107 protein-coding genes (1 of these 107 running past the window's edge) are annotated in these 115,343 nt (G+C 68.3%); 59 read left to right on the plus strand and 48 right to left on the minus strand.

The window, feature by feature from the left end; translation table 11 throughout:
- Positions 1-3: 3 nt before the first annotated feature.
- From L687_RS33365 to L687_RS33375, 3 genes are read right to left on the minus strand one after another with little or no spacing between them, the layout of a single operon-like run.
- On the minus strand, positions 4-411 hold the full coding sequence (locus tag L687_RS33365; protein WP_021200170.1) for a rhodanese-like domain-containing protein: 408 nt from the start codon (positions 409-411) through the stop codon (positions 4-6).
- Entirely contained in the window at positions 408-1,046 is a 639-nt protein-coding gene (locus L687_RS33370; protein WP_235045230.1) for a bifunctional 4-hydroxy-2-oxoglutarate aldolase/2-dehydro-3-deoxy-phosphogluconate aldolase, read from the minus strand. The genes L687_RS33365 and L687_RS33370 overlap by 4 nt, the downstream gene beginning before the upstream one ends.
- Positions 1,043-1,759 carry a helix-turn-helix transcriptional regulator gene (locus L687_RS33375; protein ID WP_021200172.1) on the minus strand — a complete coding sequence of 239 codons (717 nt, stop codon included), beginning with the start codon at positions 1,757-1,759 and terminating at the stop codon, positions 1,043-1,045. Before L687_RS33375 ends, L687_RS33370 begins: the two co-directional genes overlap by 4 nt.
- A gap of 157 nt (positions 1,760-1,916) precedes the next feature.
- On the opposite strand from L687_RS33375, the gene L687_RS33380 reads away from it, so the two are divergent.
- Genes L687_RS33380 through L687_RS33395 form a run of 4 tightly spaced genes read left to right on the plus strand, consistent with a single transcriptional unit; the run spans position 1,917 to position 6,528 of the window.
- Positions 1,917-3,266 carry an MFS transporter gene (locus L687_RS33380; protein ID WP_021200173.1) on the plus strand — a complete coding sequence of 450 codons (1,350 nt, stop codon included), beginning with the start codon at positions 1,917-1,919 and terminating at the stop codon, positions 3,264-3,266.
- Positions 3,267-3,268: 2 nt separating this feature from the next.
- Complete coding sequence (locus L687_RS33385; RefSeq protein WP_031207484.1) at positions 3,269-4,522, plus strand: alanine racemase; 1,254 nt, start codon at positions 3,269-3,271, stop codon at positions 4,520-4,522.
- Between the two features lie 8 nt (positions 4,523-4,530).
- On the plus strand, positions 4,531-6,120 hold the full coding sequence (locus tag L687_RS33390; protein WP_031207486.1) for an N-acyl-D-amino-acid deacylase family protein: 1,590 nt from the start codon (positions 4,531-4,533) through the stop codon (positions 6,118-6,120).
- A 24-nt stretch (positions 6,121-6,144) separates the two neighbouring features.
- On the plus strand, positions 6,145-6,528 hold the full coding sequence (locus tag L687_RS33395; RefSeq protein WP_021200176.1) for a RidA family protein: 384 nt from the start codon (positions 6,145-6,147) through the stop codon (positions 6,526-6,528).
- Between the two features lie 195 nt (positions 6,529-6,723).
- Here the strand turns inward: L687_RS33395 and L687_RS33400 are convergent, their stop codons facing one another.
- From L687_RS33400 to L687_RS33430, 7 genes are all read right to left on the minus strand, one after another.
- On the minus strand, positions 6,724-7,491 hold the full coding sequence (locus L687_RS33400; protein ID WP_021200177.1) for an ABC transporter permease: 768 nt from the start codon (positions 7,489-7,491) through the stop codon (positions 6,724-6,726).
- Positions 7,488-8,264, minus strand: a complete 777-nt coding sequence (locus tag L687_RS33405; protein WP_021200178.1) for an ABC transporter ATP-binding protein — start codon at positions 8,262-8,264, stop codon at positions 7,488-7,490. Before L687_RS33405 ends, L687_RS33400 begins: the two co-directional genes overlap by 4 nt.
- Entirely contained in the window at positions 8,261-8,632 is a 372-nt protein-coding gene (locus tag L687_RS33410) for a DUF1048 domain-containing protein (RefSeq protein WP_021200179.1), read from the minus strand. The genes L687_RS33405 and L687_RS33410 overlap by 4 nt, the downstream gene beginning before the upstream one ends.
- A gap of 2 nt (positions 8,633-8,634) precedes the next feature.
- Complete coding sequence (locus tag L687_RS33415; RefSeq protein ID WP_021200180.1) at positions 8,635-8,997, minus strand: PadR family transcriptional regulator; 363 nt, start codon at positions 8,995-8,997, stop codon at positions 8,635-8,637.
- Between the two features lie 192 nt (positions 8,998-9,189).
- Complete coding sequence (locus L687_RS33420) at positions 9,190-9,951, minus strand: LysM peptidoglycan-binding domain-containing protein (protein ID WP_152525900.1); 762 nt, start codon at positions 9,949-9,951, stop codon at positions 9,190-9,192.
- Positions 9,952-10,002: 51 nt separating this feature from the next.
- Positions 10,003-10,641: a response regulator gene (locus L687_RS33425; protein ID WP_021200182.1), complete on the minus strand. Its 639-nt coding sequence runs from the start codon at positions 10,639-10,641 to the stop codon at positions 10,003-10,005.
- On the minus strand, positions 10,629-11,861 hold the full coding sequence (locus tag L687_RS33430; protein ID WP_235045231.1) for a sensor histidine kinase: 1,233 nt from the start codon (positions 11,859-11,861) through the stop codon (positions 10,629-10,631). Before L687_RS33430 ends, L687_RS33425 begins: the two co-directional genes overlap by 13 nt.
- A gap of 108 nt (positions 11,862-11,969) precedes the next feature.
- Here L687_RS33430 and L687_RS33435 point away from each other — a divergent pair, with 108 nt between their 5' ends.
- From L687_RS33435 to L687_RS33445, 3 genes are all read left to right on the plus strand, one after another.
- On the plus strand, positions 11,970-12,737 hold the full coding sequence (locus L687_RS33435) for an ABC transporter ATP-binding protein (RefSeq protein ID WP_021200184.1): 768 nt from the start codon (positions 11,970-11,972) through the stop codon (positions 12,735-12,737).
- The gene (locus L687_RS33440) at positions 12,737-15,268 is read left to right on the plus strand and encodes an ABC transporter permease (protein ID WP_021200185.1); all 2,532 of its coding nucleotides are present in this window, start codon (positions 12,737-12,739) and stop codon (positions 15,266-15,268) included. Before L687_RS33435 ends, L687_RS33440 begins: the two co-directional genes overlap by 1 nt.
- A 251-nt stretch (positions 15,269-15,519) precedes the next feature.
- Positions 15,520-20,733 (plus strand): beta strand repeat-containing protein, encoded by a 5,214-nt coding sequence (locus tag L687_RS33445; protein ID WP_021200186.1) that lies wholly within the window; start codon positions 15,520-15,522, stop codon positions 20,731-20,733.
- A gap of 70 nt (positions 20,734-20,803) precedes the next feature.
- On the opposite strand, the gene L687_RS33450 is transcribed toward L687_RS33445, so the two are convergent.
- The 5 genes from L687_RS33450 to L687_RS33470 form a co-directional block, all read right to left on the minus strand.
- On the minus strand, positions 20,804-23,281 hold the full coding sequence (locus tag L687_RS33450; RefSeq protein WP_021200187.1) for a LuxR C-terminal-related transcriptional regulator: 2,478 nt from the start codon (positions 23,279-23,281) through the stop codon (positions 20,804-20,806).
- A gap of 174 nt (positions 23,282-23,455) precedes the next feature.
- On the minus strand, positions 23,456-24,781 hold the full coding sequence (locus tag L687_RS33455; RefSeq protein WP_021200188.1) for a threonine/serine exporter family protein: 1,326 nt from the start codon (positions 24,779-24,781) through the stop codon (positions 23,456-23,458).
- 20 nt (positions 24,782-24,801) lie between these two features.
- Positions 24,802-26,157: an anaerobic C4-dicarboxylate transporter family protein gene (locus tag L687_RS33460; RefSeq protein ID WP_021200189.1), complete on the minus strand. Its 1,356-nt coding sequence runs from the start codon at positions 26,155-26,157 to the stop codon at positions 24,802-24,804.
- Positions 26,154-26,894 carry a Type 1 glutamine amidotransferase-like domain-containing protein gene (locus tag L687_RS33465; protein ID WP_029258853.1) on the minus strand — a complete coding sequence of 247 codons (741 nt, stop codon included), beginning with the start codon at positions 26,892-26,894 and terminating at the stop codon, positions 26,154-26,156. The genes L687_RS33460 and L687_RS33465 overlap by 4 nt, the downstream gene beginning before the upstream one ends.
- A 102-nt stretch (positions 26,895-26,996) precedes the next feature.
- On the minus strand, positions 26,997-27,734 hold the full coding sequence (locus tag L687_RS33470) for an SGNH/GDSL hydrolase family protein (RefSeq protein ID WP_021200191.1): 738 nt from the start codon (positions 27,732-27,734) through the stop codon (positions 26,997-26,999).
- 563 nt (positions 27,735-28,297) lie between these two features.
- Here L687_RS33470 and L687_RS33480 point away from each other — a divergent pair.
- From L687_RS33480 to L687_RS33525, 11 genes are all read left to right on the plus strand, one after another.
- A complete protein-coding gene (locus L687_RS33480; RefSeq protein WP_021200193.1) occupies positions 28,298-30,118 on the plus strand; it encodes a DUF5979 domain-containing protein in 1,821 nt (606 codons plus the stop codon).
- 118 nt (positions 30,119-30,236) lie between these two features.
- The gene (locus tag L687_RS0121685) at positions 30,237-31,691 is read left to right on the plus strand and encodes a sigma-70 family RNA polymerase sigma factor (RefSeq protein ID WP_052514699.1); all 1,455 of its coding nucleotides are present in this window, start codon (positions 30,237-30,239) and stop codon (positions 31,689-31,691) included.
- A gap of 109 nt (positions 31,692-31,800) precedes the next feature.
- Complete coding sequence (locus L687_RS33485) at positions 31,801-33,894, plus strand: DUF11 domain-containing protein (protein WP_021200194.1); 2,094 nt, start codon at positions 31,801-31,803, stop codon at positions 33,892-33,894.
- 59 nt (positions 33,895-33,953) lie between these two features.
- Positions 33,954-35,102: a non-hydrolyzing UDP-N-acetylglucosamine 2-epimerase gene (gene wecB / locus L687_RS33490; protein ID WP_031207493.1), complete on the plus strand. Its 1,149-nt coding sequence runs from the start codon at positions 33,954-33,956 to the stop codon at positions 35,100-35,102.
- Positions 35,102-35,293, plus strand: coding sequence for an LPXTG cell wall anchor domain-containing protein (locus tag L687_RS33495; protein WP_021200196.1), 192 nt, complete (start codon positions 35,102-35,104; stop codon positions 35,291-35,293). Before wecB ends, L687_RS33495 begins: the two co-directional genes overlap by 1 nt.
- The gene (locus L687_RS33500) at positions 35,277-36,623 is read left to right on the plus strand and encodes a glycosyltransferase family 2 protein (RefSeq protein WP_021200197.1); all 1,347 of its coding nucleotides are present in this window, start codon (positions 35,277-35,279) and stop codon (positions 36,621-36,623) included. Before L687_RS33495 ends, L687_RS33500 begins: the two co-directional genes overlap by 17 nt.
- Positions 36,620-37,243 (plus strand): exosortase/archaeosortase family protein, encoded by a 624-nt coding sequence (locus L687_RS33505; protein ID WP_021200198.1) that lies wholly within the window; start codon positions 36,620-36,622, stop codon positions 37,241-37,243. The genes L687_RS33500 and L687_RS33505 overlap by 4 nt, the downstream gene beginning before the upstream one ends.
- A 77-nt stretch (positions 37,244-37,320) precedes the next feature.
- Complete coding sequence (locus L687_RS33510) at positions 37,321-37,986, plus strand: hypothetical protein (protein ID WP_021200199.1); 666 nt, start codon at positions 37,321-37,323, stop codon at positions 37,984-37,986.
- A gap of 54 nt (positions 37,987-38,040) precedes the next feature.
- Positions 38,041-39,783 (plus strand): DUF7507 domain-containing protein, encoded by a 1,743-nt coding sequence (locus L687_RS33515; RefSeq protein WP_021200200.1) that lies wholly within the window; start codon positions 38,041-38,043, stop codon positions 39,781-39,783.
- 206 nt (positions 39,784-39,989) lie between these two features.
- Entirely contained in the window at positions 39,990-41,123 is a 1,134-nt protein-coding gene (locus tag L687_RS33520; protein ID WP_021200201.1) for an MFS transporter, read from the plus strand.
- A 37-nt stretch (positions 41,124-41,160) separates the two neighbouring features.
- Complete coding sequence (locus L687_RS33525) at positions 41,161-41,688, plus strand: hypothetical protein (protein ID WP_021200202.1); 528 nt, start codon at positions 41,161-41,163, stop codon at positions 41,686-41,688.
- Between the two features lie 50 nt (positions 41,689-41,738).
- Here the strand turns inward: L687_RS33525 and L687_RS33530 are convergent, their stop codons facing one another.
- The gene (locus L687_RS33530) at positions 41,739-42,437 is read right to left on the minus strand and encodes an alpha/beta hydrolase (RefSeq protein WP_021200203.1); all 699 of its coding nucleotides are present in this window, start codon (positions 42,435-42,437) and stop codon (positions 41,739-41,741) included.
- 94 nt (positions 42,438-42,531) lie between these two features.
- Here L687_RS33530 and L687_RS33535 point away from each other — a divergent pair, with 94 nt between their 5' ends.
- The 7 genes from L687_RS33535 (at position 42,532) to L687_RS41895 (ending at position 49,255) form a co-directional block, all read left to right on the plus strand.
- Positions 42,532-42,912, plus strand: coding sequence for a YybH family protein (locus L687_RS33535; protein WP_021200204.1), 381 nt, complete (start codon positions 42,532-42,534; stop codon positions 42,910-42,912).
- A gap of 32 nt (positions 42,913-42,944) precedes the next feature.
- Positions 42,945-43,580, plus strand: coding sequence for an NADPH-dependent F420 reductase (locus L687_RS33540; RefSeq protein ID WP_021200205.1), 636 nt, complete (start codon positions 42,945-42,947; stop codon positions 43,578-43,580).
- A gap of 65 nt (positions 43,581-43,645) precedes the next feature.
- A complete protein-coding gene (locus L687_RS33545; RefSeq protein WP_021200206.1) occupies positions 43,646-44,599 on the plus strand; it encodes an NmrA/HSCARG family protein in 954 nt (317 codons plus the stop codon).
- A gap of 3 nt (positions 44,600-44,602) precedes the next feature.
- Positions 44,603-45,997 (plus strand): hypothetical protein, encoded by a 1,395-nt coding sequence (locus tag L687_RS33550; RefSeq protein WP_021200207.1) that lies wholly within the window; start codon positions 44,603-44,605, stop codon positions 45,995-45,997.
- Between the two features lie 6 nt (positions 45,998-46,003).
- Entirely contained in the window at positions 46,004-47,827 is a 1,824-nt protein-coding gene (locus L687_RS33555) for a glycoside hydrolase family 15 protein (protein WP_021200208.1), read from the plus strand.
- 55 nt (positions 47,828-47,882) lie between these two features.
- Positions 47,883-48,791, plus strand: coding sequence for an LssY C-terminal domain-containing protein (locus L687_RS41580; RefSeq protein WP_021200209.1), 909 nt, complete (start codon positions 47,883-47,885; stop codon positions 48,789-48,791).
- Complete coding sequence (locus L687_RS41895) at positions 48,788-49,255, plus strand: hypothetical protein (RefSeq protein ID WP_021200210.1); 468 nt, start codon at positions 48,788-48,790, stop codon at positions 49,253-49,255. Before L687_RS41580 ends, L687_RS41895 begins: the two co-directional genes overlap by 4 nt.
- A 10-nt stretch (positions 49,256-49,265) precedes the next feature.
- Here L687_RS41895 and L687_RS33570 read toward each other — a convergent pair whose 3' ends face one another.
- Entirely contained in the window at positions 49,266-50,270 is a 1,005-nt protein-coding gene (locus L687_RS33570; RefSeq protein ID WP_029258864.1) for a magnesium and cobalt transport protein CorA, read from the minus strand.
- Positions 50,271-50,729: 459 nt separating this feature from the next.
- On the opposite strand from L687_RS33570, the gene L687_RS33575 reads away from it, so the two are divergent.
- Together L687_RS33575 and L687_RS33580 are read left to right on the plus strand one after the other, a co-directional pair.
- Entirely contained in the window at positions 50,730-52,838 is a 2,109-nt protein-coding gene (locus L687_RS33575) for a DUF7927 domain-containing protein (protein WP_021200212.1), read from the plus strand.
- A gap of 199 nt (positions 52,839-53,037) precedes the next feature.
- Entirely contained in the window at positions 53,038-53,493 is a 456-nt protein-coding gene (locus tag L687_RS33580) for a hypothetical protein (protein ID WP_152525902.1), read from the plus strand.
- A gap of 138 nt (positions 53,494-53,631) precedes the next feature.
- On the opposite strand, the gene L687_RS33585 is transcribed toward L687_RS33580, so the two are convergent.
- From L687_RS33585 to L687_RS33595, 3 genes are read right to left on the minus strand one after another with little or no spacing between them, the layout of a single operon-like run.
- A complete protein-coding gene (locus L687_RS33585; protein ID WP_021200214.1) occupies positions 53,632-54,654 on the minus strand; it encodes a Gfo/Idh/MocA family protein in 1,023 nt (340 codons plus the stop codon).
- Positions 54,651-55,679: a Gfo/Idh/MocA family protein gene (locus L687_RS33590; RefSeq protein WP_021200215.1), complete on the minus strand. Its 1,029-nt coding sequence runs from the start codon at positions 55,677-55,679 to the stop codon at positions 54,651-54,653. The genes L687_RS33585 and L687_RS33590 overlap by 4 nt, the downstream gene beginning before the upstream one ends.
- A complete protein-coding gene (locus L687_RS33595; RefSeq protein WP_021200216.1) occupies positions 55,676-56,860 on the minus strand; it encodes an ROK family transcriptional regulator in 1,185 nt (394 codons plus the stop codon). The genes L687_RS33590 and L687_RS33595 overlap by 4 nt, the downstream gene beginning before the upstream one ends.
- 189 nt (positions 56,861-57,049) lie before the next feature.
- Here L687_RS33595 and L687_RS33600 point away from each other — a divergent pair, with 189 nt between their 5' ends.
- From L687_RS33600 to L687_RS33640, 9 genes are all read left to right on the plus strand, one after another.
- Positions 57,050-58,291: an ABC transporter substrate-binding protein gene (locus L687_RS33600; RefSeq protein WP_021200217.1), complete on the plus strand. Its 1,242-nt coding sequence runs from the start codon at positions 57,050-57,052 to the stop codon at positions 58,289-58,291.
- A 75-nt stretch (positions 58,292-58,366) separates the two neighbouring features.
- Positions 58,367-59,272, plus strand: coding sequence for a carbohydrate ABC transporter permease (locus L687_RS33605; RefSeq protein ID WP_021200218.1), 906 nt, complete (start codon positions 58,367-58,369; stop codon positions 59,270-59,272).
- Positions 59,269-60,174, plus strand: a complete 906-nt coding sequence (locus L687_RS33610) for a carbohydrate ABC transporter permease (protein ID WP_021200219.1) — start codon at positions 59,269-59,271, stop codon at positions 60,172-60,174. The genes L687_RS33605 and L687_RS33610 overlap by 4 nt, the downstream gene beginning before the upstream one ends.
- 19 nt (positions 60,175-60,193) lie before the next feature.
- The gene (locus tag L687_RS33615) at positions 60,194-61,228 is read left to right on the plus strand and encodes an NAD-dependent epimerase/dehydratase family protein (RefSeq protein WP_021200220.1); all 1,035 of its coding nucleotides are present in this window, start codon (positions 60,194-60,196) and stop codon (positions 61,226-61,228) included.
- A complete protein-coding gene (locus L687_RS33620; RefSeq protein WP_021200221.1) occupies positions 61,228-62,289 on the plus strand; it encodes a dihydrodipicolinate synthase family protein in 1,062 nt (353 codons plus the stop codon). Before L687_RS33615 ends, L687_RS33620 begins: the two co-directional genes overlap by 1 nt.
- Before the next feature lie 32 nt (positions 62,290-62,321).
- A complete protein-coding gene (locus L687_RS33625) occupies positions 62,322-63,323 on the plus strand; it encodes a hydroxyacid dehydrogenase (protein WP_021200222.1) in 1,002 nt (333 codons plus the stop codon).
- Positions 63,320-64,294 carry a hypothetical protein gene (locus L687_RS33630; RefSeq protein ID WP_021200223.1) on the plus strand — a complete coding sequence of 325 codons (975 nt, stop codon included), beginning with the start codon at positions 63,320-63,322 and terminating at the stop codon, positions 64,292-64,294. Before L687_RS33625 ends, L687_RS33630 begins: the two co-directional genes overlap by 4 nt.
- Entirely contained in the window at positions 64,291-65,211 is a 921-nt protein-coding gene (locus L687_RS33635; protein WP_021200224.1) for a GNAT family N-acetyltransferase, read from the plus strand. Before L687_RS33630 ends, L687_RS33635 begins: the two co-directional genes overlap by 4 nt.
- A gap of 107 nt (positions 65,212-65,318) precedes the next feature.
- On the plus strand, positions 65,319-67,496 hold the full coding sequence (locus tag L687_RS33640) for a hypothetical protein (protein ID WP_021200225.1): 2,178 nt from the start codon (positions 65,319-65,321) through the stop codon (positions 67,494-67,496).
- A 151-nt stretch (positions 67,497-67,647) separates the two neighbouring features.
- On the opposite strand, the gene L687_RS33645 is transcribed toward L687_RS33640, so the two are convergent.
- The 4 genes from L687_RS33645 to L687_RS33660 form a co-directional block, all read right to left on the minus strand.
- Positions 67,648-68,634, minus strand: coding sequence for a zinc-binding alcohol dehydrogenase family protein (locus L687_RS33645; protein ID WP_021200226.1), 987 nt, complete (start codon positions 68,632-68,634; stop codon positions 67,648-67,650).
- Positions 68,631-69,074, minus strand: a complete 444-nt coding sequence (locus L687_RS33650; RefSeq protein ID WP_021200227.1) for a MarR family winged helix-turn-helix transcriptional regulator — start codon at positions 69,072-69,074, stop codon at positions 68,631-68,633. The genes L687_RS33645 and L687_RS33650 overlap by 4 nt, the downstream gene beginning before the upstream one ends.
- A 144-nt stretch (positions 69,075-69,218) precedes the next feature.
- Complete coding sequence (locus tag L687_RS33655; protein ID WP_021200228.1) at positions 69,219-70,061, minus strand: SDR family NAD(P)-dependent oxidoreductase; 843 nt, start codon at positions 70,059-70,061, stop codon at positions 69,219-69,221.
- On the minus strand, positions 70,058-70,720 hold the full coding sequence (locus L687_RS33660; protein ID WP_021200229.1) for a GntR family transcriptional regulator: 663 nt from the start codon (positions 70,718-70,720) through the stop codon (positions 70,058-70,060). Before L687_RS33660 ends, L687_RS33655 begins: the two co-directional genes overlap by 4 nt.
- 149 nt (positions 70,721-70,869) lie before the next feature.
- Here L687_RS33660 and L687_RS33665 point away from each other — a divergent pair, with 149 nt between their 5' ends.
- From L687_RS33665 to L687_RS33690, 6 genes are read left to right on the plus strand one after another with little or no spacing between them, the layout of a single operon-like run.
- Positions 70,870-72,234, plus strand: a complete 1,365-nt coding sequence (locus L687_RS33665; RefSeq protein WP_021200230.1) for an MFS transporter — start codon at positions 70,870-70,872, stop codon at positions 72,232-72,234.
- A complete protein-coding gene (locus tag L687_RS33670; protein WP_021200231.1) occupies positions 72,234-74,417 on the plus strand; it encodes a hypothetical protein in 2,184 nt (727 codons plus the stop codon). The genes L687_RS33665 and L687_RS33670 overlap by 1 nt, the downstream gene beginning before the upstream one ends.
- Before the next feature lie 34 nt (positions 74,418-74,451).
- On the plus strand, positions 74,452-75,843 hold the full coding sequence (locus tag L687_RS33675) for a hypothetical protein (protein ID WP_021200232.1): 1,392 nt from the start codon (positions 74,452-74,454) through the stop codon (positions 75,841-75,843).
- 50 nt (positions 75,844-75,893) lie between these two features.
- Complete coding sequence (locus tag L687_RS33680) at positions 75,894-76,676, plus strand: SDR family NAD(P)-dependent oxidoreductase (protein WP_021200233.1); 783 nt, start codon at positions 75,894-75,896, stop codon at positions 76,674-76,676.
- Positions 76,673-77,749: a mandelate racemase/muconate lactonizing enzyme family protein gene (locus L687_RS33685; protein ID WP_021200234.1), complete on the plus strand. Its 1,077-nt coding sequence runs from the start codon at positions 76,673-76,675 to the stop codon at positions 77,747-77,749. The genes L687_RS33680 and L687_RS33685 overlap by 4 nt, the downstream gene beginning before the upstream one ends.
- 1 nt (position 77,750) lies before the next feature.
- A complete protein-coding gene (locus tag L687_RS33690; protein ID WP_031207507.1) occupies positions 77,751-78,587 on the plus strand; it encodes an SDR family NAD(P)-dependent oxidoreductase in 837 nt (278 codons plus the stop codon).
- A gap of 156 nt (positions 78,588-78,743) precedes the next feature.
- Here the strand turns inward: L687_RS33690 and L687_RS33695 are convergent, their stop codons facing one another.
- Positions 78,744-79,574, minus strand: a complete 831-nt coding sequence (locus tag L687_RS33695; protein ID WP_021200236.1) for a hypothetical protein — start codon at positions 79,572-79,574, stop codon at positions 78,744-78,746.
- A gap of 117 nt (positions 79,575-79,691) precedes the next feature.
- Here L687_RS33695 and dinB point away from each other — a divergent pair, with 117 nt between their 5' ends.
- Positions 79,692-80,888: a DNA polymerase IV gene (gene dinB, locus L687_RS33700; protein ID WP_021200237.1), complete on the plus strand. Its 1,197-nt coding sequence runs from the start codon at positions 79,692-79,694 to the stop codon at positions 80,886-80,888.
- A gap of 98 nt (positions 80,889-80,986) precedes the next feature.
- Here the strand turns inward: dinB and L687_RS33705 are convergent, their stop codons facing one another.
- Positions 80,987-81,337, minus strand: a complete 351-nt coding sequence (locus L687_RS33705) for a nuclear transport factor 2 family protein (protein ID WP_021200238.1) — start codon at positions 81,335-81,337, stop codon at positions 80,987-80,989.
- Positions 81,330-82,076, minus strand: a complete 747-nt coding sequence (locus tag L687_RS33710) for an SDR family NAD(P)-dependent oxidoreductase (protein WP_021200239.1) — start codon at positions 82,074-82,076, stop codon at positions 81,330-81,332. Before L687_RS33710 ends, L687_RS33705 begins: the two co-directional genes overlap by 8 nt.
- A gap of 227 nt (positions 82,077-82,303) precedes the next feature.
- Between L687_RS33710 and L687_RS33715 the strand changes: the two genes are divergently transcribed.
- Both L687_RS33715 and L687_RS33720 read left to right on the plus strand, forming a co-directional pair.
- Complete coding sequence (locus L687_RS33715; RefSeq protein WP_021200240.1) at positions 82,304-83,278, plus strand: C-terminal binding protein; 975 nt, start codon at positions 82,304-82,306, stop codon at positions 83,276-83,278.
- 13 nt (positions 83,279-83,291) lie between these two features.
- On the plus strand, positions 83,292-84,146 hold the full coding sequence (locus tag L687_RS33720; RefSeq protein WP_021200241.1) for a fumarylacetoacetate hydrolase family protein: 855 nt from the start codon (positions 83,292-83,294) through the stop codon (positions 84,144-84,146).
- A 94-nt stretch (positions 84,147-84,240) separates the two neighbouring features.
- On the opposite strand, the gene L687_RS33725 is transcribed toward L687_RS33720, so the two are convergent.
- On the minus strand, positions 84,241-85,089 hold the full coding sequence (locus L687_RS33725) for an SMP-30/gluconolactonase/LRE family protein (RefSeq protein WP_021200242.1): 849 nt from the start codon (positions 85,087-85,089) through the stop codon (positions 84,241-84,243).
- A complete protein-coding gene (locus tag L687_RS33730; protein WP_021200243.1) occupies positions 85,086-85,937 on the minus strand; it encodes a hypothetical protein in 852 nt (283 codons plus the stop codon). The genes L687_RS33725 and L687_RS33730 overlap by 4 nt, the downstream gene beginning before the upstream one ends.
- Positions 85,938-85,995: 58 nt before the next feature.
- Here L687_RS33730 and L687_RS33735 point away from each other — a divergent pair, with 58 nt between their 5' ends.
- Positions 85,996-86,358 (plus strand): nuclear transport factor 2 family protein, encoded by a 363-nt coding sequence (locus L687_RS33735; protein WP_021200244.1) that lies wholly within the window; start codon positions 85,996-85,998, stop codon positions 86,356-86,358.
- A 4-nt stretch (positions 86,359-86,362) separates the two neighbouring features.
- On the opposite strand, the gene L687_RS33740 is transcribed toward L687_RS33735, so the two are convergent.
- The 3 genes from L687_RS33740 to L687_RS33750 all read right to left on the minus strand — a co-directional run bounded on the left by L687_RS33740 (position 86,363) and on the right by L687_RS33750 (position 89,915).
- Entirely contained in the window at positions 86,363-86,800 is a 438-nt protein-coding gene (locus L687_RS33740; protein WP_021200245.1) for a VOC family protein, read from the minus strand.
- A 38-nt stretch (positions 86,801-86,838) separates the two neighbouring features.
- Positions 86,839-87,189: a TraR/DksA family transcriptional regulator gene (locus tag L687_RS33745; protein ID WP_021200246.1), complete on the minus strand. Its 351-nt coding sequence runs from the start codon at positions 87,187-87,189 to the stop codon at positions 86,839-86,841.
- A gap of 179 nt (positions 87,190-87,368) precedes the next feature.
- Positions 87,369-89,915 (minus strand): MMPL family transporter, encoded by a 2,547-nt coding sequence (locus tag L687_RS33750; RefSeq protein WP_021200247.1) that lies wholly within the window; start codon positions 89,913-89,915, stop codon positions 87,369-87,371.
- Between the two features lie 69 nt (positions 89,916-89,984).
- On the opposite strand from L687_RS33750, the gene L687_RS33755 reads away from it, so the two are divergent.
- Complete coding sequence (locus L687_RS33755; RefSeq protein WP_021200248.1) at positions 89,985-90,557, plus strand: TetR/AcrR family transcriptional regulator; 573 nt, start codon at positions 89,985-89,987, stop codon at positions 90,555-90,557.
- Positions 90,558-90,579: 22 nt separating this feature from the next.
- On the opposite strand, the gene L687_RS42815 is transcribed toward L687_RS33755, so the two are convergent.
- Together L687_RS42815 and purL are read right to left on the minus strand one after the other, a co-directional pair.
- Positions 90,580-90,735 carry a hypothetical protein gene (locus L687_RS42815; RefSeq protein WP_021200249.1) on the minus strand — a complete coding sequence of 52 codons (156 nt, stop codon included), beginning with the start codon at positions 90,733-90,735 and terminating at the stop codon, positions 90,580-90,582.
- Positions 90,732-93,065: a phosphoribosylformylglycinamidine synthase subunit PurL gene (purL, locus tag L687_RS33760; RefSeq protein WP_021200250.1), complete on the minus strand. Its 2,334-nt coding sequence runs from the start codon at positions 93,063-93,065 to the stop codon at positions 90,732-90,734. Before purL ends, L687_RS42815 begins: the two co-directional genes overlap by 4 nt.
- 195 nt (positions 93,066-93,260) lie before the next feature.
- On the opposite strand from purL, the gene L687_RS33765 reads away from it, so the two are divergent.
- The 6 genes from L687_RS33765 (at position 93,261) to L687_RS33785 (ending at position 96,885) form a co-directional block, all read left to right on the plus strand.
- Positions 93,261-93,599: a hypothetical protein gene (locus L687_RS33765; protein WP_021200251.1), complete on the plus strand. Its 339-nt coding sequence runs from the start codon at positions 93,261-93,263 to the stop codon at positions 93,597-93,599.
- A 317-nt stretch (positions 93,600-93,916) separates the two neighbouring features.
- Complete coding sequence (locus L687_RS33770) at positions 93,917-95,113, plus strand: MalY/PatB family protein (protein WP_021200252.1); 1,197 nt, start codon at positions 93,917-93,919, stop codon at positions 95,111-95,113.
- Between the two features lie 96 nt (positions 95,114-95,209).
- Positions 95,210-95,440, plus strand: coding sequence for a DUF2188 domain-containing protein (locus tag L687_RS33775; protein ID WP_021200253.1), 231 nt, complete (start codon positions 95,210-95,212; stop codon positions 95,438-95,440).
- Between the two features lie 5 nt (positions 95,441-95,445).
- Positions 95,446-96,207, plus strand: coding sequence for a 3-keto-5-aminohexanoate cleavage protein (locus tag L687_RS33780; RefSeq protein ID WP_235045232.1), 762 nt, complete (start codon positions 95,446-95,448; stop codon positions 96,205-96,207).
- 35 nt (positions 96,208-96,242) lie between these two features.
- Positions 96,243-96,401: a hypothetical protein gene (locus L687_RS42820; RefSeq protein WP_021200255.1), complete on the plus strand. Its 159-nt coding sequence runs from the start codon at positions 96,243-96,245 to the stop codon at positions 96,399-96,401.
- 37 nt (positions 96,402-96,438) lie between these two features.
- Entirely contained in the window at positions 96,439-96,885 is a 447-nt protein-coding gene (locus L687_RS33785) for an NUDIX domain-containing protein (protein WP_021200256.1), read from the plus strand.
- Between the two features lie 9 nt (positions 96,886-96,894).
- On the opposite strand, the gene L687_RS33790 is transcribed toward L687_RS33785, so the two are convergent.
- The gene (locus L687_RS33790) at positions 96,895-97,638 is read right to left on the minus strand and encodes an ArsR/SmtB family transcription factor (RefSeq protein ID WP_200861068.1); all 744 of its coding nucleotides are present in this window, start codon (positions 97,636-97,638) and stop codon (positions 96,895-96,897) included.
- Positions 97,639-97,650: 12 nt separating this feature from the next.
- Between L687_RS33790 and L687_RS33795 the strand changes: the two genes are divergently transcribed.
- Positions 97,651-98,256, plus strand: coding sequence for a flavin reductase family protein (locus tag L687_RS33795; protein WP_021200258.1), 606 nt, complete (start codon positions 97,651-97,653; stop codon positions 98,254-98,256).
- A 52-nt stretch (positions 98,257-98,308) separates the two neighbouring features.
- Here L687_RS33795 and L687_RS33800 read toward each other — a convergent pair whose 3' ends face one another.
- From L687_RS33800 to L687_RS33815, 3 genes are all read right to left on the minus strand, one after another.
- Positions 98,309-98,689 (minus strand): VOC family protein, encoded by a 381-nt coding sequence (locus L687_RS33800; RefSeq protein WP_021200259.1) that lies wholly within the window; start codon positions 98,687-98,689, stop codon positions 98,309-98,311.
- 468 nt (positions 98,690-99,157) lie between these two features.
- Entirely contained in the window at positions 99,158-99,991 is an 834-nt protein-coding gene (locus tag L687_RS41900; RefSeq protein WP_152525903.1) for a hypothetical protein, read from the minus strand.
- A 259-nt stretch (positions 99,992-100,250) separates the two neighbouring features.
- Positions 100,251-101,252, minus strand: coding sequence for an SDR family NAD(P)-dependent oxidoreductase (locus tag L687_RS33815; protein WP_021200262.1), 1,002 nt, complete (start codon positions 101,250-101,252; stop codon positions 100,251-100,253).
- A gap of 86 nt (positions 101,253-101,338) precedes the next feature.
- Here L687_RS33815 and L687_RS41585 point away from each other — a divergent pair, with 86 nt between their 5' ends.
- The 3 genes from L687_RS41585 to L687_RS33830 all read left to right on the plus strand — a co-directional run bounded on the left by L687_RS41585 (position 101,339) and on the right by L687_RS33830 (position 103,425).
- A complete protein-coding gene (locus L687_RS41585) occupies positions 101,339-101,917 on the plus strand; it encodes a TetR/AcrR family transcriptional regulator (protein ID WP_235045233.1) in 579 nt (192 codons plus the stop codon).
- Between the two features lie 139 nt (positions 101,918-102,056).
- Positions 102,057-103,043 (plus strand): hypothetical protein, encoded by a 987-nt coding sequence (locus tag L687_RS41905; RefSeq protein ID WP_152525904.1) that lies wholly within the window; start codon positions 102,057-102,059, stop codon positions 103,041-103,043.
- A 16-nt stretch (positions 103,044-103,059) separates the two neighbouring features.
- Positions 103,060-103,425, plus strand: a complete 366-nt coding sequence (locus tag L687_RS33830; RefSeq protein ID WP_152525905.1) for a hypothetical protein — start codon at positions 103,060-103,062, stop codon at positions 103,423-103,425.
- Here L687_RS33830 and L687_RS33835 read toward each other — a convergent pair.
- The 5 genes from L687_RS33835 to L687_RS33855 all read right to left on the minus strand — a co-directional run bounded on the left by L687_RS33835 (position 103,422) and on the right by L687_RS33855 (position 106,593).
- Entirely contained in the window at positions 103,422-104,720 is a 1,299-nt protein-coding gene (locus L687_RS33835; RefSeq protein ID WP_152525906.1) for an RNA polymerase sigma factor, read from the minus strand. The two genes, L687_RS33830 and L687_RS33835, sit on opposite strands and share 4 nt — an antisense overlap.
- Positions 104,717-105,058 carry a YciI family protein gene (locus L687_RS33840; protein WP_021200267.1) on the minus strand — a complete coding sequence of 114 codons (342 nt, stop codon included), beginning with the start codon at positions 105,056-105,058 and terminating at the stop codon, positions 104,717-104,719. The genes L687_RS33835 and L687_RS33840 overlap by 4 nt, the downstream gene beginning before the upstream one ends.
- A 125-nt stretch (positions 105,059-105,183) precedes the next feature.
- Complete coding sequence (locus tag L687_RS33845; RefSeq protein WP_021200268.1) at positions 105,184-105,612, minus strand: phosphatase domain-containing protein; 429 nt, start codon at positions 105,610-105,612, stop codon at positions 105,184-105,186.
- Positions 105,613-105,649: 37 nt separating this feature from the next.
- A complete protein-coding gene (locus L687_RS33850; RefSeq protein ID WP_021200269.1) occupies positions 105,650-105,865 on the minus strand; it encodes a hypothetical protein in 216 nt (71 codons plus the stop codon).
- A 212-nt stretch (positions 105,866-106,077) separates the two neighbouring features.
- Positions 106,078-106,593 carry a DUF4188 domain-containing protein gene (locus L687_RS33855; RefSeq protein WP_021200270.1) on the minus strand — a complete coding sequence of 172 codons (516 nt, stop codon included), beginning with the start codon at positions 106,591-106,593 and terminating at the stop codon, positions 106,078-106,080.
- 70 nt (positions 106,594-106,663) lie between these two features.
- Here L687_RS33855 and L687_RS33860 point away from each other — a divergent pair, with 70 nt between their 5' ends.
- Together L687_RS33860 and L687_RS33865 are read left to right on the plus strand one after the other, a co-directional pair.
- Positions 106,664-107,338: a MerR family transcriptional regulator gene (locus tag L687_RS33860; RefSeq protein ID WP_021200271.1), complete on the plus strand. Its 675-nt coding sequence runs from the start codon at positions 106,664-106,666 to the stop codon at positions 107,336-107,338.
- 52 nt (positions 107,339-107,390) lie between these two features.
- Entirely contained in the window at positions 107,391-107,876 is a 486-nt protein-coding gene (locus tag L687_RS33865) for a hypothetical protein (protein WP_152525907.1), read from the plus strand.
- Here the strand turns inward: L687_RS33865 and L687_RS33870 are convergent.
- The 5 genes from L687_RS33870 to L687_RS0121690 form a co-directional block, all read right to left on the minus strand.
- Positions 107,873-109,606, minus strand: a complete 1,734-nt coding sequence (locus L687_RS33870) for a DUF2075 domain-containing protein (protein ID WP_031207518.1) — start codon at positions 109,604-109,606, stop codon at positions 107,873-107,875. The genes L687_RS33865 and L687_RS33870 overlap by 4 nt on opposite strands.
- On the minus strand, positions 109,603-109,938 hold the full coding sequence (locus L687_RS33875) for a nucleotide pyrophosphohydrolase (protein WP_021200274.1): 336 nt from the start codon (positions 109,936-109,938) through the stop codon (positions 109,603-109,605). Before L687_RS33875 ends, L687_RS33870 begins: the two co-directional genes overlap by 4 nt.
- A gap of 380 nt (positions 109,939-110,318) precedes the next feature.
- Entirely contained in the window at positions 110,319-111,638 is a 1,320-nt protein-coding gene (locus L687_RS33880; protein WP_152525908.1) for a hypothetical protein, read from the minus strand.
- Positions 111,639-113,780, minus strand: a complete 2,142-nt coding sequence (locus L687_RS33885; protein ID WP_021200276.1) for an ATP-binding protein — start codon at positions 113,778-113,780, stop codon at positions 111,639-111,641.
- 57 nt (positions 113,781-113,837) lie between these two features.
- On the minus strand, positions 113,838-115,343 hold the 3' portion of the coding sequence (locus L687_RS0121690) for a DNA cytosine methyltransferase (RefSeq protein WP_200861069.1). 324 nt of this gene lie beyond the right edge of the window; only the last 1,506 of its 1,830 coding nucleotides appear in the window; its start codon lies off the right edge, out of view — the gene reads right to left on this strand; its stop codon occupies positions 113,838-113,840.

A 115,343-nucleotide genomic window follows, 5' to 3' on the forward strand; every position in this document is an offset into this window, starting at 1 on the left:
CCGTCAGGGCTCGGCCGTGACCAGAGGGTCGGGACGACGCCGGGAGACGACCCCGGACGACTCGACCTCGAAGCCGTTGCGCACCCAGTACTCGTAGCCGCCGAGCAGCTCGCGGACATCGAACCCGGTGGCGAGCAGTACTCGGGCGGTCGAGGTGGCGCCGTTGCACCCGGGGCCCCAGCCGTAGACGATGAGCGTGCGATCGCGGGGAAGCGTTGTGAGCCGTGCGTCGACGTCGCTCGTGGGCAGATGCACCGCCCCGGCGATGTGGCCGTGATCCCACGACTCGAGGCGCCGCGTATCGACCAGCACCGCCTCTCCGGCGGCCACGGCTTCGCGGGCGGCGACCACATCGATCTCGTACGCGAGACGCGCGTCGACGTAGGCGAGCCTCGCGTCGAGAGAGCTCATCGCCGCGCGCCCGCACCGAGCAGCGCGGCGAGCTGCGGCAGCTGCGCGGGGTCTTCCAGCGCCGAGCCGACGGCGACGACATGGGCGCCGGCGTCGAGGTACTCGGCGGCGTTGACCGCGTTCATGCCACCCGTGGTCACGAATCGTGCCTGGGGGAAGGGGCCGTTCATCGCCGTGAGCCACTGCGGACCGAGTACCGACGCGGGGAAGGCCTTGAGCCAGGTGAGTCCCGCGGAAGTGGCGGATTGCACCTCGCTGGCCGTGGCGACACCGGGAAGGCTGAGCATTCCGGCCTCGTGCGAGGCGCGCACGACGTCGAGATCGAGCCCGGGGCTGACGGTGAACGTGGCGCCGGCGGAGAGCGCCTGCGCGACATGCTCGGCCGAGACCACAGTGCCGGCGCCGACGGCCTTGCCACGCGTGCGTCCGGCGGCGGCGACCACGCGCAGCGCCTCGACGTCGTCGGGGGTCTGGATGGGGAGTTCTACGACGTCGATCCCGAGGTTCCACGCGGTGGTCGACAGGGCGAGGCTGCGCTCCGCCCCCATGCCACGCAGGATCGCCATCAGGCGCGTGCCACCGAAGATCGCATCAAAGCCGGAGTTGTCCATCATGTTCCCTGTCGGTCCCGTCATCGCGTTCTGGCCTCTTCGAGGTAGGAGTATGCGGTCACCCGGGAGATGCCCAGGCGCTTGGCGATGGCCTCCACCGACTTGCGCATCTGTGTGGCACCACGCTGATCCAGCCGCTCCAGCACGGTGATCTTGTCATCGCGCGACATGCTCTCGAGGGGTCGCCCGATCTCGCGGATGGCTTCGGTGATCATCGAATCCATCACCGACACGAGGTCGGCGCCGAAGTGCTCCTTCGGAGCGTTCGCGGGTACGGGCGCCGGGAGGAGCGCGTCGAGCGTCTTGCGGGCGAGGAGCAGCGGGCTGAGGTCGACATTCACGCACAGCGACGCGATGATGTCGCCGGCGCCATTGTGGAAGTAGACCGAGGAACAGCGCAGCTCCCGCCCGTCGCTGGTGTAGCCGGTGTAGCCGAAGGCGTCGTGGTTCCCCCGGCGGTCCTTGAGCACGTCCAGACCGAGAGAGGTCGAGGGGCCCCCGACAGCGCGCCCGGTGACGTGCCCGTTCTCGATGGCCATGATCGTGTGACCCAGGTCGACGTCGGTGCCGTCGAGATTGTGGAGCACGACTTCGACGGTCGGTCCGGCCGCAGTGGCGAGGGCACGGAGCACGGGTCGATAGAGGCGGAGGACCTCTTCTGCACTCTCGTACGTCTCCCGTGCGAGATCATCGGCCAGGGCTGCAACCGCGTTCTCTGCTGTCGTCGATGTCGACATTCTGTGACTCCAATCCGGAGCAACGATACAGGCGTACAAAAAATACGAGTGATAGACAGATTGTCTATTCCGCTGTTAGTTTATCCACGCCCAGACGATCCGTCGAGGCCGGACCGCAACGTATGCGGCCCTGCATTCCCCGAAGAAGGAGCCCCGGATGGCCACTGTCGCCTCATCTGGCCTGACCCCGAAGCAGCGCAAGACGATCGCCGGTGGGGCGATCGGAACGCTGATCGAGTACTACGACTACTACCTCTACGGCCTCGCGGCTGCGGCAGTGTTCCCCGCGGTGTTCTTCTCCTCGAACGACCCCGTCATCGCCCAGCTGTCGTCGTTCGCGACCTTCGCCGTCGGATTCTTCCTCCGTCCGGTCGGCGGCATCATCTGGGGTATCGTCGGCGACCGCCGGGGCCGCAAGGTCGTTCTCATGAGCACGGTCATCGGCATGGGGGTAGCGACCACGGGCATCGGCCTGATCCCTTCCGACCAGATGATCGGCATCGCTGCACCGCTGCTGCTGTTGTTCTTCCGGCTCTGCCAGGGCTTCTTCGTCGGCGGCGAGATGGGCGGTGCGGCCACGATGGTCGTCGAAGCCGCGCCGACCGGCAAGCGGGGGCTCTACGGAGCCTTCCTCATCAGCGGTGCGGGTGTCGCCAACGTGGTCTCGGGCGGTCTGATGGCAGGTCTCGGGCTCACGCCGGAATCGTGGTTCCTGCAGTGGGGGTGGCGCATCCCGTTCGTCTTCTCGATCGTGCTCGCGATCGCGGCAGTGCTGCTTCGTCGCCAGCTCGAGGAGTCTGAGGCGTTCACCGACACGCAGACGCTTCTCCTCGCCACCACGGGCAAGAAGCCCAACCCGCTCATCGAGGTCTTCCGTCACCCGAAGAACGCGATCATGGGCATCCTCATCGGGTTGCCGCAGTCGATCGCCGGCTACGTCATCCTCACGTACGGTCTGGCGTTCATCGTGTCGAACCAGCAGCTGCCGGCCTGGATGGGGTTCGCCGGCACCATGCTCGTGGGTCTGCTGCAGATCGTCGTCGCTCCGCTGTGGGGTGCGATCTCCGATCGCATCGGCAGGCGGACGGTCTACATCATCGGCTGTCTCGGCTTCGCGGCCATGGTCTATCCGGCCTTCATGATGTTCAGCACGGGGAACATGTGGCTGATCTGGCTCGGACAGATCCTCGGGTTCGTCATCTTCGGCGTTGCGATGCAGGCGACCCTCTCGACGATGCTCGTGGAGATGTTCGATCCGGAGGCTCGGACGACAGGCGTGAACATCGGCTACCAGATCTCCAACACCCTCGGCGGCGGCCTCGCCCCGCTGATCTGCACCGCACTGGTGGCGGCTGCCGGAGGCGCCTTCTGGCCGGTCGTCGTGTACGCGGCGGTGATCGCGGTGGTCGGTGTGATCGCCACACTGGTCGCCTCGGTCCAGCCCGATGTCGAGGGTGCGGGGCGCCTGCACGAGCTGAAGACGAGCACGCCGGTGAAGACGCGATGACGATGGATGACGCAGGAGTGCTCTCCGCGCGCGACAAGGGCCTACCTGGGCGTGCGGCCGGACTGACGGTGACGGAGTTCCTCGCGACAGCCCCACGACTCGAGGAGTTCTGGACTCCGCTGATCGTGCTCGACGACGCAGCGATGACGGCGAACGTCGCCACGATGGCGCAGTGGTGCGCGGAGCGCGGCCTCGCCCTCATGCCCCACGGCAAGACCACCATGGCGCCTGCGCTGTGGAAGCGGCAGAGGGATGCGGGCGCGCTCGGCATCACCTTCGCGACCATGGGGCAGGTTCGTACCGCCCGCGATCTGGGCGTCGATTCGGTGATGCTCGCGAACGCCGCCGTCGATCGGCCGGCGCTGGCGTGGCTGGCGCAGGAGCTGGCGGATCCGGGTTTCCGGTTCGTGAGCTGGGCCGATTCGGTTGCGACGGTCGAGACGATGGAGGCGGCTCTGCTCTCCACCGCGACACCGCGCCCGGTCGACGTCTGCGTCGAGCTCGGCGGCGAAGGGGGTCGGACGGGTGCGCGGTCGATCGCGGAGGCCGTGCGTGTGGCTGAGCGCATCGCCGCATCCTCCGTGCTGCGCCTCGCCGGAGTGGCCGGATACGAGGGGAGCCTCGCGCACGATCGCTCCCCCGCGGCTCTCGCGGCCGTCCGCGCGTACCTGCAGTCCCAGCTCGAACTGCACTCCGCGATCACGCCTCTCTACGACGCCGGCGAGCTCTTCGTGACCGCCGGCGGCAGTGCCTACTTCGATGTCGTCGCTGACGTCTGGGGGACGACCGCGCGCGATGACCGTACGCATTTCACCCTTCGCTCCGGCGCCTACATCGTGCATGACGATGGTTTCTATCGAGGCATCTCGCCGTTCGATGAGGGGGCAGTGCAGGCGGAAGACTCTCCTCGATTCCTGAACGCGATGCACGCGATCGCGCGCGTCGTGTCGGCGCCGGAACCGGGACTGGCTCTCGTCGACGCCGGGAAGCGAGACCTGCCCTACGACGAAGGTCTGCCGATCCCGCGCTCCTGGTCCAGAGGTGTCGCCGGGCCCTGGCAGCCGCTGCGCGGCGAGGTCTCGGCGATGAACGATCAGCACTCGTACGTCCGCTCGGAGCAGTCTCTCGCGATCGGCTCGGTCGTTCGTCTCGGGCTGTCGCACCCCTGCACCGCCTTCGACAAGTGGCGCGTGCTGCCGGTCGTCGAGTCCGCCGGATCCGACGTCGTGACCGGCCTCGTCCGCACCTACTTCTGAGGGGAGCGATGATGATTCGATCAGTTCTCCGCGGCGGTTCAGTCGTCGACGCGACAGGCCCGATGCGCGCTGATGTCGCGATCGAGAACGGGCTCGTCACGAAGGTCGGTCGGGTCGATGCGCATGACGGCGACGAAATGATCGACGTCTCTGATCGCCTGGTGATTCCCGGATTCATCGACGTGCACTCGCATGCCGATGGCCTGTTGAACGATCCGGACGTCACTCTCGCTCTGCTGCGACAGGGGATCACGACCGTGATCGCCGGCCAGGACGGAGTGTCGTACGCGCCGGGCAGCGGTGAGTACGCGTCGGAGTACTTCGCCGCCATCAACGGGACGCACCCCACCTTTCGGGGCGGGGGCGTAGATGCCTACCTCGCCTCCGTCGACGGGATCTCAGCAGTGAATGCCGGCTATCTCGTACCGGCGGGCACCGTGCGCTTCGAGGTGTGTGGGCGCAAGGCTGGTTCAGCGAGCGAGGACGAGCGCCGACGCATGCGTGCTCTGGTCGCGCAAGGCATGTCCGACGGCGCCCTCGGGCTCTCGACCGGTCTGGACTACACGCCCGGTCTCTTCCAGGACGCGGCGGAGATAGCCGCCCTCTGTGAACCGGTCGCGCGTGCCGGCGGAGTGTACGTGACGCACATGCGCGGAGGATATGAGGCGAACACGGCTGCCGGTATGGATGAGATCGCGGAGATCGCCCGGATGGCCGCTGCGCATGCGGGATCTCCTTTGTCCGTGCACATCTCGCACTTCCACGCCGACGCCGACATCGTGCTGGATCAGCTCGATGCGCTGGGTGCCGCCGGTGTGGACGCGACTTTCGACGCCTACCCCTACACCCGCGGCTGCACGCTGCTGGGCATGCCGCTGCTCCCACCTGCGGTGTCGGCACTGCCGGTGGCGGCGGCGGTTGCGGTGATCGCGGATCCTTCTCGCCGTGCCGAGCTGCGCGAGCTGTGCACGCTGCGGGCGGAACGCAGCGCCAGCCTCGGCCCGGAATGGGCGGACATGATCACACTCGCTCACCTCGCCGCGCCCGAGTGGGCGTGGGCGCACGGGCTCACGCTGCGCGAGGCGGCCGCCCGTGCCGGCGTCGCACCGGTCGACTTCGCCCTCGATGCGCTTGCCGCCTGCCGTCTGGAGTGCAGCGCGGTGATGGCAGTACGCAGCCCTCGCTCGGGAGCGGAACTCGCTCGCATCTTCCGGCATCCCGGGCAGATGGGCGGCTCCGACGGGATCTTCATCGGCGCCCATCCCCATCCGCGAGCGGCCGGCTCGTTCTCGCTTTTCCTGCGCGAATACGTGCGGGAGCGGGCGAGCTGGACGTGGTCGGATGCGGTGCACCACCTGTCGGCGCTGCCTGCGCGACGCTTCGGTCTCGGGCGTCGGGGCGCCGTCGTGGCCGGGGCGATCGCCGACCTCGTGGTTGTCGACCCGGAGACGGTCACCGATACCGCCACCTACGAGAACCCTCGGGGTCGCGGTGCGGGTATCGACGACGTGTTCGTCGCCGGTATCCGTGTTCTCGCTGACGGGTGCCTGACCGGTGCCCTGCCGGGCCGCGGGCTCCGCCGTTCACCTCAGACCTGAATCGTCAACGAAAGGAAAAGAAAGATGCCGAAGACCGGATTCTACGCAGACGGGGCACCCACGCCCGCCGGCCCCTACAGCCACGGAGTGGTCGCGAACGGATTCCTCTACACTGCGGGGTTCGGACCGCAGGATGCGGCGAACGACCACGCGGTTCCCGCGAGCGTGGGCGACCAGACCCGCCAGGTGCTCCGGAACATCCAGAAGGTGCTCGCGGTGCACGGGCTGACCACGGACGACGTCGTGAAGTCGACTGTGCATCTGCAGGACCTCGCCGATTTCGCCGAGTTCAACGAGGCCTACGAGGAGTTCTTCACCGCGCCGTACCCCGTGCGCACAACCGTGGGCTCGCAACTGGCGAACATCCTCGTCGAGATCGACGTGGTCGCGGCTCTGCGCCAGGCGTGATCCCGCGCCTCCTCCCGGGCGGAGTTCTCCGCGTCGGGAGGAGCATCCGGGCGGAAGGATCCTCCCGAGAGGGGGAACTCCTCCCTACGCCGAGGTCCGAAGCTACGCCGAGGTCCGACACCTCGCCGAGCGCGGCGAAACGCCCCGGCCGGGTCGAGTGACCCGGTCGGAGCGTTCCGTCTCGCTGGGCGAAGATCAGCTGACCTTCTTCCGGTACGAGATGATCGCGAACACGTAGGCGACCACGAGGATGCCAACGCACCAGGCGAGGGCGACCCAGATGTCGTTGCCGACGGGCTTCTCGGCGAAGAGTGCCTGGATGGTGTTGACGATCGAGGTGACCGGCTGGTTGTCGGCGAACCACTGCACCGGAGCCGGCATGGTGTCGGTCGGCACGAACGCCGAGCTGATGAACGGCAGGAAGATCAGCGGGTACGAGAACGCGCTCGCGCCGTCGACCGTCTTGGCGTTCAGACCCGCGATGATCGCCAGCCACGTGAGCGCCAGCGTGAACAGCATCAGGATGCCGATGACTCCGAGCCAGGCCCAGAAGCTCGCCCCGGTGCGGAAGCCCATCAGGAATCCGACGCCGAAGATGATCGCCAGGGTGATGGCGTTCGCCGTCAGAGACGTGAGCACGTGCGCCCACAGCACGCTCGATCGCGCGATCGGCATGGAGTGGAACCGCTCGAAGATGCCGCTCTGCATGTCGGTGAACAGTCGGAACGCCGTGTAGGCGATGCCGGATGCGATCGCGATGAGCAGGATGCCGGGCAGCAGGTAGTTCACGTAGTTGTCGGTGCCGGTGCTCTGCTGGAGTGCACCGCCGAAGACGTAGACGAACAGGAGCATCAGCGCGATCGGGGTGACCGCCGTGGTGATGATCGTGTCGGGACTGCGGAAGATGTGCCGCATGGAGCGGCCGGTGAGTGTCGCCGTATCGGCGGCGAAGTGCGTGCTCATGCTGCGTTCTCCTTTCCGGAGGCCTTGGGGCCGATGAGGGTGAGGAAGATCTCCTCGAGGGTGGGCTGCTTCTCGACGTACTCGACCTTGGCGGCGGGGAGCAGCCGCTTGAGGCCGGCGAGGGTGTCGTCGGCGATGATGCGACCCTCGTGCAGGATCGCGATGCGGTCGGCCAGCTGCTCCGCCTCGTCGAGGTACTGCGTGGTGAGCAGCACGGTGGTGCCGCTGTTCGCGAGCTGTTTGACCACGTCCCACACCTCGATGCGGGCTTCGGGGTCGAGGCCCGTGGTCGGTTCGTCGAGGTAGATGACCTCGGGGTCGCCGACCAGGCTCATCGCGATGTCGAGCCGGCGACGCATGCCGCCGGAGTAGGTGCCGACCTTGCGGCCGCCGGCATCGGTCAGACGGAACGTCGCCAGCAGGTCGTCGGCGACCTTCCCGGCGTCGGGCAGGTGCCGCAGCTTCGCGACCAGCACGAGGTTCTCGCGTCCGGTGAGGATCTCGTCGACGGCGGCGAACTGCCCGGTGAGGCTGATGCGCTCACGGACGCCGACCGGGTCGGAGGCGACATCCACGCCCTGCACGGTCGCCGTGCCGGCGTCTGCCTTCAGCAGGGTGGAGAGGATGCGCACCATGGTGGTCTTGCCGGCGCCGTTCGAGCCGAGGAGGGCGAAGATGCTGCCCTTCTCGACTTCGAAGTCGACGCCGCGCAGCACGTGCAGATTCTTGTACGACTTCTCGATGCCGCGCACCGAGATGGCGGGGTTCGTCATGACTCGTTCTCCTTCTTCTTCGCGTCGTCGAACGCCTTGATGAGGCGTGCGCGCTCCTTGTCGATCCACTGCGTGCCGCCGTAGGCACGGGCGTAGTCCTCGGCGTACTCCACGGGGTCATCGCCCACGATGGCGCTGACCGGCGTGCCGTCGACTGCGGCGCGCTCCCACAGGTCGGCGAGGTCGAGGAACATCGTGACGATCGTGTCGCCGTCGGTGATGCCGCCGTAGTACAGGTAGTACCGGTACTGGGCGTTCGCCACCTCGCGGTACGGCGAGGGGAGGGCGTCGATGCGGGCCTTGGCCTGCTTGTACTGCTTCTTCTGCTCGAGCGATCCGGTGAGCGCTTCGATCCACTTTGCGGCCATGATCAGTTCTCCTTGTTCGGGGTGGTGCTCGTGTTGTCGGTGTCGGTCTTGTTCAGCTGTGCGATGTGCTGCGCGAGGAAGTCCCAGGTCTTCCAGAACTCCTCGAGCTCCTGGCGGCCCTGTGCGTTCAGGGTGTACACCTTGCGCGGCGGACCCTTCTCGCTCGGGACCTTCTCGACGTCGACGAGATTCTTCTGCTCGATGCGCACGAGGAGTGCGTAGATCGTGCCCTCGGCGATGTCGGTGAACCCGTGGTCGCGGATGCGTGTGGTGATCTCGTACCCGTATGCCGGCTGCTCGGCGAGGAGGGCCAGAACGATGCCCTCCAGAGTGCCCTTGAGCATCTCGGTCATCTGCTTGCCCATCAGGTCCTCCTTTCGTTTCGGTTGGTACTCAGTGTTGCTGGGTACCGGTACAAAGTAACACCGAGTACCGGTACTTAGCAACACCGAATACCAAACCTTTTCGGACGAGATCCCGAAGCGGTTCCGGGCGCGCGAGAACGACCGTCGACGGCGAGGCGTGGAGAGGGGAAGCGCGGAGAGGGGGAAGCGCTGCTACGGGAACATGCGGCGCAGCAGCGCCAGGTCGTCGGTGCTCAGGGCCTGTGAGATCACGGCCGCCGTCTCCGGGGGCATGTCCTTCTCCAGCCGCTGCCACAGCCACCGCGCGGCACCCAGGTCTGCGGTGGCGACAGCGGTGGAGAACGCTGCCACTCCGTCGTAGTAGGGGATGGTCGAAGACCCGGGTTCGGCGTTGTACGGCGAGTAGATGTCGACGAACGGAAGCGTCGGGTCCGGTCGCAGGTAGAGCACGTCCCCGGGAGCGATCGGCTCATTGCCGCGCACGTGGTTGAAGCTGCCGACGGTGACGTAGTCGACGCAGAAGCGCTCGCCGATCGCGATGAGGCTGTCGCCGGCCTGCACCTCGTAAGAGAAGATCTGGCCGTCGGCATCGAGGGTGACCGGCCCGCGTGCCAGCTCCGACGCGCCCATGTCGACGAGCTCGCCCAGGAGCTTCCCGTGGGCCGGGGAGCCGTCGTCGCTCCCGATGTTGATGAACGCGTTGGTGGTGCAATCACCCGGTCCGCGGGCGGGAACGCTGATGCCATCGCCCAGATCGACGTATCCGACCGGATCAGAGGCGTCGGCGGCACTCGTCGGGGCCGTGGAGGGTTCGGCGGCGAAGCGTTCCGACGCCCACGAAGCCGCATCGACGACGGCGGGGGCGGCGCTGATCACGGCGGGAGCGGCAACGGCGACCAGCCCGGCGACGGCCACGACGACGACGGCAGTGGTGATCCTGGTGTTGCGCTTCATCCCCGACAGCATGGCATCGCTCGGCACCGCGGCGGTAGAGCGGGTGCCGGGTCAGCTGCGCAGGTATGCGAGCACGGCGAGCACACGCCGGTGGCCGCTGTCACTGGAGGCGAGGCCGAGCTTGGCGAAGATGTTGCCGATGTGCTTGCTCACCGCGGTCTCGGTCACGAAGAGCCGTTCGGCGATGGTGCCGTTGTCGAGCCCCTCGGCCATGAGGCCCAGCACCTCGCGCTCGCGGGGCGTGAGGGTCTGCACCGGATCGTCGGCGCGACGGCGGCTCATCAGCTGCGAGATGACCTCGGGATCCATCACCGTGCCGCCGGCGGCCACGCGGTGCAGGGCATCGATGAAGGCCGCGACCTTGCCGACACGCTCCTTGAGCAGATAGCCGAGGCCGTCCGCTCCGGCAGCCAGCAGCTCACCGGCGTACCGATCCTCGACGTAGGCCGACAGCACCAGCACGGGGAAACCGGGGCGGCGAGCGCGGGCTTCGGCCGCGGCCTTCAGCCCCTCGCTGGTGAAGGTGGGCGGCATCCGCACATCGACCACGGCGGCATCGGCCTCGTCGAGCCGGGCGAGGAATGCCTCGGCGTTGTCGACGGCCGCCACGACCTCGAACCCCTCGCTGCGCAGCAGCAGCGCCAGCCCCTCGCGGAGCAGGGTGTCGTCTTCGGCGATCACGATCCGCATGGCAGCTCCGCTCTCAGGATGGTGGGGCCGCCGACCGGGCTGGACAGCTCCAGCCCACCCTCGAAGGCCTCGAGGCGACGACGGATGCCGGCCACGCCGCCGCCCGGGCGTTCGGCTGCTCCGCCCACGCCGTCGTCCTCGACCGTGATCAGCAGCACCTCCCCCTCCCGTTCGACCCGCACCGCGGCCCGCGTGGCGTCGCTGTACTTGCTGACGTTGGTCAGAGCCTCGGCCACCACGAAGTAGCTGGCCGACTCGACGGCGGCCGGGACGCGTCCGACCTGCGACGTCTCGATCGTGCAGGGCACGACGCTGCGCCCGGCCAGCGACGCCAGCGCCCCCTCCAGCCCGAGCTCGTCGAGGATCGGCGGGTAGATGTCGTGCACCGTGCGGCGGAGTCCGGCGAGCGCATCGCTGGCGGCATCCTGCGCTCGCCGCAGCGGTTCGAGCACGTCGCCGCCGGTCTCCTGCGCGCGCTCGGCGATCCCGAGCATCATCACCACGTTGACCAGGCGGTTCTGCGCACCGTCGTGCAGGTCGCGCTCGATGCGCCGCAGTTCGGCCGCGTGGGCATCGAGCGCGGCGGCGCGGCTGAGGGTCAGGGCGTCGACCCGAGCGGCGAGGCGCGACTTCTCCGGCGTCGCGAGCAGCGTCGCCGACACGTACGACACCAGCCGTGCGACCGCGGGGATCAGGAAGATCGACAGGATCGCGTACGCCGCCGCGAGCAGCGGCATCGTGGCCGCGAGCTCCCAGGACGTGACGGGGTACACCGAACCCACGGGGTCGTCGGCGGGAGCGAACTGCCAGTAGTAGGTGATCGCGAGGGTGTTGACCGCCGCGACCGGCAGCGAGATCGTCAGCAGTGAGACGAACAGCACGGGGAGCCCCTGCACGGCGAGCCACAGCACGTCGCGGCCGGTGGCGCGCGAGAAAGCGAAGCGCAGACGATCGTCGATGGTCGAGGCCGGCGGGAGCACGTGGCCGATCGGCGTCAGCTCCTCGCCCCGGTAGGCGCCGACACGACGGCGGTTCAGGTCCGTCCAGCGGTGCAGGCTCTGCACGGTCTCGGGCATCAGCAGCACGCCGCCGGTGAGGATCATGAAGGGAAGCAGGACGATGCCCAGGCAGAGGAACACCACGGAGGCGATCGAGACTCCGGCCTCGACGGCCAGGTATCCCCACGCGCGCAGCCATCGCCGCATCCGTCCGTCCTTCACTCTCACAGTCTGCCCGAGCGGTCGGAGCGGCACGGTATAGCCAGCACCACCATCGAAGCGGCAGCGGGCGGGATGGGATGCCGTCCGCCCCGTCCCTAGCGTCGGATCATGACCTTCACCCCCCTCTCCCCGGCCGTCGACGCGCGGCCCTCCGAAGCACTGCGGCTGCAGTCCGTCGTCAAGACCTACGGCACAGGTGCCAGCCGCGTCACGGCCCTCCGTGGCGTGAACCTCGCCATCGCGAAGGGCACGTTCACCGCGATCATGGGCCCTTCGGGCTCGGGCAAGAGCACCCTGCTGCACAGCGCCGCAGGACTCGACCGGCCGAGCAGTGGCACCGTGCACCTCGGCGGAACCGAGATCTCGGGGCTGAAGGCACGCCAGCTCACCGCCTTCCGCCGCGATCACGTGGGCTTCGTGTTCCAGGCGTACAACCTGCTCCCCGCACTGAACGTCGAAGACAACATCACTCTGCCGCTGCGACTCGGCGGCCGTCGACTCGAGGCGCGGTGGCTCGACTTCCTGCTCGACGCCGTGGGGCTCACCGAGTACCGTCGTCGTCGCCCCTCCGAGCTCTCCGGGGGCCAGCAGCAGCGGGTGGCGATCGCCCGCGCGCTCATCACCCGGCCGCATGTGGTGTTCGGCGACGAGCCGACCGGCGCGCTCGATTCCCGCTCCGGCAAGCAGGTTCTCGACCTGCTCGCGCACACGGCGCGCGAGCTCGATCAGACGGTCGTGGTCGTCACGCACGACCCGGTGGTGGCCGCGCACGCGGATCGCACCATCTTCCTCGCCGATGGAGCCTTCGCGGGATACCTCGACGGTGCCGACCCCGCGCAGATCAACGCCCGCATGAGCGCATTGGGGGAGTGGTGATGTCGGGCACGCTGGGCTTGAGCCGACTCGTCGGTGCCGATCTTCGCCATCACCGCGGGAGCTTCGTGGGAGTGGCGGTCGCGGTGTTCGTGGCGAGTGCACTGGTGACGGGCCTCGGAGTCCTCGTCGAATCCGGCATGCGCGGAGGCCTGGCGCCGGAACGCTATTCCGCGGTCGACGTGGTGGTCGGTGCGCCGCAGCAGGTCGATGTGCCGGAAGACCTGCCGGTTCCCCTGCGGGAACGCGTGCCGCTGCCCGCCGACGCAGCGCGCGACATCGCCGCTCTTCCCGGAGTCGACCGCGTCGTGGCCGACGTCACGATTCCGCTCTCACTGCAGGATGCCGGTGCGGATGCCGATGCCGGCGGTTCCGTCCTGGTCGAGGCGCACCCGTGGCCCTCCACCGCGCTGACCGGCTTCGAGCTGCGCGAGGGTGGGGAGCCCGCGGCAGCCGACGAGGTCGTCGTCACCGCGGGCAGCGGTCTTGCCGTGGGCGACGCGGTCGTCCTCGCGCACGGCGGCGTCCCGTCGGAGTACCGCGTGGTCGGCGAGGTCGCGGCACCGGTGATGCCGGAGCGAGGAGCGCACGTGTTCCTCAGCGAGCGTCGCATCGACCAGCTCGACCCGCACGAGGGGGCCGCGCAGGCACTTGGCGTGTTCGTCTCGGGCGTCGACCCCGAGCAGACGGCCGGTGCGATCCGCGAGGCCTTCCCCGACCTGGTCGCCCGCACGGGAGACGCCCGCGGCGACGTCGAGTTCCTCGACTCGGGCGCCGCGCGTTCGACGCTCGTGGCCATCGGCAGCGCGTTCGTCGGCACCTGCATCCTCGTGGCGATGTTCATCGTGGCGGGCACCCTGTCGCTGTCGGTGCAGTCGCGCCGCCGTGATTACGCGCTGCTGCGGGCCGTCGGGGCGAGTCCGTCCCAGGTGCACGCGCTCGTCGCCCGCGAGGTGCTGTGGGTCTCGGCCGTCGCGGTGCTGCTCGGCATCGCGCCGGGATACCTGCTGTCGACCGTGCTGCAGGCGGCTTTCGTATCCGGTGGCGTGATCCCCGGCGACTTCGCCCTGGCCACAGGTCCTCTCCCCGCCGTCGGCGCGGTGCTGCTCGTGCTGGCCTCGGCCTGGGGTGCGGCGCGCATCGCGGCGGCCCGGGTCGCGAAGCTCGATCCGGTCGAAGCGCTGCGGGAATCGGCGACGGGCGCTCCGGCCATCGGTCTGCCGCGCATCATCACCGGAATCGTGCTCGCCGCCGCGGGGATCTCGGTCTCGACGGTGCCGCTCGTCGTGCGCGGGCAGGTCGCCGCCGGCGCGGCTGCCGGTGCGGCCATGCTGCTGATCGTCGCGCTCGCGGTGCTCGGCCCGTGGCTGGTGTCGTTGAGCGTCCGGCTGGTCGGCACCGTGCTGCGTCGCTCGTCGTCTGCGGGCTTCCTCGCGTCGGCGAACGCCGCGGCGCACAGCAGGCGGCTGGCGTCGGCCATCCTGCCGATCGCTCTCGGCATCGGGCTGGGCCTCGTGCAGATCGGGGCGCCGTCGATCATCGCCGCGGAGGCGGCGACCCAGGCCAGCGCCGGGGTGATCGCCGACCTGCGGGTGGCCGCGCCGTCGGGACTCTCGCCGGAGGCGGTCGACGTGATCCGCGAGATGGCCGGGGTGGCCGAGGCGTCGGGGGTCGCGCTCAGCGCGGCGGTGGTGGACTCGTTCGATTTCGAGGGCAAGCTGGAGCGTGCCGAGCATGTGCTGCAGGGCGTCGACCCGGAGAACATCGCGCACAGTCTCGATCTCCGCGTGCGTGAAGGATCGCTCGCCGACCTCGACGGCATCGCGACGGTCGCGGTGAGCACGGATGCCGCGCAGACGCTCGGGCTGGGTATCGGCGGCACGGTCGTCGGACACCTCGGAGACGGTTCGCCGCTGAAGGCCACGGTCGTCGCGGTGTACGAGCGGGGTCTGGGCTTCGGCGACCTCACCATGGCCGCCGAAGAGGTCAGAGCCCACACCACGACGGGTCTCGATGCCTTCGCGCTCGTGGCGGTCGACGAGGGGGCGACCGGCGAGGTCCGGGCCGCGCTGGAGGCGCGCGGTCTGCTCGTGACCGACGGATCGGGGCAGGAGGCCGCGGGGGCCGGAGCGCACGCCCAGAACGGGTGGGTGAACCTCGTCGCACTGCTGGTGATCCTCGGCTACATCGCGATCGCCGTGGTGAACACGCTCGTCATGGCGACGGGTGAGCGCTCACGGGAGCTGGCTCTGCTGCAGCTGATCGGATCGTCCCGCGGGCAGGTGCGCTCGATGATGCGGATCGAGGCCGTGCTCGTGGCGGTGATCGCGATGGTGTTCGGCGTGGTCGTCGCGATCCCTCCGCTCATCGGCGTGAGCATGGGCATCTCGGGGCAGCCGATCCCCGCGTTGCCCGTGCTGGGGTCGTTCCTGATCGTCGGGGCGATGGGCGCGCTGGCACTCGTGGCGATGTGGGTCGGGACCACGGCGACCATGCGCACCCGTCCCATCGACGAGATCGGGTCCCGGCAGTAGCCACGCTGCGGAGGGGCGCGCCGGAGTCGTCGGTGCGCCCCTCTTCGCGGGAACGGGGGAAGCCGTCGTACGGGGTGAAAAGACGGGGTGAATTCTCCGGGATCGGCAGGATCGCGTCTCGGCCGACGGGCAGGCTGACGGTGGCCCGGACCGAGTTCACCATGCCCGAATGGTGCTCGGCGGTCGCCTGAGGGGGCGGGGGCTTCCGTGCGCGAGTGCGCGCCGGGGAAGCGATGAATGGGGAGACAGTCATGGCGTTTCGTGTTGCCCGCAAGGACCGCACATCCGATGGCCTTCCGTCCGAGCGGCGCAACCGCTGGCGGGGCCGCGCGAGAAAGCTGATCGGCGGCGCCGTGAGCACGGCGCTCGTCGCCTCGTCGATGGTCTTCATCGGCGGGACGCTGACGGCAGCGCCGGCAGCTGCGGCTGATCCGTTCCTCTGCACCCCCGGAGCGGTGTACGTGCAGAGCGCGACCGAGGTGCGCGAGTTCGTCGTGAACGAGCAGGGCGGTGCCCCCGGCGAAGGGGGAACGCTCGGTGCCACGACCCTCGGCGTCGACCACTCCAACAACGCCCTGGGCATCTCGTCCAGCGGCCAGTACGCCTACACGGTCACCAACGCCGCCGGAAGCAAGGTGCTGGCCAAGCACGACCGTGTGACCGACGTCACCACGCGCACGTCGTTCACCCTCAACTCGTCGGTGCTGCGTGGCGCCGTGCACCCCGACACGGGCGTCTACTACTTCGCCAGCGGCACGATCAACGGCGCGATCAACATCTACGCGTGGGAGGAGAACCTCACGCCGCAGACCTACGTGCAGGTCGGAACCCTCCGCCCGACCGCCGGCAGCAGCGCGTTCGGCGCCAACGGCGACATGGCCTTCAGCGCCTCGGGTCAGCTCGTCCTGGTCGCGGACAACTTCATCTACTCCGCCGACCTGCCCGCCACGGTCACGCCGAGCACGGCCACCATCGAGGCCAAGCAGGTGCACGACATGGGTGCCGGTGTGCAGGGCAACGGCATCGCGTTCGGAAACCTCGGACACATCTTCGTCTCCGCGTCCGGTGGCGGAAACCGCATCATCGAGGTCGACCTACCCCGCGGGCAGACCGTCAACACCACGTCGCTCGGGTCCTTCGCTCCCACCGACATGTCCAGCTGCACCTTCCCGAACACCCTCACGCTGAAGAAGGACCTCCCCGCGGGGCGCCACTCGGCCACCGACCAGTTCGCGCTGCGCGTGCAGTCGCCCGCCGGCTACCAGGTCGCGCAGACCGACGCCACCACGCGCGGAGAGCGCACGGGCCTGCAGCCCGATTACGCGGGCCCGGTCTTCACCAACCAGGGCGACACCTTCCGCCTGTCCGAGGCGGCATCCGGCACGACGGATCGCACCCGGTACGCGGAGTCGCTGGACTGCGTGCAGGTGAACCCCAACGGGACCACGACCCCGGTGGCGGTGACCGCCTCGGGCGAGGTGACGCAGCCGTCGGGCTCGCGCGGCACCGACGTCACGTGCACGTTCACGAACGTGCGACTCGTGCCCGGCCTCGCTCTGCGCAAGACGTCCGATCCCGCCGACGGCCTCGCCGTGCAGGCCGGCCAGCGCCTCACGTACACGGTCGAGGCCGAGAACACCGGGAACACGGTCCTCGACCCCGTGCAGGTGAACGACGACCTCTCCGGCGTGCTCGCGTTCGCCGAGTACCAGGGTGATGTCGTCACCAAGATCGACGGCACGCCCGTGGCGTCTGGGGCCGCCACCGTCACGGGTGACGACCTCGCCTGGACAGGTGCGCTCGAGCCCGGTCAGGTGCTCACCCTGACCTACTCGGTCATCGTCGACGCCGGCGTCGAGGGTGAGCGGATCGCCAACAGCGTCACCGCCTCGGGCACCCCGCCCGGCACGCTCCCTCCGCCCGTCACCCCGCCCGTGACCACCGAGCACCCCGTCGCGGGCTTCACCGTCGCCAAGACCTCCACCCCCGCAGCGGGAACGGTCGTGGAGCCGGAGCAGGTCATCGAGTACACGGTGACCGGGACCAACACGGGGGCGACCACGCTGAACCCCGCGTCGATCGCCGACGACCTGTCCGGTGTGCTCGCGCACGCCGCCTACAACTCCGACATCGCGACCTCGGTCGCCGGCACGCCCCTCACCACGGGCGCCGCCACCATCACCGGTGACGACCTCGCCTGGACCGGCGCGCTCGCCCCCGGGCAGGCTGTGACCATCACGTACTCCGTGACCGTGGATGCGGACGCTTCGGGAGAGATCCTGAAGAACTCCGTCACCGGCACCGCGACGCCGACCACGCCGAAGCCCGGTGATCCCGAGGGGCCGGAGGTGCCGGGCGAGCCGATCGTCCCGCCGACCGTCACCACCGAGCACCCGGTCATCGGGTCGGGCTTCACGATCAGCAAGTCCGCCGATCCCGCGTCGGGCACGGCGGTCTCGGCCGGCGACACGGTCACGTACACGATCACCGGCACCAACACCGGTGACACCGACCTCGACCCGGCCCGCATCGTCGACGACCTCTCGGGTGTGCTCGACGACGCCGGCTACAACGACGACGTCACCGCCGACCGCGGCTCCGTCACCGTCACCGGCAGCACGCTGACCTGGTCGGGTGAGGTGCCCCGCGGAGCCTCCGTCACGATCCGCTACTCGGTGACCGTCGACGCGGGTGTCCAGAAGGCGCTGCTGCACAACGTCGCCACCGGCACCGCCACGCCGCAGATCCCCGTCGACCCGACCGACCCTGCCGGTCCCTCGACCCCGGGAACGCCGATCGTCCCGCCGGCGGTGGAGACGAACCATCCGGTCGTGGACACCGGCTTCGAGGTCGTGAAGTCCGCTGACCCGGCCTCCGGTACCGCCGTGCGCGCGGGTGACACGATCACCTACACGATCTCGGGGGTCAACACGGGCAACACGACGCTCGATCCGGCGACGATCGTCGACGACTTGTCGGCCGTGCTCGCGCACGCCCGGTACGGTGACGACGCGACCGCTTCGACCGGCGCGATCGCCCTCGACGGCACCACCCTGACCTGGAAGGGGACGCTCGCTCCCGGCGCTCGGGTCGAGATCACCTATACGGTCACGGTCGACGAGGATGCCACCGGTGTGCTGCTGCGCAACACCGTCACGGGTGAGGGCACACCCCTCATTCCGGTCGACCCGACGGACCCGGGCAGCCCGACCACACCGGGAACCCCGGTGACGACGCCCCCGTCGACGACGGAGCACCCGGTCGCCACCCCCGGATTCACGGTGACCAAGTCGGCCGATCCCGTCACCGGGACGCGCGTCGATCCCGGCAGCGTCATCACCTACACGGTCACCGGCACCAACACGGGTGACACCGTGCTCGACCCGGCTTCGATCGCCGACGACCTGCGCGGTGCGCTGGCCCACGCGTCGTACAACGACGACGTGACCGCCACCCGCGGGGACGTGAGCGTGGCTCGCGGGGCCCTGTCCTGGAGCGGAATGCTGCGCCCCGGTCAGGACGTCGTCATCGTCTACTCGGTGACGGTCGATCCGACCGCCGGTGGCGAGACGGTCGCCAACACGGCGACGGGCACGGCGACTCCGCTGATCCCGACGGACCCGAGCGACCCCGACAGCCCGACGACCCCGGGCACGCCGATCACCCCGCCGCCCTCGACCACGGAGCACCCGGTCAACGCACCCGGCTTCACGTTCGCCAAGACGGCCGATCCGGCACCGGGCACCGCCGTGGACCCCGGTGACGTGCTCACCTACACGCTGACGGCCGTCAACACCGGTCAGACCGCCCTCGACCCGGTCGAGATCACGGATGACCTGTCGAAGGTGCTGCCGTACGCGTCGTACAACTCCGATGCCGTGGCCGTGATCGGCGGGCAGCCCGCCGCTGCGGTGTCTGTCGCCGGAGTGAAGCTCCGCTGGTCGGGCGCGCTCGCGGTCGGCCAGACCGTCACCGTCACGTACTCCGTCACGGTCGGGGCGGACGGCGTGGGGTCCGTGCTCGAGAACAGTGCGACCGCGACCGCGACCCCTCCGGGGGGATCGGTCATCACCCCGCCGCCCGGCATCACGACGAACGTCGTCAACGTGCCCGGATTCTCGGTGTCGAAGAGCGCCGATCCGGCGGCGGGCACCGCGGTCGACCCCGGCAGTGTCATCACCTACACGGTGACCGGCGTGAACACCGGCGAGACGATCCTCGACCCGGTCACGATCGTCGACGACCTCTCGGGAGTGGTCTCGCACGCCGACTACAACGGCGACGCGACCGCCAGGATCGGCACCACCGCGGCGACCGCCCCTGTGGTGACCGGTGACCGGCTGTCGTGGGATGGTGTCCTCCCCGTCGGTGCGACCGTCACGATCACGTACTCCGTGACCGTGCAGGCCGACGCCGGGGGAACGGTCATCGCGAACTCGGTCTCGGGCTCGGCGACCCCGCCGGGAGGTGTGCCGCCGATCGAGACCCCTCCCGCGACGACGGAGCATCCGGTGAACGAGCCCGGCTTCGAGGTGCGCAAGTCGGCCGACCCCTCCTCGGGAACCCGAGTCGACCCCGGCAGCGTCATCACCTACACGGTGACCGGCGTGAACACCGGTGAGACCGCACTGGCGCCTGTGAGCATCAGCGACGACCTGTCGGGCGTGCTCGCCCACGCCGCCTACAACGGCGACGCCACCGCGACGGTGGTCGACGGGTCAGCCCCGGCTCCTGTCGTGGACGGCGACGCGCTCACCTGGACGGGCGCTCTCGCCGTGGGCCAGCGCGTCACGATCACGTACTCGGTCACCGTGAACGGCGACGCGGGCGGTGCGACGATCGCGAACACGGTCTCCGGTACCGCCACCCCGCCGGGTGGTGCGGTGATCACGCCTCCGCCCGTCACGACGGAGAACCCTGTCGGCACCCCCGGCTTCGCGTTCGTCAAGACCGCCGATCCCGGAACCGGTACGGCCGTCGCCACGGGAAGCGTCGTCACGTACACGCTCGTCGGCACGAACACCGGCGAGACGGGCCTCGACGAGGTCGTCATCACGGATGATCTCTCCGGAGTGCTGCGGCACGCCGACCTCCGCGCCGGCGCGACCGCCGTCGTGGGCGACGGCACGGCATCCGCACGCACGGTGGCCGCTCCCACGGTGGAAGGCACGCAGTTGCGCTGGTCCGGCAGCCTCGCCGAGGGCGAGAGCGTCACGATCACGTATTCCGTGACCGTGCACGCCGACGCCGCCGGAGCGAATCTGCGCAACGTGGCCGTGGGGACGGCCACGCCTCCCGGTGGCGAGACGATCACTCCGCCGACGAGCGTGACCGAGAACCCGGTGCTCACGCCGCTCGCTCTCACCGGCGGCCTGCTGGCCCCGTGGGTGCTGGCTCTCGCGATCGCGCTGCTGCTCGGCGGTGCCGTGCTGCTGATCGTGCGTCGTCGCCGGGCGCAGGTCTAGCGGACACGGGAAAGGCCTCGTCCGTCGCATGCGACGGACGAGGCCTTCCGCGTTCCCGCGGGACCGCGGGTCACTCCGCGAGCAGGCCGTGGCGCGCCGCCTGCTCCATCGCCTCGGCGCGGTTGTGCGCGCCGAGCTTGCGATAGATGCTGCGGAGCTGGGTCTTGAGCGTGTTCTGCGAGACGCGGAGCTCGTCGGCGATCGCCGGCAGCGGCGCTCCCGACGTCAGGGCGCGCAGCACGATCTGCTCGCGGGATGACAGTCGTGGCCGGGTCGCGAACGACGGCAGCGCCGATCGCAGCGGGAAGGTCGCCCGACCGGTGGGGTCGAGATCGGATCGCACGGCGCCGAAGTCCTCGGCGCCCAGGAGCACGAGCGGGGTGGTGAGTCCCCGGTCGGTGAGCTGGGCATTCAGGGCCTCGCTCGACGGCTGCGCGGCCGCAGCGGACACCCGGTGCAGCGCGGCGCTGTGCACGGCCGCTGCTTCGGCGCGCTCTCGGGCGGTGGAGGGGCGCAGGCGGGTCTGCCCCAGAAGCCGGACCACGTCGGCGGTCCTGCCGTCGACGAGTGCCAGGCGCGCCCGTTTGAGGACCGTGCCGAAACGGTCGGGAAGCGTATCCCGCTGCACGATGTTCCTGGCGGTGCTCACATCACCGAGGGCGAGGTGCAGGAGCGTCCTCGGGCGCGACAGGGCGTGGCGCACGTGAGGCGCACTCGCCTCCTTTCCCCGGAGACGGACGAACGACTCCAGGCGCTCCAGTCCGGCAGCGGCCTCACCCTCGTGCAGAGCGATCCATGCCTCCACGGAGGCCATCGTCGTCCAGTGCTCGCTCGTCGCCCGGTACGGTTCGAAGAAGCGGATGTGCCGTTTCGCCGCGGCGATGTCGCCGTCCTCGACCGCGAGCATCGCCTCGGCCACCCGGTAGTAGGTGCCCCGATAGCTGTCGAGGAGCACCGGGTCCCATTCGCCGTCGCGGATGAGACCGACATAGTGACGCGCCTCCGGCAGATCCCCGTTCAGGGCGTGGACCCCGGCGAGGAGGCATATCCCGTGGAAGGCGTTGGTGCTCCCGTGCGCCGCGGCCAGGGCGGTGGCCTCCTCCCACAGCCGGATGGCCTCCTCCTGCTCTCCGCCGTAATAGAGCGAGATGCCCAGATGGGTGCACAGCAGCGGCATGTCGCGGGCGTACTGCTGCCACTGCGATTCGGGGGTCTCGTGGAACAGCGCCAGTGCGCGCGCCGCCACCTGGGCCGCCCGCTCCGGTCGACCGATGGCTCGCAGCGACGCGCTCTCGGCCGCCCAGATGAAGATCCGCTCCGTGGCCGAGAGCGTCGTGCGGCGGGCGTTCGCCGCCGCCACCGCCATGCGCAGCAGCTGGAGCCCGCGCTGGCGTCGGAGCCGGTTGGGTTTGAGGCACATCCCGAGCAGCATGGCCACGAGGGGCTCCCGCTTGAGCCGCGCCACGGGCACATCCCCGAGCAGCTCGACCACCGCATTCCGATCACGGTGGAGCAGCCGGTTCCATCCCGACATCGTGACGTGCGTCGCGAGGCGCAGGTCGTCGTCCTCCAGGGCGAGGCGGAGTCCCTCGAGCGGGAGCTCGCGGCGCACCGCACCTTCTGCCGCGATGCGCCGCAGCTGGGGGATCTCGTGCGGAGCGACCCGGCGGAGCTCGCGGCGCAGCATGCCTCGCGTGAGCGGCGTCAGGGCGAAGGCGCTGCGCCCGTCGGCGGCCCAGCGACCGAAGCCGAACGTCTCGGCCTGGTCCAGGGCTCTGGTGATCTCGGCGTCACCCGTCAGCGCCACCGCGAGCGGAACGTCGACCGACTCCGTGACGCTGATCCGCAACAGGCCCTGCAGGGTCTGCCGATCGAAGGCGCATTCGGCGAGCCGATCCTGCAGGTAGTCCTCGATCACGGTGGTGGCGGCGCGCAACGACACCGCGTCCGTTCCGGCGCCGCGGAGGGCCAGCGCACGGATGAGAGCGGGGAACCCTCCCGTCGCTTCGCGCGTGGCGATGGCCGTGTCTTCGTCGACGTCGAGCGCCCGGCGGATCTCCTCGGCGTCGAACATGAGCTCTTCGGGGGCCAGGAGCGTCGTGTCGATCACGAGGTCGAGGCCCTCGCTGTCGAAGGGGCTGGGGCGGTTCGTGGCGACGATCAGGCGGGTCAGCGGGGTGGTGGCGACGGCTCGACACAGTGCGAACACGCCCTCGCGGTCGACGGCGGCCGCATCATCGAGCACCACGACCAGTGGACCGTCCACGTCGCACAGACGCGAGGTCACGGCGGCCCAGCCGTCTTCCGCGGCGGCGGAGTGCGCGGGAGCCGTGCCCGGCAGTACCCGCAGCAGCGCGCGGGCGAGGGCATCGCCGGTCGCGATGGAAGGCGTCACGGTGATCCACACGACACGTGAGGTGGTCGCGGCCGCCCAATCGACGAGGGCGGTGGTCTTGCCCGACCCCGATGCCGACCGGACCAGCGTCAACGGCGTCTCGGTCTCGAGCGCGGCGATCAGTCGTGGACGACTGATGGCGTGCGCCGACACTCGTGGTATGTGTCCGTCCCCCTGCGCGACAAATGCCGACACCGTACCTCCCCAGGTCCCCACCCCTACGATATTCCGAAATCTCAGAGGGGCAAGCCAGAGGGGCAAGCCAAGGGGAGGGAGTGCCGGTGATACCCGGGGGAGGGATGCCGGACTCTGCGCCGTCCGGTCGCGTCAGCGGTCGGCCGACCGACGCCACGGAGCCGTGAGCCGTGACCAGAATCTCGGAGTCGACGTGGTCTCGTCGGGCGCGGGCAGGGCCACGGCGAACTGCACGATCTCTTCCGCACCATGATGCACGACGCGGTACAGCGCGGTGCCGATGAGCACACCGAGGGCGATCGACATGACCGAGACGAGGGCCGCGACGAAGTCGGTGAGTCCGCCGTCGGTGGCGACCGCCTCGGTGAGTCCGACCAGACCGGCCGCTCCGGGGACGAGCAGCCAGAACGCCGGCAGGAACGTGAGCTGCGACGGCGCCCCGTGCCGGAGCCCCGCGATCCAGAAGACGACGGGGGTCATCACGAGCGCGCCGACGAAACCTCCGACCGTGGGGCCGACGAACTCGTTGCCTGCCCACTGCCCCGAATACGCGACGACCAGGGCGATCAGCACCCAGCCGAAGGTCGAGGGCGGCGCCGAGAAATGCAGATAGTTGCCGAGCGCGAAGACGAGGATGCCGATGATCGCCACCCACCACGGCAGGGGGGAGGTGGCCTCCAACGGTTCGTACGATCGCGACTCCACTCCCACCACGGTGCCGGCGGCGAGGATGCCGAAAGCCAGGAGGGCCAGCTGCACGAAGCCGTAGACCAGGCGGGAGGCGCCGGAGATCATCTGTCCGGCCGCCAGCTCGACCGTCGCCGTGGTCAGCACGCCGCCGGGGAGGAACGTCACCAGCGGCGCGATGAGAAGACGGATCGGATCGCCGATCTCGATCACCTCGGCCAGGAGGAAGACCGCCGCCGCACACACGAACGCGGCGGCGATGGGCAGGATCAGCTGGAGCGTCGGCGACCGCACCAGCTTGAGCAGCCCGATACCGAAGCCGAGCACGAACGCGACGATCACGCCCTGCCAGGTCGGCGCGAGCAGCAGGGCGAGCCCGGTGGTGAGGATGGCGTGACCCAGGGTGCGCGTGAACCAGTCGAGCCGCGGGCGCATGGCTCCGATCTCGTTCAGCCGTCTGATGCCGTCGAGTGGCGGGATCGCCCCCGTCCGCGCCTGGCCGATCAGTTCGTACAGCGCGGCGATCTGATCGAAGCGGAAAGAGGCGTTCGTGGCGGAGCGGATCGCGACGCGGGCTTCCTCCGACTCCCCGGTCTCGACGAGGATGATCGTCGGCAGGACGACGAAGTCGGCGTCACCGCCGCCGTAGGCCTTCGCGACGTCGGTCATCGTGTCGCGGATGCGGTCGACCGATTCGGCCGAGGCGTTCATGCCCTGCGCCAACCCGAGCAGGAACTGTCGCAGTGCGGTCCGGTCGACGCCGTCGGTCATGTCGTGGACGACCGCTCAGCTCACGTGAACAGGAACGAGAGCGGCACGCCCACGATGATCGCCACGGCCACGTAGATGAGGTTCGGCAGTTGGAACGAGTGGTCGAAGACGAACTTGCCCATCTTGGTGGTTCCCGTCTGGTCGAACGCCACGGTCGCGACCTGGCTGCCGTTGGCCGGCAGCGTGTAGATGCCCATCGCCGCCGGCCAGAGCCCCACCAGGAGCGAGGCGGGCAGGCCGATCGTGATGCCGATCGGCACGATCGCGTTCGTGGCGCTCGACTGGCTGGTCGTGAGCATCGCGACCGCGAACAGCGCCAGCGCGAACAGCAGCGCGCCGAGGAAAGCCGAAGACCCGGAGACCACCGAGCCGAGTCCGTCGACGATGAGGGTCTGGTTCGCGGCGACGAACGTGTTCGCCAGCCAGGCGATGCCGAAGAGCGCGATGGCGCCGACGATGCCGGCGGGGAACGTGGGCTGCTTGGGCACGTCGGCCGCCTTCACCTTGCAGAAGACGAAGATCAGGGCGGCGATGATGCCCATCACGACCTCGATGATCACGGTGACGCTGAGTCGAACCGGGTCGCCGGCGTCGTCGGTGCCGATGACCGGACGCAGATTCTCGAACAGGCCGAAGAGCACGATCACGCCGACGCCGGCCAGGAACAGCGAGGCGGAGAGGACGGCGGTCGACGGCAGCTTCTTCTCGTGGGCGTCGGTCTCCGGCGGCTTGATCTGGTGGTCGGCCAGGCGCCTCTGGAACTCGGGGTCGTCCTCCAGGTCCTTGCCGTGACGCATCATGACGAGTGCGGCGACGAAGAGCCCGACGATCGAGGCCGGCCACATGATGAGCAGCAGCCCGCCGAGGTCGACTCCCTGAGGGGCGAGCAGCACCACCATCGAGGCGGTGGCTGCGGAGACGGGGGAGCACAGGATGCCGACCTGCGAAGCGACGGCGGAGACCGAGAGTGCCCGCTCCGGACGGATCTTCTGCTGATACGAGACGTCGTAGATGACGGGCAGCAACGGGTAAAAGATGTTCCCCGTTCCGGCGCCCACCGTGAAGAGGAACGACATCGCCGGGGCGAGGAAGACCACGGATCTCGGCCTGCGTCTGATCACCTTCGCCGCGACCGACACCATCCAGTCGATGCCGCCGGCGGCTTGCATGGTCGATGCGGCGGTGATGACCGTGATGACGATGAAGACCGCATCGACCGGCGCATTGCCCGGCGCCTCGCCGAAGAAGAAGATGAGGACGGCCACGCCGACCAGCCCCCACACGCCGAGCCCGATCCCGCTCGTGCGGGTGCCCATGTAGATGGCGCCGATGACGACGATCAGCTCGGCGACGAGGATCCACACGTTGTCGTTCATGACGACGGTCCCTTCACGATCGGGGCGTTCCCGGCGAGCACCGTCGTGGGGAGTTCGGTCTCGACGATCTTGCCGTCGATGGCTTCGACGCGCAGGGCGAGGGCGTCCTCCACGGGGCTGACCGCGGTCACGAACGTGGAGTTCTCGAAGTGCAGGGACTGGAGGTTGCCGACCGCGTACCCGGTGGAGAGCTCGCCGCTCAGCAGAGAGGCGTGGAACAGCGGACGGCGCTGGTCCTCGGCGTCGTAGTGCGGGCAGAAGCTGCCGTGCAGGAACCCGAGTCCCTCGGGAAGGACCTGCAGGGTGGGACCGTAGCTGTCGGTGGTGCCGCCTTCGAACCAGCAGATGCCCCCGGCGCTGCCTCCGGTGAACACCACATTCGAGTCGGGGTCCTCCCACATCTCGCGCATGATCTCGTCGAGGCCCTGCCGCTTCCACACGTCGAGCATGTTCGCGGTGTTCCCGCCGCCGACGTGGATCACGTCGAAGCCCTTGACGAAGCCGGCGAGGTCGTCGACCGCGCGGTGGAAGAGCGGCAGGTGGTGTGGCGCGCACCTGTCGGAGTCGTAGGTGGAGTAGAAGCTCACGATGTACGCGCTGTCGTCACCCGTGGCCGTGCCGACGAAGAGGACGCGGGGTCGCTCCTTGCCGGTGAGCTCGAGGATGTAATCGTGCGTCGGGTCGTTCCGACGCTCCATCATGGCCTTCCCGGCCCCTGTTGCCACCACGTGAGACATGCCCCCACCTCTCCGACGACTGCGAATGCGCTCAACCTAGCGGGGGCCTGCGGCGGCGTCCAGAGGCCTTTCGTCCACCGAGGGTGAGGGCGTCCGAGCGGTCTAGCCGTTCAGCCGGGCGGTCGCGACCATTCCTTCGAGCAGAGCGAAGGTGCGCGCGCGGGGCCCGTCGGGGCGGATGCCGATCACGTGCGCGAGTTCGAGCGCGAGGGCCGCATGCCCTTCGGTGTTCGGGTGGAACGGATCGTTCATGAGCCCCCACGGGACGCCACCGGCGCCGATATCGGCGAAGCGGGCGTACTGGTCGACCAGGATCACGTCCTCGCTCGCGGCGACGTGCCGCACGGCATCGGCGAACTCGCCGATGCGCGCCCGCTCCGGGGCGTTGCGGGTGTCGATCGCGGGCGGGGTCTGCAGCACCGGGATCGCCCCGAGCCCGCGCACTCGCTCGACGAACTCCCGCAGCGACGCGGCGTAGTCGTCCGCCGTGATGACCTCGCGCGGTCCACCGTCGGAGGCGTCGTTCGTTCCGATCATGAGCGTGACGACGTCGGGGTGCCACGACGCGACGCGACGGTCCCAGTCACCGAGGAGGTCGACGATGCGGTTGCCGCTGATCGCGGTGTTCAGCACGACGTCGCGCACGCGCTCCAGTTCGCCGCGGATCAGCTCGTGCAGGTGCTCCGGGTAGCTGCGCCCGCCCTGTGTGTGCACCAGCCCGTGGGTGATCGAGTCGCCCGTGATGACCCAGTTCAGCGGCTCCGGATCCGCGAGGGCCGCGGCGATGCGGCGGAGGTCGGAGGCGGCGGATGCGGAGACGGAGGATTCGGCGTTCGACACGGCACCGAGCCTATCGGCCGGGTTTCGCGGCTGTGTTCCGAGGGGCGGACAAAAATCGTCCGCCGCACGCGTAATGGTCCGCGTCGATCGTCGTCATGCTCGCGAGGGTTCGGTCGGGCGCCACGGACACCGTCCATGGCGCCCGGGTGGTGGGTCCCCGCTCACCCCTGCTTCCCCAGACGGCCACCCTCGTGCGGCGGGCTCCCCTCGCCCGCCGCACATTCCCCGCATTCGTCGACGCGGACGCGGACCAGTACCGCGATCGACCACGTATGCCAGAACGCCGATATACGCACGTGCGCAGGGGCGGTCGAGGAGGGCGTCGACGCGTACTGTCGGTGCGGGTCCGAGCCGTCATCGCAGCCGGTGCCGAGCGCACCGCTCACGATCGCACCGGAGCCCCGAGCGATCGGCCGCACCGCAGAGGACGTTAGAGGTCAGCTCCAAGGGGCGTTGTCGGATTCCGAAAAAGCTCGCGGGTGCCGTAGTGACCCCGCGGCTGCCGAGTCCTGTCTGACACAGCGCACGCAAGCTCATGCGCGAAGACCGCCACCGGAGGAACCATGTTGACCGATCCGCCACCTGCCCGAACACGGAAATCCCAGCCGCAGCGGCTCGCCCGCCGAGGCGTCGCCTTCCTCGCCCTGCTCGCGGGACTCATCGGACTCGTGATCGCGCCGTCGCCGGCTTCGGCTGCGCCGCCGTACGCCACGGAGGCGTCGATCGACGCCGTGCAATTCACCGAGGGCGTCGTCCAGAGCGGCACGAAAGCCGAACTGACCGGTTCCTGGTCGCTGCCCGATAACCCCGCCACCCCTGCGGGGTTCGTCGTCGACCTCCCCGGGGGTCTTCGGGGGCTGCAGGATGCGTTCCCCCTGCTCGATGCGGGGGGAGCGCTGATGGGAAGTTGTGTGACCACGGCGGATCAGCTCGTGTGCGATCTCGACAGCGAGTACGTGAAGAGCCATCCGGTCGGCCTCTCCGGAGGCTTCTCGTTCTGGGCGACCGTGACCACCGAGGTGACCGAGCAGACCACGGTCGAGTACGACTTCGGCGACGCGTCGGCCACGGTGGAGGTGACTCCGGCCGCACTCGCGTGCACAGACGACTGCGACTTCGTCGGTCGCTCGAACTTCAAGAGCGGTGAGTATCAGAACGGCACCGACACGATCTTCTGGGATGTCGCCGTCGGCGCGGGCGCAACGGGCATGACGGGCGGCCAGGAAGTGGTGGTCCACGACATCCTCGGACCGAACCAGGCCCTCCTCCCGGTTTCGGCGAGCGGAGAGCGGTTCCCGAGCCTCTGGGCGACCAACACTCTCATGACGCTCCCCGGCGGCCTCGTCGTCCCCGGACCCTTCGTCGAGCGTCCTCTCAGCGACTACGTCGTCTCGGCGGACGGTGCCACCGTCAGCTTCACGGCGGAGGAGGGCTACTTCTACAACGTCCACTACCTCTCCGAGGTCACCGATGGGGGAGCAGCCGGAACCTACCGGAACGCCGCAGACATCAAGGTCGGAACCCAGACGACGGCCACGACGACGTCGGAGGTCACGCGGCACGGCGGCTCGGGAACCGGTGGGGGCACCCAGGTCGGCACGTTCACGATCGCCAAGCACCTTCGCGGAGACGACGCGAACCTCGACGACCTCACTTTCCGCGGTGCCTACTCGGTCGCGATTCCCGGTAGCACTCCCGTCACCGGCGACTTCGCCGTCCAGGCGGGAGAGACCTGGACCAGCCCGGCGTTCCCCGTGGGCAGCATCGTGGAGCTCTCCGAGTCGTTGGCCGGCCTCCCGGGGAATCTCGATTGGGCCGCGCCCGACTTCTCCTCGAAGACGTTCGCGATCGAGGCCGGGAACGCCGTGGACGTCTCGTTGAACAACACCGCGACGCTGCGGCGTCAGCCCTTCTCCGCGGTGAAGACCGTCTCGGGTCCCTCTGCTGCGACGACCCGGGTGCCAGCGGACACGGTCTACGTCATCGAGTACTCGTACCCGGCAGGGCCCGGCTTCGCCGCAGGTTCCGGAGAGCTCACCCTGACGGCGGGAGAATCCGTCTCCGCGCCGGCGCTTCCCGTCGGCGCCGACGTCACGATCCGCGAGCGCGCTCCGAAGCCCATCGAGGGGATCAGCTGGGGTGCGCCGCAGATCAGTCCCGAGCGCTTCACGGTCGGCGATCAGAACGTCACCGTCGCCGTGAAGAACCCGGTCGACGTGGTCGTGCCTCCGCCGGTGACGCCGAAGGATCCGGGCGTTTCCGGTTCGACGCTGGCATCCACCGGAACCGAGGGGGCGGTGTCGAGCCTGCTGCTCGCAGCATTGCTGCTCGGGGGAGGCGCAAGCCTCGTCGTGAGGAGGCGACTGCGCCGATCGCACGACTAGTTCGACGGCCCCGGCAGGGTCCGCGAGTCGATGCGGCTGGCGGACCCTCGGGGTGCGAAACACACGGGATCGCTGCTTTCCGCGCATCCCGGCAAGGCCCTTGGGGGAAAGGGACGACATGAGCCATCGCTATACAGACCATCGCTACGCGGAGCTGAGCCGGGAGGCGGACGCCGAACTCCTCGCCTGCGCACGCACGGGCGATCAGCGTGCGTATGCCGAACTCTGGCGACGCTATGAGCACGTGGCCAGAGCCGTCGCCCGCACCTACTGGTGGTCGGCCGACCCCGACGACCTCGTCGCCGAGTCCTTCACCCGTATCTATCAGGCGATGCAGGCCGGCAAAGGGCCCCAGAGTGCGTTCAAGCCCTATCTCTTCGCGACGATGAGGAACCTGGCGATCAGCTGGGGTCGAGCCCGCCGCGAGGTCCCCATCGAACACATCGAGACGGTCGAAGACCCGGCCTCCACCGAAGCCGCCGCAGACGCCGACTTCGACGCTTCTCTGGTCTCGAAGGCGATCCTCGCCCTCCCGGAGCGCTGGCAGGAGGTCCTCTGGTTCGGTGAGGTCGAGAACCTCTCCATGCAGGAGATCGGAAAGCGCCTCGAGATCACTGAACGCGCCGCGGCCGTGCTCGCGTTCCGGGCCAGGGAAGGGCTCCGACAGGCGTGGATCGCCGCGCATCTGAAGGAGCGACCCCCGACCTCGAAGGAGTGCCGGTGGACGTTGGGCAAGATCGGGGCCCACGCTCGCCGCCGCCTCACCGTCCGGGACGATCAGCGGGTCCGTGCACATCTCGAGCACTGCGATGACTGCCGCGCGGGGGCCGAGGAAGCCCGACGGGCGAGCTCGCGGATGCTGTCCATCCTGTTCCCCGCAGGCCTCGCACTCGGCGGGGGCGCTCAGGTGTGGCAATCGCTGTCCCTCGAGGGAGCCTCCGCCACAGCCGCCCCGATGCCCGTCACGGTCACGGTGCCCTTCGCCGGTCTCGCCGCGGCGAAAGCGGGCCTCGTCGGAATGGCCATCGTGACGGTTGCGGCGCTCGCCGTCGGGGTCACCGGCAGCGTCGTGAACAACAACGACAGTGCGGTCGCTGCCACGGCGTTCGCGCACACCGACTCCTCGGATGCGGGGCCCGGCTCCGGTTCCCTCCCGACCGATCTCCCCACCCTCGTCCCCAGTGCGGCACCGACGGCCGAGCCCTCTGCCGTGCCGCTTACAGAGACCACCCCGCTCCCGCAGGCCTCCTCACCCCCCGCTGCGCCCCCACCTCCTCCCGCTCCTGCGCAGGTCCCCGGCCCGCCGGTGATCCTCTCGATCCCTTCCCAGGTCACGCGGACCCAGTGGATCAGCGCCTCGGTGCGTTGCGAGGTCGGCGCCGAGGTCTCCGTCTCCGCCTACGGGGTCACCGTCGCCGCCGGAACATGCACCACCGACGAGACGTGGCAGGCGAGCATCGATGTCAGCTCCTACCCGGTGCCGTCGGGGACAGCGATCGGTTTCGCTTTCGCTCAGTCCAACATCGCCGGAGTCTCGGGCAGCGCATGGGCGGAGGTGGTCGTCGTGGATTGATCTCGATCCTCGCGTAATCGATCGCGGGAATCCGCGTCCAGTACGCATGCGGCACCCCTGTGGCGCCTCCCCGAACCGCCAGGAACATGAGATTGGAACCAACCTCACCATGTGGAAGAGATCGAGCGCACTCCTGCTCGGAACCCTGCTCGCGATGGGAGCTGTCGCGTCCGCGGCTCCTGCGTCTGCCGCGATAGGAGCCGCGACCATCGTGAACCCCAAGACCGGGGTCTTCACCCTCGCCGACGGCACCGTCGCGACCGCGACGATCTCCGGTGACGGCGCCCGTGTCTTCGGAGGCCAGGGGCAGTCGCTCGGCGCATGGAGCGGAGTCGACGCCATGTATGCCGACGGCGTATCGGCGAAGGACCTTCCGGTCCTCAACATCCATTCCAGTCGCGACTGCGGGAGCGCCGCACGATGCGCCGACGGGCAGATCACCGTCGAATTCGATCGTCCGGTCGACAACCCTGCGATCCACATCGCGGAGTTCGGTGCCGGCAACGGGGGCGCCGCGACCGGGTGGTCCGCCGCCGACGGAATCCGCTTCTCCTCGGCTGACGGCGGTGCGACGGCCGCCGTCGTGTCGGCCGGCGCGACATTCACCGACGGTGGCGACGGCTTTCATCGCGGTGACGTGAAGATCAACTGCTCCGCACCGACTCGGCCCGGGGGTTGCGGAAGCTTCACCGTGCCGGGGACCAAGATCACCCGGATCGTGTTCGACGTGGCGCGCTTCGCGCTGAGCGCAGACCAGGCGGCCGGCCTCGACGGCTACGCGTTCGGGGTGACCGCGACGGCGACCCCCGTTCCGACCCTTCCCGGCCTCTCCGTCTCGAAGACCGTGGACAAGGCGGCTGCGGTGCCCGGAGATGAGCTGGACTACACCATCACGGTCAAGAACACGGGCGACGCCGCTGCGCGCCGGGTTCCCGTCACCGACGCCCTCCCACGCGGGCTGACCGGTGTCACCGCAGGGCAGGGGGGAGACATCGGCGACGCGAGCGTGTCCTGGACCGTCGACGAGATCCCCGCCGGCGGTCAGAGCCAGTTGCATGTGCGTGGCACCGTGGACCGCTCCGGCGCGGGCACGACCCTCGTGAACCGGGCCGTCGTGAAGAACTCCGCCGACGCACCCGCCGAGACCCCCGCTCCCGCGTACACGACGCCGTGCGCCGACGACTCGGCCGCTGCGTGCGCCTCCACCGTCATCGCCGCGCTGCCTGCGCTGTCGGTGTCCAAGACCGTCGACAAGCAGGTCGCGGGACACGGTGAGGTGCTCACCTACACCCTGACCGTCGCCAACTCCGGCACCACCGCTGCTGTCGGGGTGCCGGTCAGGGACCTGCTTCCTGCCGCACTCACCCAGGTATCCGCGGATCGAGGGGGTGTGGTCGCCGAAGGCGTGGTCCGTTGGACCGTCCCCGAGGTGCCCGCCGGCGGCGTGGTGGAGCTGCACGTGACCGGAACGACTCCGGGTGGGCTCGACGAGGCGAACATCGTGAATCGCGCCGCGGTCCAGAATCCGGCCGATGCCCCCGCGGGCACGCCGGCACCGACGGTGATCACCCCGTGTCCCGATGACGTCCAGCAGGCATGCGCGCTGACGGTCGTCCCCGCGAGTGCGTCGCTGGAGATCAGCAAGACCGTGAAGCAGTCCACTGCACAGGCCGGGGCCATCCTCGACTACACGATCACCGTGACCAACACCGGTCCCGGTACCGCCGTGCAGATCCCGGTCGTCGACGACCTGCCCGATGGGGCACGGTTCATCTCCGCATCGACGGGGGGCATCGCTGTCAGGGACCGGGTCGGCTGGATGGTGGAGCAGATCCTCCCTGGTCAGACGGCGACCATGACGATGCGGGCGCAGGTGCCACTGGGCACGACCGCCAAGGTCGTCAATCGCGCGACCATCTCCTATGACCAGAGCATGAGTGATGCCCTGCGCACCGCGGCGAAGCAGGCCGGGGTGCCCTACCCCGACGACCTGGCCGATCTGCCCGCGCTCCCTCCGCACACCGCGGCGCACGCGTGCGGCGGAGACGAATCCTGGTCGTGCGCAGAGACCGCCATCACCCCCGCACCGGCGGGGCTGGCCCAGACCGGGGCGACGTTCGCTCTGGCGATCCCCGCGGTCGTCCTCCTCGCGGCTGGGGCATTCCTCACCGTCGCCGGCGTTCGCCGCAAGTCCAACCACTAACCACTCACCGTGTCGGCCCCGGGGGATTCTTCCCCCGGGGGCTGTTCGAGGTACCCAAAATGAAGCTCTCCTTCCCGTCCCCAACGTCTGAACTGCCGACGTCCTCGGTCATGATCGTGTTCGGCACTCGCCCCGAGATCGTCAAACTCGCGCCGCTCATCCGTCGGCTCGGTGATGCCGCGTACGTCGTCCACACCGGTCAGCACTACGACCGGGGGATGTCGGCGGTCTTCCTCCAGTCGTGCGGGATCGCCCGCGTCCACCGTCAGCTCCACGTCGGCGGGCTGCCGCGTGCGGCGCAGATCGGGCGCGGTGCCGAGCAGATCGCCGAGGCGATCAGCCAGATCGGACCGAAGTACGTCGTGGTCCAGGGCGACACCAACGCGACATTCGCCGCCGCCCTGGCTGCGAACGCCGCCGGAGTGCGTCTGGGGCACGTCGAGGCGGGATTGCGCGCCAACGATCGCCGCATGCCGGAGGAACACAACCGGGTGATGGTCGATCACATCTCCGACGATCTCTTCGCCGCGACCGAGGCGAACAGATCGAATCTGCTCGACGAGGGGATCCCCGACGAGCGCATCCTGGTCACGGGCAACCCCGTGGTCGAAGCCGTGCTCCGGCAGAGGGCTTCGGTCGAATCCGATGTGGAGGAACTCGTCCACCTCGGGGTCTATCCCGACCGATACGTGCTGGCGACCCTGCATCGGCAGGAGAACGTCGACTCGCCCGAGAACCTGCTCGCGACGTTGCACGCGTTCAACGACATCGCGTCATCGGGGTGGCCGGTCGTCTTCCCGGTGCATCCGCGGACACGCGCGATGCTTGCTGACCTCGACGCGGAGCACCTTCTCGACGCGCTGATCGCCGAGGAGCCCTTCCCGTACGAGCGGTTCCTCGCTCTGGCCGCGCATGCCGCGGTGCTGGTCTCCGATTCCGGCGGTATCCAGGAGGAGGCCACCGTCCTCGCGCGTCCAGTGCTCGTCGTCCGGGACTCGACCGAGCGCCCGGAGGCGCTCGGTACCTTCACGAAGCTGGTGACGCCCCAGACGCTCGCGGCGGAGACCGCGACCCTGCTCGCCGATGTCGAGAACACTCTTCTCGCGCTGGGTTCCCTGCCCTCGCCGTTCGGCGACGGCAGGGCGACCGAACGCATCGCCGCGCACATCCACTCGGTCGTGGCCGATCTGTTCACCGAGGAGGCGTGATGTACAGCAGCGAAGTCTCCGCGCCCGTGGCCGTGGTCGGGGTGCTCGCGATGACCGGGCCCGACTCCGTGATCGTCTGGGCGGTCCTCGGCGCAGTCGCTGTGGGAGCCGGGGCGTTTCTGGTCTGGCGTCGGCATCTCCTGCGTGTCGTCGCTCCTGAGTCGCGAGAGCCACATGATCGCTGCCGCTAACGCCATCTCCTTCCTCGTCACCCTGACATTCCTCGTCTATGTCTTCATGATCGTCGTGCCCTTCCTGCGTCGCACACCCGACCCGGAAGGGAGGGTGGATCTGTTCGACTGGCACATGTTCGTCCCCTGTCGGGACGAGGAGGTCGTGATCGGACGCACCATCGAGATGCTTCGCACCACGGTTCCCGAAGCGCACGTCTGGGTGATCGACGACGACAGCGATGATCGGACGGCGGCGCTCGTGCAGGCCGCCGCCGATGCGGATCCCTACGTGCACCTCGTCCAGCGGCGGCGTCCCGAGGCCCGCACCGGAAAGGGCGATGCTCTCAATGCCGCCTATTTCGAGCTCAACGCGTTCCTTCCCGGCGACACGGATCGAACCCGCGTCGTCGTCTGCGTCGTGGACGCCGATGGTGAAGTGGCGGAGAACATCCTCCGCCAGGCCGCCTCTCCGTATGCTTTCGGTGATCCAGAGGTGGGCGCCGCCCAGGTCACGGTCTTCATGAAGAATCGGGATGACCGGCATCCGGTCGAGGGAGCGGGGTGGGCCCGCAACACCTTCGGACGATTCCTGATCAGGATGCAGGACCTCGAATTCCGAGGCCCGATCGCGGCGGTCCAGTCGCTTCGCGGCTGGACCCAGACCGTCGGCCTCGGCGGAAACGGGCAGTTCACTCGGCTCTCCGTGCTGGACGATATCGCCGAGCGGTCCGATCGGCCCTGGCACGGGTCGCTCCTCGAAGACTACGAGCTGGGGATCCACGTGCTCCTCGCGGGACATAAGAACAGGCACCTCCACGACACCTTCGTCGCTCAGGAGGCTCTGCACGACTTCCGGCGCTTCACCGTCCAACGCACCCGTTGGGCGCAGGGCAACATGCAGTGCATCCGCTACATCCCCGAGATCGCGCGTTCGACGAAACTCTCCAACGCCGGTGTCCTGGAGGTCTGCTACTACCTGATGCTGCCGTTGTTCCAGGTCGTCGCCAGCGCCGCGGCCGTCCTGCTGGTGATCGGAGCAGCCGTCGGCCTCCTGTCCGGTGCGGTGACACTGCCCCCGAGCTCCGTGCTCCTCCTCGCGATCTTCTACCTCCTGTTCGGCATCGGCCCCTTCTTCATCTGGGGGCCGCTCTACCGTCGCTACAGCGAACCGCAGGCCGGATTCTGGACCGGAGTGCTCTGGGGATTCGGGATGTGGCTCTACGACTACTACGTCTACCTGACGGGTGCTCGCGCCATCTACCGGATCCTCCGCGGTCGAAACGGATGGGCGAAGACTCGGCGCAACGGAGAGACCGATGTCGCCGGACCGATCGCGAAGGACACATGATGCACACGCTCGCTCTGAATCCGGACGCACGAGGCAGCAGCCGCAGCGATCGCGAGGAATCACGCCGTGCCCCGGCCGACATCGCGGCTCGATACACCGTCGGAGTGTTGCTGATCGTCGCCGCCGTGCTCCTCGTGCTCCTCGAAGAACGGTTTCGCATCTTCGAGGCGGGTGTGGCCGGTTCGTGGCTCACCCCGTTCGTCCCCGGCGGTGTGCGCCACTACCTGAACTACTACATCCTCGAAGTCGAGCCGGGCCGGACCGTCGCATTCATGGTGACGATCGAGTGCACCGTCGCCTTCCTCACCGCGCCCCTCTTGGCGCTCAGCGGCGTGATTCTCGCCACGACGCGAGTGCGCTGGAGGCAGGTCGTGAAGTCTCTGCTCCTCTCCGTCGTGCTCATCTTCGTCACGAACCAGCTCCGTCTCGGGGTGATCGCCCTCGGATCGCAGGCGCTGGGGTTCGAGGTGGGCTACGAGCTGACGCACCGACTGATCGGTTCGGTGCTCAGCATCATCGGCTTCAGCGCCGCCTATCTGGTCTTCGTCGTGGTGATCGCCGACCTCCACCTGTTCCGTCGGGATCCGAACCGCCGTAGATCGCGGGGCCGGCGGGCGTAACCGAACAGCACTCCTTCCGTCTAGTGGGAGGCGCAGCAGTCCTGCTCGCCTCCACCAGATGATGAAAGGGGCACAGGATGAACAAGATCCTCACGTCCGCATGCTCAACCGGTCTCGGCCTGCTGATCGCAGGAGGGGCTGTATTCGGCGGCCAGGCGGCTTTCGCCGCCGAGCAGCCGGTCCCGCCGGACGCCACGTCCGCGACCACCGCCACCACGACCAACACGGATCCGGTCGCACCACCGCAGGTTCGCGGTTATCTCGGACAGGCCACCCAGACGGCCGCCCAGGGGGTGACCCCGGAATCGATGATCAGCGAGGGGGCCGTCGTGCAGCTCGTCAACGACGAACAGATCGACGGCGTGTATAGAGTCGTCCTCCCGGTTCCCGCGCACACGAGCTTCGTCTCGGCGACCGAGGGCGGCGTGCTCGTCGACGGCAACGTGGTGTGGACGTTCAACGTCGCTCACGACGGTTCCACACGGATCGTGAAGCCCGTGGCGACCTTCCAGGTGGACGGGGGCTACTGGGGGCCGACGATCACGAACAGTGCTCAGGTCCTGTACTCCGGTGGCGTGTTCACCGACGATCCGCGATTCACCTACTCCTACGCCCACACCTTCGCCGAGCGCCCCGCCGTGCCGTTGATCGATCCGGCCATCGGTCTCGTCGGTGCCGGTGTGCTCGCGGCCGGAGCCGCGGGTGCCATCGTCCTGCGTCGTCGTGCCTCAGCGGACAGCTGACCTTCGACCCTTCTCACCAGAGCACTCCCACTCGAGCAATCAAAGGACAACATCGTGAAAAGAACATCACTCCTCCGGGGCGCGCTGGCCGGAGGGCTGCTCGCGGCCCTCGCGGTCGGTACCCTCGCCGCCGCTCCGGCGGCCAGCGCTGCTGATGTGAACGGGTGGGCCGGATCCGGCGACACCCGTACCGCATCCGCGGCCGGCGCCACCGTCACCATCAGCACCAGCGACAAGGTCCAGGTGAAGGGGTCCGGCGACGTCGTCGACCTCGCCACCGTGCGGAATGGCGGCGAGTTCGGTCTGAACATCATCGGTGCGCCGGAGCTCTTCCCGTGCGCGAACGGCGCGGAGTGCGTCCGCGGTGTCGTCACCGTCGATTTCGGTCAGCGCGTGACGAACCCCAAGATCTCGCTCGCCAACCTGGGCGGTGATATTTACGCGGTGGGTGGTGTCGTCACCAGTTCCGCCAAGTACACCCTGCAGACGCCGGGGGTGAGCCTCTCCCGTGTCGCCGGAAACCTCGATGTGACGGCCACCACCATCACGTCGAACGACCTCGGTGCCAAGTCGGGCACCGTGCAGATCAACGGGGTCGTGTCGAAGGTCGACTTCCAGATCAAGATGCGTTCGAAGGGCGCGTTCGTCGGCCTCGTCCCCCTGTGGACCAAGGTCCCCAGTGACCTCCACAGCATCGACGTCGATGTGGACGCTCCTCTCAAGCCGGTCCTGACCCTCGACAAGAACGACCACCGCGACGTCGCTGTGATCGGAGACCAGCTCTCCTACGACATCGTCGTGAAGAACACCGGCAACGCGGCCGCCAACAACGTGGCCATCAGCGATGCGCTGCCCGCGGGCCTCGCCCCGGTCTCGGCGACCTACACGGCCGGCACCACGGGGCAGGCGACGATCGCCGGGCAGAACGTCCAGGGAACCATCCCGTCACTCGCCCCCGGCGCCTCGTCGACGCTCACCGTCAAGGCCACGATCGCCACGACGGCGCCGATCGGAACGCTGCGCAACAACGCCTGCGCCGTCGCCACCTCCTCGAACCAGGCATGCGATTGGGATGACACGAGGATCGACAAGCCCACGACGCCCGTTCTGACGATCGTCAAGGACGATCACCAGGGCGACGTCTCACTGGGACAGGCACTGACCTATGACATCGTCGTGAAGAACACGGGTGATGGACAGGCTCAGGGCGTCGTCGTGAGCGACCAGCTCCCCGCCGGCCTCGATTTCGTCTCGGGCAGCGGCCCGGCCGGAACCACCGTGACCGCGACAGGGCGCACCGTCACGGCTAGCCTCGGGTCAGTGGCCCCTGGGCAGTCGATCATCCTCACGGTCAAGGCGAAGGTCAACCAGTCGGCAGCACCCGGTGCTCTGACGAACACGGCTTGCGTGGCCGGCGCGAACGCGGCGAAGGCATGCGACGACGATACCGACATGGTCAAGCGCGAGTTCTTCCAGTACACGTTCAACTCGACCCCGACCGACCCGATTCCCGGCCAGGCCGTGACGTATCGGATGGAGTACGCGAACAACGGCAACGTCGACTCGGCGAACGCGGAGCTCGCGTTCGACATCGCCGGGATTCTGGACGACTCGTCGTGGAACCAGGCCAGCCTCACCGCGACCAGCGGCGCCGTCACCGTCAACGGCAGCAGCATCGACTGGAAGGGGCCGCTGGCCTCGGGGCAGAAGGTCGTGCTGACGTTCACCGGCGTCTGGAGCGGCAACGGGGACGGGTTCGCATTCCCCGGAATCACCTACTACGGCAGCGCGCGCTGAGCGCGTGACCGCAACACCGAAGGGGTCGTCCCGATGGGCGGCCCCTTCGGCATCGGCTAGGTTGGGACCGTGAGCCCTGAGTCCGACAGACCGTAGATCGCGGGTCGAGCGCCTTCCGCGCGCTCCCCGCATCCGCTGTCGACCCTTCTCACCCGCTGTTCATCGCGCTGTGCGATTCGAGCGGCGTCTTCGTGTCTGGATGCTCCATGCCCCTGCTCGTCCCCGTCCTGGCTCTGGCGATCTTCGCCCAGGGCACCAGCGAGTTCATGCTCGCCGGCCTCCTCCTCCCCCTCTCCGTCGATCTCGATGTCGATCCGTCGACGGCGGCCCTGCTGACCTCGGCCTTCGCGGTCGGCATGGTGATCGGCGCCCCGACCATGGCGGTCTTCGCCAGCCGTTGGGCTCCGCGGCGCGCTCTCGTGCTGCTGCTGGTGGTCTTCATCGCCGCGCACCTCGTCGGCGCGCTCGCGTCCTCCTTCTGGCTGCTGCTCGCGACGCGCGTGCTCGCTGCCCTGGCGAACGCGGGATTCCTCGCGATCGCTCTGGCGACGGTCCGGGCCGTCGTCGATCCCGCGACGGTGACGCGCGCCGTCGCCGTCCTCCTCTCGGGCACGACCCTGGCCACGATCGTCGGCGTCCCCGCCGGTGCGGCGCTCGCGAATGCGTACGGCTGGCGCTCGACCTTCTGGGCCGTCGCGCTGCTGTGCATGCCCGCTGTGGTCGCCCTGCTGCGGGACCGCACGCTCGTCGCGGTGCCGCGTTCGCCGAGGGTCGCCGTGCGTGCAGAGCTCGGGGAACTGAGGCGTCGCCCGGTGGTCGTCGCCGTGGTGCTCGCGGTGCTCGTGAACGCCGCGACCTTCGGCGTCTTCACATTCCTCGCTGTGATCGGTGCCGATGCCGGGGTGGAGGAGACCGGGATCCCCCTGCTGCTCGCCGCCTTCGGGGTGGGAGCCTTCGTGGGTGTCTCCGCGACCGGCCGATGGGCGGCCCGCTTCGAGCGGGGCTGGATCGTGGTGGGTGCCGCGGTGACGGCCACGGCCTGGAGCGTCTTCGCCCTGTCCGTCGATTCCGTGCCGGGGGTGTTCTTCGGCGCCGCGGTCGGGGGCATGCTGTCGTTCGCCGTGGGCTCGGCCCTGATCGCCCGCATCGTCGGGCAGGCGTCGGGTGCCCCGGTGCTCGGCGGCGCCTATGCCACGGCAGCGCTGAACCTGGGGGCGTTCGTCGGTCCCATGGCTGCCGGCTTCGCCTACGCGCAGGCCGGAGCGCCCGGGGTGCTCGTCGCGGCTGCCGCTCTGGCGGCCGTCGGTGTGCTCCTCGCTCCCCTCCTTCGCGCGCGATGACCGCCCGGGAACCCGGGCGATGCGAAAGACTGGAGGCATGACTTCGCCTGCGCTCGATTCCCTCCTGGCCCGCATCGTCGAGAGCGGGCTGCTCGAAGATCCCATCGCCGAGAACGGCCTCGTCTACGGACGGGCGAGCATCGACGCGGCGGGAACCGTGGTCAACGTCAACATCGACCCGGAGCTCGACGACGATGACGAACACGGCGACGACGTCGATCTCGATGTGCTGATCGCGGCCGTCTCGCGCATCCTCTCCGTCGGGGAATCCCGTTGGCGCGCGGTGATCGACGAGGTGGCGACCGACATCGATGATGCGGTGGACGACGAGCCCGTGGTCGAGCAGATCGACCTGCGAGACGATCTCGAGGCGACCTCGGTCGTGGTGTTCGCCGACGCCGTGCTGCTCGCCTTCGTCGCCCCGAAGCAGTTCCCCGATTCGCGCATCCTCGTGCAGCTCGACGACCAGCTCGACGTCGACGGGGTCGAGGTGCGAGAGCTCGACGGTTCCGAGAGCATCGATTTCGAGACGCTCGACCACATCAGCGGTCCCGACGAGAAGTGACCGTCGGATGCCGCGGCGTGGGCCCGCGGCATCCGACGGTCGATCGGGGGTCAGGCGCCGGCGAGGGCGGTTGTCGCGTCGTCGATCAGATCGCAGATCGCGGCGGGGTGCGAGGCCAGCGAGGCATGGCTGGCATCCAGTTCCACGATCTTGCGCGGTGACATCCGCGCCGCCATGCGCCGCTCGTTGTCGGGGTGGATCATGCGGTCCTGGGTCGACACCTGGTACCAGGTGGGCTTGACCTTCCAGGCGGGTGCGGTGACGTCGTCGCCGAACGTGGAGGCGAGCGGCGCCTTCTGGGTGACGGCCATCACGAGCGCCTCATCGTCCGTCAGATCCTGGCAGAAGCTCTCCTGGAACTTGTCCTGGGCGACCCAGAGGTAGCCGTCGCTGTCCGGCGCGATGTTCTCGAACGCTGCGGGCGGGTGCTCCGCGCTGATCTGCCCGGGGTTCTCGCCCGCATCCGGAGCGAAGGCCGCGACATAGACGAGTCCGACGACGTTGGGCAGGTCTCCTGCCTCGGTGATGACCGCCCCGCCGTAGGAGTGCCCGACCAGGAGGACAGGGCCGTCGACCTGCCGGATCATCGTGCGCGTGCGCTCCGCGTCGTCGGCGAGCGAGGTGAGCGGGTTCTCGACCGCCTGGATCGATTCGTACCCGCGTCGCCGCAGTTCGACGATGACTTTCGCCCAGTGGGCGGCGCCGCCCCAGAATCCGTGAACGAGGATGATCGTCGGTTTCGTGGTCATGGGAATACCTCCTGCGTGGGATCGGTTACCGTACTCCGACCATATACTTTCCACGGAAAGTAATCTAGGCATCGCAGGAACCGAGAGGGACACCATGTCAGCCGAAGAAGATATCCGCGAGCTGCTCGCCACCTACGAGCGGGCACTCAATACCGATGACACCGCGCTTGCCGTGTCATGTTACACGCAAGACGGCGTATTCATGCCGACGACGCTGCCCACGGCCGTGGGCCCGGAGCTCACACAGGCCTACGACGCCGTGTTCGCGGCGATCCACCTCGCGGTGGTGTTCACGATCGACGAGGTGACCGTGTTCAGCGACACCGCAGCCGCCGCGCTGACCCGCAGCAACGGAACCCAGACCGTCCGCGCCACGTCGACCACCACGCCGGAGTCGAATCGCGAGCTGTTCACCTTCGCCGTCGAAGACGGCCGATGGAAGATCAGCCGCTACATGTTCAACAAGTCCGCATAGCACCGACCGCACAAGACCTACAGGAGATCACCATGACCACCGCCATCATCGGAACCGGAAAGATCGGCAGCATCATCGCCCAGGACCTCGCGGACGGAGGAGAGGACCTGATCATCGCCGGCAGCGACCTGGAGAAGGCGGCGTCGCTCGCCGCCGCGGTCGGCGGAAGTGCGCGTGCGGCCGAGGTGCCCGCCGCGATCGCCGCTGCCGACATCGTCATCCTCGCCGTCTGGTTCGACGTGTCGAAGAAGCTGATCGACGAGAACCGCGACGCTCTCGACGGCAAGATCGTCGTCGATCCCTCCAATCCGCTCGGCCCGGACGGGAACGGCGGATACGTGAAGATCCTCGCGCCCGAGGAGTCCTCGGGCCAGATCCTGGCCCAGAAGCTCCCCGCCGGAGCATCCCTCGTGAAGGCCTTCGGAACGCTGGGCGCGGAGTCGATGAAGGTGAGCGCTCGGCAGGATCCTGCGATCGCACTCCTCTATGCGACCGACGACGGTGCGGCAGGGGAGGCCGTCGCCTCGCTGATCCGCTCCGCCGGTTTCGCACCCGTGAACGTCGGCGGACTCGACCAGTCCGTGCGCATCGAGGTGTACGGCGAACTGCACGAGATCGGTGGGCTCGGCCGGACCGTCACCGCGGAGGAGGCCCGCGCCGCCCTGTGATGGATCTTCCCGAACCCGCAACCGCACGAACTGCAACCGCACGAAGAGCAACAGAAGGAAAGCCGATGAACGAACAGAAGAAGATCGCGGTCGCCGGTGCGACCGGTTCCCAGGGCGGTGGCGTCGTGGACGCCATTCTCGCCGACCCCGAGCAGCGATTCGCTGTCCGCGCGCTCACGCGGGACCCGTCGTCCCCGGCCGCACGCGCGCTCGCCGCACGCGGAGTGGAGGTGGTGCAGGCCGACTTCGCCGACGAGCCGAGCGTGGTCGCCGCACTCACCGGCGTCGATGGCGCGTTCCTGGTGACGAACTTCTGGGCGCACGGATCCGCTGCCAGGGAGCTCGAGGAGATCGCGACGCTCGCCCGAGCCGCCGCCGCGAGCGGCGTCGGCCACGTGGTGTGGTCGACGCTGGAGGACACGCGCGATCTGCTGCCCCTGGAAGATCCGCGAATGCCTGTGCTGCAGGATCACTACAACGTGCCGCACTTCGACGCGAAGGGCGAGGGCAACGCCTTCTTCGCCGCGGCAGGAGTGCCGACCACCTACCTGAACACGGCATTCTTCTTCCAGAACCTCGCGGCCTCCGCGATGGGGGCGCGTCGAGAGGATGACGGTGTGCTGACGCTGACGCTTCCGCTCGAGGACGGGAAGCGGATGTCGGCGGTCGACGTCTCGGACATCGGACGGACCGCGTTCGCGATCCTGGCCGCGGGCGACGAGTACATCGGCCGGACGGTCGGGTTGGCGGGGGACCACCTGACGGGAGCTGAGTACGCGTCCGTCTTGAGCGACGTGCTCGGGGAACCCGTGCGATTCCGGTCGATCGCGTACGACGACGCGCGCAGGTCGGGCGCTCCCGGCAGTGACGAGTTCGGCAACATGTTCCAGTACTACGGCGATTTCGACGCCGAGTTCACCGGGGCGCGCGACCTGACGTCACTGCGGAAAATCGTTCCCGGGCTCAAGGACTTCCGCACGTGGGCTCAGGAGAACGTCGCGCTGCTGACGGCCGAGTAGACGATGAGCGAACACACGGTGACCGTCTCGACGGCTCGGGAGCTGCTGGCCGCCGTCAGCGCAGGTGTCGAGGACATCGAGGTGCGTGGGAGCATCGTCGGGGCGCCGGGGTTCACCCTCGCGCCCGGTGTGAGTCTTCGCGGAGGGACCCTGCAGTTCGGGGCCAGGGGTGTGCGGCTGACCTCGGACAACACGCTCGAGGACATCTCGATCCTGACGGCCGATGAGGAGGCGGCGATCCTCAACGACACCGGGGTGACCGATCTCGGCACCCTCACGCTGCGCAACGTCACCACGCGGGGGCAGATCGTCATCCTGGCGGAGGACCGTGTGCGTGGCGGGCACGTGCAGGCCGAGAACGTGCGGGTGCTCACCGCCGACCTGCGTGGACGGTTCCACCGTCCGCACGGGTTCGGCGTGGACGTCTTGCAAGGAGGCTTCACGCTGTGGAACCGGCAGGCGGATCCCGAGGTGGAGCTGACGGCGGAACTGCTCGAGATCTCTGCGGGGACGGAGGCCGAGCCGGTGTACGGAAGCGGGATCTTCGTCGGGGGACACGGAGGTCGGGACGGGCGCGGTGCGGGCGGAACCGTGCACGTCACCCGACTGCGCACCGGAGAGGTGCACACGGACGGGGCGATCCCGGCGGGGACGCCGGATCTGATCTCGGCCGGGGTGTTCGTGCTCAGCGGGGCGACGGTCGACGCGATGCGCACCGCGGGGGCCGTCACGACGTACGGCCCGAACGACATGGTGCTCGACAACTGGGGATCGGTGGGCACCTGGATCGCCACGGGAGAGGTCGCGTCGCACGGGCCGAGCGGTATCGGGGTCGTGAACTTCGGCGATATCGACACCCTCGACGTGCGCGCGCCGATCGTCACGACGGGGAAGGGCGCCCGGGGCTTCAACCTCTACGACGGCACGTTGCGGGAGGCGAGGTTCCAGAGCATCCGCACGACGGGCGACGGGTCGATCGGCATCCAGATCAGCAGGCCGATGGGGAGGCTTGCGGTGGATGGCGATGTCACGACGAGCGGCGGTGAGGGGCTGAGCCTCGTCAAAGGCGTGCAGATGACGCTCCCGGCGATCGCGCTGAGCGTGGCGGGGACCGGATCCGTCGACGCGCTCCGCATCGGCGGACGGCTCGTCACCGCGGGGGCTAACGTGGTCACACTGGAAGTGGGGGGACGTGTGGGCGAGGTGTCGATAGCCGGTGGCGTCCGCGCTACAGGAGCGGGCTCGAGGGCCGTGTCGCTGCTCGACAGTGCGGACATCGACATCGCGGACATCGACATCGCCGACATCGACAGTGCCGACATCGACAGTGCCGACATCGACAGTGCCGACATCGACAGCGCGGACATCGGCCTCCGATCGTCCGGCCCGAGGGGATGAGGCGCCGTGGGGGATGAGGCGGGCGTCCGCATCGAGGACTACGCGCTGCTGAGCAACTGCCGCACGGCGGCGCTGGTGTCGTGCGCGGGCAGCATCGACTGGCTGTGCCTGCCGCGGCTGGACTCGGCATCGACGTTCGCGGCGATCCTCGGCGACGAGTCCCACGGGCGGTGGCTGCTGCATCCGACCGACCCCGCTGCGACGAGCACGCGACGCTACGACCGGGAGACCTTCGTGCTGGTCACCCGATGGGAGAGCGGCGATGCGGTCGCCGAGGTGCACGACTTCATGCCGATGGGACTCGATCCCGATGCGGCGATCCGGCGGACCGATCTGGTCCGCCGGATCGTGGGAGTGCGCGGCTCCATGGTCTTCGAGCAGCGGCTGAGCATCCGCTTCGACTACGCCAGGGTGATGCCCTGGGTGCGCCAGGTCGGGCCGGAGGGAGACCCATGTCTGGTCGCGATGGGTGGCCCGGATGCCCTCGCCCTGCGCGGTGCACCGCTGAAGCCGATCGACCATCAGCACCGGGGCGAGCTGGCGGTCGACGCCGGAGAGGTGCGTGACCTGCAGCTGACGTGGTTCCCCTCGCACCTCGACCTCCCCCATGCGCTCGACGTGCAGAACGAGCTGGACGCCACGAAGGCCTGGTGGCAGGACTGGGCCGATCGGATCTCGCACGACGGCCCGCACCGGGACGAGGTGGTCCGGTCGCTGCTGATCCTGCGGGCACTCACCAACCACGAGACGGGCGGGATCGCCGCCGCGGCGACCATGGCCCTGCCGGAGGAGATCGGGGGCGTGCGCAACTGGGACTACCGCTATGTCTGGCTGCGCGATGCCGCCCTCACCCTCGAAGCGCTGCTCGCCCACGGGTTCCTCGGGGTGGCGGGGCAGTGGCGGGAATGGCTGCTGCGGGCCGTCGCCGGGGATCCTGCCGACCTCCAGATCATGTACGGCCCGGCGGGGGAGAGAGATCTCGTGGAGCGCGTGCTGACGAATCTCCCGGGATACGAGGGTTCCGCACCGGTGCGGATCGGCAACGGTGCGGCGGACCAGTATCAGGCCGACGTCGTGGGCGAGGTGCTGGTGACGCTGTCGGCCGCGCGGGCGGCGGGACTCAACGAGTCGGGCTTCTCCTGGCCGCTGGAGCGCGAGTTGGTCCGATTCGCCTCCGAGCAGATCGAGCGCCCGGATCAGGGACTGTGGGAGATCCGGGGTGAGCCCCGTCTCTTCACGCACTCACGGGTGATGATGTGGGCGGCGTTCGACCGCGCGGTGCGCGCTGTCGAGGAGCACGGGCTCGAAGGCCCCGTGGAGCGCTGGCGCGGGCTGCGGGATCGGATGCGCGAGGAGATCGATCGCGACGGTGTCGTCGACGGTCACTTCGTGCAGCACTACGCGACCACCGAGGTCGACGCCTCGCTGCTCCTCCTTCCGCAGGTGGGGTACTGCCGGCCGGATGATCCCCGGATGCTGGCGACGGTCGCACGCATCGAGCAGACGCTGATGTCCGACGGGCTCGTGCGTCGGTATCGCACCGGCACGGGGGTCGACGGACTCTCGGGCTCGGAAGGTGCTTTCCTGGCGTGCTCGTTCTGGCTGGTCGAGCAGTACGCGTTGACGGGGCGGCGTGCGGATGGGCATGCCCTCATGGAGCGGTTGTGCGGGCTCGCGAACGACGTGGGGATGCTGTCGGAGGAGTATGACCCGGTGGCGGGGCGGCAACTCGGCAACACTCCGCAAGCCTTCTCGCACCTCGCGCTCGTGCGAGCAGCGGATGCGCTGGCCCTGGCGGATCTCGGCTCGGCAGAGGAGAGGTCGCGCTGAGGGGGCGGTCCCTCGGCGTCTTCTCACCCGAGCGCGCAGTTCCTAGGATGTGGACATGACGGAACCGATTAAGCGGCGGGACCCTCTGGTCCCGCGCCGACGGTTCTCCGTCAACGCGGCTCTCGACGACGTCTTCTTCGTGTTCGCCGGTCTCGCCGCGATCTGGCTCGCGTATCTCATCATCACGGAGGCGTTCTCGTGGGGCTGGTGGGCCATCGGGTTCGCGGTGGCGTTCTGGCTGATCCTCGCCTACCTCGTGCTGCCGAGACTGCACTCCATCCTCACGCGCATCTACGTGCCCAGCTACTTCATCGGGCGGGCGCGAACGAGCGACGGCCTGCTCGGAGACCCGGTGAACCTCGCCGTCCTCGGCACCGAGGAGCAGCTCACCCGGTGCATGGCCGAGGCCGGGTGGACACGCGCCGATGACATCACCGCCGCATCGACCTGGCGCATCGTGTCGTCGACCATGCTCAGGCGCAGCTACGACGAGGCCCCGGTCAGCCCGCTCTTCCTGTTCGGGAGACGGCAGGATCTCGCCTATCAGCAGGAGGTCGAGGGCAACCCGGCCAAGCGGCACCATGTCAGATTCTGGCGCTGCCCTGACGGCTGGATGCTGCCAGGTGGGCACCGTGTCGACTGGGTGGCCGCCGGAACGTTCGACCGTGCGGTCGGGTTCTCGCTGTTCACCCTGCAGATCACCCACAAGATCGATGCGGACATCGACATCGAACGCGATCACATCGTCGGCACGCTCCGCGAGGCGCACACCGGGGTGCGCATCGTCATCATCCGTGACTTCTCCACGGGATACCACTCCCGGAACGGCGGGGGCGACAGCATCCACACCGATGGCGATCTGCCCGTGGTCGATCTCCGCCGCGTGGTGCAGGCGCGGTCGGCGGATGCCGCGGAGGAGGCCGTCGAAGAGGCGCCGGTCACCGAGCTGCGAGGTCTGTCGTGAAGCGGCCTCTGGCCACCGGCCTCGGCGCGGTGCTGATGTCGCTCCGGGTGATCTGGGGGTTCGTCTCGATCCTCGTCTACGTGCTGAACTGGACGGCGATCAGGGAGGAGATCTTCTCCACCGGCGACGGCACCGTGCTGGTTCCACCGGATGTCGCCGACATCCTCCTCATCGTCGGGTTCAGCGCGCTCGGCGTCTGGTACCTGTTCTACGGTGTGCTCGCCGGCCTGGTGTTCACCGGGTCGAACTGGGCACGCATCGTGGCGATGAGCTTCGCCTCGCTCAGCATCATCGTCGTCTTCCTCGACTGGTGGAACGCCGGCATCCCCGTCACGTTCCGCACCTCGCTCGCGAGCGTCGCGCTCGACATCCTCGTGCTGCTCGCCCTGTCGGCGCAGAGCGCCCGGAGCTTCGCCCGGCGCAACGACCCCCGCTTCATCAGCACGGGAGAGCCGCTCGCCTGAGGCGGTCGGTTCAGAGCCACTTCTTGTACTTGAACACCCCGAACAGGCCGACGGCGAACGCGACCATCGCGCCGATGGCCATCGGGTAGCCGAAGGCCCAGTGCAGCTCGGGCATCACGTCGAAGTTCATCCCGTACACCGTGCCGACCAGCGTCGGGGCGAAGATGATCGCCGCCCAGGAGGAGATCTTCTTGATCTCGTCGTTCTGCGCGAGCCCGGCTTCGGTCTGGCGGCGTGCGACCAGCGCGGAGTGCACGGTGAGCGCGTTCTCGAGGATCGCCCGGAACGAGTCGATCTTCTCGTTGACGCGGATCGTGTGGTCGAGCACGTCGCGCAGCGAACGCTGCAGCTCCTCGTCGATGCGGTACTTCGCCGATCCCCGACGCAGCCACTCCAGCATCCCGTTCAGCGGGTGCACGGCGCGCTGGAAGTTGATGACCTCGCGGGACAGCTCGTAGATGCGGCGGGAGAGCGCGCTGTCGTCGTCGCCGTCGCCGAAGAGCTGGTCCTCGATCTCGTCGATGTCGTTCAGCAGACCCGCCACGATCGGCTCGTAGCCGTCGACGACCTCATCGAGGATCGCGTAGAGCACGGCCTCCGGCCCCATCGCGAGCAGTTCGGGGTTCGCCTCCATGCGGGCGCGCACGGCGGCGAGGTTGGGCGACTCGGCGTGCCGGATCGTCACCACGAAGTCGGGGCCGACGAACAGGTGCAGCTCGCCGAACTCGATCGACTCCTGCTCGTCGCGGTAGCGCGCGGGGCGCAGCACGGCGAACAGGGTATCGCCGTAGCGCTCCACCTTCGAGCGCTGGTGGCCTGAGAGCGCATCCTCGACGGCGAGGGGATGCAGGTCGAACTCGCGCGCGACGGACGCCACCTCTTCGGGGCTGGGCCGGTACAGGCCGATCCAGGCGATGCCCCCGGCGGCGTCCAGCATCCGGTAGGTCTCGTCCAGGTTCTTGGGGGTCTCCACGCGACGTCCGTGGACGTACACGCCGTTGTCGATGAGCGCCATCATGCGGCTCCGTTCTCGCAGGTGCACGGCAGCAGAGAGCTCCGTGCGCGGGTTTCGTCAGGGGGCGGATGACGCCGCCGACGGCTGCGGAGAAGGACGTGCGAAAGCGGACCGGAAGGTCAACGCGCGAGCGCAGGGAGTCGCGACGCAGCGAAGGCGGCGTCGTAACTATCACCGGACATCGCCATCACCGCCTTTCGAGACTCTTCGGGCCGAACGACCCAACACGTCAGTATACTCCTGTCTGCTGTGAGGATTCCCGGTCGCGCTCCTGCCCCGATCAGAGCAGTATTCTGTTCGCCGAGAGGTGGAGTAGCACGTTACCTGCTAGTAGCATCGGACCTCGAAGCGATGCGGAGAGTCCGGCGTCGCCCCTTTCCGCATCGATCCGTCCGCTCCCGGCGCAGCCTCTTCGTGCGCCCGGTGTGTGCGGACGATGCGCCGCACGAAGGAGACTCCATGTCCGCTGCCCTCAGTCATCCTCGAGCCCGCGGTCTGCGGGGTGGGATCGCCGCCGTGCTGATGGTGTCGGCCGGGCTCGTCGGGGCCTCCATCGCCACCGCACCCGCCGCTCAGGCGGCGCCGGTCCTGCAGTGCACGGGGTCGACGGTCTACGTCACCAACCAGGGTGCGGGCGACGGCGACCTCTGGCAGATCGATGCGACGACGGGGACGGCGACCGCGCTGATCGACCTTCCCGGTGACAACGTCGTCAATCAGCTGGGCATCGCGCCGGGAGGGGGGAACTTCCTGTTCACCAAGGCGGGGACCGTGTACGACTACACGCTCGCGACCGACTCCTTCGACTCCACACCGGCCCAGGTGCTCGCGGGCTACTCGGCCGTCGGCGGAGCGGTGAGCCCGACGAGCGGGCTCTATTACTACGGGGGCATCGGCGCCGGCGGCACCGAGTACCAGATCGCCGTCTACGACCCCGTGACGAACACGAATCGGGGCGTCGCCTCGACGATCCGTCTGCCCGAGGGCGTCGCGCTCACCAACAGCGACTTCGCGTTCGACACCCTCGGTCAGATGTACATCGTGGGCAGCACGCCGACCGGTGGTGCGCTGATCCGCGTCGACGGCTCGATCCCCTCGACGGGGTCGAACTCCGCACTCACCTCGTCGCTGCTCACGAGGATCGAGCCCGTCGCCGGTGTGACCTATGCCGCCATCGCCTTCGGTGGGACCGGCGAGGTGTACATCGGTGGAGGCGCGGGACCGATCCTCCGGGTGAACGCCACCACCGGGGCATTGGTCGGGAACGTGCCGGTCTCGGGGGCCGTCGCCTCGAACATGACGGACTTCGCGACCTGTGGTGCGCCGCCGACCCTGACGGTGCAGAAGAACGTGGCGGGGCGGGTGCAGCCCACCGATCAGTTCGCCCTCTCGATCACCGGCGGCGGCATCGTGCCGGGACCAGGCAGCATCGGGGTCACCGAGGGTGCGGAGCCCGGGCTGCAGACGCAGTCGCCGGCCGAGACCGCCGGATCGGTGATCGTGCAGCCGAACGCCACCTACGACTTCGGCGAGACCGCCGCGGGAACGACGAATCTCGCGGACTACGGATCCCGCTGGGAGTGCGTCGATGCGCAGGGACCCGCGGGGGCCACGATCGGCTCCGGCACCGGTCCGTCGGGGAGCGTCACGATTCCGCAGATCGCCGGCGTCGCCGTGGTCTGCACCGTGTTCAACGAGCCGCTCGTGCCCGGGATGAGCCTCGACAAGAGGGTCACCGGAGTCATCGACGCCAATGGAAACGGCTACGACGATGTGGGCGACCGGATCACGTGGGAGTTCGAACTCACCAACACCGGCGAGACTCCGCTCGCGGGACTCACGATCGACGACGACAGGCTCGCTGCTGCAGGTATCGGCATCACCTGCGATCCGGACGCGCTCGCCCCGGCGGAGTCGGTGGTGTGCACGGCGGACCGGCCCTATACGATCACGCCGGCCGATCTCGCCGCGGGCGCGGTGGTCAACACGGCGACGGGGACAGGCACGCCCCCGGGTAAGCCCCCTGTCATCACCCCTCCGGACACCACGGAGACACCGGTCGGCGGCTACACCGTGACCAAGGGGTCGGACCCCCGGTCTGGCAGATCGGTGGCGGCGGGTTCCGTCATCGCCTACACGCTCACGGTGACCCAACGCGGCCTGGCGGCCGTTCCCGGAGCGGTGCTCGAGGATGATCTCGCCGAGGTGCTGGACGATGCCGCCTACAACGGTGATGTCTCCGCTTCTGCCGGTGCCGCATCCTTCGACGCGGCCGCGGGGACGCTCTCGTGGAGAGGCGACCTGGCAGCGGGCGACGTGGTCACGATCACGTATTCGGTGACCGTGGGAACGCGCGGTGACGGTGACCTCGTCAACACGGTCACCAGCCCGGGGTGCAGCACCGCCTGCACGACCACGCACGACCGGGTCCCGCCCCCCGCTGCCGGCCTTGCGACTACGGGAGGCGGAGTCGCGATCGGCGGCATCGTGGGCGCCGTGCTGGTCATCGCCGTCGGTGCAGGGCTCGTCCTCCGCGGGCGCCGCGGGGCTCGCCACGACGTGAGCTGATCTGAACGGACACGTGAGCTGACGCGGACCGAGGCGGGAGCGTCGAGGAAGGCCGGTCGGGAGCGCTCCGACCGGCCGTTCGCTCGCGGCCTCGGCAGATGCATAGTCCGGTTCAGGGATGATCGCGTAACACGTTACGCATCACGCTCAACGAGTGTCCATCCGGATGATGCGAACGTCGAGGACCGGAGGTCATCTCATGAAGACGAAGACAGCAGCAGCTCTCGGTGGACTGGTTCTGGCTGCGAGTCTGCTTGCCGCGTGCACCAGTTCCTCGGGTGCACCCGCAGGGTCGCCCACGGGGGCACCGACGAGCACGTCGGCGAGCACCCTCAGCACTGCGGAGCTCGCCATGTGCACGGCTCTCAAGAAGGTCGCCGCCGACGTGGTGCCTGATCTCGAGAGGGCTTCCGAACTCGTCAAGTCCGACCCCGCAGCTGCGGCTTCGCTGGTCGACAAGATCCGTGAGGCGTTCATCAGCGGACAAGAGGATGTCGACTCCGGTCTGACTCCCGACTACGCGACAGCCATGGACGGGTACGCAGTGGATATCAGGGCGCTGCCGGCCGGGTCGGATGCGACGAAGATATCCCAGGAGCTTGCGGAGCGCGGGACCGCGTTCGCCTCCGACGTCGCCTACTTCTGCAAGGAGTAGACGACGCCAGACGGAGTGCTGTCGCACGCCGGGACCTGCACGATCAACCGTGACCAGGTTCACGAGCTCACCGCTCGGTTCGGGTGAGCTCGTGACGGCTGTGTCCGCGGCTCTGGTTATCGTCCGTCGCGAGGCGCGTCAGAGGGCGATGACCGCGCCGCCGCGGGCGGCGGAGGCTTGCGCGGCCGTGGCGATCTCGACCGTGCGGATGCCCACGCCGGCGTCGGGCTGCGGTTGGCGCCCCTCGCTCACGGCGCGCACGAACTCGTCGAGCAGCAGCGCGTCGAGGTCGGCGCCGACCGGGCTCCAGGTCTCGCCGTGCGCATCGTGCCCGGCGACCCCCTTGGCGAAGGGACTGACCGTGACCGTGCCGCGCTCGGCGACGACCTGCAGGGTGAGTCCACCCCAGGTGGCCGAGCTCATCGGCCAGCTCCAGGAGCAGTCGATCGTGGCGATGACCCCGCTCGGGTACCGGATGGTCACGAGTCCGCCGGTCTCGACGTCGAGTTCGCTCTGCGCGTGCAGGATGCTGTTGGACACGGCGCGGACCGACTGGGCGCGCTCACCCAGCAGCTCGTCGAGCAGGTCGGCGCAGTGCACGACGTGGTCGACCAGTGCGCCGCCTCCGGCCAGCTCCGGATCGGTGAACCAGGCACGATCCTGCGGCAGCTTGCCGTTGTTGATGCCGGTGACGCCGAGGACCGTGCCGAGACGGCCGCTGCGCAGCTCGGCGATCGCCTCGCGCACGCTCGGCGCGAACCGCACCGGGTAGGCGACCATCAGGATCACGCCGGCGCGGTCGCACGCCTCGCGCATCGCGATCGCGTCGGCGACCGTCGTGGCCAGAGGCTTCTCGCAGAGTACGTGCACCCCGGCCGCGGCCGCGCGCTCGACGAGGGCACGATGCCGGGAGTTCTCGGCGGCGATCACGACCGCATCCGGCTTCCAGGCGAAGGCCTCGTCGTAGGTCTCGACGTAGGCGACGCCCAGCTCGGCCGCGAGGTCTGCGCCGCGAGGGGCGTCGTCGGGGGCCGAAGCGCCGTCGGGGTCGGCCGCGATCAGCTCGATTCCCGGCATCGCCTTCAGCGCGTGCACGTAGCTCAGGGCATGCGTGTGCGCGAACGAGAGCACGGCGATGCGCAGCGGGGCGGAAGCGGTCATCGGGCGGCCTCCTCGGCATCGGGCGCGAAAAGTTCAGGAGCACGGTGTTCGGACAGCGCCACGGGGGCGCCGGAAGCGATCGACGCGTATGCGGCCTCGGCGACGGCGACCGCCTCGATGCCGTCTGCAGGGCTGACCCTCGCCTCGCGCCCCTCGCGCAGCGCGGCGACGAAGTCGGCGATCTCGGCGTAGTACGGACTCTCCTGCGGAGACATCGGCGGCAGGTAGTCGGCGTCGCCCGCGGGGAGCACGGCGTCGGTGCGCAGCGCTTGGTCCTCGGCGCTGTCGTAGCGGAGACGTCCATCGGAACCCGACACCTCGACGCTCGTGCGGAACGGCATGCCCGGAGCGACCCAGCTGCCGTGGATGTGGCTGATGACGCCGCTGCGGTGCGTGAGCACCACGTGCGACGTGACGGGGGCGGGAACGCGGTCGTCGATCGTCGGCGGGTTCTGCACTGCGTAGACGCTCGCGACGGGGCCGGCGAACCAGACGGCCTGGTCGATGTCGTGGATCATCAGGTCGCGGATGACGCCCCCGCCCGCGCGTTCGGAGAAGAACCACGGCGTCTGCGGGGCGGAGCCGGCACGGCTGAACCGCTGCACGGCGAGCGTGCCGATCCGCCCGGCGTCGATGCCGGCCTTGATCTGGGCGTATTCACCCATGTACCGCACGACGTGGGCCGGGAAGAGCCGTACCCCGGCCTCTTCGGCGGATCGGGCCACGGTCGCCGCGGCTTCGGCCGTCGCTGCGAGCGGCTTCTCGCAGATCACGTCGAGTCCCCGGGCGATGGCGCGCTGCGCGAAGTCGGCGTGGGTGCTGCTGGGGGTCACGATGTCGACGATGTCGACCAGCCCGATGAGGGTGTCGACGTCGGGCACGAGCTCGAATCCGTACTCCTCGGCGATCTCCTCCGCTCCGACGAGAGAGGTGACGTACCCCTCCGCCCCGAGTGCCCGCCAGGCGTCGGCATGCACGCGGGAGATGCCGCCCGCGCCGATGAGTCCGACCTTCAACGTGCTCACTGCTTCTCCTCGGTTGTGTCGATGACGGTGTCTTCCGCCCCCGCCGGTTCGAGCGGCAGTGGGGTGATGGGCGGCGCCGGCATGTCCTCGATGCCGTAGATCTCGGCGGCGTGCCGTTGGAACGCGTGCACGACGGCTCCGTGCGCGGCGGCTTCGGCGCCCAGCCGTGCTTCGGCGATCGGCACCTGGAAGGGCAGGCCCAGGTGGCCGGGCAGAGCCGCCCGGAGCGGATCGAGCAGCTGCTCGTGCGCGGCGGAGAGCCCGCCGCCGATCACGATCATGGCCGGGTCGACCGTCATGGTCAGGGTGGCGATGCCGTGCGCGAGCTCGTCGATGAAGGCGTCGAGCTCCTGCTGTGCGGCGGGATCGCCCCCGCGGGCCAGAGCGAACACCTCGGCGGCGGTCGGGGCGGTGCGCCACGTGATCTGGCCCGTCTCGGTGTTCAGCCCGCGGAAGGCGAGGCGGCCGATGTCGCCCGCGGCGTTGTGGATGCCGCGGCGCGGTCGTCCGCCGAGGATCAGTCCCATCGCGATCCGGTTGCCGACGGACAAGTAGATCACGTCGTCGACGAGTTGCGCGACCCCGAGATGGTGCTCGGCGACGGCCGCGAGCCGCACCCCGTTGTCGACCGCGACGGGGCAGCCGAACGCGTGCCGCAGCTGCGAGCCGATGTCGATGCCCGACCATTCCGGGATCACGACCGAGGTGGTCACGCGTCCCGCATCGTCGACGATGCCGGGGAGCGAGACCCCGACCGCTCGTACCTTCGATGCGGGGATCGACACGACCGAGAGGGTGCGGCGCACGTCGTCGATCACGGCCGCGAGCTTGGCTGCGCCGTCGAGCTGCTCGGCCACACCGGAGTAGCTGCGCTGCGCGATCACGACCCCTGACAGATCGGCGAGCACGACGCGAACGCTCGCGACACCGATGTCGACGCCCACGACGGTCCCGGCGGCACCGTGGAACGAATAGCGACGGGCGGGGCGACCGGCACCGCCGCCGTTCTGGGCGGGGGCGTCGACGATCAGGCCCGAGTCGGCCAGCACGGTCACCGCGTTCTCGACCGACGTGCGCGAGATCTCGAGCGAGCGGGACAGATCGTTCACGGTCGCGGGCCCCGAGTCGCGCAGCTGCAGAGCGGATCGCGCGACGATCGAGAGCGGGCTGTTCACGGCCATGTGCGGTCCCTTCCTCATCTCCGTCGTCGGGTGCGATCAAATTAGCACACCCAATTCTCAGATCAAGCTTTGATGTTCTCGAACGGGAAACACGGCGGAAACATGGCTCTGAGAACTTGTACTTGACGAATTATCCCATTGCAGTGTCATAATGAACCGTACTCAGCACGGTATAAGCAAAGGAGCACCATGCGCGTCAGCAAGATCACCGGCGTCGTCGCGGGAATCGCGGCCGCCACCCTGTTGGCCGGATGTTCGGCCGGCGGAGGCAACACCGCAGAGGGAGAGCAGGACATCACCGTCTGGCTCTACCCGGTCATCGCCGACGAGGCGGTGCACAAGGACTTCTGGGACTCGACGATCGCCGACTTCGAGAAGCAGAACGAGAACATCAACGTGAAGTACGAGATCTTCCCGTGGGCGAACCGCGACGAGGCTCTCCAGACCGCGATCGCGGCCGGCAAGGGGCCCGACGTGGTCTACCTGATCCCCGACCAGCTCGCGGCGTACCAGAAGTCGATCGCCCCGCTCAACGACCTGCTGAGCACGGAGCGTCAGGACGACCTGCTGCCCAACGTGAAGAAGTCGGTCACGCTCGACGGCGACATCCTCGGAGCCCCGATCCTCACCAGCGCGCAGCCGCTCATCTGCAACGCCGCCGCGTTCGAGGCCGCGGGCGTCACCGAGTACCCCGAGACCTGGGACGACGTCACCGCGATGGCCCCCCGGTTCACCGAGAAGGGCATGTACGCCCTGAACTACCCGGCATCCGCGGAGAACACCCTCAACCTCACCTACTACCCGCTGCTGTGGCAGGCCGGTGGCGAGGTCTACACGAAGGACGGCGACGTCGGCTTCGACAGCAAGGAAGGCGTGCAGGCGCTCACCTTCCTCACCGACCTGGCCGAGGCGGGTGCTCTCGACCCCGAGGCGCTCACCACCAACGTCCCGCTCGAGCAGACCGCCGTCGCCCAGGGCAAGGTCGCGTGCACGTGGAACAACGCGGTCAACGAGGTCGTGCCCTTCTGGGGCGAGGAGAACGTCAAGGTCATGGCGCCGCTGACCGAGAAGGAGTCCGTGGCCTACGGCACGGTCGGATCGCTCTCGGTGCTCAAGGGCTCCAAGGCGCAGGACGCGGCGGCGAAGTTCGTCGAGTACGCCACCGGCGCCGACGTCGTCGAGCCGTACCTCAAGGCCGCCGGCTACTTCTCCGCACTCAGCACCACCGAGCCGCTGTACGCGGACGACCCGCTGCTCGGCGAGGTCGAGAAGTATGTTCCCGACACCACGGTCGGCGAGCTCAACGCCTCGTCCCGTGCGCTGATGGGCGTGCTCGCCCCGGAGATCCAGGCAGCGCTCCTCGGCGACAAGTCGCCGGAGGACGCGTTGAAGGATGCCGCGACCGCCGCGGCGCCGCTGGTCAAGAAGTAACACCTCGGGGGCGTGCGGAGCCCGAACTCCGCACGCCCCCGCACCCCTTCACTCCCCCCACGTGAGGTACCACTGATGACGACGGCAACCACGGCGAAGAAGCCCGCAGGGCGAGTCACGCGGGTGCTCGCACGACGAGAGGCGCGGATCGCGTTCCTGTTCGTGCTCCCCGCCTTCCTCCTGTTCATCGCCTTCCGCTTCGGCCCGAGCATCGCCGGAGTCGCGCTGAGCTTCTTCGACTACGACATCACCGGTGAGATCTCGTGGCGGGGTCTCGACCACTTCCAGCGCATGATCGCCGACCCGCTGTTCTGGCGGGCGATGGGCACCACGCTCATCTACACGGTGTGCGCCGTGCCGATCGCGCTGGTGCTCTCGACCGTGATGGCCCTCGGCGTGCGTCGGGCCTTCCGCGGCGCACGCTTCTTCCGCTCGATCTTCTTCCTCCCCGTCATCACCTCGCTCGTGCTGGCCGGGTCGATCTTCGTCTGGATCTTCTCCGCGAACGGACCCTGGTCGGCGCTGATGGCGCCCCTCGGTCTCGGCGGATCCTGGCTCGGCAGCACCGTCCTGGTGATCCCCGCGATCGTCGTCGTCGGCGTCTGGTCGCGATTCGGCTACGGGATGATGATCCTCATCGCCGCGCTGCAGGACGTGCCGCGCGAGCTCGAAGAGGCGGCGCTGATGGACGGCGCCAACGCCTGGCAGCGCTTCCGCTACGTGATCCTCCCGGTGCTGCGGCCGACGTTCTTCTTCCTGGCGGTGATCGAGACGACCGCCGCGTTCCAGGTGTTCGACGTCATCTACGTGATGACCCAGGGCGGGCCGGCGAACGCCAGCTACTCGCTCGTCTACATGCTCTACGACCAGGGCTTCCGCTACTTCGACTACGGCTACGCGGCCGCGATCGGTGTGGCCCTGTTCGTCATGACCCTCGTCGTCGCGCTCATCCAGCGCCTGGTGATCGGAAAGCAGAAATGACCGCTCTGTTGCAGCCGCCGACCCAGACCCCGGCGACGCCGCCGAAGACGTCGACGAAGCAGCGCCGCGCCTACCGCGCGCTGCAGCCCACCGGCTGGGGGATCGTGGGGCGATGGATCTGGCTGAGCCTGGCCGGCATCCTCAGCTTCTTCCCCTTCTACGCGATGGTCGTGCTGAGCCTGAAGCCCGGCATGGTCGTCGAGCTCCCGGGTTCCCTGCTGCCTTTCCAGGACATCTCGTTCGACGCCTACGAGCAGGTGCTCGCCGGGCAGAACATCCTCGGCTGGCTCGGCAACACCCTCATCTACTCGCTCGTCTCGGTCGTCGCGGTGCTGTTCCTCTCGGCGCTCGCCGGCTACGCGTTCGCCAAGAAGCGCTTCCGCGGCAAGGAGGTGATGTTCTGGTCGTTCCTCGCGATGGTGATGGTGCCGTTCCATGTCACCCTCATCCCGACGTTCATCCTGATGGCGAACCTCGGTGGCGTCGACACGTACTGGGGCCTGATCCTGCCGTCGCTCGCGAACGCACAGGCCGTGTTCCTGATGCGGCAGTTCATCCAGGGGCTGCCGGACGAGTTGTTCGAGGCCGCACGCATCGACGGCGCCGGGGAGTTCCGCATCTTCCTGCGGATCGTGCTGCCGCTGTGCAAGCCGATCCTGGCGACGCTCGGCATCTTCGTCTTCCTGTGGCACTGGAACGACTTCCTGTGGCCGCTCATCATCGCGAAGTCCAACGCGATGTTCACACTCACCGTCGGCATCTCGTCGCTGCAGCAGCAGAACGTGCCGCTGAGCACCATGCTCGCCGGATCCGTCGTGGCACTGCTGCCCATCTTCCTCGCGTACCTCATCGCTCAGCGGTACGTGCAGGAGGGCGTGGCCGGTACGGGCATCAAGGGCTGAGAAGAAGGGAAAGCACCACATGACTCAGCACCAGTTCACTTCCGAGGCGGAACTCGAGGAGGCGCTCGCGACACCGAGCGCCGCGCTGATCGCCGATCTCGCACGCGGTGCGGGCGACCTCGTGATCCTCGGCGCCGGCGGCAAGATGGGTCCGACCCTGGCGATGCTCGCGCGCCGCGGGATGGATGCCGCCGGACGCCAGGGCGACACGGTCTACGCCGTCTCCCGCTTCGGAGACGCCGCGATCCGCGAGCGCCTGGAGAGCGCCGGGGTGAAGGTCGTCCCGTTCGACCTGATCGAGAACGACGACTTCGCATCCCTCCCGGATGCCCCGAACGTGGTGTTCATGGTCGGTGCGAAGTTCGGCGCCGCGACCAACGCGTCGTGGGCGTGGGAAGTCAACGCCGCGCTGCCCGACCGCGTCGCCCGCCGCTACCGCGACAGCGCGATCTCGGTGCTCTCGACCGGCAACGTCTACCCGTTCCTTCCTGCGGCTTCGGGTGGAGCGTCTGAAGAGGTGCAGCCCGCACCCATCGGCGAGTATGCGCAGTCGTGCCTGGGACGTGAGCGCGTCTTCGAGTTCGGGGCGCAGGAGCGCGGCACCAGGGTCGCGATCATCCGCCTGAACTACGCCGTCGACCTGCGCTACGGCGTGCTCGCCGACATCGGCAGCGCCGTGCATGCGGGACAGCCCGTGTCGGTCGCCACCGCCAACGTCAACGTGATCTGGCAGGGTTACGCGAACGAGGTCGTGCTGCGCAGCCTCGTGCACGCCTCGACCGACCCCTTCACGATCAACCTCACCGGCCCGGAGCTGCTGAGCGTGGAATCGATCGCCCGTCGCTTCGGCACCCTGTTCGACCGCGAGGTCGAGATCGTCGACGAGCCGCAGCCCACCGCGCTGCTCAGCGACGCCCGCCGGTGCATGGCGCTGTTCGGATACCCGGCGGTCTCCGCCGAGACCCTGATCGGCCTCCAGGCCGACTGGATCGAGAAGGAGCTGCCGATGATCGCCAAGCCGACCAAGTGGGCCGTGCGGGACGGGAAGTTCTGATGACCGTTCCCCCTCTGCGCCCGGAGGCCGCGGCGACCCTCGCCCGTGGCGCCGTGATCCCGGCGCATCCGCTCGCCCTCACCGCCGAGCGACGCATCGACGAACGCCGTCAGCGCGCGCTCACCCGCTACTACCTCGACGCCGGGGCCGGAGGCATCGCGGTCGGGGTGCACACGACTCAGTTCGAGATCCGCGATCCGGAGCACGCCCTGTTCGAACCGGTCCTCGCGCTCGCCGCGGAGGAGCTGGATGCCCGCGCGGATGCCGACGTGGTGCGCATCGCCGGTGTCGCCGGTGGCACGACCCAGGCGGTCGCCGAAGCGGAGCTCGCCCGCGACCTGGGCTACGACGCCGTGCTCGTGAGCCCTCGCGTCGCCGGTGCCGACGAGCGGGCTCTGCTCGAACGCGCCCGCGCGGTGGGCGAGGTGCTGCCGGTGGTCGGCTTCTACCTGCAGACGGCGATCGGCGGACCTGTGCTCGATCGCGACTTCTGGCGCGAGTTCGCCTCGATCCCGGCCGTCGTCGCCGTCAAGGCCGCTCCCTTCGACCGCTACCGCACGCTGGAGCTGGTGCGCGGGGTCGCCGCCTCCGGCCGTGCCGACGAGATCGCTCTCTACACCGGCAACGACGACGCGATCGTGGCCGACCTGCTCTCCGAGTTCCACGTGGATTCGCCGACCGGTCCGCGCACCCTGCGGTTCGTCGGTGGGCTGCTCGGCCAGTGGGCCGTGGGCACACGTGCCGCCGTCTCGCTGCTCGAACGCGCGCAGCGGGCGATGGGGGGAGACGAGGACGCCTACCGCGAGCTGGGCCTCATCGCCTCCGACATGGTCGACGTGAACCAGGCGGTGTTCGATCCGGGCAACGATTTCCACGGCGTCATCGCCGGCGTGCACGAGATGCTCCGCCAGCAGGGGCTGCTCGATGGCACCTGGTGCCTCGACCCCGCCGAGGGTCTCTCGCCGGGGCAGGCGGAGGAGATCGCACGGGTGCGTCTCGCGTATCCCGATCTGAACGACGACGCCTTCATCGCCGCGAACCTCGAGACCTGGTTGAGGTGAGTGTTGCGGTGAGTGTCGAGATGAGCGTGGGCATGAGTGCGCCGACCGTGGTCGCGGTCGTCTCGGAGGAGCTCTTCACGGAGTTCTTCTCCGACGCGGATGCCGAACGCCTGCGTGCGGTCGCCGCGGGTCTGGGCGGCGGGTTCGCACGGGTCGATCGACTCGCAGAGGCAGAGCTCGGCGCCGCACGCGTCGTGATCACGAGCTGGGGCGTCGGCCCCTTCGACGCGGCCGTGCTCGCGGCGCTGCCGAAGCTCGAGCTGATCGCGCACACCGGTGCGACGATCAAGCCCTTCGCGACCGATGAGCTGTTCGACCGCGGTGTCGTCGTGACCCAGGCGGGTGCGGGCATGGCGCGGCCGGTCGCCGAGGTGTCGCTCACCTTCACGCTCGCCCTGCTGCACCGGGTGCCCGAGATGCACAACGCCCTGCGCGCCGGCGACGGCTGGTACGACGCGGATGCCGTGGGCGTGCAGCGCGAGATCCTCGGCACCCCCATCGCGGTGATCGGGGCGTCCCGCACCGGGCGGGCCTACCTCGAACTGATCCGGGTGCTCGGCGCCGAGCCGCTGTTGGTCGACCCGACAATCGATGCGGAGGCGGCCACCGCTCTCGGAGCCGCACTCGTCCCGCTCGACGAGGCACTCCAGCGTGCCCAGATCGTCGCGGTGCATGCCCCCACCCTGCCCGAGACCCACCACCTGATCGGTCGGCGGGAGCTCGCGCTGATGCCCCACGGCGCGGGGCTCGTGAACACCGCGCGCTCCTGGATCGTCGATGAGGCGGCGCTGATCGACGAGCTGCAGCGGGGACGGCTGAGCGCCGCGATCGACGTGTTCGACGAGGAGCCGCTCGCCGCGGACAGCCCGTTCCGCGCGCTTCCCGGGGTGCTGGTCACCCCGCACCGAGCCGCGGGGACGACCCAGGGACGACGGCGTCAGGGGCGGATCGTCGCCGACGAGGTCGAGGCCTTCGCCGCGGGGCGTCCCCTCGCGCACGCCGTCTCCCGCGACCAGCTGTCGTCGATGGCATGACCGGCACGCCGCTGCGCGTGGCCTTCGCCGGACTCGCGCACTCGCACCCCTACAGCGACGCCGCGAACGTTCGCGCGCTCGGTGCCGAAGTCGTCGGGGTGCACGATGCGGATGCGGGGGCGGCCGAGGAGTTCGCCCTGCGTTTCGGTGGCGCGGCGGTGGCCTCGCTCGATCTGCTGACGGCGCTGCGTCCCGACCTGGTCATCGCGACACCGCGCCCGCACGATGTCCGGGGCTTTCTGCACCTGCTCGGCAGCGGAGACGCTCCGGTGTTCGTGAACAAGGTGATCGCCCCCACCGGGGCTCGACTCGCCGAGATCGACCGCGTGCTGACGGCATCGTCGGCCCCCGTCGGCACGAGCTCCGTCCTGCGCTTCGCTCCGGCGCTCGTCGCGCTGGCCGGGCAGATCGGGGGCGAGGATGTGCTCGCGCTCCGCGTGCACGCACAGCACGACAATGCCGCCTTCCAACTGCCGGACCGGGCGTGGCAGGACGACCCGCGGCGCGGCGGCGGTACGGCCGTGACGGTCGGGGTGCACGCCTGGGAGATGGTCGATGTGCTGCTGCCCGGGGCGGCTCTCGTCTCGGGGTCCGGCTGGACGCGCACGCGCCCCGGATCGACGAGCGCGTCGGAGGATGCTGCGGGCATCGAGGGTCTGCTGCGGGTTCCCGGCGCGGAGCGCGAAGTGCCGGTGCAGGTGCTCGTCACGGGGACGCCGGGCGCGGATGCGTACGGAGCGGAGGTGGTGACGGCCGCCGGTATCCGTTCGGTCTCGCTCGACGTGGACGGCGATCAGGACGCGGTGGGCGATCAGGGTGAGGGGCCGAACGAGACGCTGGGGTTCCGTGACCTGATCCACGCGTTGCTCGATGCGGCACAGCGCGGGGCGACCGTGGCTCCCTGGGGCGAGTCGCGGGTGGTCGTGGCGAACACGATCCGCGCGGCCGAGATCGCCCGGAGCGACGCATGAGTGCACCGATCATCCGTGCGGCTCGGGCCGAGGATCAGACCGCGCTCACCGCGCTGTGGGCGCAGGCGTTCACGCCGCCGCTCGCCCCCGACCAGTGGCTCATCGATCAGGAGCGGCTCGCGCACACACTCGTCGCCGAGGACGATGACGGCCTGTGCGGTTCGATATACGGTCTGCCCAAGCAGCTGCGCGAGTCCGATGGCGTCGCCGAGGTGCACGCGATCGGCAGCGTCGCGGTGGCCGAGCGGGCGCGAGGACAGGGCCTCGCCCGTCGACTCGTGGCGGCGACCCTGCAGACGGGCGGCGACGCCGACTGGGCATTGCTGTTCACCGGCACCCCGGAGGTGTATCGGTCCAGCGGCTTCGACACCTTCTCCATGGCGCGCACTCTGGCCGGCTCCTGGACGGCACCCGTGTCGGCCGGGACCGATGCGCGAGTCGAGCGCGCGACCGTCGGACTCGGGAGCTTCCGCCCGCTGTGCGAGGTCTACGAGTGCTCACGTGCGGGCAGGGTCGTGCTCGCCCCGGTGCGTGGTGACCGCGACAGGGCGATGGCGGAGGTGCGGATGCGGGGTGCGACGCTGTACTGCCGGACCGAGGGGTCGACGGTGCTCGGCTACGCGGTCGCCGAGCGTCGCGGCGGGATCGGCACGCTCCTGGAGAGCGCTGTGCTCCCGGGAATGGACGGCGACGAGGTGCGCGATGAGCTGCTCTCCGCCATCGCCGTCGACTGGCACTCCGCCGGGGTGACATCGTGCGAGCTCGCCGTTCCCGCCCTGCCGGAGGAGGATCGCGCGCTCCGCGCCTTTGCCCCCGAGGCTGTGCGGCAGGACGACCGCACCGGGATGATCCGTGCGCTGCGGCGTGCGCCGCGGCTCGACGGCATCCGCCATTTCACGGCGGGCGACTACTTCTGAGCGCCTCGCTCGGAGAAGCGCTGGGGACGGGGGATCGATCGGATGATGCGGCCCGGCCGAAGGACCGGACGCCTGACCGCGGCGATGACGCCGCAAGGAGGATGAGCATGACCCAGAAGATGAGCACGACCCAGAAGGAGACGGCCGCTCTCGAGAGCCCGACCGCGACCCTGCGCAGCAGGCGCATGCTGCTCGCCGGCTTCGGCGCGGCGGCGATCGGAGGCGTGGCGGCCGTCAGCGCGCAGACTCCGGCGCAGGCTGCCGGCCCCATCGTGACGCAGGGCGATTCGGGATCGTCGTCGGTGGCGAACGGCGGCACGGCGACCACGCTCGTGAAGCGCAAGGGCAAGGACGGTGATCTGGTCCGCACGACCGGTTACGCCGCAGCCGGCGACGGGGGTGCCGGGCTGTACCGCTTCGTGAAGAAGGACGCTCCGGCGGCGAACGGCGGCACCGTGCTGGCGGCCCCGAAGGGCGGAGCGTGGCTGCTCGTGCACGGCGGGATCGTGGACTTCCGGGTGTTCGGGATCATGGATGCGAGCGTGAACGCCGACGACGCCCTCGACGCCATGGTGAACGACGCGAGCATCCACCGCATCGAGGGGCACAGCCCCCTCAACTTCGTGCGCCGCCACAGGTTCTCACGGTCGAACATCGCCTTCGACTTCGGGGGACACCTCATGACCACGGTCGGCATCGAGAACGCCGGCAAAGACGATCCGTTCGCGGCGGTCATGTTCTTCCGCGGCGAGGTGACCGATGCGGTGCAGGAGGCGAAGCTCGGCGAGGTGGTGCCGGATCTCGGCGACATCTTCCCGGTCGCCGATTCGTCGTTCTTCGCTGTCGGCGAGTGGTACGCGGCAGAGGTGAACGCGCTGTCGGGTCGTTGGGAGCGCGAGCTGCAGCGCATGGTGCAGGTCACGCAGATCGTGGACGGCACGCACATCCGCATCAACTACAAGAACGGCTGGCCGCTGGGCAAGGACCGCACGATGACCTGGCGCCGGGTCGTGCCGGTGCAGGACGTGACGGTGTCGAACCTGAAGTTCCTCGGCACCGGTACCGACGAGTACACGGGATCGCACCCGCTGGCGTTCGAGTACGCGGTGCGCTGCGACGTCGACCACATCGACGGCACGGGGACCTTCTGGCCGCTCATCCAGCGCCGGTGGAACACCTACTATTCGACCGTGAGCTGCACGCTCAAGAACCCGACCTCGGTCACCTGGGGTGGGGCCGGCTACCTGACGCAGCAGATCTACTGCCTCTACGGATACGTCGCCAACTGCCACACCGCGAACGCCCGGCACCTGAACGACTTCACCGCGAGCGCCTACTGCCTGGTCGAGAACTGCCACGGCGACGGTGACGACCAGGGTCCGTTCGTCACCCACGGGCAGTACGAGCACGACCTCACGTACACCGGCAATTCCGGTCTCATGACGTTCGCGAACTCCGGTGCGGCCTGGGGCTCGGCGGCCAAGCGCATCACGGTGCGCAAGCACGTGTGCTCGTGGTTCGTCGCCCGTGTGCGCATCACCGACCTCACGCTCGAAGACGTGCAGGTGATCGGCAAGCCCTCGCTCGCCGGCTCCGGCATGCTGTGGATCAACGCCGACGGCGCGCAGCTGCGCGGGTGCACGGCATCCGACACCCTCGTGATCACGCAGGCGTCCGACAATTCCGCACGGCCGACGGTGATCGCCGACTCGCACTTCACGTTCGTCGCGCCGGGAGAACTCACCAACGCCACGGTGAAGACACCCGTCACGTTCGTCGACACGGTGCTCGACCGGGTCGGCGGCATGAAGATCGCGGGAGCCGGAGCGGTCACGTTCCGGGGATCGACGCTCATGGCGGCTGATGACGCCGCGCCGATGGTGTCGTCGTCGGAGCGTCTGCGATTCGAGGGATCGACACTCCGCAACGCCCGTATCGCCGCGGCCAGAGGAGAGCGGCAGGCCGTCGAGATCGCGGGATCGGACGTGGCGGTCAAGGGCGGCACCGGCATCTCCCGGACCGGCGACGGCGAGCTGCATCTGACGCTCTCCGACAGCACCTTCCGCGCGGAGGGGGCGGCGACGCACGTCGCGGTCACGAAGGGCGCGACTCACTACCGCGCGGTCGGCAACCGCTTCGAGGGCGGGGCGCTGGAGCTGGCGGACGCCGCGTTCGGCGGCTCGTCCACGTTGGTGCACACCGGCAACGTCGAGTCGGGCGTCACGCGCACGGCCTTCCCCGCCGAGGGCCCGCGCGTCGTCGACACGGCGAACCTCAGGGTCTGAGCCGGGCGCGCTTCCTGGCGCGAGTGCCGCGGATGCCGCCGAGCGCACGGGATGCTGCCGAGTGCACGGCTTCTCGACGTGAAGAAGCCGTGCGCTCGGTGAGCACCCGTGCACTCGGCGGGGTGTGGGGCGTGGGGCGTGGGGCGTGGGGTCAGAGGCCGGTGACGACGACCAGCTTGCCGACGGCGGTGCCCTGTTCCATCGCGGTGTGCGCCTCGGCGATCTGGTCGAAGGCATAGACGCGGTCGATCGGCACGGTGGCCTCGCCGGCCGCGACCGCATCGAGGAAGCCCTGGAGCACAGCCGGCGGCAGGTCGGCCGCGCCTCCGCCGTACGCGCTGAGGCGCACGCCGCGGGGGATGTACTCGATGGGGTAGAAGTCCTTCACGGTCCACTCGTTCGAGAGCATCCCGGTGAAGCAGACCACGCCGTGCACGCGGGTCGAGCGGAGGGTGTCCGGCAGGGTCGGCGTGCCGACCAGCTCGAGAGCCGTGTCCACGCCCTCGGGCAGGATCGCTCTGACCTGCGCCTGCACGTCGCCGTCGTCGATGAGCACGTGGTCGACGCCGATGCGGGTGAGCGCCTCGGCCTTGCGGGGGTTGCGTGTGGTCGAGAAGACCGTCATCCCGCGCTGCTTCGCGAGCACCGCGGTCGCCATCCCGATCGACGAGGTGCCGCCGCGGATCAGGATCGACTGGCCCGGCTGGGCGTCGAGCCCCACGGTGAGCGACCCGTACGAGGTCTGCAGCATCTCGGGCAGGGCGCCGAGGGTGCCCCAGTCGAGGTCGCTCTCGAAAGCGATCACCTGGGTCGCGGGAACGCAGGTGTACTCCGCGTATCCGCCGTCGTACGCGCGTCCCATCCCGCCCATCACCGCCACGACCTGCTGGCCGGGGGTGAATTCGCCCCCGGGCGCCTCGACGACGACTCCGGTCGCCTCGATGCCGAGCACGCGGGGAAAGGTGACGCCCTCCGCCAGGCCGAGTCGGGTGTGGAGTTCGGAGCGGTTCAAGCCGAATGCCTTCACCTGGATCAGCACCCAGCCCTCACTCGGTGTCGGGATCGGCAGCTCGCGGATGGTGAGGGCCTCAACGGGGCCGGGTGCGTCGAGCACGATCGCGCGCATCATCTCGGTCATGGGGTGACTCCTGTCGTCGGTATGGGCTTGCGCACCCGAAGGGTGGCGAGAGTGGTGGCGAAGTGCTGAAGGTCGTCGGCGGAGACGCTCTGGAACCACGGCTCCAGTTCTCTGCCGAAGGTCTGGGTCGCGATCGTCAACATGTCCTCGCCCGCCGGCGTGAGCGTGATGAACGAGGCCCGTCGGTCGTCGGGGTTCGGTGTGCGCTCGCAATAGCCCGCTGCTTCGATGCGAGCGACCAGCTTGCTGGTGCCGCCCTCGGTGATCGAGAGCTCGGTCGCGATGTCGGAGGCCCGGCAGTTCTCGATCCGGGCGATGGCCCGCATGGGCTCGAACCAGCTCAGCGGCAGGGAATGCTCGGCGCGGAGACGTCGGTCGACCGCCTCCCAGATCTCCATCTCGAAGCGGATCACATCATCAAAGAGTCGATGCAGGTCCACGGCGCATCCTTTCCACGAGCACTGACTTACTTTCCATGGCAAGTATATGGGCGATTCGGTGGACCGGGCGCGAGAAGGGCGAATCTCACCTGCGGGGGAGGCGGCGGGAGAGGTGCCGGAGCGAGGCGGCGGGAGGAGGAGGGACTAGGTGGAGGAGATGCCGACGAGCTCGGCGCTGCGCTGCCAGAGCGCCTCGGCCAGGGCCGCGTCATCCACCTGCGGATTGACCTTCGCGGTCAGCTGACGCTCGTCGTAGTAAGCGCCGGAGAACCATGTCTCATCGGGGGTGCCCTCGATGAACCAGCGCAGGGTCGCGCCACCCTTGTCGGCACCGATGAGCATGAGGTGCTTGAGCGGTGTGCGGTAGAGCAGGCGCATGATGCTCGACGAGTCCGAAGCGAAGTTCGTCTGCACGGTGCCGGGGTGGAACGCGACCGCACTCAGCCCGTCGGCGTGGAACTTCGTGTGCAGGCTCTTGGCGAACAGCACGTTCGCGAGCTTCGCATCGCCGTAGGCCTTGTTCGCGCTGAAGCGGCGGTGATTGTCGAGGTCGTCCACATCGAGGTGGCCGAACAGGCGGTGCGCGATGCTGGAGGTGTTGATGACCGCGCCCTCGGCCTTCAACAGCTGAGGCCGCAACAGGTTCGTGAGCAGGAACGGCGCCAGGTGGTTGACCTGCATGGTCTTCTCGAAGCCGTCGACCGTGGGGGTCTGATCGCCGAAGATGCCACCGGCGTTGTTCGCCAGCACGTGGATGCCGCCGTCGCCGACGCCCTCCACGATCCTCGTGGCGAGCGCCCGCACGTCGTCGAGGCGTGCGAAGTCGGCGGTGAACCACGCAGCGCCCGTCTCCGCGGCGACCGCACGGGTCTTCTCCTCCGAGCGTCCCACCAGGATGAGCCGATGCGGGGACGACGCGAGCTGGCGGGCGGCTGCCGCGCCGATCCCGTCGGAGGCTCCGGTGAGGACGATCGTGCGCGCGGTCACGGGGTGTCCGCGTCGGTCGACGGGGTGATGCGCTCGACCGCCCTGGTCACGTGCGCGGCGATCACGGCCTGCGCCTGCTCCGGGTCACCGCTCGCGATGGCATCGACGATCTGTTGGTGGCTGCGCACATGCTCTTCCTGCTCGGCAGGGTCGAGAGCGGCGTTGGCGGCATGCAGGAAACCGGTGATGCGTCCGCGCAGCTGGCCGCTCAACTCGTCGAGGAAGCGGTGCTCGGCGAGGTCGGCGAGCGTCTCGTGGAACAGGCGGTCCTGGCGCAGCACCTCGTCGATGTCGCCGGGTGCCGCATCCGCCATCGCCTGGATGATGGCACCGAGTCGGGCGGCGGATTCCTCGTTCCACCGCTCCTGCACGCGGATCGCCATGAACTGCTCGAGCACGATCCGCAGGCTCGAGATCTCCTGGAGGTCTTGTGCGCTCAGCTGGGCGACGCGGGCGCCGCGGCGGGGCTCCCGGGTGATGAGGCGCTCCTCGGCGAGACGGGTCAGTGCCTCGCGTACCGGGATGTGGCTGACGCCCAGCCGGTCGGCGAGCTTGCGTTCGACGAGGCGCTCACCGGGGGCGAGTTCTCCGGAATGGATGGCCGCACGCAGCTCGTCTGCGACCTGTTCGGCGATGTTCTGATCCGAGACGCTGCGCATTCGGTGCCCTTCTCGATCCGCGGTTCCGTCTCGTCGAGCGGGCGCGCATTCGTTCGCTCGATGCTATGGCATTTTCCGGATGAGTGGACACGGCGAGGGTTTTGCTAGATGCTATAGCAAGCCAGTCCATCGATGACGAAGGAGTTGTCATGTCCGGGAACGGAATCGCCCCCGATACGCGCACGTCAGAGGAGGTCGGGGCCTCCGCCATGAAGAAGGCGATCTGGCGCCTCGGCCCGTTCCTCGGGCTGCTCTATCTCGTCGCCTACATGGACCGCAACAACGCGGGCTTCGCCAAGCTGGAGATGACGGCGGCGCTGCAGATCACCGAAGCGGCCTTCGGATTCGCCGCCGGCATCTTCTTCATCGGGTACCTGCTGTTCGAAGTGCCGAGCAATCTCCTGCTCGAGCGCTTCGGTGCGCGCAAGTGGATCGCGCGCATCATGGTCTCCTGGGGTCTGGTCGCCGCCCTGACGGCCTTCGTGCAGGATGCGACCCAGTTCGCCATCGCACGCTTCGTGCTGGGCATCGCCGAAGCCGGCTTCTTCCCCGGAGTGCTCCTGTACCTCACGCTCTGGTTCCCGCGGCAGTACCGCACGCAGGTGCTCGCGGTGTTCGTCTTGTCGAACCCGATCGCGAACGCGGTCGCGGCACCGCTGTCGGGCTGGATGCTCGAACTGCACGGGATGTGGGGCCTCGACGGCTGGCAGCTGGTCTTCCTGCTGCAGGGCATCCCCGCGGTGATCCTCGCCTTCGTCGTCTTCTTCTGGCTGCCCGACCGCCCGCAGGACGCCCGCTGGCTCGACCCGACCGAACAGCGGTGGATCAACGACACCCTGGCCGCCGAGACCGCGGCCACCGAGCAGAAGCACGGGCGGCTGCGCCTGCGCGAGGTGTTCAGCAACGGGCGTCTGTGGACCCTGATCGTGCTCTTCTTCGGCGTCGTGTTCGGCGCGTACGGGCTGGGCATGTGGCTGCCGACGATCGTGAAGAGCATGGGCGACTTCTCCAACTCCACCACCGGATGGCTCGTCGCCCTGCCGAACCTGTGCGCCGCGCTCGTGATGCTCCCCTGGGAGCGCGCAGCCAGGAAGCAGGGCAACATCCCCCTGCAGATCGGCATCACGCTCACGATCACCGCGCTCTCGCTCATCGCGGCGGTCGCGGCCCAGGGCACGCCGATCCTCGCGCTCGCCGCCCTGTGCGTCGGCATGTCGGCCCTGTTCTCGACGACACCGCTGTTCTGGAGCCTGCCGCCCATGGTGCTCACGGGCACGGCGGCTGCTGCCGGGCTGGCCTTCATCAACTCGGTCGGCAACCTGGCCGGTTTCGCCGGTCCGTATGCGATCGGCTGGATCAGCGAGACCACCGGATCGGCGATCTGGGGTCTGCTCCTCATCGCCGGGCTCACCCTGCTCGGCGCGAGCATCGCGTTCGTGCTGAGTCGACGGGCGGACTTCACGGTTCCGGCCGAGGTGCAGTTGAAAGCGGACGCCACGTCCGGGGTGCGGTGATGTCCCGCGCCGAACTGGATGCGAGTGTGCGATCGACGGGTCGCCGCGCCCTCATGACCGGACTCGGTGCGGTCGCCCTCGGCGCTGCCGGCTCTCTCGCCGGTGCGACGACCGCTCAGGCCGCTCCCGTCGCGGCCGGTGCGAAGGACGTCCTCCGCGCGGAGACGGTCTCCGAGCTGTCCCGGTTGCGGGCACGCGACGGCGAGGTGGCCATCGTCGCCGGCTACCGGACCCCCGGCGACGCCGGGCTGCTCGTCTACGTAGGCTGCGGTGGGGCCGACGTCGCGGCCAACGGCGGCACGGTGATCGCCGGAAAGCGCGGCACCACGTGGCTGCTGCAGCATGACGGCACGGTCGACTTCCGGGTCTTCGGCATCACCGGGCCCGAGACGGCGGCCGATGACGCGCTCGACGCCCTGGTGAACGACCTCCGCGTCCGGCGGATCGAGGCGAGCACCGCTCTGCTCTTCCAGCGGCGGCACCGCTTCACCCGTTCCCACCTCGAGATCGACTTCGGCGGTCATGTCATCACGACGGAGGGCATCGAGGCGAACACCCACGACAACCCGTTCGGTGCGGTGATGTTCTTCACCGGGGTGTCCCGCGACGTCACCGTCGAGCACGCCCTGGCGGAAGCCTGGCCGGAGCTGACGGATGCGGTCGCCGTGCCCGATGCGTCGAAGTTCGCCGTCGACACCTGGTGGGCGGTGCAGTGCGATCCGGTCGCCGGCGGTGGGGCCGATGAGCGCGAGCTTCAGCGATTCGTCCAGGTGACGCAGCAGATCGACGGCACCCACATCCGGATCGATTACCTCAACGGCTGGCCGCTCGACAAGGGGCGAAAGCTCGTCTGGCGGCAGGTGGATCCGGTCGCGGGGGTGCGCATCTCGAACATGCGGTTCCTCGGGGCCGGGCCCTTCGACGGACCGACGGACGGCTCCTTCCCGGACTCTCGCGAGCTCACCGGATCGCACCCGATCGCCTTCGAGTACGCGATCCACTGCGATGTCGCCGACGTGCACGCGAGCCGCACCTGGTGGCCCGTCATCATGCGCAGATGGAACACCCACTTCACGACCGAACGCTGCTCGGTCGAGAACCCGCCCACGGTCTTCTACGGCGGTGCGGGCTATCTCACGCAGCAGATCTACAGCCTGTACGGTCGCGTGAGCGACTGCACGTCGTCGAACGCGCGGCACCTGAACGATCTGACGGCCAGCGCCTACTGCATCGTCGAGAACTGCCACGGAGACGGCGACGATCAGGGCGGGAACCCCTTCACCACGCACGGGCAGTACGAGCACGATCTCACCTTCATCGGCAACTCGGGGCTGATGGACATCGCCAACTCCGGGGCGCAATGGGGCACCGCCGCGAAGCGCATCACGGTGCGCGACCACGTCTGCTCGTGGTTCGTCGCCGGCACGAAGATCAGCGACCTGACGCTCGAGAACGTCCGGGTGATCGGACGATCGACGTTCGATCCGCAGGCGACCATGACGATCAATGCCGACGGGGCTCAGCTGCGCGGCTGCACCGCCGGGCTGCTGGCGATCGGCCAGCGATCGGCGCGATCATCGCGGCCGACGGTGATCGAGGACTGCACCTTCGCCCTCCCGAAGGATCAGGTGCTGATCCAGACGCCGGTCTCGGTGCCCGTCAGCTTCGTGCGATGCACGATCACCGGAATCGACGGGATGAAGGCACGAGGCGCCGGAGCCGTCGAGTTCGTCGACTGCCGGCTGAGCGGTCCGGCAACAGGTGCCCCGGCAGAGCTCGGTGCGTCGAGGGTGACCATCCGGGGCGGCACGGTGCGCGATGTGCAGCTCACCGTGACCGCGGTGCGGGACCAGGCCATCGCTGTCGAGGGGGTCGAGCTGTCGACCGAGCGCACCGACGGCGCTCTGCTGAGCAGGGCCGCCGGTGGGGGCGTCGTGACCTGGCGGGTGGGTGGCGTGACATCGACCGTGCCCAAGGGTGCTGCCCACCTCGACATCGGCGTGGGGGTCAACCACGCTCGCGTCACCGGGAGTCAGTTCGTGGGAGGACGGATGCGGCTGGCCGAGGGCTTCGCCGCACCCTCCACGCTGCTCTACAGCGACGGCGTCGAGCGCGGCGTCGAGGTGACTCTTCCCGAGGCTGGAGCACGTGTGCTGATCGCCGACGTGCTGACGATCGCCTGAGCGGCGGCATCATGGAGAACATGGAGGACCAGGTTTGAACGACACGGCACCGGCCGCACGTCTTGGCGCCCGCATCCGCATCCCCCGCACGCGGGCGCGCATCGGCGTCGCCCGACGCGACATCACGCCGCCGGTCGGCATCCGTGCCAAGAACTGGGGACCCGCCGACTGGGAGCGATCCGAGGGGGCGCATCGTCCGTTCGAGCTGACCGCGCTCGCCGTGATCGCCGCCGACGACCGCCCGCGCGTGCTGCTTGCGGTGGACGGCACCTGGTGGCGTCGCGTCGCGGATGAGCAGGGTGTGCGCGGAACGATCCTCGACGCTCTCGGGCTCGACCCCGATCAGCTGATGCTCTCGCTCTCGCACACCCACGCGGGCGCCGTGCTCTGTGCCGCGGATGCGCATCTGCCGGGGGGAGAGCTGATCCCGGGGTATCTCGAGGCGCTCGCTGCCGCAGGGGTCGCCGCCGGGCGCGAGGCGCTCGACGGTGCGGTCCCCGGGCTGATCGAGTGGACGACCGGCACCTGCTCCCTGGCCGCCGACCGTGAGCTCGACGTCGACGGCCGCCCTCTCGTGGGGTACAACCCGCAGGGCACGGCCGACGACACCGTCACGATCGGGCGCCTCAGTGTCGACGGTGCGGTGCGAGGCACGCTCGTGAACTACGCGTGCCACCCGACCACGCTCGCCTGGCAGAGCCGTGAGGTGTCGCCGGACTACGTCGGGGCGATGCGCGAGGTCATCGAGTCGGCCACGGGGGCGCCCTGCCTGTTCGTGCAGGGGGCATCGGGAGAGTTGGCTCCGCGCGAGCAGTACACCGGCGACGTCGCGGTCGCCGATCGACACGGACGTTCGCTCGGGCACGCGGTGCTCGCGGCGTTGGACGCGCTTCCCGTTCCCGGAGAAGAGCTGACGCTCGACGGCATCGTCGAGTCCGGTGCACCGCTCGCGATCTGGACGGGCCGGACGGCGGAAGGCGGGGAGGATGCGGCGGGTTCGGTCACGAGCGTCGAGCTTCCGCTGCGCGACCTGCCGACGCTCGACGCGCTCGCCGAGGAGTGGAAGGATATCGACCCGCGCTCGCGGGAGGAGCGTCTCGGTCGCGCGCGCAATCTGCGTGACGGATACATCGACGGTCCGACCGTGCAGCACCCTGTCTGGGCCTGGAGGCTCGGCGATGCCGTGATCGTGGGGCATCCGGGTGAGGCGTACTCGCGACTGCAGACCACGCTGCGCGCGCGGTTCCCCGCGACGCCGATCGTGGTGATGAACCTCACGAACGGCCCGGGGTTCGTGTACCTGCCGACGCGCGATGCCTACGACCGCGGGGCGTATCAGGCGTGGCAGACGCCCCTGGCGCCGGGCGCGCTCGACCTGCTCGAGACGCATGCGGTGGCGGTCGTGGCGGAGCTGCTCGACCACTGACGGCGCCCCCGATACACTTGCTATAGCAAAACTCGAACCTGAGGAGAGCAATGACCGCCCCCACCCCTGCCGGCTCCGTCGCCGTCGTCACCGGAGGATCCGCCGGGATCGGATGGGAGATCGGCCAGCGCCTCGCCGCAGACGGCTACCTCGTCGTCGCCGCCGACCGGGTGCCGGGCCTCACCGCCGGCGACAACCCGGCCGACAACCCGGCCGGCATCCTGTGGCGCGAGCTCGATGTCACCGATCATGCCGGCGTCGACCGTGTGTTCGGAGAGATCGAAGCCGAGCTCGGGCCGATCGAGGTGCTCGTCAACAACGCCGGCATCCAGCGTCATCGCGGCATCGAAGACCTCAGTTGGGACGAATGGTCGGCCGTGGTCGACGTCAACCTGCACGGGGTGTTCTCGGCGCTGCAGGCGGCGGGGAAGCGGATGCTGGAGCGCGGCGATGGGCGCATCGTCAACATCTCCTCCATCTCGTCGCGCGGCTCGGCCGGTCGTGCGCCCTACGCCACGACCAAGGCCGCGGTGATCGGACTGACCTCGACCGCGGGTGCCGAGTGGGCGTCGCGCGGCGTGCGGGTCAACGCGGTCGCGCCCGGCTACGTCGACACCGGCGTCTTCCGTCAGGGTGTCGAAGCGGGCACCCTCAGCCTCGACACGATCCTGTCGCGCATCCCCGCGAAGCGCCTGGCCGAGGCGAGCGAGATCGCCGCCGCGGTCAGCTTCCTCGTCTCCGACGAGTCGCGCTACATGAACGGACAGACCCTCTACGTCGACGGCGGCTTCATGGTCGACTACGGTGTGCCGCTGGCGAAGAAGCCCGAATGAGCGCGATCGCCCGCATCGACACGGCCACGGCCGTGCTGCCGCTCCCGGCACCGTTGCACCTGGGGGCGATGACGGTGACCCGCCGCGAGTACAGCGCCGTGCAGGCGACGGCTGACGACGGCACGACCGGGATGGCCTATTGCCTCTCGCGGGAGGCGCCGATGGCCGAGATCGTCGACCGCCTCGTCGCCGTGCACGCGATGGGTGCGGATGCCGACGACCCCGCGGCGACCTGGGAGCGGATGCTGCGCGGCAGCGCGATCGTCGGACGGGTGGGCCTGGTGCGGCGCGCGATCGGGCTCGTCGACATCGCGCTGTGGGACATCGCCGCGCGTCGTGCGGGCGTGCCGCTGTGGACGCTGCTCGGCACGGGTGACGCCCCGCGGGAGTCGATGCTCGTCGCCGCGTACCCGTCTGCCGAGCGGACTCCCCGCGAGGTGGCCGATGAGGTTCTCGCGCAGGCGGAGGGCTGGACGAATGTGAAGATCTCCCGCATTCCGGATCCGGCATATATGCGTGAACTGCTCGCCCTGCTGAACGCCGAGCTTCCCGATGCGACCGGTCTGGTCGTGGACGTGGGCTTCGGCTGGCCGGACGCCGACACCGCGCTGGCCGAGATCGCGCAGTGGGGTGACCCGCGCCTCGCGTGGGTGGAAGACCCCCTGCTCCCCGAAGACGCCGAGGGGGTCGCGCGCATCCGCCGGGAGTCGGGACTCCCCGTGTCCGTGGGCGATGAGGTCACCGACCCCGCCGTTTTGAAGGCGCTGGTCGATGTCGGCGGCGTCGACGTGCTGCGACTCGACGTCGTCGCGATCGGCGGCGTCACCCCTGCCCGCGAGATAATCGCGTGGGCAGCAGAACGTGGCGTGCCGGTGTCGGGGCACGTCTATCCTGAGGTCACCGCGCACCTGGGCATCGGTGTGGAGACGTTCGCCCGAGGGAGCAACCCGTACGACCCCGCGCCGTCGTTCATCCTCGGCGGTCCGTCGTTCGACGGCAGGGTGCGGCCGACGGGCGCGGCGGGCCTCGGCTTCGTGCTCGACCCCACCGTCTTCCGATTCGAGAGGGACTGAGATGACAGACTCCCCGCGCAGTTCTGTGGACCGCAACTCTGTGGACCGCAATGCCGTGCAGCGCAGCGTGGTCGTGACCGGTAGCGGCAAGGGCATCGGTCGCGCCATCGCCGAACGTCTCACCGCCGACGGGTGGATCGTGGTCGGGCTCGAGCGTTCGCCCGGATCCGGCACGGTCGAAGACGGCATCGTGGCCGAGGTCGTGCTCGGCGATGCCGCCGATCGCACGGCGCACGAGCGTGCCGCCGCTGCTGCCCGCGCCCGAGCGTCCCTCGCCGGCTGGGTGAACAACGCCGGCATCACCAAGCGCACACCGCTGCACGAGATCGACGAGGCCACGGTGCGCGAGGTGCTCGACATCAACGGTTTCGGCTACATCTGGGGCTGCTCGACCGCCGTCTCGGCCTTCGTCGACCAGGGTGTACCGGGCGCGATCGTGAACATCGGCTCGATCCACGGCCGCGCGTCCTTCACAGACCACGCGGCCTACGAGTTCACCAAGGGCGGCATCGACGCCCTCACCCGCAGCGTGGCCGTGTCGTACGGGGCCCTCGGTATCCGCGCCAACACCGTCGCTCCTGGTGGCGTGCGCACCCCGCACCTCGAAGCCCAGATCGCGCGCGCGGCCGACCCCGAGGCCGAAGAGCGTGCGCTCGCGGAGGGGCCGCCGATGGGGCGCATCGCCCGCGCCGAAGAGGTGGCGTCCATCACGGCGTTCCTCCTGTCGGATGAGGCTCCGTACCTGTCGGGTCAGTCCATCGCGGTCGACGGGGCGTGGACGGCATCCTTCGGGGATATCGCGCTCGACCCGGGGTTGCGGGAGCGCTTCGACGCCTGAGGCACCTCGATAGGTGCAGGGGCACGCGAGCAGGCATCTCCGGCGCTCGGCACGGGCGGAGAACTCTGTCCCGGGCGGAAGATCTGCGCAGGATTCTCCTCCCGACACCGGGTCTTCCTCCCATCGGGGTGTGCCCCCGACGCGAACGTGGCCTCGTCACCGCAGGTACGCGTCTACGAACAGCGCCCCGCGGATGGCCCGCAGCTCGTCGATGATCCGGGCGATGCTCTTCGCGCTCACCGACGACAGCGCCAGGTCGTGCGGACCGAGGGGTTCGAGCTTCCCGGTGCGGATGCGGATGACCTCCCAGCCCGCGGCACGGAGGGCGCGGTCTTTGCGCAGATCGGCATCTTGCCGCTTGCCGACGTGCTCGAGTCCGTGGCGACCGACGGTGTCGTATTCGAGTGCGACCCGCAGCTCCGGAAACACGATGTCGGGCCAGACCTCGGTGTGGCGGAAGAACGGGCGCGACACTTTCACGGCGTTCACGGCCGGGTCGAAGTCGATCACCGCCCCGAGCTCCGTTCGTAGGCGGCCCTCCACGGCGGATGCGGGCTTCGGGGCGCACTCGCTGACGAACGCGGAGCCTGTGGGAAGGTCGGGCGTCGTCGCGCAGAGCGCGGGGGCTGGGCGACGGGGTTTACGGGGGAGGGCGCGGGCTTCGCCGAGCACGACCGGCTGCGGACGGGCGAGCGCAGAGCACTCGGGGCACCATGCAGAGCGCCGCCGCACCTGTCCAGGACGCTCGCGCTGCTCGGTCGGGGTGGCGGCGAACCGATGCCCGACCGCGCATTCCCAGCACAGGAACACGTCGGCGGCGAGGGGGATCTGCGACAGGACGATGCCGTGGTTCAGTTCCGGGTGGTACTGCCGGATGAGCTCGGGATATGCCGCCCACCCGGCGCGATAGGTGCCCACCTCATACGGGACAGCGCGACCGCGGGAGAACTGCCGTCGCGCCCACCACTGATTCACCGGTTCCGGCACGCGCCGACGATATCCGTGAGCACCGACACCGCAATATCCCGGGCGAGAGGGCGAAGTCACCACCCATCCCGGTGTCCCCGGTCCGTGCGACGATCCGCACGTCGACAGGAGAACGGGATGCGTGGGGAAGCGACGGTGCTGCACGCCGACCTCGATGCGTTCTACGCCTCGGTCGAGCAGCGTGATGCGCCCGAACTGCGCGGCCGACCTGTCATCGTGGGCGGCGGAGTCGTGCTGGCAGCGAGCTACGAGGCGAAGGCCCGCGGAGTCCGCACCGCGATGGGCGGCCGGCAGGCGCGGGAGCTCTGCCCGGATGCTGTGATCGTTCCGCCGCGCATGGAGGCATACTCGGCCGCCAGCAAAGACGTGTTCGCCATCTTCCGCGACACCACCCCGCTCGTGGAGGGGCTGTCGATCGACGAGGCGTTCCTCGAAGTCGGGGGTCTGAGGCGGATCGCCGGCAGCCCCGAGCAGATCGCGGCACGGCTGCGCGAACGCGTGCGTGCCGAGGCGGGACTCGCGATCTCGGTCGGGGTCGCGCGCACCAAGTTCCTCGCCAAGGTCGCCAGTGCCGTGAGCAAGCCCGACGGGCTGCTGGTCGTCGAGCCCGAACGCGAGGAGGAGTTCCTGCTTCCCCTCCCGGTCGAGCGCCTGTGGGGTGTGGGGGCGGTCACGGCCGAGAAGCTGCACCGCTACGGTATCCGCACGGTCGGAGAGCTGGCCGAGCTCGAGGCCGCGACAGCCGAGCGCATGCTGGGCAAGGCGACGGGGGCGCACGTGCACGCGCTCGCTCGTCTACGGGATCCGCGGCCGGTCGACACCACCCGCCGCCGCGGGTCGATCGGCTCGCAGCGTGCTCTCGGCACCCGTCCTCGCTCGGCGGAGGAACTAGACCTCATCCTCACCCAGATCGTCGACCGGCTCGGTCGCCGACTCCGCGATGGCGACCGTGTCTGCCGCACCGTCGTGCTGCGTCTGCGCTTCGGCGACTTCTCGAAGGCCACCCGCTCCCGCTCACTCCGCGCTCCTACCGACCGCACCGCCGTGCTGCTCACCCTCGCACGCACGCTGCTCGCCGCGGCGCAGAGCGAGATCACCGACCGCGGCATCACCTTGATCGGCATCTCGCTGTCGCAGCTCGACCGCGCCGATCGCGTGCAGCCCGAACTGCCGATCGACTGGGGCGATGAAGCCCGCCTCGACACCGTGCTCGACACCCTGCGCGACCGCTACGGTTCGACTTCGGTGTCGCGGGCGGCTCAGCTGGGTCGTGATCCGGGCTGGTCGTCCCCGATCCTGCCCGAGCACGAGTGAGCCGCACCGCGTGGGGAGGACAACTCCCTGTCGGGAGGACTCCTCAGCAGGAAAGCTCCTCCCCACAGGGAGATCTCCTCCCGGGAAGCTGTCGCGCCTCAGGCCTTGAGCATCGACGCCCGAGCGATCAGCCCGTCGACGACGTCGAACGTCGCGATGGTCTCGGTCGCGACGCCCGCGTTGATGACCTGCTCCTGCGCGACGACCCACCGGGTGCCGAACAGCACGCTGGTCTCGATGACGCACGACAGTTCGGGGTTCTGCAGCCGAGGCTCGTAGAACGCGCGGATCGCGGCCGATCCGGCCACGGGCTCGGGCGCGACGCCGGTGATCACGGCATCCTCGGCATAGGTCGCGACGAACGCGTCGAGGTCGTGTGCGTTGAACGCGTCGAGCTGCGCCTGGACGGTGTCGAGTGCGGTGCGGTCGAGTGCGGTGCGGTCAGTCAATGCGTACTCCTCCGTTGACGTCGTAGGTGGCGCCGGTGATGAACCGGGCGCGCTCCGACGCGAGTGATGCGATGATCCAGGCGACGTCTTCCGGCTGTCCGAACGCGCCGAGTGGGATGCCGGCTTCGAGCTTCTCGCGCCCCGCGCCCTGCAGCTGGTCGGTGATCGCGCTCGCGACCGGTCCGGGGGTGACGGCGTTGACGCGGATGCCCTCGGACGCGAGGTGCCGCGCGAAGCTGCGGGTGATCGCGAGGATCGCGCCCTTGCTCGCGGCGTAGTGGATGCCGGTCTGCAGCGCGCCGACCTGGCCGGCGATCGAGGCGATGTTGATCACCGAGCGGTCGCCCTCGGCGGCCCGGAGCAGCGGGAGAGCGCCGCGAGTCAGGAAGAAGGTACCGCGAGCGTTGGTCTCGAGGACCATGTCCCACTCATCGAACTCGATGTCGTCGTACGGGGTGTACGGGCAGACGCCGCCATTGTTGACGAGCACGTGGAGCGATCCCCACGCGTCCGTGATCTCACCGACCAGCGCGTCGATCGACTCGCGCTCGCGCAGGTCGAGGCGCGACACGTGCACCTCGGGCGCCCCAGCCGCACGGCATTCGTCGGCGACGCGGAGGGCCTCCGCCTCGCGTCCGGCATACGTGATCCAGAGGGCGGCACCCTCGCGGGCGAGTTCGAGGGCGGCGGCCGTCCCGATACCGGAACTGGCCCCCGTGATCAGTGCGCGACGAGTCATGGGGTCGATGCTATAGCAAATCTTGCGCCTGTCGAGCAGGCGTGCCCAGAGCGCCGAGGCGAAAACGGAGACCACTCGCGTCGCCTGCGGCGTGTTGTAGCGAGGCGCGCCCGAGCCGGAGCAGTTCGTCTGGGTTTTCGCACGCGCCCCCGCGCCCCGCGCCCCGAGCCCCGCGCCCCGCGCCTGGAGGGGTGCAGCCGCTTGCTAGATGCTATAGCATCGCATCCATGACCGCGCCATTCATCCTCGTCAGCGACTGCGACCTGCCGGGAACCGTCATCGAAGACACCCTCCGACAGGCGGGGCTGCGTGCCGAGCGCGCAGCTTCCGGCAGCCTCGACGACATCGCCGCTCACGGCGCCGACGCCGAAGGACTGGTCGTGCAGTGGGCGCAGATCAGCGGCGAGGTGATGGACCGCATGCCGAACCTCCGCATCATCAGCCGCGTCGGCATCGGCTACGACATGGTCGACGTCGAGGCGGCCACCGCCCGCGGCATCGCCGTCGCGAACACCCCGAGCTACTGCATCGAAGAGGTCGCCGCGCACACCATCGCGATGATCATGACCCAGGGCCGCGGCCTCCCCGCCTACGACCGCGCCGTGCGCGCCGGCACGTGGAAGGCCGTCGACGCCCGCCCGCTCGCCGTGCGCCCCTCGGCCACCACGGTCTCGGTGCTCGGCTTCGGCCGCATCGGCTCGATGGTGGCCCGCGGTTGCCGCGCGCTGGGGTTCCGCGTGCTCGTCGCCGACCCGTACGCCTCCGGCGACGCGGTGCGCGAGGCTGACTGTGAACTCGTCGAGATCCCGGATGCCGTGGCGCAGGCCGACATCCTCACCCTCCACGTCCCGCTGAGCGACGACACCCGCCACCTGATCGATGCCGCTGCGCTCGCGACCATGAAGCCGGGAGCGGTCGTGGTGAACACCTGCCGAGGTCCGCTCATCGACGAGGGGGCGCTCGCCGCCTCACTCCGCTCCGGACACCTGGGAGCCGCCGCCCTCGACGTGTTCGCGGGGGAGCCGCTCGCCGCCGACTCCCCGCTGCGCGATCTCGACAGCGTGCTGCTCACCCCGCACGCCGCCTGGTACTCGCCCGAGGCGCTGGCGGATCTTCCCGTGCACGCGGCCGAGAACATCATCCGGTACCTGGCCGGGGAATCCGTGCCGATCGTCAACCCGACCTACGCCGACGCGCGCTGACCGAAGGATCGACGTGGAACTCCTGCGACTCGGCCCCACCGGCCACGAACGCCCCTACGTCCGTGAGGGCGACGTCGTCTACGACCTCGCGCCCCTCACCACTGAGATCGACGGCGCCTTCCTCGCCGCTGACGGCATCGCTCGCGTGCGCGAAGCCCTCGGCCGCGGCGAGCTCCCCACCGCCGATGTCGACGGTCTGCGCTTCGGCGCCCCGGTCGCCCGCCCGACCGCGGTGGTCTGCGTCGGCCAGAACTACGCAGCCCACGCGGCCGAGTCCGGATCGGAGCCGCCCGAGCATCCGGTGATCTTCTTCAAGCACCCGAACACGGTCGTCGGGCCGAATGACGTCGTGCTGCTGCCACCCGGTGCCGAGAAGGTCGACTGGGAGGTCGAGCTGGCGATCGTGATCGGCAAGGCGGCGCGCTACCTGTCGTCACCGGAGGCCGCACGCGATGTCATCGCCGGCTACACGATCTCGAACGATGTCTCGGAGCGCGCGTACCAGCTCGACGTCTCGGGCGGACAGTGGTCGAAGGGCAAGTGCTCCGAGACGTTCAACCCGCTCGGGCCGGCGCTCGTCCCCGCCGACGAGCTCGATCCGCAGGCGCTGCGGCTGCGGTCCTTCGTGAACGGCGAGCCGCGGCAGGACTCCTCGACTGCCGACATGATCTTCTCCGTGCTGCACATCGTGCACGAGCTGAGCCACTACCTGGTGCTCGAGCCCGGCGACGTGATCAACACCGGCACCCCGCAGGGCGTCGCGCTGTCGGGCAGGTTCCCGTACCTGCAGGACGGCGATGAGATGACCATCGAGATCGAGGGGCTGGGACGCCAGCACCAGCGCACCGAGCGGGTTCACCTGCGCTGACCTGCGTCATCCACCCGGCGGCCTGTGTCCGGGGCACGGTTCCTTTCGCTGAGTGCACCGTGCCTCGGGCAGAGGCCGTCGGTTTTGCGGGGTCTCAGCCGGCGAACGGCGTGACGGGCATGCCGCGCACGCCCGGTCGCACGGCGAAGAGCGAACCTGCCTCGGTGCCGTGGTCGGGCGAGAGGTCCTGTGCCGACGTCGTGATGTAGAGCGTGCCGAGGTCGTCGTCACCGAACGTGCAGGCGGTCACCTTCGGCACCGGCAGCTCGATGCGCGCGATCACGGCGCCGGTCGCGTCGTAACCGTGCACAGCGCTCCCGTCCCACAGGGCCACCCAGACGCTGCCGTCGGATGCCACGGTGAGCCCGTCCGGCATTCCCTGCCCCTCGGGGAAGCGCACGAAGGCGCGGCGTCCTCGCAGCTCCCCCTCGACCACATCGAACACGTCGACGCGATGGGTCAGGGTGTCGACGTAGTAGGCCCGCCTGCCGTCGGGAGAGAAGCCGATGCCGTTCGACACCGTCGTCTGCGGCAGCACCGTCGTCACCGACAGGGAGGCATCGATTCGCAGGACGGTTCCGGCATCCGCTGTCGCGTCGTAGGCCATCGATCCGGCCAGCAGGCGACCGCGGGGGTCGCAGCACCCGTCGTTCATGCGCACACGGGGGTCGTCGCCCAGCCCGGCGACGGCCCTGGTCCCGCCGTCGACGTCATCCGCGAGATAGAGCGTGCGGGCGCCGACGGCCACGAGCCCTCCGCCGGAACGGGGGCGGGCGAAGGCGAGGTACTCGTCGTCGATGTGCTGGCGGGTCACGCCGTCGGGGCGCAGCGTGAGCAGGTCGCCCGCGGTCCCGTCGACCCAGCGCAGTCCACCCCAGCCCGGCCACCAGACGGGGCCTTCGGCATGGTGCGCGACGGGTCCGGTGATGTTCTCCGGGGTCATGCGTCTTCGCGCGGCAGCGTCCGCGGTGGTGCCGGGCGCAGGGGATCGGTGATCGGCAACGGCTGGGCCTCCGCCGCGGGGGCGGGGGCCGCATCGGTCGATGCGTCGGTGGAGGTGCTCGCCTGGGCCGGCAGCTCCCGGGCCACCTGCTTCTCGAGTACCGTGACCGCATCGTCGGAGAGCAGGATGAGCCCATCGAGCTCTTCGCGCACACGCTTGTACGCGACGTTGCGCTCGGCCTGCGTCGCCGATTCGTCCACCGCGACCTTCAGGAGCTGCTGTGCGCGTTCGAGTCTCTTGCGCTCCGGCTCGGTGAAGGTGGAGTCGCGCAGACGCCGGGCATCCTTCTCGGCGATCTCGAACGCGACCGCGTAGTCGCCGACGGCCTGCAGGTACTCGGTGACCTGCTGCTCGGACACCTTGGCGTCGGCAGAGGAGGGACGCAACGCATCCGCCGTCTTCTTCGCGCGCAGGAACGCGGCGGTCAGGGGCTGGCGCCCGTCGCTCATGGCGGGGAAGGCGATGAGCTTCGCGACGTCGAGTTCGTAGTCGAGCCAGCGGGCGGTGATCTCATCGTGCTCGGTGAAAAGGCGTGCGACCAGATCGTTCGGCGCGACGGATGCCGTGGTGTCGACGACCGAGGGTCCGCGGCGCTTGGCCTGCTGGGTCAGCGCGCGCGCCTCGATCTCGGCGGTCTTCAGCTGCGCCTTGACCTTGAGCGTCTCGAGGCGTCGCTCGTGACGGCGCTTGGAGCCCCGCTCCCACGCCTTCGCGGCCCCGCCGGCCATTCCCATGATCGGGAAGATGAGCCACCAGAAGTTGCCCGCCCACTGGAAGAACTCTTGCATGATGCGTTCAGCCTACTTCTCGGCGGGCTCCCCGAGAGGGCGGCGGTACCGTTTACGCATGTGGGATGACGACGCGGACCGGTATGCCGTCGTGGTCGCTGCCGAAATCGCGCTCCTCTCCTCGGAGGTACGGACCGACGCAGACCGGGTACAGGCCCTGCTCGCCCCCGATTTCGCGGAGATCGGGGCATCGGGGCGGCGATGGCTGCGGACGGAAACCGTCGTCGAGCTTTCGAACGAGGACAGCAGGGCCGTACCCGAGACCGCGGATTGGCTCTTCAACGAGCTGTCCCCCGGCATCGTCCTCGTGAACTATCGTCTGATCGCCGAGGGGCGGGAGAGCCGACGGTCATCGATCTGGCAGCTGTCCGATTCCGGGCCCGTTCTGCGCTTTCATCAGGGGACGGTCATCCCCGGGTGACGGGTCAGCTCTTCGTGAGGTCCTGCGCGAACATCACCAGGATCCCGCTCGGGCCTCGGAGGTACGTGAGCTTGTACACGTCCTGGTAGTTCGCGACGCCGCGGAGCGGGTGGTAGCCGTGGCGGGCGGCGATCGCGAGCGACTCGTCGATGTCGTCGACCGAGAAGGCGATCCGGTGCATGCCGATCTCGTTCGGCAGGGTCGGTTCGGTTTGGATCGCGTCGGGGTGGATGTACTCGAACAGCTCGATCTGGCCGCGTCCGTCCGGAGTCTGCAGTACCGCGATCTTGGCGTGGTTGCCGTCGAGCCCGACCGCGGTCGCCGCCCACTCTCCGCTGACCTCGTCGCGGCCGAGCACCGTGAGGCCCAGGTCGGTGAAGAAGGAGATGGTGGCTTCCAGATCGCGGACGGCGATGCCGACGTTCTCGAGTGTGATGGGCATGGGTGGGATGCTACTCGCGATCGGCCCTCGCGTCAGGGCTACCGTCCGAGCTTCTCGGCGCAGGAGACGCAGTACTCCGCGAAGGGGCGGGCTTCGAGGCGGCCGGCCGGGATCGGTCTTCCGCAGTTCGCGCAGAGGCCGTAGGTGCCGGCATCCAGCCGCGCCAGCGCCTCGTCGACCTGGTGCAGCTCGGATGCTGCTGCCTCGGCGAGCCCGGTCAGGCGAGACCACTCCGACGACAGGGTGACGCCCTCGGGGTCGTGCTCGTCGTCGTCGTTCGAGCCCGCACGGTCGTGGGTGAGTTCATCGAGGGTCGCCGCCGTCGCCCGCACCCGCGCCTCGGCCTGGGCGCGCAGCGCGAGCAGTCGTTCCCGGGCGTCGGCGGTCATGCGCCCACTCTAGGCATGGCCGCTGACGTCGGGGTCGTGCTCCGTGCGGGGCACTGTGTCGGGGCTCCCTGTCGGGGCACCTTGTCGGGCGGAGAACTCCGTGTCGGGCGGAAGCTTCGCCCCGAACCCTCCTCCCGACACGGAGAACTCCGCCGGGCGAGGTGTCTCCGAGATCCCGATCAGGCGGATGTCTCCCGCGTCGGCACCGAGTCGGTCGTGGTCGGAACGGCCACGGCCTTCATGCCAGGGTGGTCGCGTTCGAGCGCCGCTCCCTCCATGTCGACGTTCGGCAGGATGCGGTCGAGCCAGCGCGGCAGCCACCAGGCCGAGCGTCCGAGCAGGTGCATGAGCGCGGGCATCAGCAGCATGCGCACCACGAACGCGTCGAGCAGCACGCCGAACGCGAGACCGAAGCCGATGGAGCGGATGATCGTCGACTCCGAGAAGATGAACCCGCCGAACACCGACACCATGATGAGGGCGGCGGCGATCACGACCGAGCGGCCGGCGCGGAAGCCCTGGGCGACGGCATCCCGCGCCGAGGCGCCGTGCACGTACGCCTCGCGCATGCCGGAGGCGAGGAACAGCTGGTAGTCCATCGCGAGTCCGAACAGGATGCCGACGAGGATCACGGGAAGGAAGCTGAGGATCGGCCCGGTGCTGTGCAGTCCGATGATCTCGGCGCCCCAGCCGAACTGGAACACCGCCACGATCAGGCCGTACGTCGCGAAGAGCGACAGCACGAACCCGCCGGTTGCGATGATGGGCACGAGCAGCGACCGGAACACCACGATCATGATGAGCAGCGAGAGCCCGACCACGACCACGAGGTAGAGCGGCAGGACTCCGGCCAGCGCCTCGGAGATGTCGATGTTGATCGCGGCCTGTCCGGCGACGCCCAGAGTGATGCCGTCGCCGATCGCGGGCATCGAGCGCAGGTCCTGCACGAGCTTCTCGGTCGAGGCGCTGTTCGGTCCCTCCTTCGGCACGACCTGGAACGCGAGCAGCGTGTTGTCGTCGGACGTCGCGATCGGCGCGACGGCCACCACGTCGTCCTGGTCGGCGATGGCCTGGGCGATCGTGACCTGCGTGGAGAGCAGGTCGTCGTCGCTGACGGCATCGTCGAGGGTCGCGGTGACCAGCAGCGGTCCGTTCGCGCCCTCGCCGAACTGCTCGTCGACGGTCTGGAACGCGCGGTAGCTGGTCGAGTCGCTCGGTTCGCTCGATCCGTCGGGCAGCCCGAGGCGCATCGACATGGCGGGGATGGCGATGATCAGCAGGGCGACCACGCTCACGAGCGCGGTGACGACGGCGCGGAGGGTCGACATGCGCTTCACGGGCTTGCCTGCCGCGTGCTCCTGGCCGATCGTTCCCCGCGCTCGTCGGCTGAGCAGGCGCGTGCCGACGAGGCCGAGGATGGCGGGGGCGAGGGTGATCGCGACGAGCACGGCCACCGCGACGCAGACCGCGCCGACTGTGCCCATGAGGCCGAGGAAGGGCACGCCGGTCACGTTGAGGGCGAGCAGTGCGACGATCACGGTCGTGCCGGCGAACACGACGGCCGTGCCGGAGGTGCCCGTGGCGAGGCCGATGGATTCACGCACCGGCACCCCGGCGAGCAGCTGTTTGCGGTGTCTGTTGACGATGAACAGCGAGTAGTCGATGCCGACCGCGAGCCCGAGCATCACACCCAGCACCGGGGTCACCGAGGCCATGTTCACCACGCCGGAGAAGGCGAGGGATGCCGTGACGCCGACGCCCACACCCACGATGGCGGTGACGATCGGGAGGGCGGCGGCGATGAGGGAGCCGAGCATCACGATGAGGACGATCGCCGCGAATGCGAGGCCGACCGCCTCGCCGATGCCGAAGATCTCCGGGACGCCCTGTGCGATGTCGGTGCCGAAGTCGACCTCGACACCGTCGACGGGGGAAGATGCGAAGTGGTCGATCGCGCCCTGCTTCACCTCTTCGGAGAGTTCGAGGCGCGGGTCGACGAACGAGATGTTGACGATGGCGGTCGATCCGTCTTCGGAGACCACGCCGATGCCGTCGGCCAGATCGAGGAGGGTCGAGCCCAGCTCCACCTGATCGGCGTTGTCGTCGAGGGTGATGCGCGACTGGTCGAGCTCGGCGTTCTGGGCCGCGACCTGCGCCAGCTGGGCGTTCACCGCGGCGATCTGCGCGTCGAGGGCGGCGAGCTGTGCGGACCCGGCACCGGACTGCTCGGCCTGGGTGCGGGCCGCCGTGAGCTGTGTGAGCCCGGCTTCGAGCTGCGCGCGTCCGTCGTCGAGCTGGGTCTGGGCGGCATCCAGCTGCGCGCGGCCGTCGGTGATCTGGGTCTGGCCGTCGGCGAGCTGCTGCGCCTGCTCGTCCTGCTGCTTCTGCGCGTCGAACGGATCGATCACCCCGGCGACGCCGTCGAGATCCTCGGCGCTCGCGGCGAGGTCGGAGATCTCCTTCTTCTGGTCGTCGGTGAACGGAGACCCGTCTTCGGTCCGGTAGACCACCGTGCCGGTGCCGCCGGCCGTGTCGGGCAGCTTGTCGGCGAGCTCGTCGGTGACCGCGCCCGAGGCGGTGCCGGGGATGTCGAAGCTGTTGCTCAGCGTGCCGCCGAGGGTCAGGAAGGCTCCCACGCCGATACCGAGGATCAGGACCCACGAGACGATCACCGTCCACGCCTTGCGTGCAGCGAACGAACCCAGACGGTACAGCAGTGATGCCACAGTGGTCTCCTTCAGACTCGAAGATCATACGGCACGTCTCGTCTAGAGATCTGTGGCTATCCTGAATCCATGGTCAACGAGCACCGGAGCGGGCCCGTGCGCAGCACGGCGGCGCGCGAGGCGATCCTCGATGCGACCTCCCGACTGTTCCATGCGCAGGGGTACGACCGGCTCACGATCGAGGGCATCGCGAAGGAAGCCGGGGTCGGCAAGCAGACGATCTACCGCTGGTGGCCGTCGCGCGGCGCGCTGATCGCCGACTGTCTCGTGGACGGACGTCTCATCCCGGTGGACTTCGTCGTGCCCGACACGGGCGACCTGTTCGCCGACGTCGAGACGTGGTTGCAGTCGGTCTTCACGATCCTCGCGAGCGCGCAGGGTCAGGCTCTGCTGCAGTCGCTGGTCGCGGCTGCCGCCGAAGATGCTGCGGTCGGTGCGCACCTCGGTGGAAGCCTGGGCGTCGAGCAGCACCTGTCTGAGCGCTTGAGGGGCGGGATCCGCGACGGTCAGTTGCCGGAAGATGCACCGATCGCGCAGATCGGTCGGGCGATCCTCGGCGCGATCATCGTGGAGTCGCTCGGACGGGAGAGCCACGGACCCGACGGGATCATCGAGCTGACGAGGTACCTCTTCACCCGCTGAGCGGCAGGTGCTGTCCCGTGTCTCAGCCGAGGAGCAGGGTCAGCACGGTCGCGCCGCCACCGCCGAGGATGAGCGCGATGATGACGGTCCAGGCGACGATGCGGATGCGCCGGTTGCGCTTCTCGCCGAGGTCGCCGTAGTCCTCGTCGTTCGGGTTCTGGCGGCTGACCTCGCTCATGCGCTGACCTGCTCCGTGACGGTCGGGCCGAAGTACGACGGGAGGGTGGCCTGCGAGCGCTCACGCAGCTCGGCGGCCGACACGGTGAAGACGCCCTGCACCTCGAGCTTCGCGCCCTCGCTGTCGGTCACGCCGATGCGCATCACCGGGTAGTCGCGTCCTTCGCAGAGGCCGCGGAACTTCACGTCATCCTCACGGGGCACGGTCACGATCACGCGGCCGGTCGACTCGGAGAACAGGGCGGTTGCGGCGTCCACTCCGTCGCGCTCGATGATCTCGTTCAACCAGACGCGAGCTCCGACGCCGAAGCGCATGACGCCCTCGGCGAGCGCCTGCGCGAGGCCTCCCTCGGAGAGGTCGTGCGCCGAGGAGATCAGCCATTCGTCGCGGGCTGCCGACAGCAGACCGGCGAGGCGCTTCTCGCCCGCGAGGTCGACCTTCGGGGGCAGACCGCCCAGGTGCTGGTGCACGACCTCTGCCCATGCCGAGCCGGAGAGCTCGGTCGAGGTGGTGCCGAGCAGGTAGATGTTCTGGCCCTCGTCCTGCCATCCGGAGGGGATGCGGCGCGAGACGTCGTCGATGATGCCGAGCACGCCGACCAGCGGGGTCGGGTGGATCGGCACGTCGCCGGTCTGGTTGTAGAACGAGACGTTGCCGCCGGTGACCGGGGTGCCCAGCTCGTAGCAGCCGTCGGCCAGGCCGTCGACCGTCTGGCCGAACTGCCACATGACCTCGGGGTTCTCGGGAGAGCCGAAGTTCAGGCAGTCGGTGATCGCGGTCGGCACGGCGCCGGTGACGGCGACGTTGCGGTACGCCTCGGCCAGGGCCAGCTGTGCGCCCGCGTACGGGTCGAGCTGGCAGTAGCGGCCGTTGGCATCGGTCGAGACCGCGAAGCCGAGACCCGATTCCTCGTCGACGCGGATCATGCCGGCGTCGTCGGGGAACGAGAGGGCCGTGTTGCCGAGCACGTAGTAGTCGTACTGGTTGGTGATCCAGCTCGTGTCTGCGAGGTTCGGTGAGGCGACGAGGTTCAGGAACTGCTCGCGCAGCGTCTCCGGGTCGGTCGCGCGGGGCAGGTTCTCGGCGGCATCCGCCTGGAGGGCGTCGATCCACGTCGGGTAGGCGACCGGGCGGTCGTAGACGGGGCCGTCGACCGCGACCGTCGAGGGGTCGACGTCGACGATGCGCTCGCCCTGCCAGTCGATGATGAGGCGTCCGTCACCGGTGACCTCGCCGAGCACGGAGGTCTCGACCTCCCACTTGTTCACGACCTCGAGGAAGGCATCGAGCTTCTCGGGCGCGACGATCGCCATCATGCGCTCCTGCGACTCCGACATGAGGATCTCCTCGGCCGTGAGCGTGGGGTCGCGCAGCAGCACGTTGTCGAGCGAGACCTTCATGCCGCTGTTGCCGTTGGCCGCGAGCTCGCTGGTCGCGCACGAGATGCCGGCGGCACCGAGGTCCTGGATCGCCTCGACGAGCTCGCCGCGGTACAGCTCGAGGCAGCACTCGATGAGCACCTTCTCGGCGAACGGGTCGCCCACCTGCACCGCGGGGCGCTTGGTCGGGCCGGTCGAGTCGAAGGAGTCGGACGCGAGGATGCTCGCGCCGCCGATGCCGTCGCCACCCGTGCGCGCACCGAACAGGACGACCTTGTTGCCGACGCCGGTCGCGTTCGCGAGCTTGAGGTCTTCATGACGCAGCACGCCCACCGCGAGGGCGTTCACGAGCGGGTTGGCCTGGTAGACGGCGTCGAAGACCGTCTCGCCGCCGATGTTCGGGAGTCCCAGGCAGTTGCCGTAGAAGCTGATGCCGCTGGTCACGCCGTGCACGACGCGGGCGGTGTCGGGGTGGTCGACTGCACCGAAGCGCAGGGCGTCCATGACTGCGACCGGGCGGGCGCCCATCGAGATGATGTCGCGGACGATGCCGCCGACGCCGGTCGCCGCACCCTGGAAGGGCTCGATGAACGACGGGTGGTTGTGCGACTCGGCCTTGAAGGTGACGGCCCAGCCCTCGCCGACGTCGACGACGCCCGCGTTCTGGCCCATGCCCACCATCAGGCGTTCCTTCATCTCGTCGCTGACCTTCTGGCCGAAGCGGCGCAGGTAGTTCTTCGACGACTTGTAGGAGCAGTGCTCGCTCCACATGACGGAGTACATCGCCAGCTCGCCCGAGGTCGGGCGGCGTCCGAGGATCTCCTTGATGCGCGCGTACTCGTCGGGCTTGAGTCCGAGGGCCGCGTACGGCTGCTCCTTCTCGGGCGTCGCGATCGCGTTCTCGACGGAGTCGGGGACGTGCTGGTGGGAAGGTGCAGGGGCGGTGGTCACGCGCACTCCAAAGGAAGGGGCCGGCGGGGCAGGTCCAGTCTACCGGCGTGGGTGGGGCCGCTCTTCCGCGGGATGCGGAGTCAGAGTCGGTCGATGAGGACGGCGGCGATGTCTCTCCGCGTGTGAAGCACGCGGTGCACTCGTACAGCATCAGGGTCGTCGGTGTAGAAGACGAGGCACGGGTCACAGTTCGGCGTGCACGAGGGTGTCCCCGGCTTCGACAAGATCGTGTTCGGGCAGCTCGATTCCCCCGCGGGCATCCGCCTGATGGCCTACGACATCCCGGGCCAGGATGACCAGGACCCGGCGGCGACGGCCGGGACCACGCGCCGTGAGAACGGAGCGACCATCACCGACCGCACCTTCTTCCAGTCGCTGCGGGCAGACTCCCCCGACGAGGTCCAGGGGTACTGGGACGGGCTCTCCGAGGGCGCGACAATCGTCGAGCCGTTGGCCGCGTCGGCGTGGTCGTCCGGCTTCGGCATGCTCACCGACCGCTTCGGCGTGACCTGGGTGCTCGACGTCGCCGGTTGAGCCTCGGTTCCGGACACTGTCCCGGGAGTCGCGTGCACAACTCAGGAGAAGTTCTGCAGATTCGACTCTGGGAGGGGATTCGAGCCATCTGCGGGGCGAGTCTCCGGAGTTGTTCACGCCCCGGCCGGGGCACCGTCGGCTGGCCGTCTCTCGGCGGGGCCCGGAATCGCGTCACGGATGGAAACGCGAAATGCGACGGCGCAGCGGTGTCCGTAGATTGGTCGGAGCCGTTGCGAATGGAGTCCCCGTGTCCGAGATCCGCGTCCTGCACGCGTCCTGTATCGACGCCGTCGGCTGAGCCGGCGGGCACCCAGATCATGACCACGGACCGTTCCTCGCAACCGTCGCATCCCTTCGATGCGCGCACCCGTCTCTTCCTCGATCGGCCGCAGAGTCGCAAGTGGAGTCTGCATCCCGGTCGCATCGGGGCATGGGTGGCGGAGATGGATTTCGGGGTCGCTCCCGAGATCGCCGAGGCACTGCATCGCGCGATCGACGACGAGAATCTCGGCTACCTCTCCCCTCCGCAGGCCGCGGAGCTGGGGGAGGCGACGGCCGAGTGGATGCAGGATGAGTACGGCTGGGCGGTCGACCCCGAGCGTGTGCATCCGGTCTCGGACGTGATGGCGGCGCTCGGTGTCGCGGTGCAGGAGTATGCGCCCGCGGGGTCGCCCGTGATCGTGCCGACTCCGGCGTACATGCCGTTCCTGACATACCTGCCGGCGATCGGGCATCCGGTGATCGAGGTCCCCGGCGTCGAGATCGACGGGCGCTGGCAGCACGATCTGCAGCGCATCGACGAGGCGTTCGCTGCAGGGGCGCGGACGCTCGTGCTCTGCAATCCGCACAACCCGACCGGCACGATCGTCGGACGTGAGGAGCTGGAGGCGATCGCCGAGATCGTCGAGCGGCACGGCGGGCGGGTTTTCGCGGACGAGATCCACGCGCCGCTGCGTTACGACGGTGCGCCGTTCGTGCCCTACGCGTCGGTGTCGGCGGCGACGGCCGCGCACACGGTCACGGGGACGAGCGCGTCGAAGGCGTGGAACATCCCGGGGCTGAAGACTGCGCAGCTGATCACCTCGAACGATGCCGACCAGCAGCTGTACAAGCGGTTCGGGTTCGCGGTGCAGCATGGCGCGGCGACCCTTGGCGTGGTGGCCTCGACGGCGGCGTATCGGGCGGGAAAGCCGTGGCTGACGGAGGTGATCGCGTACCTCGACGGATCGCGGCACGAGCTCGCGCGGCTGGTGGACGAGCATCTTCCCGGGGCTGTGTATCGCGTGCCCGAGGCGACGTACATCGGGTGGATCGACACCTCCGCGCTGGGGATCCCTGAGCCGCCAGCCGAGTTCTTTCGTGAGCGGGCCGGGGTCGTGCTGACCGAGGGGCGGCTGCTCGGGCGTGGCGCCGAGGGTCATGTTCGGGTGGTCTTCGCGACACCGCGTCCGATCCTCGAAGAGGCGTTCGTGGCGATGGGTGATGCCGTGCGCCTGGCGGGTCTCACGGTCTGAGCCGGGGGTGCTCGGGCGGCGCCGTGGATGCTGTCAAGCCCCTCTGTCGTGTCGGTGGTCTCACGTAGAAAGGGATACGAGAGAAGGGATCCCGCCATGGCTGCAGGCGACATCGAGACGTTCCACCGCAACGGCATCTGGTTCAACCGCATCGAAGGGGAATCGCAGACGTTGGGGAGCAGTTTCGAGAGTGAAGCCGAGGCGGTCAAGGTCGGTCGCAGCGCGGCGGTCGCACGTCAGGTCGAGCACACGGTGCGGACGGAAGAGGGCCCGTCGGCCGACTCCTCCGCGTACGACCTGCACCCGCGCGAGTTGATCGGCCGATGACGGTGGTGTCGGACTCAGACCCTCCTGCCCGGTCTGCGCGTCGGATGCAGTTGCAGGTATGTGTCAACGGCGCCCGTGATGCGGTCGAGCACCCGTGGCTGAGCGCGGATGCCTCGGTCGTGGCCGACGACGCCGCGCGTGCGGTGGCTGCGGGAGCGCAGGAGGTGCACGTGCACCCGAAGGATGCGGCGGGTCGTGACAGTCTCGCCGCCGATGATGTCGCGCGGTGGGTGCGGGCGGTGCGGACCGCGATTCCCGGTGCGCCGGTCGGCGTGACCACGGGGGCGTGGGCCGAGCCCGATGTCGCGCGTCGTCTCGCCGCGATCGAGTCGTGGACGGAGCTGCCCGATCACGCATCGGTCAATTGGCACGAGGCCGGTGCCGACGAGGTGGCCGCCCTGCTGCTGAAGCGTGGAGTCGCGGTCGAGGCCGGTCTGTGGGACGCGGCCGGTTTCGAGGTGTGGAAACGTTCGCCGGTGAGAGGTGAGTGCCTACGGGTGCTGATCGAGCTTCCCGATGAACCGACCGAGCTGCTGCGCGACCACGCCGAGGGGATGATCGCGCACGTCGAGCTCGAAGAGCCCGACCTGCCGGTTCTGCTCCATGGCGAAGAGGGGTCGACCTGGCCGGTGTTCGACCTCGCGGTCGAGCTCGGGCTGGCGTCGCGCATCGGGTTGGAAGACACTCTGCTGCTCCCCGACGGTGCGCCCGCGCCCGGGAACGCCGCGCTGGTGCGGGCGGCCGTGGCGCGGATGCGGGGAGTCTGACCGGGCAGGTGCACGGGGTGCGGCATCCTGGGGCGATGTTCTCCGACTCGCTCGTACCCTTCATCCTCATGAACCTCGCGTACATCCTCATCGGGATCCTCGTCTCCTGGCTGGTGATCTATTCGGCCGTGCGCGCGGCGCTGACATCGCACCGTCAGGCGATGGCGAGAGACGGGCGGCCCGGTCAGGTGTGACCGGAGAGCGTCGAGCACCGCCACCTAGACTCCCGCCATGCCGTTCTCCGACTACGTCCAGTCCATCCGCGCGCGGATCGGTCATGATCTTCTGCTGCTGCCGGGTGTGACCGCGGTGATCCGCGAGGGCGATCGTTTCCTTCTCGCGCGCGCGGCGAGTTCGGAGCAATGGGGTCTGATCGGTGGTGGGGTCGAGCCGGGGGAGGATCCGGACGAGGCGATCGCCCGAGAGGTGCAGGAGGAGATCGGCGCCCGCATCCGCGTCACGGGGATCGTCGGCGCCTTCGGTGGCGAATCGCTCGTCGTGACGTATCCGAACGGGGATCGCGTGTCGTACGTGTCGACTGCGTTCGCGTGCGAACTGCTTGATCCGCCTGTGCCCGATCAAGACGAGGTCGTCGAGGTCGGATGGTTTACGCGCGCCGAAGTCGCCGAGCTGCCGCATCCGCTCTGGGTCGACCGGATGTTGGCCGGGGCCCACTAGGGCGTGCCGTCAGAAGCGGTCTGTCGGAAGCAGGTCCGCGAGACCTTCCCGTCCCGCGGCGGTGAGCCGCACCGCGCGGGTGCTGGATGGAACGTGTTCGATCCATGCCTTGTTCTTGAACGTCGCGAGGAGCATGTCCGCGGCGAGCCCGGCCAGGTGTTCGCGGCGTTCGGTCCAGTCGAGGCACGGACGGGTGAGAGTGCGCTTCGGATGCTTCGGCAGGTCGATGCCGAGCGACGTCAGCCAGGCTAGTCCCGGCGGGGTGAGTGAGAAATCCGACTCGATCAAGCCCTTCGCGTGCATACCGTCGGTGAGTGCGATGCCGAGTCTGCCCGCGAGGTGGCGGTAACAGGTACGAGCCTCCCTGATGGCGTGGTCACGGTGTTGGGCGTCGAGTGACTGCTTGGCAGGCCGGACGCGACCGGAGAATGCTGCGAGCGACTCGACCAGTTCAGCGGCGGGGGTGCCGGCGAGCCGGAGGTAGCGGTGCCGTCCCTGCCGCATCTCCTCGACCAGCCCGGCGTCCAGCAGCCTGTCGGCGTGCTCGCTCGCTGACGACCGAGCGATGTCGGCGGTCTTGGACAGTTCAGTGAGCGTCCATGCCCTTCCATCGAGCATCAGGAGCAGCATCGACGCGCGGGCGTCGTTGGCGAAGACGGCGGCCGTCGCCGCCAGTTCCGGACTACTCGTTCCTTTCATCGCAAGAACTTTATCGCCGGCATTGTTCGGTCCAGCCCGAAACGTTCCCGCCACAGACTGGACCTCATGAACCCGACTCTGGCAATCGAACCCTCCGTGTTCTACTTCGGGACTCCCGTCGCCCTGCTCAGCACGCTGATGCCGGGAGACGAAACAGCGAACATCACTCCCATCTCCTCAGCCTGGGCTCTGGATGACACCTATGTCTTGGGGTTGAGCAATTCGGGCCGGGCGATGCGCAATCTCCGCGAGAACGGTGAGCTGGTCATCAACCTGCCCGACGCCGCGCTGTGGGAGTCGATCGAGAGGATCGCCGACACCACCGGGGTTGCCGAAGTCCCGCGCCACAAGCGGGAGAAGTACAGGTATGAGCCGGACAAGTGGACGCTCGGCAGATTCACTCCACGGCCGAGCGGGGTGGTTCTGCCCCCGCGGATCGCCGAATGCCCCGTTCAGATGGAGGCCCGGGTCACGAACATGACGCCGTTGGGTGAGGACGGAGACGCCACCATCGTCCACGCGAAGGTCCTGCGCACGCACGTGCATCAGGCGCTGACGGTGCCGGGAACCTCGCACATCGACCTAAACGCCTGGAACCCGGTGTATTACACGTTCCGGCACTACTTCTCGCAAGGCGAGAGGGTCGGGGTCAGCTTTCGCGCGGAACAGTGAATCGTTCGGTCCGGAACGTGCGACAGGTCGCGCGGATGGCCCGAGGCCCGATTCAACGTCTGCCGCCCCAGCCCGACCAGTCGGGCCGGTCGACGATGCAGAAGCGGTTGCCTTCGGGATCTTCCATGATCACGTAGTCGGCGTCGGCCGGGCGGCCGTCCCAGTGCACCTCGCGTGCGCCCAGGTCGAGGAGCCGTCGCACTTCGGCGCTCTGGTCCTCCGCGTAGATGTCGAGGTGGATGCGCGGAGGCAGTATGCGCTCGGAGTGGTGGGCGTCGAGGGCGATGCAGGGAGCGTCGGCGTCGCGCGGCTTCAACACCACCCAGTCGTCGTCCGCCGGATCACGTTCGACGTAGTCCAGGGCTGCCTTCCAGAACGCGGACTGCGCAGGGAGGTCGTTCACGCGGATCACGACCGACACGAGCTTCAGCATGGAGCGAGTGTATGACCGCTGGAGGGTTGTTCCGCCCAGTGATCGATAGGCGAGATGTCACGCCGCAGGTCGCGACCAGCTGCCGAACGCCACCTCTCGAGTGTGACGAGATGGCGCCCGACGTCTGGGCGAGTGTCACACACGCCTGTCTCGTGAATGTGAGGACCGCTCGCTGCTCAGGGCGACAAGCAAGAGCGAGGACGCGACGATTGCTGTCGTTGCCATGACTGCGCTCCACGATCCGCTGATGGTGACAGCAGGCGATCCGTTCACATCTACGTACCCTTCGAAGCGGGCGATCCAGGGGACCGTAATCGTGATGCTGTTCGCGAATGCGTAGCTTGCGAACGACAACCCGGCGATGACCACAAGCCCGATGGAGGTGCAGAGGGAGCACGCCATCACGAAGATGCGGTCACCCGTGAAGAGCCGCTTGGGAGACATCAGGAATCCCTCATTACTGTTGCGCTACCGCACGCACCTGGCGGTGAAGCCGTTCCGGGTGGAGAGCTCGGGGTACTTTCCCTGGGCGCGACAGGTGTTCCACCAACTGATGACAATCCAAGTGGCGACTCCAAGGGCTGCTGCTGCGACCACGATCGCTGCCGCCGCTGTGATGACGATGACGACGACAGGAAGCGGATCGGCGACGATCGGATACGAGATGCCGCTCAGGCTCTTGTGTGCGACGGTCTGGGTCAGGACGTTCCCTTGAACGGAGTACTGAGTCGGGAGGCTCCTTCCGCTCGAGTCGCGAGCCCAGGCTGGTTCGAAGATGACGACTGTCTTTCCGGTCGAGTCGACGATCCGGGCGCCGCCGTCTGCAGTCTCCTCCAGGCGGTTCTCGGGCGGCATTGTGAGCCCGTAGTCAAAGCGTTCGGGTGCTGCGTCGTTCGCGATGACGGTGAGGAGCTGAGCCCCGCCGTCTACGGGGATGACGGCATTCGCACTATCCATCGTGGAGGGATAGGCCACTCCGCCTTTCGGAAGGTCCTCGCCGGCGATGGCTGCGTCCGCGTGCGGGAGGTCGATGCCAAGAACGAAGCTCCCTGTCGAAATCTGTACGCCATCTGTGGCGTCGTTCGAAACCTCGACACTGACGCCGACCTGAGCTGTCTTGCCATCTTGCCCATCTTTGATCTCAGAAGGAGCGAAGTCGCGGACCAGGCCGCCTTCCATGTGCTCCAGAGCAGCGGCGATCTCGTGCCCTGCTGTCGTCTGGTCTCCATCGTGCGCGGCATCCGCCCACGATGCTGTGGCGGGAAGGGCGATAGCTCCGAGGGCTAATGCAGATGCGGTCACTGCGGATATGAAAAGCCGTTTGCGCTCGTGGGGCCGCATGCGTGTAGTGCGGAAACTCGGGCCCATGGGGTCCTCCTGACTTCTATGTCGACGACTTGAAGCTGATACAAGCACACATATGAGGACGATAGTGATATATTCGTCGACGTACTCGTAGGTGAAGTTGCGAGTCAAAGCTGATCGTGAGGCGAGTGCCGCGTGGACATGCGAAACGCCCCCGCCGTTCGGGTCGGCGGGGGCGTCGGCTTCGCGGTCGGGCTTACTGCACCGACCATCCGCCGTCCGAGGCGAGGATGGCGCCGTTGATGTTCACGGCGTCGTCCGACAGCAGGAACGTGATCGAGGCCGCCAGGTGCTCGGCTGTCGCCACGGTCGGGATGGCCTGCTGGAACGGGGCGAGGCGGCCCGAGCCGTATTCGGACATGTGCGGGGGCATCGGGATGCCGGTGGCGACGCCGCCCGGGGCGACGGAGTTCACGCGGATGCCCTTCGGCCCGTACATGAAGGCCGCCGACTTGGTGACGCCGATGATGCCGTGCTTGCTGGCCGTGTAGGCGTTGCCCGAGGCGTTGCCGCGCAGGCCCGCCTCGCTCGAGACGTTGAGGATCGCGCCGCGACCGGCCGCCTCCATGACGGGGATGACCGCGCGCATGAGCTTGAACGGAGCGGTCAGGTTGATCGCGATGACGCGGTCCCAGACGGCATCCGGGGTCTCGCCCGCGGGGGAGAAGTCATCGTTGATGCCGGCGACGTTCGCGAGGCCGTCGATGCGGTCGCCCGCGGCGGCGAGGACGGCGTCGATCGCATCCTGCTTCGTGAGGTCGCCCGCGACCGTGACGATGTCCGCATCCGGAAGCTCGGACTTCAGGGCATCGAGCTTCTCGGCGGCGATGTCGCTGGCGATCACGCGTCCGCCTTCCCGGGCGATGCGCGAGGCGGTGGCCTTGCCGATACCGGAGGCGGCGCCCGTCACGATCACGGTCTTGCCGGCGAAGCGGCCGGACGTGGGCTTCTCGGTCCAACCCTCGGAGGCGTCGTCCTCGGGGATCTCGCCGCCGTTGGCCGCGCGCACGAGGTCGTCCACGACCGACTGGGGAAGCTGGCCCTGGCTCATCGCGACGAGCTGCTGCAGGGGGAGTCCGAGCACGGGGGTGAGCAGCTCGGGGTCGGCGCCCGTCTTCTCGAAGAGTCCGCGGATGAGAGGCCCGCCGGTCGGGTCGTTCATCCAGTCGCCGATGGTGGAGTGTGCGGTGAGGGCCATGCTCTTTCTCCTTGTTCGGGTCCCGTGCAGGTTTCGCAACGGTGCGTCTACTTATGTTCCAGTGTACGCCTGGGTACGCTCGAAAGGTGCCCCGTCCTCGAAGTGAGAAAGCCCGCCAGTCCGTGCTGGACGCGATGCGGCGTGCGCTCGCCGCAGACGGGTACGAGGCCGTGACGATCGAGGGTCTCGCCGCCGAAGCGGAGGTCTCGAAGCAGACGATCTATCGGTGGTGGCCGTCGAAGGCCGCGATCCTCGGGGAGGCGCTGCTCGAGGGGGCGCTGCCGGGAGCCGAGGTGTCGGTGCCGATGACGGCAGACCTCGGAGCGGATCTGCGGGCGTGGTTCTCCGCGATGTCCGACGGGCTCGCTCGGCCCGAGGGTGTGGCGCTGGCGCGGGCGCTGATCGAGGTGACCGCGGCCGATCCCGAGCTGGGGTTGGTGTTGAACGAGCGGCTGGCGGCGCCGATTCGGGAGTGGGTCGCCGAGCGGGTGTCGCGCGGGCGTGCCGACGGCGACGTACGGGCGGATGTGGATGCGGCCGCGATCGCGGACCAGTTCATCGCGATGGCGTCGTATTCTGCGCTGATCGGGCGGCCGTTGAGTGCGGAGCGGGTGGAGGAGACCGTGGTGCGGTTGCTGCGGGGGATCGCGGTTTCTGGTCACTGAGGCACCGCGCTCGTCGGCCTGTGCTCGATGAGGCGTGAGGCGCTCGCGGCCACGTGACGGGTGGCGTAGGCGGCTTGACCGATCGCAACATATCAATAGCGTCCTCATATGTATGCTTTCATTGCTCATATGGCCAAGCATGACAGGCGAGGCCAACTATCGGCGGGCCGCTACGAGTGAATGGACCCCAGAAATGATGCAAAGAACGCGCGAACTCCTCGTGGCGATAGCCGCCACCATTGCCCTCACGACGACGATGGCTTTGCCGGCTCATGCGTCGGACAGCGACGTCGATGGCGCGGAGTCTGTTGCGGCCACCATTGAGGCGGCGACCCCGACAACGATTCTGTCCCAGCCGGGCATGGTCCGGGGCGGCCAGTTGAGCACGACGGTAGGGGAGATTTCAGCGGCAGTACCGCTTTCGGCTGAAGAGAACGTCGTTGTGAGTGTGCCGATTGATGGAGGCACCCAGACGGAACGTCGGGCCATCGAGCTACCTGACGAAATCCCCATCAGCGATGGTGTGGTGGCTGAGGATGGCACCGTCGTCTTCACTGCCGACGACAGTTCGGGTGATGCAGTTGCTGTGCAGACGCTCGCCGACGGATCGACGCGCATCCAGACAGTAATGGGCAGTCCCGAGAGCCCACGCGAATTCGGATACCGCATGGATGGCTATCAGCCGTACCAGAGTGACACCGGTGAAGTGATCTTCTTGGACGAGTCCGGGGATTATGTGCCCGTTGCGGCCCCGTGGGCGACTGACGCGAATGGTGCCGCGGTGGAAACGCGGTACGAGGTGCGAGGGGATGAGCTGTTCCAGGTTGTGACCCCGAGCGCCACAACCGCGTACCCGGTGGTGGCTGATCCGAGCTGGATCTGGAACGGTCCCATCTGGGGAATGAAGCTCACGCGTGCTGAAACCTCGCGGGTCCGGGACTACACGGCTGCGGTCGGGATGTGTGGAATCTTCGCAAAGGCGCTGCCGAAGGTGTTCCAGGCGTGCGCCGTCCTTGGCTCATACATTGTGGCTCAGGCGCATATCGCTCAGGGAGACAACCCTAAGACCTGCTTGTTCTTCACTGCCGCGCCGGTGCCAGGGGTCATCATGAGGGTGACATGCTGACGAAGGAGCGATGGCAATGATCTTGGAGATCGGCGGCGAGCTCGCTGTCTACCTCGTCATCTGTGCCCTGGGGGTCAGTATCGGTATCAGTTCCGGGATGACCCTCCCTCGAGGACTGGGCGTAGTCGTAGCGATCGTCAACGTGGTCATCGTGGGCGGCGTTGTCGCTGTGGGATTCATGTTCGGATCCGAGGCGCCATGGATTGGACCGATCTTTGTGTTCGCGGCCCTGGTGATGAGGGTGGTGACGGGGGCAATGGAGCTGGCTCGTCTCCCGGCGTTGAGTGAGGAATCATTCGTACACCGAGCCGTGTTGGTGTTCTCCCCTCGACGAATTCGCATCATTGAGAATGCGAACGCGCTTGATCCCGCAGCAGGCTAGGTCGACGCCGAGGCGATGTCGTCAGCGTGCTGGGCATACGACAGCCGCTCGCGTTCTGTCGGGGCGGCGCGTGCGGCATCGCGAAACGCTGAGCTCGCTTCTTCGACGCGCTTGAGGCGCTGCAGGAGATCTCCCCGCACTGCTGAGTAGAGGTGGTGTCCTCCCAGCGAGCTCTCGAGCGCCTCCGCCAGCGCGAGGGCTTCGTGCGGTCGTCCCGCGTTCGCGACGGCGACCGCACGGTTCAGGCGAACGAACGGCGATGCATCCACCTGCTCCAGCACCCCGTAGATGTCGGCTATGCGGGCGTGGTCGATCTCTATTCCCGGGGCGTGGCGGACGTACTCGGCCGCGACGGTGGCGCGGATGAGGTGCCGCCCGCCGTGGATCCCCGCCCGTGCCGCCTCCTCCACGGCGTCGTCAAGGAGCCGCAGGCCTTCCTCGATCTCGGAGACATCCCACAGTCCGCGGTCCTGTTCGTCGAACGGCACGGACAACCCGTCGGCGGTCGTGCGTGCCGCGCGGCGAGAGTGCTGAAGAAGAAGGAGGGAGAGCAGCCCCGTGAACTCGAGTCGAGCCGGGGAATCCGAGGGGAGCAGCTGTCGGCACAGCCGAGCAAGCCGGATGGCCTCAGCGCCGGGGTCGGGCTGGAGCGTCGGATCGGAGTAGCCGATGGTGAACAGGGCGGACAGGACCTCGGAGACGCTCGCGCTCCGACTGTCGAGCTGCGCGGCGTCCGGAACGCGGTACGGGATGTTCGCGTGCGCGATCTTGGCCCGAGCCCGCACGAGTCTCTTCTCCATCGTCGCGGGTGCGACCGCGAAGATCCCGGCGAGCTGTTCGATCGACACGTTCAGGACGGTGCGGAGTGTCAGCGCCGCGCGGGCTTCCAGGGTCAACGCGGGGTGGCAGGCGGTGAAGATCAGCTTCAGCCGCTCGTCCCCATGTGGGAATGCGTCGTCGTGGCCGGTGGTGTCGTGGGTGTCGGCGCCTTCGTGCGGCTCGTGCTCCAGGCGAGCCACCGCCCGGCGCTCGGCGTCCGCGTGCCGCACGAGGTCGATCGCGCGGCGGCGGGCGACGGTCGTGACCCAGGCGGCGGGGTTCGCCGGAACCCCGCCGCCTGGCCACCGCTCGACGGCTCGAGCCAGTGCGTCCTGCACGGCGTCTTCGGCGAGAGTCCAGTCGTGGACTGTGCCGATCACGCTCGCGACCACGCGGCCGTACTCGATGGATGCCACGTGCCGGACGGCGGCCATGGCATCCGTACGCGCGCCAGGCGGCTCTTCCGGTGTGGTCACATCGTCGCCCCGAGCGGCCACACGGGGCGCACTTCGACCAGGCCGAACCGGGCCATCGGGTGCGCGGCGGCGATCTCGATCGCGGCGTCGAGGTCGTCGGCGTCGATCACGTCGAACCCGGCGATCCATTCGCGGCTCTCGGTGAACGGTCCGTCGGCCACAATCCGCTCGCCGGCTCTGACGCGCACGGTCGTGGCGTCTTCGACGGGCCGCAGACGGTCGCCCAAGACGTAGGAGCCGCTGTCCTGCAGCGACGCCACCCACTCCCCGGCGTTGTCCTCGGCTTCGACATAGGGCTCAGCGGTCGGGTCTGTGCAGATGAAAAGTACGTAGCGCATGTGTGTTCTCCTCAAGGTCTTTCTACATCTACTTACCCAGACGACGGACGACCACCAGCGCACAGGACACTGATCCGGAAAATGATGGACCGCGCCGAAGTCGCTGTACTCCGACCGGGTGCGCCTCAGAAGTCCCCTTCGGCCACCTGGAAGCAGACCAGTCCGCGAGACCGCCACATCTCGACCACGCTGCGGCGGTCGTCGACGACGCCGATCACAGTGAAGTGCGGTTCGATGTGGGCGTCGTAGATCTCGGCCTTGACGATGTTGTCGGCGCGCTGGTCGCCCGTGCGGCGGAGCAGGAGGCGGTCGAACGGGATCTCGTTGAACGTCAGCCAGGCCTCGGTGGCGCGACGGGCGGTCTCGTCGCGGCCTGAGACCACGATGAGTGCGTCGACGTCGGGGTGGGCGGCGAAGGCCTGTGCTGCGACGACGACCGGATGGTTCGGGGTGTCGATCGACACGTTGCGCATGTCGTACGGGGAGCGGTCGCCGATGAGGGCGAGGGTGCCGTCGACGTCGAAGATCCAGGCGCGCGGGCGATCGGTGGGCATGGTGCGAGGGTAGTGGTTTCTTCGGTGGTGACGAGGTTCAGGACTCGTCGGAACGTCGTCGTTCACGCCGGGCGACGCTCACGAGCAACGCCGACGCACCGATGATGAGGGCGAGGGCTGCGAGCCAGAAGGCCCACACCAGGTTCTGGAACACCGGCAGGTTGGCGACCACCGGGAGCGCGGCGCTGATGAGGATCATCGCCACGACGGTGGCTCGCTCGCGCGACGTGCCGCGGGCGCGTTCAGCCGTCACGAGACCGTCTCGTTCGCTGTGTGCTGGCCGGCTGTGCCCGTTCTCGGCTGATCTCTGAGTTCTGCGATCTTCATCACTGCTCCTTCACTGACCATCCCCGCCGTCGTGTAAGACGTTACTCCTGCTGCGCACGCCGTCTGGCTTCGACCAGTCCGGCGGAGGGCGCGGCGGAAGCGGGGTTGGCAGGTGCGCTCAGGTGTATGGGGCGGGGGTCAGGGGGAAGGGGGCGAGGCGAGAGGCTTCGCTGCATCCGTCCGCCCATCCGCGAACCGTGCCTGGGCCCGGTCATGACGCTTACCGACGGGCACGAGCTCCGTGGCCTTCGGCAGCCCCATCGGCTTCGTCGAGACGTACACGCTCTCGGCGGTGTCGACGCGGAAGGTCTCGTGCCACACGCCGACCGCTCCCGGAGCGTTGCGAGCTGCGCGGTTGAAGGCGGTCCAGGCGGGGCGGTGCTGCTGGTTCGGGCTGGACGCGTAGGCGTAGAGCTTGTCGACGGATGACCAGTACTGCACGACGTAGGGTCCGCCCGAGCCGAAGAGCAGGTGGTAGCCGAGCATGCCCGAGTCGGGATCGGTGCTGAGTTCGCGCAGCATCCCCGGCATGGCGAAGAAGGCCGGCATCCACAGGTCGGGGCGCCACCAGCGGTTGATCTGCATCCCGATGTGGAACACGACGAGCTCGCCCTCGTGGCGGTGGGTCATGCGGCCCGTGATGACTTTCGACATGATGACTCCTTGGTTGGATAGTAGCGCTATCCATAATGGATAGCGCTACTATCGAAGTCAAGAGGTGGCCATGAGAATTTCCGAACTGTCCGCGCAGACCGGCGTGACCGTGCCGACGATCAAGTACTACCTGCGCGAGGGGCTGCTGCCCGAAGGCGAGCGGTCGTCTGCGACTCAGGCCGCGTACGGCGAGAAGCACGTGGAGCGGCTGCGGGTGATCCGGGCGCTGCTCGACGCCGGGGTGAGCATTGCCGAGACGCGGCGGGTGCTGGGGGCGTTGGACGATCCGCCGGCGAGTCCGCACGAGCTGCTCGGGGCGGCGCATGCGGCGATCACCCCGCCCGTGGACGAAGAGCTCGATCTGACGGATGCCGAGGAGCTCGTCGCGGGGCTCGGGTGGAAGCCGGGGATGTGCGACGAGGCCGTGCTGCACGCGGTCGCGCGGGCGCTGCAGGGGTTGGAGCGCGTCGGGTTCACCGTTCCGGATGCGGCGATGGCGGAGTACCTCGCGTCGATGCGGCGGATTGCGGATGCGGAGATCGTGGGGGTGCCGGGGGAGTCTGCGGAAGCCGCGGTGCGGTACGTGGTGCTGGGGTCGGTGTTGGTGGAGCCGCTGTTGTTGGCGCTGCGGCGGGTGGCGCAGCAGGTGAGTTCGGGGGAGCGGTTTGGTGAGGCGAAGGCCAACCGTGCTTCGCCAGACGATGCTGCACTATCCATGCCTAGCGGTGGGGGCGAGACTCACTAGGCTCGTTGCGGCCGAGACACGCCGTACACGACATGTGACCCAAGGGGATGAGATGTTTGATTACTGGCTGACGGTCGGCGCGGCCGCTCTCGGGGGCGGCATTGTCTCGGCGTTGATCATGGCGGCCGTCACGATGTCTTCCACCTCGCGCAACATCTTCCAGAAGTCCGTGATCGAGCAACGCCAGGTCTGGCGCGACTCGCTGCGGGTATTGGTTCCTCGACTTCTGAGCGACCGTGATCGCACGTCGCAGCGGTGCATCCGCGACTCTATCGTCTTGCATCTCAATCCCTCCAAGGATCGCGAAGCGGTATCCCTGATCGACGCATTCATCGCGAAGCGCTCGCCGCAGAATCGAGAGGCTGTCGTGCGCCACTTTCAGATGATGCTCAAGCACGAATGGGAAAAGTCGAAAATCGAAGCGACGGCGGGCACGCGGGGTGCCGATCGAAAAGCAGCGCAGATCGTCGATGCTCAGCTTCGGCAGTTCGGCGCGAGATCTGAAGGCGCCGCCGCCCCACGGTCGAGGCGGAGCTAGAGGGCTTTGCGTAGGTGCTCGCCCAGCGCCTTGTCACACACATAGACGTACGTACCGCGCATCCCACGCGTCAGCAGCACTCCGTAGATGTTGCGGATAAACGTCAACAGATCGTCGTCCCCGAACGCATCCTTCAGGTGCCCGGTGTTCTCCTTGCCCTTCTTGTCCCGATAGCTCTCGCGATCAGCGACGATTCGTCCGGTTGCCGGGTCGAGGCGGAGGTCAGGCCCGATGATGACCCCGGCATAGTTCAGGTCGTACCCCTGAACGGTGTGGATCGAGCCGACCTCTTCGAGCGACCCTGCCGAGTTGATCCAGTCCGTGTCCGTGCCGTTCCACCGCATGCGCTCACCGTCAAGCTCGATGTCGAAGGCGTCAGGGCTCTTCTTCGACACCCAATCCCACGCGTAGCCGGCGACAAGGCGGGAAAGGCCGACCTCGGCATCCTTCTGGCGGATGGCATCGCGCATCTTTCCGAGGTCATCGAAAAGCCGGAGCTCGTACTCGCCTAGGTCGGGGAGCGATGGCGCTTCATCCCGCAGTAGGGCGCGGACGAATTCGACATAATCTGCGCCGGCCTGCACGCGCATCTGGGTCGTCAGTCGGAAGAAGCGATGCGCATCCTTGGACCCACTGATTTCGGCGTTGAGTGCCGCTGGGGAGAGGTCATGAGGCCGCACGCTCTGCTCCCCATCAACAAGTAGGAGCTGATGCTTGCTCCGAGCCTTGATCCAGTCGAGCTGGGTGTGGCGAGGGTCATCGGTTCCGAACAGAGCCTCGTTGATCTCGCGAAACTTCTTGTTCTGCACGCCTGATGCTTGGTTGGCCCGTTGTCCGAGGCGATGGGTCTCGTCGACGAGGACGAGGTCGTAAGTCTCGTCAGATTCACCGAGCTGGAACGGTGACATCACCATCGCAGCATCGAGCTTGGGGGTCTTCTTGAAGACCTTCTTCACCGACATCCGCAGAGACTGCTGTGGGATCACGAGAGCCATGCGAAGGGTCTTGAGCAGCTCGCGATTCTCGGGGACGAAGAACTCCGAGAGCATCGAGTCTGGCTCGACTCCATCGCGGTCGTCGTAGTCTCGGATGTCGGCGAGCAGCTTCATCAGGAAGATCGCGATGATCGTCTTCCCTGTTCCCGGGTTGCCCTGGACAACGAGTGTTGATCGAGCGCCGGGCTCCTGAAGATCTTCGAGGAGACCTTCCAGGATGTCCATGATCGCGATGCCCTGGTCGTCTGTCAGAGCTTTAAAGGGCGACAGCTTGAAGAGGTCGGAGTTCTCGATCTGCGGGATGCTGCGCGAGAAGAGGCCTTCTGCTCGCAGCGCTTCAAAGACGTCGCGGAACGACTCGCGGTAGAGGGCGCGGTCGTAGTACTGGGCATCAGTCAGACCGTCGTTGCCATTGAGGATGCGGTATTGGCCGTCGCCCGAGAACCAGCGAATGAGATGCGATTCAAGGTCGAGACAGACTGACTTGTTGAACGTGTGATCCACGACGACGCGGATCGATTCGAGGGACTCGTTCTTCTTCGAGCCCGCGAGATGCTGACGCATCCGGGTAGCGGCACTCACCGTCTCGCCGACGTAGAGCCCGGGTGAATTGCGCTGGGCGTCCCCTTCGATCACATAGACAACCGGCCAGTTAGTGTGCCGGGTGTCGTCACGCGCCCACGTATCAACAGCGTCGCGGCGGAATGGAAGGCGCTGGATGCTGAAATCTGTCACTCCGAGGCCTCGGAGAGTTTGGTGTACTTCGTCATGCGGCCTTTGGCCAGCTCCACGGGGTACTTCGCCTTCGTCGACTCCAACTTCTTCATGACGATTTCGTCGAGGTCGACGCCAATCTTGTTCGCGAGGTGGATGCAGTAAGTGACAACATCCGCGAGTTCCGCCTCTACCTGCTCTTGGTCGAAGTCGGGGGACCACTGGAAGCACTCGAGGAGCTCACCTGCCTCGATTGAGATGCTCTTCGCGAGGTTCTCTGGGGAGTGGAACTGATCCCAGTCTCGTTCGGCGACGAAGGTGCGGAGCGCGGCGATGGACTCAGAGGCGGGCATGGACTGACGCTATCAGCCGTCTACGGTAGCTCCGGGCGGCCGTGGATCGACGCCCAAATCACAGTCTTCGCCTAGCTCGGAAGAGCGCCGGGTGGTTCCGAGACCGTACCAGAGATCGGGCTGAAAATAGTCGTCCTCTTGCTAAGCGGGATAGAGCAGGAGCGCTACAACCATCCTGTTGGGAGTTGGTTGGCGGCACCGCCCTATCCCAAAGTTGATCCCCCAAAAAGGGGGTGTCTCTATTGAGGCGACAGGCTCGACGCTCTTCGTGCGCGCTGCGCACACGCTCCATCTTGGGGCGATCGCGCCTCATCGTTCGCAAAGTCGAGATAGTCTGCTCGCGCAATTTGATTCCAAGTGAAATTGCACGGGAAGTCTTTTCAGCCGGTTGCTTGGAAGCGTACGATTCCCGGTCTTGAGCTATGGTGACCGACGGCTGACACCAGCTCGAGAAGCAGCTGTTCCTTGATTCGCCCGATGGGCTTAAAAGCAGCTGCGGTGGTCTCGCCGCGGACCCGTACGAACCGGGGCTCGACGAAGAGCTGAACGATCCCGCTGCCGAAGTCAACTTCTGGTGAGATCCAACCAGTCGACTTCGGGGTGAGCTCATGCGGCCTTGCCCCGTCCCTAACCGGCACGAGGGCCGCGAGGACATAGGGAACTGGGCCTGAAGTCTTCTGAGCGTAGTCGCAGGCGGCGCCGATGCGAATCTGGGCGATCTTCACATTTCCTTTATACTTTGCCCACTCGATCTTAAGATTCTTTGCGACGACATATTCTCGGTACTCATCTTCGTCGACAAGCCCAAATTCATTCCAATCTAGACTCATCTCCAGTTCATTGACCGCACCCCAAGCTAGCGGAGAGATGGGCCTCGTGTCGTCGTTCTTGGTGACATGCAGTTTGGTGTTTAGTAGGCCGACCTGCTGCTTCGAGAGCGCCGGCGCCGGCTCGACGGCAGACTCAAATGCACGTTCCCACCCTACGCTCGCATCCGCAGTGTTTTGGAGGTGATCTTGGAGTAACGGGAGGAGCGCCGCTTGGACTGATGTGCGAGGGTCCTCTGACGCATTCGCGTGGCCTACGGCCTCCACGGCGAGGCGTTTGAGAAGCGTCGGAAATGGAGCAGTTGCTTCGAGCTCGGCGGCGAGACTCGTAATATCGGCCAGGACCCGGGACGCCGCTCCATATACTTCCGCCTCCCATTGTACGAGGGCGCTCATGGCGGGGTGTGCGCTGAGGTGTGTGCGGATGTCCTCGAGCAGGTTTCCTGCGGTCTGGTGACCAGTTCCGATGTTGATGTAGTTGGTCTTCGAGAGGGGTACGATCGCGATCGGCCTCGTATAGGGCATGTCGATGAAGAACTTTGCCTCAAGGTATGCCTGCAGTTCGGTCACGCGTTCGGGTACATCTGTCCAAACTGCAAGAATGTACGGTCCACCCGTTGGAACTATGACTTTGCCAAGTATTCTCTGAATTTCAGCATAATGTCTGTTGAAGTCGCTGCTCGCTGACCGGTCTTGCAACTGCAAGTCAATGAAAACTGCTCGCACTGCCGTAAATAGTTCCGCCGGCACGTCCTTCTCCGGCGTGTAATGAACGCGAGCACAGACGGAGCCCAGGGACTGGATGGTGGTGACGATGGCGTCAAGATGGTTCAGGTTGTCATCGATAACGACAAATCGTGGCGGAGTAAACATTCAGCCCCTCGGGAACACAAGCGCGAGCGCGGCACCGTCGTATTCGGAGCCGAGCGGGAGTAGATCGGTGTCTACCATTCGTAGCGAACCACCGATGGTGTGCATTATTAGGTTGACGTAGTAGAGCCCCACCCCGATGCCATCCGGTCGGCGAGTGAAGAAAGGTTCGGTCGCATCCTCGAGGCCATCCGCGAAGCCGGGACCGTTGTCCGCAATTATTAGAGCGGGAGAGCCGAAGGCCTCCTCATCAACTGCGATCAAGAGCCGGCGTTTGGCTTCGGGCGTGTTCTCGGGCCAGCGTGAGGAGAGCCAGTACACGCTGTTGTCCACCAGGTTCGTCACCGCGCCAAGCACAAGGCCAAAAGGGAACTTCGTCGGCACGAGCATTGAGTTTGCGCCTCTGTCTACACGTACTTCCAAGGCAATATCGTGGTTTGAGAGGCGAATCGAGTTCAACTCGGCGGCACGTTCCGCAAGGTCGCGGAGGTCGTGGTCGGAGGCTTCGCCTTTGCGAAGGAGGTCACCAAAGCTATCGAGCACGGCGACAAGGTCACGCGCCTGCTGGATGGCGCCGTCAGCGTCGGCCCCACGTCGGAGTGCCGTGTGCAGAAGTCGAACCCCGTGATCGATCTCGTGATACACGATTACGAGCGACATGCTGGAGATCCCAGCGCGAAGCATGATCTCCCGCATGTCGCTGTATGCCCTCTGAGCCTTCTCGATGAGTGGATCAACTTCGTCAGATAGGTTGTGCTTCTTCGCGAGGGACTTTATCTGTTGGAGAGGCTTCTCGATCCCTCCGCCCAGCGAATCTCTCTGCTTAGACAGAAGCTTGCGCAAGTTCTGCTTGTCCTTGTTGCGCTCTGATTCGAAAACTGAGACAGCCCCCCGGATCAGCGCACGCATCCTCCCGAGAGCAATGCCGTCGACGAATCCCTCGCGGTTTGTCTTCTCCTCAAGGCCCCTGCTTTTTTCCAGCGAGAGGTCTACCGCCCCGACAACGATGTTATTGCTGATCCGCTTGGTGGGGGAGTTCACCCGTCGGATATCGAGGCCGAGCCAGTCATCGCCCGGCTCACCGTAGTTGTAGACCCGGATCCCATCGCGGTAGACCCGAACACCTCCGCTTTCGTTCAGGAACTCCTGTAGCGAAGCGCTGTGCCCGATCTTCTCGATCACGTCTTTATCGCGGTCATAAACCATCAGAGTGCCAGAGATTGGTCCGATGCCATCTTGGTGAGTGACGCTGCTTCGGACAGCGCGCGGCTGCTTCTTCTCAGCTTTGAGGGCCTCTTGGTCTCGCTCGGGTAGGTCCTTAGGGTCAAGCAGCAGGCCGTATTCCGAGCCCTCGACGGTTCGCGGACTCAGCGCTATCCCTTTGAAGCCACGGAACTCGTATCGCCAGCTGAACCGGTTATCTTCGAGCGAGAAGGTGAATTGCCACGGTGCGCTCTCGAGAAGCGTCTCGGTATGGGGCACGTCGACCAGCCACTTCTGCTGCTGCGGGAGCACGAGGGTCGCTGCGAAGTCATCAGAGCGGGCTGCGAACGGGGAAGAAATCGACGTAATTTGGCGGAAGAGACGACGTACCTCGCCGCGAGTCCATGGCTCGCCGCGCAGGCCTGTCACGGTCACCGATGTGCCGTTCGTTCCGGCAAAAGACTCAGGGAAGCGTTCGATGATCTCGACCCGCGCCTCGTCTAGGAACTCAGAGGCGGCAATCTCCTCCCAATCGATTTTCAGCACCAGCTCTGGGCCACCGGCACGCCGCGTTACGACTTCGACGGCCTGGCCGAGCTTGTGGACGGCGAAGCGTCCGACGCCCTTCTCGCCGAGCGGCAAACGACCCTTGAGCGTCCGCACGCCTTCCGCTCGACTCTTAGCTTTGTGGTCGTGACCGGGCACCAGCCAGATGTTTCGAAGTGTGTCGTATGACATCCCGTCTCCGTCATCGACGACGGTGATTGCTGCATCGGGCTTGTCTAGGCGAGACATTGTGACCACTGCCTGTGTGGCGTCCGCGTCGTACGCGTTCTTGACCAGCTCGAAGATCGCAAGGCGAGGACTGCCGATCAGCTGGTCGCCGAGCAGTTGGAGCAGCCTTGCGCGCGGGCGAAAGCGAGGGGACTCCTTGTCAGACATGCGCTCTCCGAGCGAATAGGAGGACGCAACGACTCCAGCTTCTATTGTCGCGTTCACTCATGATGGCTTGTCTACTTTCTTGTCGGCTCCGCTGAGTCCGGCAGGGACTATCGAGCGTGCCTCTTGTTTAGAGAGCGCTCGTACTGCCGCCATGCGCAACGGAGCGTCTGTCCCGGCTCCAACCAGCTGGGCTAGCGCAACCTTGATGTCAGTGCCTTGTCCGCGTTGCTGTTCCGGGAGGTCCAGGATGGCGCAGACCACGGCCGCGATGCGTTCGCTGGTGAGCAACTGATCTCTCCCCCGGAGCATTCGGAAGACGGCCTGTTGCGACGGGCGGAGCAGGCCGCCCTTTGTGATCGCTTCGTCGACGTCTCGATCACCTTGGAGCTTAGCGATTGCTTGGTGGACGGCCGTCTTCCTTGCCGGAGTGAATGTGGTCGCTTCGACGCGTGCAACCACGCGTTCCGTGATACGACGTGCCCCACGAAATGGCGCCATCGTCGCCTCTGCTTGGGCAGGAAGAAGCTGATGGACGTCTAGGAGAGCCGCGAATGCCGCTGCGAGCGCGGTCATCTCTGGCCCTGGGAACAGCCACCACGCAATTCTTCTGCGGTCGGTCGCCCAGCTCACTAGCCCGCGCCTGATCTCGGAAGTTTGAGGACGGCTGACTCGCTCTGCTCCGTCGGAAGGACGTATCGTCTCGGCAACGGCTCGTCCCAATATCGGCGGCACGGCATTGCCGATTTGTCGAAACGCGTCGCTCCGACTGCCTGCGAAGCGGAAACTGTCAGGAAAAGTCTGGATGCGTGCGGCTTCTCGGACTGTGAGGGTGCGGTGTTCGGACGGGTGGATGTACCAGTACCCATCTTTCGCGATGTGGGCAGTGATTGTTCTGCTCAGATCGTCCCAGTCGAGGCGTTTGTACTTGTCATTAAAGGTGTCTGAGCGATACCGCTTGAGGTGGTCCGGCAGGTCCGAGTACAACGTAGACGAGCTCATGAGCTCGAATGCCTGCCGATCATCGTCACGTACTGGTCTCGTCATGTGGTCGTGCACGAGCCCACCGGCTGCGTGGCCCCGAAGCTCCTTCGCGAGCGAACGCAGCGGTCTTCCGGTATAGGGCAGTTCTCTCGCGCCGGTGGTGCTGTTGAGCGCCGGCAGATCCTCGATCGCATCGCGAACTGTCGATCGCTTCTCGTTTAGTATCGGCCAAGTGGGGGGCATACTGTCCGCGCGAGCTTGGAGTATGAACCTCTTTCGGTGTTGCGGGACGCCGTGTCGCCACGCATCTAGAAGCCGGTAGTCCACGATGTAGCCAGCGCATTCGAGGAGCTCTGCGATCTCACGGATCACCATGAGATCATCGCCGATGGCCATGTCGGGGACGTTTTCCATGATGACCGCACGAGGGTTCAAGGCGATCACGACGTTGATGAATGAGCGCCAGAGCTCCTTGCGCGAATCGATCGCATCGCGCACCCCTCCTTCGACGAGGCTTCTGATCTTTGCGCGTCCGGCCCTGCTGAATGGCTGGCAAGGAGGGCCACCCGCGATGAGATCTAT

Source organism: Microbacterium maritypicum MF109 (genome assembly GCF_000455825.1).
Lineage (GTDB): Bacteria > Actinomycetota > Actinomycetes > Actinomycetales > Microbacteriaceae > Microbacterium > Microbacterium maritypicum_A.

Coding starts and splice junctions, on each gene's coding strand:
- L687_RS33620 (WP_021200221.1), top strand. CDS start 61,228: ATGACCGTTCCCCCTCTGCGCCCGGAGGCCGCGGCGACCCTCGCCCGT.
- L687_RS33885 (WP_021200276.1), bottom strand. CDS start 113,780: ATGTCTGACAAGGAGTCCCCTCGCTTTCGCCCGCGCGCAAGGCTGCTC.
- L687_RS33840 (WP_021200267.1), bottom strand. CDS start 105,058: ATGCGCTACGTACTTTTCATCTGCACAGACCCGACCGCTGAGCCCTAT.
- L687_RS33375 (WP_021200172.1), bottom strand. CDS start 1,759: ATGTCGACATCGACGACAGCAGAGAACGCGGTTGCAGCCCTGGCCGAT.
- L687_RS33735 (WP_021200244.1), top strand. CDS start 85,996: ATGTGGGATGACGACGCGGACCGGTATGCCGTCGTGGTCGCTGCCGAA.
- L687_RS33635 (WP_021200224.1), top strand. CDS start 64,291: ATGAGTGCACCGATCATCCGTGCGGCTCGGGCCGAGGATCAGACCGCG.
- L687_RS33715 (WP_021200240.1), top strand. CDS start 82,304: ATGACCGCGCCATTCATCCTCGTCAGCGACTGCGACCTGCCGGGAACC.
- L687_RS33660 (WP_021200229.1), bottom strand. CDS start 70,720: ATGCGCAGCGTCTCGGATCAGAACATCGCCGAACAGGTCGCAGACGAG.
- L687_RS0121685 (WP_052514699.1), top strand. CDS start 30,237: ATGAGCCATCGCTATACAGACCATCGCTACGCGGAGCTGAGCCGGGAG.
- L687_RS33830 (WP_152525905.1), top strand. CDS start 103,060: ATGATCTTGGAGATCGGCGGCGAGCTCGCTGTCTACCTCGTCATCTGT.
- L687_RS33580 (WP_152525902.1), top strand. CDS start 53,038: ATGAAGACGAAGACAGCAGCAGCTCTCGGTGGACTGGTTCTGGCTGCG.
- L687_RS33400 (WP_021200177.1), bottom strand. CDS start 7,491: ATGAGCACGCACTTCGCCGCCGATACGGCGACACTCACCGGCCGCTCC.
- L687_RS33785 (WP_021200256.1), top strand. CDS start 96,439: ATGCCGTTCTCCGACTACGTCCAGTCCATCCGCGCGCGGATCGGTCAT.
- L687_RS41580 (WP_021200209.1), top strand. CDS start 47,883: ATGACGGAACCGATTAAGCGGCGGGACCCTCTGGTCCCGCGCCGACGG.
- L687_RS42820 (WP_021200255.1), top strand. CDS start 96,243: ATGTTCTCCGACTCGCTCGTACCCTTCATCCTCATGAACCTCGCGTAC.
- L687_RS33385 (WP_031207484.1), top strand. CDS start 3,269: ATGGATGACGCAGGAGTGCTCTCCGCGCGCGACAAGGGCCTACCTGGG.
- L687_RS33880 (WP_152525908.1), bottom strand. CDS start 111,638: ATGTTTACTCCGCCACGATTTGTCGTTATCGATGACAACCTGAACCAT.
- L687_RS33415 (WP_021200180.1), bottom strand. CDS start 8,997: ATGGGCAAGCAGATGACCGAGATGCTCAAGGGCACTCTGGAGGGCATC.
- L687_RS33595 (WP_021200216.1), bottom strand. CDS start 56,860: ATGGCCGTGAACAGCCCGCTCTCGATCGTCGCGCGATCCGCTCTGCAG.
- L687_RS33625 (WP_021200222.1), top strand. CDS start 62,322: ATGAGTGCGCCGACCGTGGTCGCGGTCGTCTCGGAGGAGCTCTTCACG.
- L687_RS41905 (WP_152525904.1), top strand. CDS start 102,057: ATGACAGGCGAGGCCAACTATCGGCGGGCCGCTACGAGTGAATGGACC.
- L687_RS33480 (WP_021200193.1), top strand. CDS start 28,298: ATGTTGACCGATCCGCCACCTGCCCGAACACGGAAATCCCAGCCGCAG.
- L687_RS33500 (WP_021200197.1), top strand. CDS start 35,277: ATGATCGCTGCCGCTAACGCCATCTCCTTCCTCGTCACCCTGACATTC.
- L687_RS33800 (WP_021200259.1), bottom strand. CDS start 98,689: ATGCTGAAGCTCGTGTCGGTCGTGATCCGCGTGAACGACCTCCCTGCG.
- L687_RS33505 (WP_021200198.1), top strand. CDS start 36,620: ATGATGCACACGCTCGCTCTGAATCCGGACGCACGAGGCAGCAGCCGC.
- L687_RS33865 (WP_152525907.1), top strand. CDS start 107,391: ATGTTTGATTACTGGCTGACGGTCGGCGCGGCCGCTCTCGGGGGCGGC.
- L687_RS33520 (WP_021200201.1), top strand. CDS start 39,990: ATGCCCCTGCTCGTCCCCGTCCTGGCTCTGGCGATCTTCGCCCAGGGC.
- L687_RS33745 (WP_021200246.1), bottom strand. CDS start 87,189: ATGACCGCCGACGCCCGGGAACGACTGCTCGCGCTGCGCGCCCAGGCC.
- L687_RS33435 (WP_021200184.1), top strand. CDS start 11,970: ATGACCTTCACCCCCCTCTCCCCGGCCGTCGACGCGCGGCCCTCCGAA.
- L687_RS33585 (WP_021200214.1), bottom strand. CDS start 54,654: ATGACCGCTTCCGCCCCGCTGCGCATCGCCGTGCTCTCGTTCGCGCAC.
- L687_RS42815 (WP_021200249.1), bottom strand. CDS start 90,735: ATGAGCGAGGTCAGCCGCCAGAACCCGAACGACGAGGACTACGGCGAC.
- L687_RS33600 (WP_021200217.1), top strand. CDS start 57,050: ATGCGCGTCAGCAAGATCACCGGCGTCGTCGCGGGAATCGCGGCCGCC.
- L687_RS33575 (WP_021200212.1), top strand. CDS start 50,730: ATGTCCGCTGCCCTCAGTCATCCTCGAGCCCGCGGTCTGCGGGGTGGG.
- L687_RS33460 (WP_021200189.1), bottom strand. CDS start 26,157: ATGAACGACAACGTGTGGATCCTCGTCGCCGAGCTGATCGTCGTCATC.
- L687_RS33630 (WP_021200223.1), top strand. CDS start 63,320: ATGACCGGCACGCCGCTGCGCGTGGCCTTCGCCGGACTCGCGCACTCG.
- L687_RS33730 (WP_021200243.1), bottom strand. CDS start 85,937: ATGCAAGAGTTCTTCCAGTGGGCGGGCAACTTCTGGTGGCTCATCTTC.
- dinB (WP_021200237.1), top strand. CDS start 79,692: ATGCGTGGGGAAGCGACGGTGCTGCACGCCGACCTCGATGCGTTCTAC.
- L687_RS33495 (WP_021200196.1), top strand. CDS start 35,102: ATGTACAGCAGCGAAGTCTCCGCGCCCGTGGCCGTGGTCGGGGTGCTC.
- L687_RS33445 (WP_021200186.1), top strand. CDS start 15,520: ATGGCGTTTCGTGTTGCCCGCAAGGACCGCACATCCGATGGCCTTCCG.
- L687_RS33610 (WP_021200219.1), top strand. CDS start 59,269: ATGACCGCTCTGTTGCAGCCGCCGACCCAGACCCCGGCGACGCCGCCG.
- L687_RS33860 (WP_021200271.1), top strand. CDS start 106,664: ATGAGAATTTCCGAACTGTCCGCGCAGACCGGCGTGACCGTGCCGACG.
- L687_RS33570 (WP_029258864.1), bottom strand. CDS start 50,270: ATGGCGCTCATCGACAACGGCGTGTACGTCCACGGACGTCGCGTGGAG.
- L687_RS33710 (WP_021200239.1), bottom strand. CDS start 82,076: ATGACTCGTCGCGCACTGATCACGGGGGCCAGTTCCGGTATCGGGACG.
- L687_RS33465 (WP_029258853.1), bottom strand. CDS start 26,894: ATGTCTCACGTGGTGGCAACAGGGGCCGGGAAGGCCATGATGGAGCGT.
- L687_RS33605 (WP_021200218.1), top strand. CDS start 58,367: ATGACGACGGCAACCACGGCGAAGAAGCCCGCAGGGCGAGTCACGCGG.
- L687_RS33395 (WP_021200176.1), top strand. CDS start 6,145: ATGCCGAAGACCGGATTCTACGCAGACGGGGCACCCACGCCCGCCGGC.
- L687_RS33685 (WP_021200234.1), top strand. CDS start 76,673: ATGAGCGCGATCGCCCGCATCGACACGGCCACGGCCGTGCTGCCGCTC.
- L687_RS33540 (WP_021200205.1), top strand. CDS start 42,945: ATGACCACCGCCATCATCGGAACCGGAAAGATCGGCAGCATCATCGCC.
- L687_RS33875 (WP_021200274.1), bottom strand. CDS start 109,938: ATGCCCGCCTCTGAGTCCATCGCCGCGCTCCGCACCTTCGTCGCCGAA.
- L687_RS33845 (WP_021200268.1), bottom strand. CDS start 105,612: ATGCCCACCGATCGCCCGCGCGCCTGGATCTTCGACGTCGACGGCACC.
- L687_RS33725 (WP_021200242.1), bottom strand. CDS start 85,089: ATGACCCCGGAGAACATCACCGGACCCGTCGCGCACCATGCCGAAGGC.
- L687_RS33510 (WP_021200199.1), top strand. CDS start 37,321: ATGAACAAGATCCTCACGTCCGCATGCTCAACCGGTCTCGGCCTGCTG.
- L687_RS33665 (WP_021200230.1), top strand. CDS start 70,870: ATGTCCGGGAACGGAATCGCCCCCGATACGCGCACGTCAGAGGAGGTC.
- L687_RS33390 (WP_031207486.1), top strand. CDS start 4,531: ATGATGATTCGATCAGTTCTCCGCGGCGGTTCAGTCGTCGACGCGACA.
- L687_RS33545 (WP_021200206.1), top strand. CDS start 43,646: ATGAACGAACAGAAGAAGATCGCGGTCGCCGGTGCGACCGGTTCCCAG.
- L687_RS33365 (WP_021200170.1), bottom strand. CDS start 411: ATGAGCTCTCTCGACGCGAGGCTCGCCTACGTCGACGCGCGTCTCGCG.
- L687_RS33640 (WP_021200225.1), top strand. CDS start 65,319: ATGACCCAGAAGATGAGCACGACCCAGAAGGAGACGGCCGCTCTCGAG.
- L687_RS33530 (WP_021200203.1), bottom strand. CDS start 42,437: ATGACCACGAAACCGACGATCATCCTCGTTCACGGATTCTGGGGCGGC.
- L687_RS33485 (WP_021200194.1), top strand. CDS start 31,801: ATGTGGAAGAGATCGAGCGCACTCCTGCTCGGAACCCTGCTCGCGATG.
- L687_RS33670 (WP_021200231.1), top strand. CDS start 72,234: ATGTCCCGCGCCGAACTGGATGCGAGTGTGCGATCGACGGGTCGCCGC.
- L687_RS33535 (WP_021200204.1), top strand. CDS start 42,532: ATGTCAGCCGAAGAAGATATCCGCGAGCTGCTCGCCACCTACGAGCGG.
- L687_RS33380 (WP_021200173.1), top strand. CDS start 1,917: ATGGCCACTGTCGCCTCATCTGGCCTGACCCCGAAGCAGCGCAAGACG.
- L687_RS33855 (WP_021200270.1), bottom strand. CDS start 106,593: ATGTCGAAAGTCATCACGGGCCGCATGACCCACCGCCACGAGGGCGAG.
- wecB (WP_031207493.1), top strand. CDS start 33,954: ATGAAGCTCTCCTTCCCGTCCCCAACGTCTGAACTGCCGACGTCCTCG.
- L687_RS33770 (WP_021200252.1), top strand. CDS start 93,917: ATGACCACGGACCGTTCCTCGCAACCGTCGCATCCCTTCGATGCGCGC.
- L687_RS33405 (WP_021200178.1), bottom strand. CDS start 8,264: ATGACGAACCCCGCCATCTCGGTGCGCGGCATCGAGAAGTCGTACAAG.
- L687_RS33690 (WP_031207507.1), top strand. CDS start 77,751: ATGACAGACTCCCCGCGCAGTTCTGTGGACCGCAACTCTGTGGACCGC.
- L687_RS33550 (WP_021200207.1), top strand. CDS start 44,603: ATGAGCGAACACACGGTGACCGTCTCGACGGCTCGGGAGCTGCTGGCC.
- L687_RS33525 (WP_021200202.1), top strand. CDS start 41,161: ATGACTTCGCCTGCGCTCGATTCCCTCCTGGCCCGCATCGTCGAGAGC.
- L687_RS33455 (WP_021200188.1), bottom strand. CDS start 24,781: ATGACCGACGGCGTCGACCGGACCGCACTGCGACAGTTCCTGCTCGGG.
- L687_RS33815 (WP_021200262.1), bottom strand. CDS start 101,252: ATGGCCCTCACCGCACACTCCACCATCGGCGACTGGATGAACGACCCG.
- L687_RS33740 (WP_021200245.1), bottom strand. CDS start 86,800: ATGCCCATCACACTCGAGAACGTCGGCATCGCCGTCCGCGATCTGGAA.
- L687_RS33795 (WP_021200258.1), top strand. CDS start 97,651: ATGAACCCGACTCTGGCAATCGAACCCTCCGTGTTCTACTTCGGGACT.
- L687_RS33680 (WP_021200233.1), top strand. CDS start 75,894: ATGACCGCCCCCACCCCTGCCGGCTCCGTCGCCGTCGTCACCGGAGGA.
- L687_RS33410 (WP_021200179.1), bottom strand. CDS start 8,632: ATGGCCGCAAAGTGGATCGAAGCGCTCACCGGATCGCTCGAGCAGAAG.
- L687_RS33425 (WP_021200182.1), bottom strand. CDS start 10,641: ATGCGGATCGTGATCGCCGAAGACGACACCCTGCTCCGCGAGGGGCTG.
- L687_RS33370 (WP_235045230.1), bottom strand. CDS start 1,046: ATGACGGGACCGACAGGGAACATGATGGACAACTCCGGCTTTGATGCG.
- L687_RS33615 (WP_021200220.1), top strand. CDS start 60,194: ATGACTCAGCACCAGTTCACTTCCGAGGCGGAACTCGAGGAGGCGCTC.
- L687_RS33755 (WP_021200248.1), top strand. CDS start 89,985: ATGGTCAACGAGCACCGGAGCGGGCCCGTGCGCAGCACGGCGGCGCGC.
- L687_RS33440 (WP_021200185.1), top strand. CDS start 12,737: ATGTCGGGCACGCTGGGCTTGAGCCGACTCGTCGGTGCCGATCTTCGC.
- L687_RS33645 (WP_021200226.1), bottom strand. CDS start 68,634: ATGACCGAGATGATGCGCGCGATCGTGCTCGACGCACCCGGCCCCGTT.
- L687_RS33420 (WP_152525900.1), bottom strand. CDS start 9,951: ATGAAGCGCAACACCAGGATCACCACTGCCGTCGTCGTCGTGGCCGTC.
- L687_RS33775 (WP_021200253.1), top strand. CDS start 95,210: ATGGCTGCAGGCGACATCGAGACGTTCCACCGCAACGGCATCTGGTTC.